93 protein-coding genes and 10 pseudogenes (1 of these 103 running past the window's edge) are annotated in these 115,343 nt (G+C 61.7%); 57 read left to right on the top strand and 46 right to left on the bottom strand.

Features of this window, described 5'->3' with window-relative positions; all coding sequences use genetic code 11:
* The 3 genes from hppD to OKW29_RS03405 form a co-directional block, all read left to right on the top strand.
* On the top strand, positions 1–727 hold the 3' portion of the coding sequence (gene hppD, locus OKW29_RS03415) for a 4-hydroxyphenylpyruvate dioxygenase (protein WP_184073194.1). It extends 347 nt beyond the left edge of the window; only the last 727 of its 1,074 coding nucleotides appear in the window; the start codon falls outside the window, past its left edge; its stop codon occupies positions 725–727.
* Between the two features lie 94 nt (positions 728–821).
* Positions 822–2,204: an amino acid permease gene (locus OKW29_RS03410; RefSeq protein ID WP_429289983.1), complete on the top strand. Its 1,383-nt coding sequence runs from the start codon at positions 822–824 to the stop codon at positions 2,202–2,204.
* A 44-nt stretch (positions 2,205–2,248) separates the two neighbouring features.
* The gene (locus OKW29_RS03405) at positions 2,249–3,454 is read left to right on the top strand and encodes an amino acid aminotransferase (RefSeq protein ID WP_429289982.1); all 1,206 of its coding nucleotides are present in this window, start codon (positions 2,249–2,251) and stop codon (positions 3,452–3,454) included.
* 142 nt (positions 3,455–3,596) lie between these two features.
* Here OKW29_RS03405 and OKW29_RS03400 read toward each other — a convergent pair whose 3' ends face one another.
* The gene (locus OKW29_RS03400; protein ID WP_429289981.1) at positions 3,597–4,715 is read right to left on the bottom strand and encodes a patatin-like phospholipase family protein; all 1,119 of its coding nucleotides are present in this window, start codon (positions 4,713–4,715) and stop codon (positions 3,597–3,599) included.
* A gap of 259 nt (positions 4,716–4,974) precedes the next feature.
* Between OKW29_RS03400 and OKW29_RS03395 the strand changes: the two genes are divergently transcribed.
* Positions 4,975–7,008 (top strand): ATP-binding protein, encoded by a 2,034-nt coding sequence (locus tag OKW29_RS03395; protein ID WP_429289980.1) that lies wholly within the window; start codon positions 4,975–4,977, stop codon positions 7,006–7,008.
* Between the two features lie 151 nt (positions 7,009–7,159).
* Positions 7,160–8,149 (top strand): zinc-dependent alcohol dehydrogenase family protein, encoded by a 990-nt coding sequence (locus OKW29_RS03390; RefSeq protein WP_429289979.1) that lies wholly within the window; start codon positions 7,160–7,162, stop codon positions 8,147–8,149.
* 251 nt (positions 8,150–8,400) lie between these two features.
* Here the strand turns inward: OKW29_RS03390 and OKW29_RS03385 are convergent, their stop codons facing one another.
* The 5 genes from OKW29_RS03385 to OKW29_RS03365 form a co-directional block, all read right to left on the bottom strand.
* Positions 8,401–9,432, bottom strand: a complete 1,032-nt coding sequence (locus OKW29_RS03385) for an Acg family FMN-binding oxidoreductase (protein ID WP_429289978.1) — start codon at positions 9,430–9,432, stop codon at positions 8,401–8,403.
* A 142-nt stretch (positions 9,433–9,574) separates the two neighbouring features.
* Positions 9,575–10,198 carry a response regulator gene (locus tag OKW29_RS03380; RefSeq protein WP_429289977.1) on the bottom strand — a complete coding sequence of 208 codons (624 nt, stop codon included), beginning with the start codon at positions 10,196–10,198 and terminating at the stop codon, positions 9,575–9,577.
* Positions 10,195–10,392 (bottom strand): hypothetical protein, encoded by a 198-nt coding sequence (locus OKW29_RS03375; RefSeq protein ID WP_184073204.1) that lies wholly within the window; start codon positions 10,390–10,392, stop codon positions 10,195–10,197. Before OKW29_RS03375 ends, OKW29_RS03380 begins: the two co-directional genes overlap by 4 nt.
* A gap of 156 nt (positions 10,393–10,548) precedes the next feature.
* Positions 10,549–12,180 carry an AAA family ATPase gene (locus tag OKW29_RS03370; RefSeq protein ID WP_429289976.1) on the bottom strand — a complete coding sequence of 544 codons (1,632 nt, stop codon included), beginning with the start codon at positions 12,178–12,180 and terminating at the stop codon, positions 10,549–10,551.
* Positions 12,177–12,485, bottom strand: coding sequence for a hypothetical protein (locus OKW29_RS03365; protein ID WP_429289975.1), 309 nt, complete (start codon positions 12,483–12,485; stop codon positions 12,177–12,179). The genes OKW29_RS03370 and OKW29_RS03365 overlap by 4 nt, the downstream gene beginning before the upstream one ends.
* A gap of 175 nt (positions 12,486–12,660) precedes the next feature.
* On the opposite strand from OKW29_RS03365, the gene OKW29_RS03360 reads away from it, so the two are divergent.
* Both OKW29_RS03360 and OKW29_RS03355 read left to right on the top strand, forming a co-directional pair.
* Positions 12,661–13,611 carry an acetyltransferase gene (locus OKW29_RS03360; protein WP_429289974.1) on the top strand — a complete coding sequence of 317 codons (951 nt, stop codon included), beginning with the start codon at positions 12,661–12,663 and terminating at the stop codon, positions 13,609–13,611.
* A gap of 440 nt (positions 13,612–14,051) precedes the next feature.
* Positions 14,052–14,729 carry a phosphoribosyltransferase gene (locus OKW29_RS03355; RefSeq protein WP_429289973.1) on the top strand — a complete coding sequence of 226 codons (678 nt, stop codon included), beginning with the start codon at positions 14,052–14,054 and terminating at the stop codon, positions 14,727–14,729.
* A gap of 61 nt (positions 14,730–14,790) precedes the next feature.
* Here the strand turns inward: OKW29_RS03355 and OKW29_RS03350 are convergent, their stop codons facing one another.
* Entirely contained in the window at positions 14,791–16,512 is a 1,722-nt protein-coding gene (locus OKW29_RS03350) for a ShlB/FhaC/HecB family hemolysin secretion/activation protein (protein ID WP_429290724.1), read from the bottom strand.
* A gap of 47 nt (positions 16,513–16,559) precedes the next feature.
* Between OKW29_RS03350 and OKW29_RS03345 the strand changes: the two genes are divergently transcribed.
* Together OKW29_RS03345 and OKW29_RS03340 are read left to right on the top strand one after the other, a co-directional pair.
* Complete coding sequence (locus tag OKW29_RS03345) at positions 16,560–16,682, top strand: hypothetical protein (RefSeq protein WP_262421512.1); 123 nt, start codon at positions 16,560–16,562, stop codon at positions 16,680–16,682.
* Between the two features lie 244 nt (positions 16,683–16,926).
* Positions 16,927–18,966, top strand: coding sequence for a glycoside hydrolase family 28 protein (locus OKW29_RS03340; RefSeq protein ID WP_429289972.1), 2,040 nt, complete (start codon positions 16,927–16,929; stop codon positions 18,964–18,966).
* Between the two features lie 78 nt (positions 18,967–19,044).
* Here the strand turns inward: OKW29_RS03340 and OKW29_RS03335 are convergent, their stop codons facing one another.
* Positions 19,045–21,030 carry a putative bifunctional diguanylate cyclase/phosphodiesterase gene (locus OKW29_RS03335; RefSeq protein WP_429289971.1) on the bottom strand — a complete coding sequence of 662 codons (1,986 nt, stop codon included), beginning with the start codon at positions 21,028–21,030 and terminating at the stop codon, positions 19,045–19,047.
* A 93-nt stretch (positions 21,031–21,123) separates the two neighbouring features.
* Here OKW29_RS03335 and OKW29_RS03330 point away from each other — a divergent pair, with 93 nt between their 5' ends.
* Together OKW29_RS03330 and OKW29_RS03325 are read left to right on the top strand one after the other, a co-directional pair.
* The gene (locus OKW29_RS03330) at positions 21,124–21,768 is read left to right on the top strand and encodes a hypothetical protein (RefSeq protein ID WP_429289970.1); all 645 of its coding nucleotides are present in this window, start codon (positions 21,124–21,126) and stop codon (positions 21,766–21,768) included.
* Between the two features lie 430 nt (positions 21,769–22,198).
* A complete protein-coding gene (locus OKW29_RS03325) occupies positions 22,199–22,768 on the top strand; it encodes a cytochrome b (RefSeq protein WP_429289969.1) in 570 nt (189 codons plus the stop codon).
* 10 nt (positions 22,769–22,778) lie between these two features.
* On the opposite strand, the gene OKW29_RS03320 is transcribed toward OKW29_RS03325, so the two are convergent.
* The 5 genes and pseudogenes from OKW29_RS03320 to OKW29_RS03300 all read right to left on the bottom strand — a co-directional run.
* Positions 22,779–23,165, bottom strand: a complete 387-nt coding sequence (locus OKW29_RS03320; protein ID WP_429289968.1) for a hypothetical protein — start codon at positions 23,163–23,165, stop codon at positions 22,779–22,781.
* 101 nt (positions 23,166–23,266) lie between these two features.
* The gene (locus OKW29_RS03315) at positions 23,267–23,797 is read right to left on the bottom strand and encodes a cytochrome b (RefSeq protein WP_429289967.1); all 531 of its coding nucleotides are present in this window, start codon (positions 23,795–23,797) and stop codon (positions 23,267–23,269) included.
* Between the two features lie 63 nt (positions 23,798–23,860).
* The gene (locus OKW29_RS03310; RefSeq protein WP_429289966.1) at positions 23,861–24,298 is read right to left on the bottom strand and encodes a DUF6691 family protein; all 438 of its coding nucleotides are present in this window, start codon (positions 24,296–24,298) and stop codon (positions 23,861–23,863) included.
* A gap of 1 nt (position 24,299) precedes the next feature.
* Entirely contained in the window at positions 24,300–24,731 is a 432-nt protein-coding gene (locus OKW29_RS03305) for a YeeE/YedE family protein (RefSeq protein WP_184033257.1), read from the bottom strand.
* A gap of 44 nt (positions 24,732–24,775) precedes the next feature.
* Positions 24,776–25,138 (bottom strand): annotated as a pseudogene (locus OKW29_RS03300) (sulfite exporter TauE/SafE family protein); the annotation flags it as partial.
* A 24-nt stretch (positions 25,139–25,162) separates the two neighbouring features.
* Between OKW29_RS03300 and OKW29_RS03295 the strand changes: the two are divergent.
* The gene (locus OKW29_RS03295) at positions 25,163–25,591 is read left to right on the top strand and encodes a helix-turn-helix domain-containing protein (protein ID WP_429290723.1); all 429 of its coding nucleotides are present in this window, start codon (positions 25,163–25,165) and stop codon (positions 25,589–25,591) included.
* Positions 25,592–25,651: 60 nt separating this feature from the next.
* Here OKW29_RS03295 and OKW29_RS03290 read toward each other — a convergent pair whose 3' ends face one another.
* Together OKW29_RS03290 and OKW29_RS03285 are read right to left on the bottom strand one after the other, a co-directional pair.
* Positions 25,652–27,379 carry a tannase/feruloyl esterase family alpha/beta hydrolase gene (locus OKW29_RS03290; protein WP_429289965.1) on the bottom strand — a complete coding sequence of 576 codons (1,728 nt, stop codon included), beginning with the start codon at positions 27,377–27,379 and terminating at the stop codon, positions 25,652–25,654.
* A 12-nt stretch (positions 27,380–27,391) separates the two neighbouring features.
* Positions 27,392–28,534 carry a porin gene (locus tag OKW29_RS03285; RefSeq protein WP_184058736.1) on the bottom strand — a complete coding sequence of 381 codons (1,143 nt, stop codon included), beginning with the start codon at positions 28,532–28,534 and terminating at the stop codon, positions 27,392–27,394.
* Positions 28,535–28,903: 369 nt separating this feature from the next.
* Between OKW29_RS03285 and OKW29_RS03280 the strand changes: the two are divergent.
* Positions 28,904–29,325, top strand: a pseudogene (locus tag OKW29_RS03280) (AraC family transcriptional regulator); the annotation flags it as partial.
* 301 nt (positions 29,326–29,626) lie between these two features.
* On the opposite strand, the gene OKW29_RS03275 reads toward OKW29_RS03280, so the two are convergent.
* Positions 29,627–29,980 carry a DUF4148 domain-containing protein gene (locus OKW29_RS03275; protein WP_429289964.1) on the bottom strand — a complete coding sequence of 118 codons (354 nt, stop codon included), beginning with the start codon at positions 29,978–29,980 and terminating at the stop codon, positions 29,627–29,629.
* A 751-nt stretch (positions 29,981–30,731) separates the two neighbouring features.
* Between OKW29_RS03275 and OKW29_RS03270 the strand changes: the two genes are divergently transcribed.
* From OKW29_RS03270 to nirD, 8 genes are read left to right on the top strand one after another with little or no spacing between them, the layout of a single operon-like run.
* On the top strand, positions 30,732–31,235 hold the full coding sequence (locus OKW29_RS03270; RefSeq protein ID WP_187615791.1) for an SUF system Fe-S cluster assembly regulator: 504 nt from the start codon (positions 30,732–30,734) through the stop codon (positions 31,233–31,235).
* Positions 31,232–32,680 carry a Fe-S cluster assembly protein SufB gene (gene sufB, locus OKW29_RS03265; protein WP_429289963.1) on the top strand — a complete coding sequence of 483 codons (1,449 nt, stop codon included), beginning with the start codon at positions 31,232–31,234 and terminating at the stop codon, positions 32,678–32,680. Before OKW29_RS03270 ends, sufB begins: the two co-directional genes overlap by 4 nt.
* Positions 32,681–32,708: 28 nt before the next feature.
* A complete protein-coding gene (gene sufC, locus OKW29_RS03260; protein ID WP_429289962.1) occupies positions 32,709–33,500 on the top strand; it encodes a Fe-S cluster assembly ATPase SufC in 792 nt (263 codons plus the stop codon).
* On the top strand, positions 33,497–34,819 hold the full coding sequence (sufD, locus tag OKW29_RS03255; protein ID WP_429289961.1) for a Fe-S cluster assembly protein SufD: 1,323 nt from the start codon (positions 33,497–33,499) through the stop codon (positions 34,817–34,819). Before sufC ends, sufD begins: the two co-directional genes overlap by 4 nt.
* Positions 34,816–36,069, top strand: coding sequence for a SufS family cysteine desulfurase (locus OKW29_RS03250; RefSeq protein ID WP_429289960.1), 1,254 nt, complete (start codon positions 34,816–34,818; stop codon positions 36,067–36,069). Before sufD ends, OKW29_RS03250 begins: the two co-directional genes overlap by 4 nt.
* On the top strand, positions 36,066–36,521 hold the full coding sequence (gene sufU / locus OKW29_RS03245) for a Fe-S cluster assembly sulfur transfer protein SufU (RefSeq protein ID WP_184058729.1): 456 nt from the start codon (positions 36,066–36,068) through the stop codon (positions 36,519–36,521). Before OKW29_RS03250 ends, sufU begins: the two co-directional genes overlap by 4 nt.
* An 8-nt stretch (positions 36,522–36,529) precedes the next feature.
* Positions 36,530–36,898: an SUF system Fe-S cluster assembly protein gene (locus OKW29_RS03240; protein ID WP_090811480.1), complete on the top strand. Its 369-nt coding sequence runs from the start codon at positions 36,530–36,532 to the stop codon at positions 36,896–36,898.
* A 1-nt stretch (position 36,899) separates the two neighbouring features.
* Positions 36,900–37,220: a nitrite reductase small subunit NirD gene (nirD, locus tag OKW29_RS03235; protein ID WP_429289959.1), complete on the top strand. Its 321-nt coding sequence runs from the start codon at positions 36,900–36,902 to the stop codon at positions 37,218–37,220.
* 62 nt (positions 37,221–37,282) lie between these two features.
* Here nirD and OKW29_RS03230 read toward each other — a convergent pair.
* The 7 genes and pseudogenes from OKW29_RS03230 to OKW29_RS03200 all read right to left on the bottom strand — a co-directional run.
* Positions 37,283–37,495: pseudogene (locus tag OKW29_RS03230) on the bottom strand (DDE-type integrase/transposase/recombinase); the annotation flags it as partial.
* 115 nt (positions 37,496–37,610) lie between these two features.
* Complete coding sequence (locus OKW29_RS03225) at positions 37,611–37,952, bottom strand: hypothetical protein (RefSeq protein ID WP_429289958.1); 342 nt, start codon at positions 37,950–37,952, stop codon at positions 37,611–37,613.
* Between the two features lie 3 nt (positions 37,953–37,955).
* On the bottom strand, positions 37,956–38,753 hold the full coding sequence (locus OKW29_RS03220) for an alpha/beta hydrolase (RefSeq protein ID WP_429289957.1): 798 nt from the start codon (positions 38,751–38,753) through the stop codon (positions 37,956–37,958).
* A 756-nt stretch (positions 38,754–39,509) separates the two neighbouring features.
* A complete protein-coding gene (locus tag OKW29_RS03215) occupies positions 39,510–39,818 on the bottom strand; it encodes a hypothetical protein (RefSeq protein WP_311548368.1) in 309 nt (102 codons plus the stop codon).
* A 196-nt stretch (positions 39,819–40,014) separates the two neighbouring features.
* Positions 40,015–40,233, bottom strand: a complete 219-nt coding sequence (locus OKW29_RS03210; RefSeq protein ID WP_090811471.1) for a hypothetical protein — start codon at positions 40,231–40,233, stop codon at positions 40,015–40,017.
* Between the two features lie 706 nt (positions 40,234–40,939).
* Positions 40,940–42,070, bottom strand: a complete 1,131-nt coding sequence (locus OKW29_RS03205) for an IS110 family transposase (RefSeq protein ID WP_429289466.1) — start codon at positions 42,068–42,070, stop codon at positions 40,940–40,942.
* Between the two features lie 205 nt (positions 42,071–42,275).
* A complete protein-coding gene (locus OKW29_RS03200) occupies positions 42,276–43,355 on the bottom strand; it encodes an alcohol dehydrogenase catalytic domain-containing protein (protein WP_429289956.1) in 1,080 nt (359 codons plus the stop codon).
* 116 nt (positions 43,356–43,471) lie between these two features.
* Between OKW29_RS03200 and OKW29_RS03195 the strand changes: the two genes are divergently transcribed.
* Positions 43,472–44,245, top strand: a complete 774-nt coding sequence (locus OKW29_RS03195) for a helix-turn-helix transcriptional regulator (RefSeq protein WP_429290722.1) — start codon at positions 43,472–43,474, stop codon at positions 44,243–44,245.
* A 423-nt stretch (positions 44,246–44,668) separates the two neighbouring features.
* Complete coding sequence (locus tag OKW29_RS03190; protein ID WP_429289955.1) at positions 44,669–47,695, top strand: ankyrin repeat domain-containing protein; 3,027 nt, start codon at positions 44,669–44,671, stop codon at positions 47,693–47,695.
* A gap of 185 nt (positions 47,696–47,880) precedes the next feature.
* On the opposite strand, the gene OKW29_RS03185 is transcribed toward OKW29_RS03190, so the two are convergent.
* Positions 47,881–49,356: an ATP-binding protein gene (locus OKW29_RS03185; protein WP_429289954.1), complete on the bottom strand. Its 1,476-nt coding sequence runs from the start codon at positions 49,354–49,356 to the stop codon at positions 47,881–47,883.
* 290 nt (positions 49,357–49,646) lie between these two features.
* Between OKW29_RS03185 and OKW29_RS03180 the strand changes: the two are divergent.
* Positions 49,647–50,048 (top strand): annotated as a pseudogene (locus tag OKW29_RS03180) (LysR substrate-binding domain-containing protein); the annotation flags it as partial.
* A gap of 540 nt (positions 50,049–50,588) precedes the next feature.
* Here OKW29_RS03180 and OKW29_RS03175 read toward each other — a convergent pair.
* Positions 50,589–50,840, bottom strand: a pseudogene (locus OKW29_RS03175) (NmrA/HSCARG family protein); the annotation flags it as partial.
* On the opposite strand from OKW29_RS03175, the pseudogene OKW29_RS03170 reads away from it, so the two are divergent.
* From OKW29_RS03170 to OKW29_RS03155, 4 genes and pseudogenes are all read left to right on the top strand, one after another.
* Positions 50,836–51,579: pseudogene (locus tag OKW29_RS03170) on the top strand (substrate binding domain-containing protein); the annotation flags it as partial. The pseudogenes OKW29_RS03175 and OKW29_RS03170 overlap by 5 nt on opposite strands.
* A gap of 307 nt (positions 51,580–51,886) precedes the next feature.
* Entirely contained in the window at positions 51,887–52,123 is a 237-nt protein-coding gene (locus OKW29_RS03165; protein WP_184072245.1) for a hypothetical protein, read from the top strand.
* A 310-nt stretch (positions 52,124–52,433) separates the two neighbouring features.
* Positions 52,434–53,237, top strand: a complete 804-nt coding sequence (locus OKW29_RS03160) for a transglutaminase-like domain-containing protein (protein ID WP_429289953.1) — start codon at positions 52,434–52,436, stop codon at positions 53,235–53,237.
* 202 nt (positions 53,238–53,439) lie between these two features.
* Positions 53,440–53,667: a hypothetical protein gene (locus OKW29_RS03155; RefSeq protein WP_429289952.1), complete on the top strand. Its 228-nt coding sequence runs from the start codon at positions 53,440–53,442 to the stop codon at positions 53,665–53,667.
* Positions 53,668–53,883: 216 nt separating this feature from the next.
* Here OKW29_RS03155 and OKW29_RS03150 read toward each other — a convergent pair whose 3' ends face one another.
* Complete coding sequence (locus OKW29_RS03150) at positions 53,884–56,334, bottom strand: glycoside hydrolase family 15 protein (protein ID WP_429289951.1); 2,451 nt, start codon at positions 56,332–56,334, stop codon at positions 53,884–53,886.
* A 441-nt stretch (positions 56,335–56,775) separates the two neighbouring features.
* On the opposite strand from OKW29_RS03150, the gene OKW29_RS03145 reads away from it, so the two are divergent.
* Together OKW29_RS03145 and OKW29_RS03140 are read left to right on the top strand one after the other, a co-directional pair.
* Positions 56,776–57,393, top strand: a complete 618-nt coding sequence (locus tag OKW29_RS03145) for a transposase (protein ID WP_429289950.1) — start codon at positions 56,776–56,778, stop codon at positions 57,391–57,393.
* Positions 57,394–58,638: 1,245 nt separating this feature from the next.
* Positions 58,639–62,151, top strand: coding sequence for a pyruvate carboxylase (locus OKW29_RS03140; protein ID WP_429289949.1), 3,513 nt, complete (start codon positions 58,639–58,641; stop codon positions 62,149–62,151).
* Positions 62,152–62,232: 81 nt separating this feature from the next.
* Here OKW29_RS03140 and OKW29_RS03135 read toward each other — a convergent pair whose 3' ends face one another.
* Positions 62,233–62,484 carry a hypothetical protein gene (locus OKW29_RS03135; protein ID WP_429289948.1) on the bottom strand — a complete coding sequence of 84 codons (252 nt, stop codon included), beginning with the start codon at positions 62,482–62,484 and terminating at the stop codon, positions 62,233–62,235.
* A 480-nt stretch (positions 62,485–62,964) separates the two neighbouring features.
* Here OKW29_RS03135 and OKW29_RS03130 point away from each other — a divergent pair, with 480 nt between their 5' ends.
* Genes OKW29_RS03130 through OKW29_RS03120 form a run of 3 tightly spaced genes read left to right on the top strand, consistent with a single transcriptional unit; the run spans position 62,965 to position 67,711 of the window.
* Positions 62,965–65,880: a molybdopterin oxidoreductase family protein gene (locus tag OKW29_RS03130; RefSeq protein WP_429289947.1), complete on the top strand. Its 2,916-nt coding sequence runs from the start codon at positions 62,965–62,967 to the stop codon at positions 65,878–65,880.
* A gap of 13 nt (positions 65,881–65,893) precedes the next feature.
* Positions 65,894–66,760 (top strand): 4Fe-4S dicluster domain-containing protein, encoded by an 867-nt coding sequence (locus tag OKW29_RS03125; protein ID WP_090811441.1) that lies wholly within the window; start codon positions 65,894–65,896, stop codon positions 66,758–66,760.
* A complete protein-coding gene (locus OKW29_RS03120) occupies positions 66,761–67,711 on the top strand; it encodes a dimethyl sulfoxide reductase anchor subunit family protein (RefSeq protein WP_429289946.1) in 951 nt (316 codons plus the stop codon). It abuts the gene before it with no gap.
* Between the two features lie 184 nt (positions 67,712–67,895).
* On the opposite strand, the gene OKW29_RS03115 is transcribed toward OKW29_RS03120, so the two are convergent.
* Both OKW29_RS03115 and OKW29_RS03110 read right to left on the bottom strand, forming a co-directional pair.
* Positions 67,896–69,569 (bottom strand): methyl-accepting chemotaxis protein, encoded by a 1,674-nt coding sequence (locus OKW29_RS03115; protein WP_429289945.1) that lies wholly within the window; start codon positions 69,567–69,569, stop codon positions 67,896–67,898.
* Between the two features lie 77 nt (positions 69,570–69,646).
* Entirely contained in the window at positions 69,647–70,648 is a 1,002-nt protein-coding gene (locus OKW29_RS03110) for an AraC family transcriptional regulator (RefSeq protein WP_090811435.1), read from the bottom strand.
* A gap of 161 nt (positions 70,649–70,809) precedes the next feature.
* Here OKW29_RS03110 and OKW29_RS03105 point away from each other — a divergent pair, with 161 nt between their 5' ends.
* Entirely contained in the window at positions 70,810–71,217 is a 408-nt protein-coding gene (locus OKW29_RS03105; RefSeq protein ID WP_429289944.1) for a carboxymuconolactone decarboxylase family protein, read from the top strand.
* A gap of 275 nt (positions 71,218–71,492) precedes the next feature.
* Here the strand turns inward: OKW29_RS03105 and OKW29_RS03100 are convergent, their stop codons facing one another.
* Positions 71,493–72,344, bottom strand: coding sequence for a 3-hydroxybutyryl-CoA dehydrogenase (locus OKW29_RS03100; protein ID WP_429289943.1), 852 nt, complete (start codon positions 72,342–72,344; stop codon positions 71,493–71,495).
* Positions 72,345–72,358: 14 nt separating this feature from the next.
* The gene (gene bktB, locus OKW29_RS03095) at positions 72,359–73,546 is read right to left on the bottom strand and encodes a beta-ketothiolase BktB (protein WP_429290721.1); all 1,188 of its coding nucleotides are present in this window, start codon (positions 73,544–73,546) and stop codon (positions 72,359–72,361) included.
* A gap of 682 nt (positions 73,547–74,228) precedes the next feature.
* Between bktB and OKW29_RS03090 the strand changes: the two genes are divergently transcribed.
* From OKW29_RS03090 to OKW29_RS03080, 3 genes are all read left to right on the top strand, one after another.
* Positions 74,229–74,633 (top strand): transposase, encoded by a 405-nt coding sequence (locus OKW29_RS03090; protein ID WP_429289942.1) that lies wholly within the window; start codon positions 74,229–74,231, stop codon positions 74,631–74,633.
* A 245-nt stretch (positions 74,634–74,878) separates the two neighbouring features.
* Positions 74,879–75,175: a DUF6900 domain-containing protein gene (locus OKW29_RS03085; protein WP_429289941.1), complete on the top strand. Its 297-nt coding sequence runs from the start codon at positions 74,879–74,881 to the stop codon at positions 75,173–75,175.
* A 685-nt stretch (positions 75,176–75,860) separates the two neighbouring features.
* The gene (locus OKW29_RS03080; protein ID WP_429289940.1) at positions 75,861–76,448 is read left to right on the top strand and encodes an H-NS family nucleoid-associated regulatory protein; all 588 of its coding nucleotides are present in this window, start codon (positions 75,861–75,863) and stop codon (positions 76,446–76,448) included.
* Positions 76,449–76,847: 399 nt separating this feature from the next.
* Here the strand turns inward: OKW29_RS03080 and OKW29_RS03075 are convergent, their stop codons facing one another.
* Complete coding sequence (locus OKW29_RS03075; protein WP_090811429.1) at positions 76,848–77,852, bottom strand: AraC family transcriptional regulator; 1,005 nt, start codon at positions 77,850–77,852, stop codon at positions 76,848–76,850.
* 240 nt (positions 77,853–78,092) lie between these two features.
* Between OKW29_RS03075 and OKW29_RS03070 the strand changes: the two genes are divergently transcribed.
* The 10 genes from OKW29_RS03070 to OKW29_RS03025 all read left to right on the top strand — a co-directional run bounded on the left by OKW29_RS03070 (position 78,093) and on the right by OKW29_RS03025 (position 87,284).
* On the top strand, positions 78,093–79,148 hold the full coding sequence (locus OKW29_RS03070) for a 3-keto-5-aminohexanoate cleavage protein (RefSeq protein ID WP_429289939.1): 1,056 nt from the start codon (positions 78,093–78,095) through the stop codon (positions 79,146–79,148).
* Positions 79,149–79,306: 158 nt separating this feature from the next.
* Positions 79,307–80,629, top strand: coding sequence for an MFS transporter (locus OKW29_RS03065; RefSeq protein ID WP_429289938.1), 1,323 nt, complete (start codon positions 79,307–79,309; stop codon positions 80,627–80,629).
* 189 nt (positions 80,630–80,818) lie between these two features.
* The gene (locus OKW29_RS03060) at positions 80,819–81,799 is read left to right on the top strand and encodes a quinone oxidoreductase family protein (protein WP_429289937.1); all 981 of its coding nucleotides are present in this window, start codon (positions 80,819–80,821) and stop codon (positions 81,797–81,799) included.
* A gap of 10 nt (positions 81,800–81,809) precedes the next feature.
* On the top strand, positions 81,810–82,658 hold the full coding sequence (locus OKW29_RS03055; RefSeq protein ID WP_429289936.1) for a TauD/TfdA dioxygenase family protein: 849 nt from the start codon (positions 81,810–81,812) through the stop codon (positions 82,656–82,658).
* Between the two features lie 18 nt (positions 82,659–82,676).
* Positions 82,677–83,237 carry an RBBP9/YdeN family alpha/beta hydrolase gene (locus OKW29_RS03050; protein WP_429289935.1) on the top strand — a complete coding sequence of 187 codons (561 nt, stop codon included), beginning with the start codon at positions 82,677–82,679 and terminating at the stop codon, positions 83,235–83,237.
* A complete protein-coding gene (locus OKW29_RS03045; RefSeq protein WP_429289934.1) occupies positions 83,224–83,913 on the top strand; it encodes a DsbA family oxidoreductase in 690 nt (229 codons plus the stop codon). The genes OKW29_RS03050 and OKW29_RS03045 overlap by 14 nt, the downstream gene beginning before the upstream one ends.
* Before the next feature lie 11 nt (positions 83,914–83,924).
* Positions 83,925–84,260 (top strand): Rieske (2Fe-2S) protein, encoded by a 336-nt coding sequence (locus OKW29_RS03040; protein WP_429289933.1) that lies wholly within the window; start codon positions 83,925–83,927, stop codon positions 84,258–84,260.
* A 54-nt stretch (positions 84,261–84,314) separates the two neighbouring features.
* Positions 84,315–85,949: a 3-(methylthio)propionyl-CoA ligase gene (locus OKW29_RS03035; RefSeq protein ID WP_429289932.1), complete on the top strand. Its 1,635-nt coding sequence runs from the start codon at positions 84,315–84,317 to the stop codon at positions 85,947–85,949.
* A gap of 20 nt (positions 85,950–85,969) precedes the next feature.
* A complete protein-coding gene (locus tag OKW29_RS03030; protein WP_429289931.1) occupies positions 85,970–86,875 on the top strand; it encodes a porin in 906 nt (301 codons plus the stop codon).
* Positions 86,876–86,906: 31 nt separating this feature from the next.
* Positions 86,907–87,284, top strand: a complete 378-nt coding sequence (locus OKW29_RS03025) for a BON domain-containing protein (protein WP_429289930.1) — start codon at positions 86,907–86,909, stop codon at positions 87,282–87,284.
* A gap of 211 nt (positions 87,285–87,495) precedes the next feature.
* Here the strand turns inward: OKW29_RS03025 and OKW29_RS03020 are convergent, their stop codons facing one another.
* The 3 genes from OKW29_RS03020 to OKW29_RS03010 form a co-directional block, all read right to left on the bottom strand.
* Complete coding sequence (locus tag OKW29_RS03020; RefSeq protein ID WP_429289929.1) at positions 87,496–87,945, bottom strand: MarR family winged helix-turn-helix transcriptional regulator; 450 nt, start codon at positions 87,943–87,945, stop codon at positions 87,496–87,498.
* A 286-nt stretch (positions 87,946–88,231) separates the two neighbouring features.
* Entirely contained in the window at positions 88,232–89,407 is a 1,176-nt protein-coding gene (locus OKW29_RS03015) for a porin (RefSeq protein WP_090811406.1), read from the bottom strand.
* Positions 89,408–89,892: 485 nt separating this feature from the next.
* A complete protein-coding gene (locus OKW29_RS03010) occupies positions 89,893–92,637 on the bottom strand; it encodes a LuxR C-terminal-related transcriptional regulator (RefSeq protein WP_429289928.1) in 2,745 nt (914 codons plus the stop codon).
* 163 nt (positions 92,638–92,800) lie between these two features.
* Here OKW29_RS03010 and OKW29_RS03005 point away from each other — a divergent pair, with 163 nt between their 5' ends.
* Positions 92,801–93,805: a universal stress protein gene (locus OKW29_RS03005; protein WP_429289927.1), complete on the top strand. Its 1,005-nt coding sequence runs from the start codon at positions 92,801–92,803 to the stop codon at positions 93,803–93,805.
* Between the two features lie 27 nt (positions 93,806–93,832).
* Complete coding sequence (locus OKW29_RS03000; protein WP_429289926.1) at positions 93,833–95,200, top strand: multidrug effflux MFS transporter; 1,368 nt, start codon at positions 93,833–93,835, stop codon at positions 95,198–95,200.
* Here OKW29_RS03000 and OKW29_RS02995 read toward each other — a convergent pair.
* A complete protein-coding gene (locus OKW29_RS02995) occupies positions 95,129–96,121 on the bottom strand; it encodes an AraC family transcriptional regulator (protein ID WP_429289925.1) in 993 nt (330 codons plus the stop codon). The two genes, OKW29_RS03000 and OKW29_RS02995, sit on opposite strands and share 72 nt — an antisense overlap.
* A gap of 115 nt (positions 96,122–96,236) precedes the next feature.
* Between OKW29_RS02995 and OKW29_RS02990 the strand changes: the two genes are divergently transcribed.
* From OKW29_RS02990 to OKW29_RS02980, 3 genes are all read left to right on the top strand, one after another.
* The gene (locus OKW29_RS02990; RefSeq protein ID WP_429289924.1) at positions 96,237–97,292 is read left to right on the top strand and encodes a 3-keto-5-aminohexanoate cleavage protein; all 1,056 of its coding nucleotides are present in this window, start codon (positions 96,237–96,239) and stop codon (positions 97,290–97,292) included.
* Between the two features lie 85 nt (positions 97,293–97,377).
* Entirely contained in the window at positions 97,378–98,310 is a 933-nt protein-coding gene (locus OKW29_RS02985; RefSeq protein WP_090811396.1) for a 3-keto-5-aminohexanoate cleavage protein, read from the top strand.
* A 121-nt stretch (positions 98,311–98,431) separates the two neighbouring features.
* Positions 98,432–99,277, top strand: a complete 846-nt coding sequence (locus OKW29_RS02980) for an SDR family oxidoreductase (protein ID WP_429289923.1) — start codon at positions 98,432–98,434, stop codon at positions 99,275–99,277.
* 381 nt (positions 99,278–99,658) lie between these two features.
* Here the strand turns inward: OKW29_RS02980 and OKW29_RS02975 are convergent, their stop codons facing one another.
* Positions 99,659–99,913 (bottom strand): DUF4148 domain-containing protein, encoded by a 255-nt coding sequence (locus OKW29_RS02975; protein ID WP_090811392.1) that lies wholly within the window; start codon positions 99,911–99,913, stop codon positions 99,659–99,661.
* A 69-nt stretch (positions 99,914–99,982) separates the two neighbouring features.
* The gene (locus OKW29_RS02970; protein ID WP_429289922.1) at positions 99,983–100,390 is read right to left on the bottom strand and encodes a hypothetical protein; all 408 of its coding nucleotides are present in this window, start codon (positions 100,388–100,390) and stop codon (positions 99,983–99,985) included.
* Positions 100,391–100,552: 162 nt separating this feature from the next.
* Between OKW29_RS02970 and OKW29_RS02965 the strand changes: the two are divergent.
* The 3 genes and pseudogenes from OKW29_RS02965 to OKW29_RS02955 all read left to right on the top strand — a co-directional run.
* Positions 100,553–101,386: pseudogene (locus OKW29_RS02965) on the top strand (IS5 family transposase); the annotation flags it as partial.
* The gene (locus OKW29_RS02960) at positions 101,374–101,616 is read left to right on the top strand and encodes a type II toxin-antitoxin system CcdA family antitoxin (protein WP_429290720.1); all 243 of its coding nucleotides are present in this window, start codon (positions 101,374–101,376) and stop codon (positions 101,614–101,616) included. The pseudogene OKW29_RS02965 and the gene OKW29_RS02960, both read left to right, overlap by 13 nt.
* Complete coding sequence (locus OKW29_RS02955) at positions 101,616–101,933, top strand: CcdB family protein (protein ID WP_429289921.1); 318 nt, start codon at positions 101,616–101,618, stop codon at positions 101,931–101,933. The genes OKW29_RS02960 and OKW29_RS02955 overlap by 1 nt, the downstream gene beginning before the upstream one ends.
* Positions 101,934–102,273: 340 nt before the next feature.
* Here the strand turns inward: OKW29_RS02955 and OKW29_RS02950 are convergent.
* From OKW29_RS02950 to OKW29_RS02920, 7 genes and pseudogenes are all read right to left on the bottom strand, one after another.
* Positions 102,274–102,483: pseudogene (locus tag OKW29_RS02950) on the bottom strand (helix-turn-helix domain-containing protein); the annotation flags it as partial.
* Positions 102,484–102,601: 118 nt separating this feature from the next.
* A pseudogene (locus OKW29_RS02945) lies at positions 102,602–103,447 on the bottom strand (IS66 family transposase); the annotation flags it as partial.
* Between the two features lie 196 nt (positions 103,448–103,643).
* On the bottom strand, positions 103,644–104,534 hold the full coding sequence (locus OKW29_RS02940) for a nucleotidyl transferase AbiEii/AbiGii toxin family protein (RefSeq protein ID WP_429290719.1): 891 nt from the start codon (positions 104,532–104,534) through the stop codon (positions 103,644–103,646).
* A complete protein-coding gene (locus OKW29_RS02935; protein WP_429289920.1) occupies positions 104,512–105,573 on the bottom strand; it encodes a type IV toxin-antitoxin system AbiEi family antitoxin in 1,062 nt (353 codons plus the stop codon). Before OKW29_RS02935 ends, OKW29_RS02940 begins: the two co-directional genes overlap by 23 nt.
* Positions 105,574–105,952: 379 nt before the next feature.
* The gene (locus OKW29_RS02930; protein WP_429289919.1) at positions 105,953–107,158 is read right to left on the bottom strand and encodes a hypothetical protein; all 1,206 of its coding nucleotides are present in this window, start codon (positions 107,156–107,158) and stop codon (positions 105,953–105,955) included.
* A gap of 160 nt (positions 107,159–107,318) precedes the next feature.
* Positions 107,319–107,900, bottom strand: a complete 582-nt coding sequence (locus tag OKW29_RS02925; protein ID WP_429289918.1) for a hypothetical protein — start codon at positions 107,898–107,900, stop codon at positions 107,319–107,321.
* A gap of 283 nt (positions 107,901–108,183) precedes the next feature.
* Entirely contained in the window at positions 108,184–110,622 is a 2,439-nt protein-coding gene (locus OKW29_RS02920) for a TOTE conflict system archaeo-eukaryotic primase domain-containing protein (protein WP_429289917.1), read from the bottom strand.
* 110 nt (positions 110,623–110,732) lie between these two features.
* Between OKW29_RS02920 and OKW29_RS02915 the strand changes: the two genes are divergently transcribed.
* Together OKW29_RS02915 and OKW29_RS02910 are read left to right on the top strand one after the other, a co-directional pair.
* On the top strand, positions 110,733–111,710 hold the full coding sequence (locus OKW29_RS02915) for a site-specific integrase (RefSeq protein ID WP_429289916.1): 978 nt from the start codon (positions 110,733–110,735) through the stop codon (positions 111,708–111,710).
* Positions 111,711–112,467: 757 nt separating this feature from the next.
* Entirely contained in the window at positions 112,468–113,619 is a 1,152-nt protein-coding gene (locus OKW29_RS02910) for an IS110 family transposase (protein ID WP_429289915.1), read from the top strand.
* Between the two features lie 530 nt (positions 113,620–114,149).
* Here OKW29_RS02910 and OKW29_RS02905 read toward each other — a convergent pair.
* A pseudogene (locus OKW29_RS02905) lies at positions 114,150–115,289 on the bottom strand (IS3 family transposase); the annotation flags it as partial.
* Between the last annotated feature and the right edge of the window lie 54 nt (positions 115,290–115,343).

Genomic DNA, 115,343 nt, shown 5'->3' with positions numbered 1-115,343 from the left:
AATCAAAGGCATTGGCGGCGCACCGCTTTATCTGATCGACCGCTTCGAAGACGGCAAGTCGATCTACGACATCGATTTCGAGTTCATCGAAGGTGTCGAGCGGCGGCCGGCCGGTCATGGCTTGCGCCTCGTCGACCACCTCACGCACAACGTCTATCGCGGCCGCATGACGTATTGGGCCAACTTCTACGAGACTCTGTTCAACTTCCGTGAGCTACGCTACTTCGACATCGAGGGCGAATACACGGGTCTCACGTCGAAGGCGATGACGGCGCCGGACGGCAAGATCCGCATTCCACTGAACGAGGAATCTGGCAAGGGGAGCGGGCAGATCGAGGAATTCCTGATGGCCTTCAATGGCGAGGGCATTCAACACATCGCGTTCCTGACGGACGATCTGATAACGGTTATCGACAATCTGCAGATGGCAGGCGTGCCGCTGATGACGGGGCCCAACAGCTACTACTACGATGCGCTCGAGACGCGCTTGCCGGGCCACGGTCAAGCGGTGGGCGAATTGCAATCGCGCGGCATCCTCCTCGACGGAACGACGGCAGACGGGTCGCCGCGCCTGCTGCTGCAGATTTTTTCCAAGCCGCTGCTTGGCCCTGTCTTTTTCGAATTCATCCAGCGCAAGGGTGATGAAGGTTTCGGCGAAGGCAATTTCAAGGCGCTGTTCGAGTCGCTCGAACGCGATCAGATCGAGCGGGGCACGCTGAAGGTTTGACGCGCGTACAACCCCGTTGATAGCTCTCGACCAGAGCAGGCGAAAAGCGAGGCGTGGCGTCCAGAACCAACCGCAGGACACAGGAGACAACATCGTGGCACACCAGCAACAGGGCACGCTACAGCGCGGCCTGAAGAATCGTCACATTCAGTTGATCGCGCTAGGAGGCGCAATCGGCACCGGCCTCTTTCTCGGCATCGCGCAGACCATCAAGACGGCAGGACCGTCCGTGTTGCTCGGGTACGCGATCGCGGGCATCGTCGCCTTCTTCATCATGCGGCAACTCGGCGAAATGGTCGTCGACGAGCCGGTGGCGGGATCCTTCAGCTACTTCGCAGGCAAATACTGCGGCCAATTCTCGGGCTTCGTGTCCGGCTGGAACTACTGGGTGCTGTACGTTCTCGTGTCAATGGCAGAACTGTCGGCCGTTGGCATCTACATGCAGTACTGGTGGCCCGGTCTGCCCACGTGGGTCTCCGCGCTCGTCTGCTTCTGCGTCATCAACGCGATCAACCTCACCAGCGTGAAGTCGTACGGCGAGCTCGAGTTCTGGTTCTCGATCGTCAAGGTCGCGGCGATCGTCGGCATGATCGGCTTCGGCGGCTACCTGTTGATTTCGGGCCACGCAGGCCCTGACGCGGGCGTGGCCAATCTCTGGCGCCACGGCGGCTTCTTTCCGCACGGCGTGTCGGGTCTCGTGATGGCGATGGCTGTCATCATGTTCTCGTTCGGTGGACTGGAACTCGTCGGCATTACGGCCGCCGAGGCGGAAGATCCTTCGCACACCATCCCGCGCGCGACCAACCAGGTGATCTACCGGATCCTGATTTTCTACGTCGGCGCACTCGGCGTGCTGCTGTCGCTGTATCCGTGGGAAAAAGTCGTTACGGGCGGTAGTCCGTTCGTGCTGATCTTTCACGCGATGAATAGCAACTTCGTCGCCAACGTGCTCAATGCGGTGGTGCTCACCGCCGCGCTGTCGGTGTACAACAGCGGCGTCTACTGCAACAGCCGCATGCTTTACGGCCTCGCAGGCCAGGGCAATGCGCCGCGCGCTCTGCTGAAGGTGAACGCCCGCGGGATTCCGCTCGTCGCGCTGGGTGTTTCCGCCGTGGCGACGGCCACCTGCGTGGTGATCAACTACCTGATGCCCGGCAAGGCATTTGAACTGCTGATGGGGCTCGTCGTCTCGGCGCTCATCATCAACTGGGCAATGATCAGCATCATTCATTTGCGCTTTCGCAGCGCGAAAGCGCGAACCGGTGAGACGACCGTATTCCGCAGCCTGGGCTATCCGCTTACCAACTATCTGTGTCTGGTGTTCCTCGGCGGCATCCTGGTGGTGATGTGGCTGATACCGGATCTGCGCATGTCGGTCTACCTGATCCCCGTTTGGCTCGTTGCGCTGGGCGTCGGCTATCGCTTGCGCAATCGACGCGCGGGCGCCTCGGTACCGGTTGGCGTGCCGATGCGCTAGGCACCGCGCTTTTGCAATCTTTTGGCCTAATCCAGGGAACCAGCATGTTTGAACACATCGATGCCTATGCGGGCGACCCGATCCTCACCTTGAACGAGAACTTCGCGAAGGATTCGCGCGACCATAAGGTCAATCTGAGCATCGGCATCTATTACGACGATCGAGGCCGCTTACCGGTGATGCAAGCCGTACGCGAGGCCGAAGGACAACTGCTTGCCGAGCTCGGTCCAAAGCCGTACCTGCCGATGGCGGGCTTCGCCCACTACCGCGATGCCGTGCAATCGTTGCTGTTCGGCGACGACTCGCCCGCACGTACCGAGGGGCGCATCGCGACTGTGCAGACCTTGGGCGGCTCGGGCGCGCTCAAGGTCGGTGCGGATTTCATCAAGCGCTATTTTGCGGGCTCACGGGTATGGGTCAGCGATCCGACGTGGGAAAACCACCGTTTCATCTTCGAGCGCGCTGGATTCGAAGTCGACACGTACCCGTACTACGACGAATCGAGCGGCGGGCTCAAGTTCGAAGAGATGCTATCGGCCATCGACGCGCTGCCGGCGCGCAGCGTCGTCCTGTTGCACGCGTGCTGTCACAACCCGACGGGCGTCGATCTGAACGACGCGCAATGGGTGCAACTGATCGAGGTCATCAGGAAGCGGACCCTGCTGCCATTCATCGACATGGCGTATCAGGGCTTCGGCGCGGGCATCGACGCGGACGCATTTGCGATTCGTGAACTCGTGCGCCAGAACGTGCCGGCGTTGGTGGCCAATTCATTCTCGAAGAACTTCTCGCTGTATGGCGAGCGGTGCGGCGGACTGTCGGTGATTTGCGAGTCGCCGGATGTTGCCGGGCGCGTATTGGGTCAATTGACGAGCGCTGTGCGCGCGAACTACAGCAATCCGCCGACGCACGGCGCAAAGATCGTAGCGCGCGTGCTGACAACACCGGCAATGCGGCAATCATGGCAACAAGAGCTTGCATCGATGTGCCGGCGCATCATGCGTATGCGTGCGGAGATCCATGAACGCCTGCGCGGCAAGGTGCCGGACACGATGCTCGCGCGCTACCTCGAGCAGCGCGGTATGTTCACGTACACCGGGTTGTCGGCAGACCAGGTCGACACGCTGCGCGAACGGCACGGCGTCTACTTGATCCGGTCCGGGCGCATGTGCGTCGCCGCGCTCAATGACAACAACGTTGCGACGGCTGCGGAGGCCATCGCGAGGGTCATCTCGCGGGCAGGCGATTGAGACTACTGCCGCAAGCCTGGAGCCGCGGCTGGACACGCGATCAGTCCGGCTAACGTGCGCGCGATGGCGGATCGGTTCCAGACCGACGTCGAAGCCGTCGCTAGCGCTCTCGATGCGGTGCGCGGCATGGAAATCGTCCTTTTCAGTTTCGTCGCGCGCTCGCGTTGCCGCTGTGCTTGAGCGTCGGATCGAGCAACGAACCCTTGACGTCGAGCGAGGACGCTTGCCCGAGTTTCGCGTAGTCGTTCTCGAGCCATACGTTCGCCACTTCGCGGCCACGCTCGAAGAGCGTTTTGAGCAATGACCAGGACGTGCTGCTCTTGGAAACAAAACCGAACTTCGCGAGAAAATCGTCGTCGCGAATCAGGTGAAACCTGACGGGCTTGAAGCGGCTTTTGCGCGCCGCTTCCTCGCCGACCGAGTCGAGCACACGGTTGACCGCTTCGATCGCGTTGATCTCCAGTACGACGGACGCGTTGAAACCGATTTCATTGAGCCGGTCGAGAATGCCGCGCGCGTCTTTAGGCGGCATGTCGTGGCGCACGAACGGATTCGCGAGAACGAGAATCAGGTCCTGGGCATGGGCGATCAACGGTGCCAATGGGGGGTTGCCCAGATAGCCGCCATCCCAGTACGGTATGCCGCCCACGCTGATGGTGCGAAACTCGCTCGGCAGGCATGCGGAAGCGCGCAATACGTCAATGGAAATCTCGGGGCGGGTGAAAATTGCGCGTTGGTTGGTTCGTACGTCGGTTGCGCAAATGAACAGTTGCGGGCCATCGCGCGTGGTATTGAGCGCGGCGAGATCCTGTTCGGGGAGGGCGGAACGAATCAACGGCCCGAGCGGATCGCGGTAAAACGGATTGCCGTAAGGCGAAGTGACGAGTCCCACGGCCTCCAGCATGATGGCGGCGGGATTCCAGTCGATATTCCAGCCGCCGAATGGGCCGGGTTCGGAAAAGCCGAGGAGCGCGTTGCCCGCTAGCGCACCGGCGCGCGATACCGCTTCCCAGAAGGCGCGCAGCATGTCGCGTGCTTTCGGTGCGCCGCTGGTTGCGAGACCCGCCGCGCACAGCGTCGCATTGATTCCGCCCGCGCTTGCGCCGCTGATCGCCGCGATATCGAGCGGGGTTGCCTGCGACGAAGCCTCCAGCAGACGGTCGAGCACACCCCACGTGAAGGCGCCGTGCGAACCGCCGCCTTGCAGGGCAAACGCGACCTTGGGGCCGTTCTGTCGCGTCGGGTTCCGGGGTTCCTCCATCGCCATGGCTCCTTCGCGTCTTCATCGCGTTCCCGGCAATCTTACGCGCACGCGAGGATACTTGCGTCGGAAACGTCGACTTTTCAATGGTTCGTCCTGTCCCGCATGCCATGGCGGATCGCCCTGGATGCTGCGATACTATTTATAGTCGCGCGCTGCGTAACCTACTAAAACGGTCCATGGCAAAGAGGTTGACTGACACAAGCCGGTGTGCCGGGACGGCATCGCGGGCTCACAGCTTGCGTCCGGGGGTACCTGGATGAATCGGCATCTCGATCTGGATTCCCGAGGCGCGATCACGCTAAACGGGCTGGCGCGCAGGCTGGGGCGTACCCGTGAGCAACTGATGCATCGCTGGATCGCCGAGACCTCGGAGCAGGGAGCGCACACCGATGCGGACAGCGGGCAGGGACTCATGGGCTGTTTCGCCTATATGCTGGCCGAAGTATGCGCTGCCCTGCTGGTCGCCGAGAGCGACGCGTCACTATCCGCGCATGTGGCTGTCGCGCATCCCGGCAGGTTCTGGCCAGAGGGCTGGCGGGTCACGGATCTGTTTCGCAACATCGATCTGATGCAGCGCTTTCTGAAAGACGAGATCCGCGCGTATTTCGGTCCGGTTGCGGCTTCCATCGACGTTCACATACGGGCACACGACATCGTCGAGCGCACGTTTCGCGCGATGATCGAAAACGCCATCGAGGCGCAAATGCAACGTCAGGCCGCCGAGGTGGCGGCGGCGCAGGACAGCCTGCACACGGCGCTGACTGCGCTGAAGCTCACGGAGGAGCGGCTGCGTGTCGCGACGAGCGCGGCCGGCATCGGCATCTTCGAGTGGTGTGGCGCCTCGCGACAAGGCGTGTGGGAAAACCGCCAGATGTACGACATCACCGGGCAGCCCGAGGAGAGGGGGCCGTTGACGGAAACCGAGTTCATGACGTCGGTCGTTCATCCCGACGATGTCGAACTGCTGAAATGCCATTTTCAGTCCCGGCTGGTCTCCGGCGAGCCGGTGCATGTCGCGTTCCGGCTGCACCGCGTAACCGACCGCGCGCTCAGGACCGTCGAAATGTTCGGGTATCTGCGTCCGCCCGTTCAGCAGGACGATTACACGTTCATTGGCAGCTTGTGCGACGTGACGGAGCGGACCGACGCGGAGGCGAAATTGCAGGACGCCGATCGCCGCAAGGACATCTTTCTGGCCACACTCGCGCACGAGCTGCGCAACCCGTTGGCGCCCGTGCGCAACGCCGCGCATCTGCTGGGCCACGGCGCGGGAGCCGATCCCGCCAAACGTGAGTGGCTGCGCAATGTGATCGAACGCCAGACCGGCCACCTGTCGCATCTGATCGACGACCTGCTCGATGTATCGAGGATCACCACCGGCAAGATCGAGTTGAAGCGCGAGGTCTTCGATATCAGGCTGGCACTCGACCACGCTCTCGAGATCACGATGCCGGCTGCGTTGCAGCGGCATCACGACATCGTGCGTCCGCCGCTCGCGCACCCAGTGTACGTCCACGGTGACCCGGCGCGGATCACCCAGACATTTTCCAATCTGCTGGATAACGCGATCAAATACACCGACGAGGGTGGCCGGATCGTCGTATGCGCGACGCTCGTCGGTCAGGAGGTATCCGTTACCGTGTCGGACACGGGCACGGGTATTTCGGGCGACGCACTGCCTCACGTGTTCGATCTGTTCGTACAGGGTTCCTGCCACGGCGAGCCGTCCAGGGGCGGTCTTGGGATCGGGCTCTCGGTGTGCAAGACGCTGACCGAGATGCACGGCGGGACCATTGTCGCCAGGAGCGAAGGCAAGAACAGAGGCAGTGAATTCGAAATACGTCTACCCGTTTGCCAGGGCAGCAACCAGCAGGCGAAGGACGGTGCCGAAGCAGGTCGACCGCCGCCCGACCCATTGCGTGTTCTGATCGTCGACGATAACAGCGATGCCGCGCTGTCGCTCGCAATGATTCTCGACGCGCACGATGTGCGCACCGCACACAGCGGGGAAGAAGCGCTTCAGATCGCCGCTGCCTTCGAGCCGCAGATCGTTTTCCTTGATCTTGGTCTGCCGGGAATCAGTGGCTATGAGGTTGCGCGTCGGCTGAGGGATCGTCAGGCGGCCGGCAAGCGCCTTGAAATCGTCGCCGTGTCGGGCTACGGACAGCCCGAGGACGTGGCTCGCTCAGCGGGAGCGGGGTGTGATAGTCATCTCGTCAAACCCGTCGCTGTCGAAGAACTGCTTGCGATCATCAGGCGAATGACCAGCGAAAATCCGTCCACCGCGTAGTTTTCGATCGACCCTCTTTGTGCGAGGCGGCGTTCTGGGGCGACGACGAAAAGCACTGTTCGGATTTCCCCGCTTATCAGTCGAATTCCCTCGCGGGAACGACGTGGTAATTTTCGCAGTGCTCTGCCAGCAATCCATCCAGGAGGTAGTGATGTCACGGACCGTCAGGTTTGCCGAGGCCGGTGGGCCCGAAGTGCTTCGATTCGTCGACGAATCGGTCCGCGGCCCCGGCCGCGGTGAAGTTCGCATCAACGTGAAAGCGATCGGTCTCAATCGCGCGGAATCGATGTGGCGCACCGACCGGTACATCGAGCCCGTCCGCTTTCCGGCCGGGCTCGGGTACGAGGCGGCCGGCATCGTCGACGTGGTGGGCGAGGGCGTCGGCGGTTTCGCGCCCGGAGACGAGGTCAATGTGATCCCGTCGTTCTCGATGAATCAGTACTTCACCTACGGCGAAGTCATCATCGTGCCGGACCATGCAGTCGTCAGGCACCCGAAATCTCTTTCCTTCGCCGAGGCCGCGTCGGTGTGGATGATGTTCGTCACCGCATATGGCGCGCTGATCGAAGATGCGAAGGTGGGCGCCGGCGACTATGTCGTCATACCGGCCGCTTCGAGCAGCGTTGGACTGGCAGCGATCCAGCTAGCGAATTACGCGGGGGCGACGTCGATCGCGGTCACGCGCCATGCTGGCAAGCGACAGCAGTTGCTCGACGCGGGTGCCGCACACGTGGTCGTGACGGACGAGTCGGACCTTGTCGAAGCGATCATGCGGATCACGGATGGAAAGGGGGCTCGCGTCGCTTTCGATCCGGTCGGCGGCCCGAACTTCGCGAAACTGGTCTCGGCACTGTCCTTCCAGGGGATCGCGTATCTGTACGGCGCGCTAGACGAACGTGCCACGACGCTGCCCGTGCTGCCGATGATCGCCAAAATGATTTCCGTGAAGGCGCACAACATCTGGCTGACGAGTGGCGACCCAACGCGCCGAAAGGCTGCGGTGGAGTTCGTGCTCAAGGGGCTCGAGAGCGGCTCGCTGAAGCCGGTCATCGATCGCACCTTTGGGTTCGACGAGATCGTCGACGCGCACCGCTACCTCGAAACCAACGGGCAGTTCGGAAAGATCGTGGTAACGGTGTAGCCCGCGAACCGACATTGAGGTGAGGCAACGCGCTGCTTTTCCGCTTGATATTGTTGCTGGCCGCGTTCGCTCAAGCGCGGCCATCGCGAAGTGCTGAGGTCCAGTTCATGCAGCATGTGGCGGCATTAGGGTAGCGCATGACATGGCGATTCTTCGGTCGGATCGCCCATGCCCGCGTTGGTCTGGCTGTCGCGCGACCTTCATCACGGGCCCATCGGTACCGTTTCCACGCGTGCCCGGACTCACGCGTGTCAGGACACCACATCGGCCAGCGGCCGCCTCGGCGCATGACTGACGCGCGGGCCGCGGCCGACGCGGAGCAGAAGCTGCGGAATCGCCTCCGTTCCCAGCAGCGTCCGGAGCCGCTCGCGCAGCGGGTCCACTTCGATCGGCTGGTTCAGGTAGGAAGCGGTCAGTCCCGCGGATGCCGCGACCAGCAGCATCCGCTCGAGCGCCTGTCCCGCCGCGAGCCATGCCTCGCGGTCGTCGCGCATCGTGGCGATGCCGACCATCAGCGGCGAGCCTTGCACGAGGTGCTGATGCGTAGCGGGCTGTCCCGCGCCCACATCGAATACGCGGACGGCCAGGCCGACGAGCGGCGCCGCGAAGTCGAGCAATGCTCGGACAGCGGTACCGTAAGCCGGCATGCCATCGTCGCGCCGGCGCGGGTGGATCCAGCTGGCGAGCTCGCGCCGGAAGCGTGGGTCCGCGAACTGCGCGTGATCGGCGTCGGCGATCAGTTGCGCCAGCGCCTCGCGCGCGGTCGTTTGCTCCACGCAACAGGCAATCGCACCCTCGTCGTCGCAGGCGTCGCTGAGCTTGCGTTGCAGTGCCGCCGGAACGGCTTCGTCGACGAACGGCGCACGCGTCGTCACGCGCGCCGTCAGCGCGTCGAAGAGTTCGTGCAGGTGGGGATCGCGAGGCCCGTCGCGCGACACGCGCACGAGCGCCACGATGTCGGGGTCGGCTTCCGATGGAAACAGGGTGATCGCATAAGCGAGACCGAGACGGCACAGCGCCACGCGAAGATTGAGCAACGCCGCGCCGCAGCTCATCAGAAGTTCGCGATCGAAAGGATCGACCACGGGAAGCGCGCGCATGCGGTCGGCGCAGATCTGTACGGTCTCGCCGTCGACGATGAACCGCCACGGTTGCGTGTTGTGATTCGACGGCGCGAGCACCGCATAATGCAGCGCAAAGCGCAACTGCTGTTCCAGTGGCGTGGAGGCGTGGAAGTGCGGTTCGCCGATTTCCCACGCGTCATGTTGGGCGGCATCCTTCATCTCGAAGTCTCCTTTCGGATCGTTCCCGCGAGCACGCGGTTCGTGTCGTCATCGTGTCGCCGGGTACCGTGGCAGGTTTGTGGCAGGTCGACGTTTCAGATGTCTCGCGTACGCTTTGCGCGGGTCTCGCAGCGGAGAAGCGCTACAGGTCGTTTTCGTCGTCGAACAGCTTATGGCGGATCGCATAGCGAACCAGGCCGTTCTCGTTCGGCATCTGCATTTTTTCGAGGATGCGCGTCTTGTGCGTGCTGATCGTCTTCACGCTGACGCATAGTTCGTTGGCGATCTCGGTGATGCTCTCGCCTTCGACCAGGCGCCGGAACACGTCGAATTCGCGATCGGACAGCCGCTGGTGCGGCAGCGCGTCGGCAGGCTCGTTCAGGTTCTGGGCAAAGCGTTCGGCCATCGCGAGGCTTACATAAACGCCTCCTGACGCGACTTTCGTCACCGCGTCGACCCGTTCCGCGCTCGCGCTTTCCTTGGTCAGATAGCCGGACGCGCCCGCCTTGAACGCTCGCACCGCGTATTGTTGCTCGGCGTGCATCGTCAGCACCAGAATCCGCAGGCCGGGTTTTTCCTCCTTGATCTGCTTGATCAGTTCAATGCCATTGCGCCCCGGCATCGACAGGTCGAGCACGAGCACGTGGGCCTGCGTCGCGCTGTCGCAAGCTTCGCCGGCCACTTCGAAGCCGCTCGCCTGCTGCAGGATATGGCGCAGTCCGTCGCGTACGAGCGTGTGGTCGTCGGCCAGCAACACCTTGATCATGGGGTGATCTCTCCCGGTTGCATCCATTGCCAGGGAAACCTGACCGCAATCGCGAAATCGGCGCTTTGCGCTGTATCGATCCGCATGGAGTCGCCGAGCATCGGCGCGTGTTCGCGCACGCCGATCAATCCGAACGGCATTTCGTGACCGCTGGCTCCAACCGTCTCGCGATCGGCGTCTCGTTCACGATCCACTATCCGCTATCCGTGGCGGGCAGTCGGGCCGTTTGTGTGAGATGTCACTTCGGCCAGCCGTGGTCGACGCGGACGCGACTTCGATCACGCGCGCAGATCAATGACCCCGCTTCGCGTCGGAACATGATCAGCGGGTCGCAAACGGCGCTGACTGCATCAGTGCAAGACGGGTCGCCAGAACGCGGGAGAGTCGAACGCCGCCATCGGTACCGCGGTGTCGAATGACAAGGTCAACGCCTGTTCCGCCGGCGTCAGTGCGTCGGCGCTCGCGAGTTGACGCGCGAGCGTCGCGGTGTCGGCGTCGGATAGATCGCGCGGACCATGCCGGCGCGCTTCGACGCGTTGCGCGAGCACCGTTGGTTCGGCACGAAAGTCGAGAATGCGAGCCGGTACGCCAAGCCGTTGGGCGAGCGCGAAAAACGTGTCGCGGTGATGGAACTCGAGAAAGGTCGCGTCGACGATCGCGCTGTGGCCGCTTTGCAGCACGCGGTGCGCGAGTCGAAGAAGGTGGTCGTAGATCGCGTGACGCGCAGCTGGCGTGTAGTGTTCGGCGCCAAGCGAGGTTTGCGCGTCGGGCGCCGGCCGCAGACGCTTGCGTTCGGCATCGCTCGACACTCGCACCGCGCCGCACAGGTCCGCAAGGGCCCGGCTCGCGACCGATTTCCCCGAACCGGAGTAGCCATGACACAGCAGCAAAACGGGTCCCGGCTTCTGCGTTTGCGCGCGTGCCACCTCGAGGTAGCGCAGGGCCGGATCCGGGATGGCGACGTTGCGGCCCGCTACGTATCCCGCTTTCAGGCACGCGACCCACGCCCGCACCAGCGCGCGATAGGCGACGTACAAAGGCATCAGCGACAGCGCCGCATAATCGCCCGACGTTTCCAGCCAACGGTTCAACAGTCGATTGGCCAGACGGGGCTCCGCTCGCGCGCACAGGTCCATCACGAGAAACGCGACGTCCGCTGCGACGTCGATCCAGCGTAGCGCATCGTCGAAGTCGATACAGTCGAACATCGCGATTGCGCCGCGCCAGCGAACCACGTTGTCCAGATGCAGATCGCCATGGCAGGCCCGCACGAAACCCTCGGCGCGGCGCCGCTCGATCAGCGGCGCGAGTTGGTCGAGCTGTCGCGCGCACCACGCGGCAATGCCGGGCAGCGCGGGATGGCTGCAATTGGCCAGCAGCGCCGCGTTGATCGTTTCGATCTGCATTCGAACCAGCGTGGCGCTCCCGTAGCGCGACGACGGCGCGTTGCGGGGCGCCCTCAGGTGATAGTCGGCGAGCCGCTTCGCCGCGCCGTCGATGTCGCGCGGCGTCAGTGCTCCCTTCGCCGCGAGACTCGAAAAGAGCATCGCCTCGTCGAAGCGGCGCATCTTGACCGCGTGATCGACGGTCACGCCGCCGTCCCCGAATGTCAGCACGCCGGCGCGGCGCGCAATCGGCAGCACGCCGGCGTAAATACCTTGCGCGAGCGGCCGGTTCAGACGGAGCTGGGCTTCGCAGCAGCGCTCGCGCGTCGCGGTGGCGGTAAAGTCCGCGAAACCCGGTGCGACGGGTTTGATGATCTTGTACGCGAAGCGCCCGGCGAGATACACGACGGATATGTGCGTTTCGACCCGGACGATCCTGCCGGCCGGATGACGGTACGTGCCCGGCCTGCGCAGCGTCGCGTCGAGTCCGCGCACGCTGCGGCGCGCGGCGCGGACCCGGTTGGCGAGATGCTGGATGCCGCGCATGCCTGCATTGGCGCGTGGTGAAGAAAGCTTGCGGCTCCGTGGCGAACTCATGCCGGACTCCACCTCGCGGGCAGCTGCGCGCCCATTTCTTCGTGGCGACCGCTCAAGTCGACCGAGCCCGCGACAACCGGGCCGGAATTCGCGACGAGCGCCACGCCGGGCGCGCGTTCGACCATCACGCTGCGGCCGCCGAAACCAGGCATGACCTTGACGGCCTCGGCGAGCGCATTGACGCCATCGAGCAGCCATTGCCGGGCGTCATGGTGAAGCACGAGCGTCTCATTCGGCACGGTTGACCTCCGCGTGGTGGGACGGCCGGCGCCCGCCTTGCGCGCGAGCCGGAATCGTCTACTCATTTAAGCCATCGAGTATGGTAACCCGGCTTGATCTGAATCAACGAGGCGGTAGCCGGGCATCGTCAGTCGGTCGGCAACTGCCTGTACGCTTCCATACGAAATGGGGCGTGGGTCACCGTTTGACCATAGTCGAGCCGCGTGCGATCGTGTCAGCAACGCGCCGGTGGAGCAGCGGATGAAGCAATTCGATATTTTCAATGGCGATGCCGACGGCATCTGCGCGCTGCATCAGTTGCGGCTCGCCGAGCCTGCCGACACCATCCTGATCACGGGAGCCAAGCGCGAGGTAACGCTTCTGCAACGCGCGAACGCGCAGCCGGGCGACAGCGTGACCGTGCTGGATATTTCGCTCGACTCGAACCGCGAGCCACTCATGGCGTTGCTGGATCTTGGTGTAAAGATCGACTATTTCGATCATCATTTCCCCGGTCCCATCCCCGCACACGCGCTGCTGACGACGCATATCGATATGTCACCGGATAGGTGCACTGCGCTGATCGTGGACCGCCATCTTCAAGGCCGGTACACGCGATGGGCGGTGGTCGCGGCCTATGGCGACAACCTGCACCGGGCGGCGCATCGGGCCGCCAGTGCGTGCGCGGTGAACTCGTCCGATGAGCGCAAACTGCGCGAACTCGGCGAAGCGATCAACTACAACGCCTACGGGGACAGCGTCGTCGATCTTGCCGTTGATCCTGTCGAGATGTATCGCGCCATTCAACCCTATTCGGATCCGCTCGAGTTCATTGCGTCGACCGGCGTGCTGCCCGAACTGCAGGCGCGACGAACGGAAGACCTCGAACTGGCCTTGGGACTCGCGGTAACGCGGCGGCTCGCCAATGGAACGCTGCACATTCTTCCCGACGCGGCGTGGGCGCGGCGCGTGCGAGGCGATTTCGCCAATCTCGTCGCGCGACGCGACCCGGCGCGAGCGCACGCGGTGCTGACGGCCGGCGCCGATGGCCGATACACGGCGAGCGTACGGGCTCCGCTCGATTGTCCGCGAGGCGCCGATGTCCTTTGCAGGAAGTTCGGAGGAAACGGCAGGGTCGCTGCCGCCGGTATCGACGGGCTCGATCGCGCGCGGCTCGACGAATTCGTGACAGCGTTCAGCGTTGCGTTTTGACGCGACGTTCGTGGAGCGGGTGACCGGTAATTCACCGCCGCATCGCAGTCGGCAGTGCGAATTCCCCAGGTGGCGCATCGACAAGGACGTCTTCACCGTCGCTTGGACAGCGGAGGGCGGGCTTGATGCTTGATGCAAATCAACAATGGTCCGCCGCTACGCATCGATTATTGGGCTGTACTCGAACCCGGGGACGATCTTCGCGCCATCGCGCTACAACCGTGATTTTCTGATCACGGTCAAGGACGAGTTCGCATTCGTGCCGGGGTTTTCGTCGGATGGCGCCCCGGGGTTCTCGGGCACGTGCTTCGGAAGCGGTGAGGTATCGGCATCGCCGGCGAGACCCGTGAAAACTTCTCCGTTCAGGAGGACGCTTGATGCGGCCGATTGATGGCATAGTGGGTCTGGCAACTCGCACCGACGTTGCGGGAGGAAAAGCGATGGGCAACCTGTTTCGCGACCGCGCCGACGCTGGCAGACAACTGGCCCACGCACTGCGCGACTATCAGGGTCGCGGCGATCTGGTGGTGCTGGCTCTGCCGCGCGGCGGCGTTCCTGTCGCGTTCGAAGTCGCACAGGCATTGCATGCGAAGCTCGACGTTCTCGTCGTCAGAAAGCTTGGGGCGCCGCAAGACGAGGAACTGGCGATGGGCGCGATCGCGACGGGGGGCGCCCTTCATCTGGAAAGGTCGGTGCTTCGCGAACTGCAAATCAGTGACGCCCAATTGGCCGACGTGATCGCGCGCGAAACAGCCGAACTCGCGCGCAGGGAACTGGCGTACCGTGGGGAATGCCCGCCGGTGCCAGTACAGGGCAAGACGGTGATCGTGGTCGACGACGGCATCGCGACGGGGGCATCGATGCATGCGGCGCTCGACGCACTCCGCAGCAGACATCCCGCTCGGATCGTGGTGGCGGTCCCGGTGTCGCAATCCGATGCGTGCACGGCATTCGAAGGAATCGCGCACGCGTTCGTGAGCGTGCTGCAGCCCGACTGGTTGATGGGGATCGGCGGGTTCTATGTGAATTTCGACCAGACGACCGATGAAGAAGTCCGCGCCTGTCTCGCCGCCGCGCGCGGTTGGGAGCCCGAGCAGGGCTCGGACTCGGCCGGCTGACGGCGCAATGAAGGCAGATACGGCGGCGGGCCGTGTCGAACATGGGGCATCTACCGACGGCTCACGTTCCGACCGACACGTACAAGAGCACGATCGGCGCCTTCGAACCATTTGGTGTCGCCGAGCGTAATGGCGCGCCATAGGTGCAGCGCAAATCCACGAATCTCGACCATTGGACGCGCACGCCCGCGCCGACGCCCGCGAGCAGACCGGGGTTATTTTCGGCTGGCTGGTCGATCGTGCTCCATACGCGGCCCGCATCGAAAAACACAAAGGGTTGCACGACTGCGTTGCTCGCGCCGAGCGAGATCGCAGGCGTGCGCACCTCGGTCTGAATGTTCCAGCCGCGATCGCCCAGCGTGACGTATGGGTCGTAGCCTCGCACACTGGACTCCCCGCCGAGCCCCATCTCCTCGCTCGGTAATAACGTGTTCGGCGTCCACTGGAACGTTCCGTTCGTGATCAGCGTGAAGCCAGCCCCAAGCGCGGTGGCACGAGACGCAGTCAACTGCATATAGATGTAGCGGGCCGTCGCGCCCTGCCGCGCGGCGTTAAATGCCGAATCCTGATTGTTGCCATCCAGTCCGCCCGGACTGGCGACGAGTGTCGCCGCGGCGTGCGCCGTGCCAGCCTCGGTCGGTTTGCTGATGTCGTAAGACAACACGAACTGATGTATGTGCGTATTCGAGTTGAAAACCTGGGAGCCGCCAAATTCCAGATCGTTGTTGCTGCGCTTGAAGTCGTATCCGATCTGGATCAACTGTGTCGTGTCCGTGATGGTCGGCAGACGCAAGTCGTAGCGAAAGCTGAGCTGCGCAGAAATGCCCGTTTGCCCATAGGTGTCGGGCAACCGTGGCGTGCTCTGCGCGTAGACGCCGAACAACTCGATACTGTCGAGCCAAGGCAGCGGCGCCGTGTAGTTCAGCGCGTGCGCGGTGAAGCGGGCGCGGTTCGGGCGGCCTTCGATATTCGGATTGCCGCTGAAAAAATCGTTGCTGGCCGTGAATTGATAGGCGATCTGCTGATCGAGACCAAGCAGGTTGCCGTAGCCTATGCCTGCAAAGAACCGATCACGGCCGAGCTCCTGCACGCCTTCATTGTCGTAACCCGCGCTTACGCGAAGCGGCAGCCGGTCTTCGGTTTGCAACACGACGTCGGTCGTGTCGGCGGCCTCACCGGGCGCAAAAACAGCATCGACCCGTCGATAAGGATTCGCGTTGAGCACCGCAAGTCCCTTCGAGACCGCCGATTGCAGGACCGGTCCGCCGGGCTCGAGCGGCATTTCACGTTCGAGAAGCCTGCTCGAAAAGTAGGTGTTGCCGCTGGCATGAACCCGACCCAGTTTGAATTCGGCAATGGCGATACGCACGACACCCGAGCTCACGTCCTGTTCCGGCACGTAGACGTCGACGAGCGGCTTTCCCGCAGCCCGATAACGCGCGACCACGGCGCGGCGTATCTCGGCGAGGCGGCCGAAGGTCAGCGGCTTGTCGAGGTCCGTGGCGAAGCTCTGCAGGAAGGCGGCGTCGAGTACGGGCAATCCTTGCGCGACGATACGACCTTGCTGCCTCGGCGATGCCGCCGCGGACGCACCGGCCGGTTCGAAGATGAGCCCGGCAAGCCGCTCGACAGCGATCCGTGCGGACTCGGCCTGCGCTTCCGGGGAGGAGGGTGACGACGCGCTTCGCGGCGCCTGCGGTGCGGGTTGCGGCGCGAGGTCGCGCCATGCCTGTGCCGCTACTGGTGAGGTCTGCATGATGCCCGCAATGCACGTTGCGATCATCAGGACAGCAGTGCAGGCGGCGGATCGCGATTTCATCGATCGCTTATATGCAAAGCGCTGTGCCTATTGGCAGCCTGGCAGCAGGCTGCGGCGACCAGCAGGCCGCCGCCCTCAACCCGATGTCGCGCATGCAATATGAGCCTTCCGTCGTTCATGGCGATACCTATTAACGGGTGTGGTGCATCGAATCCGGAGCCGCACGTCGAAATTATTCTAGTCGAAGCGCCTGCGCGAGTTTTCCAAAGCAACCCGAACCAAGTTCACGCCTCGCGAATGGTATGGAGGAAACATTTGGTAAGGGTTTCCTCCATGTGTACGGACCCGCGTCTTGTCTTTACTCTTTAGACTTGTCATACAACATGCGCGATGACGATTCTCTCGTGCGCCTACAACTATTTGTCCGGAGGGGACTCCATGTCCAAGCTGTCGTGCGATCTTGATAAAAATGCGCCCGCAACGGGCGACACCTTGCGCATTTCGCGCCGTGGCTTCATTGGCCTCGGAGGCGCGCTCGCCGGCAGCGTACTCCTGCAGGCTTGCGGCGGCGGCAGCGGAGTTTCCGCTGCCGCGGCAGGCGGAAGCAGTAGTTCCACGCCAGCGACGGGGAGCACGCCGTCAACGGCTGCGGCCGACCCGATCTGGGGTCCCAACGGCTCAGCGACGAACATCATTAATGCGCTGCAGAAGATCACGCAGAGCGCGTTCCCGGCCGTCGATTTCCAGGTCGAACAGTATGGTGCGCAACCGTGCGCGGTCATTGCCCAGGCCAACCCCTACACCGGCAGTTCATCGCCCCTGAGTACGGGGGCCGGCGCGACCAACGCACCGGGATCGTTCGATTCACGTCCCGCTTTCCTCGCGGCAATCGCGGCCTGCAGTGCAGCCGGTGGCGGCCGGGTCGTGGTGCCGGCGGGCACGTGGTATTGCGCGGGTCCCATCGTGCTGCAGAGCAACGTCAACCTCCATCTGAGCGCGAACTGCACGATCTATTTCAGCCCGAATCCCGGCGACTATGCGAAGGACGGTCCGGTCAACTGCGGCGCCAACGGCAATCTTTACTACAGCCGCTGGCAGGCGAACGACTGCCTGAACTTCGGCTCGCCCGTGTACGCGCGAAATGCGAACAACATCGCGGTGACTGGCGAAGGCCCGACCTCGGTGCTGAACGGTCAGGCGATGACGCCGTTCGCCGGAAGCGGAAACACCAGCACTTGCTGGTGGACCTACAAGGGTTCCAGCGGCGCATACGGCTGCGCGGGGTCGACCACGCCGTCCCAGGCCTATACGAATCCGAACAACGTCGATCTGATGGTGGTCGCCCCCACCATTTCGGCCTCGCTCTACACGCTATTGACCAATCCGGCTACGCCGTGGCAGCAAGACCAGAACTACCTGCCGGCGCTCTCCGAAGCGGGCGTGCCGGTCGCGCAGCGAATCTTTGGTCTCGGCCACTATCTGCGGCCGTGTATGGTTGAGTTCATCGGTTGCACGAACGTGCTGATGGAAAACTACCGAACCAACAACACGCCGTTCTGGCAGCATCATCCGACGGACTGCACGAACGTCGTGATCCGTGGCGTGACAGCCGACAGTATCGGACCGAACAACGACGGCTTCGACCCCGACGCCTGCAACACGGTGCTGTGCGACAGCGTAACGTTCAACACCGGCGACGACTGCATCGCGATCAAGTCAGGCAAGGATCTCGACACGGAGTACGGACCCGCGCAGAACCATGTGATCCAGAACTGCATGATGAATAGCGGTCACGGCGGCATTACGCTCGGCAGCGAGATGGGTGGCGGCGTGCAGAACATCTACGCGCGCAATCTGACCATGCTCAATCAGTTCTGGGCAACGAATTCGCTGAACATCGCGATCCGTATCAAGACGAACATGAACCGTGGAGGCTACGTCAAGAACTTCTACGTGAATGGCGTCACGCTCCCGCACGGCGTGAGCCTGACGGGTGGAGGCTACGGCAGCAAGATGCTGACGGGCAGTCCGATCAACGGCACCGTGCCCATCGGTGTGGCCACCGCAACAGCCGCCAACCCGTCTGCGTCTCAAGGCGGCCTGATCACGTTCGATTGCGATTACCAGCCTGCCGCCGATGCGATTCGCACACGCCCCGCACTCATTGACAACGTCAACATCACGAACGTCAATGCTTCGAACGTGACATTGGGCAGTACAACCAGCTCCTGTTTCCAGGCCATCGTTGCACAAGGTCCAGTTGCGTTCGATTACAACGGTCCGGCGCCTGCGCCGACCGTACCGGCAATCACGGGAGTGACGATTTCCAACTGCGACTTCGGCACGCCTGTGGCCGCAGGCCCCGCGAGCGCCAGCACGCCGGGTCCGATCTACCTCTACAACGTGCACGACATTACGTTGCAGAACGTGATCATCGCTGGGCAGACGCTTAATCAGACGCTGTCGGATCCGCGTTAAAGACGACGCACCAATGAGCGGCGAGGCGCCGCTCATTGGCGTCGCACAAATAAAGTGAAGTCGTCGCGCCGGGGGCTCTCAAGACGAGCCACTTTGCAGCTCGCTCATCAGGCTCGCCGCGTAGGCCGGAATATTCGCCGCTGGCTGTGGCGCGGCGAAGTAGTATCCCTGAACGATCTCGCAGCCGGCCTCGGCAAGGAAAGCCAATTGTTCGGCTCGTTCGACGCCTTCCGCGACGACTTCGAAACGCAGATTGCGGGCGAGTGCGATGATCGCACCGATAATCGTCTCATCCGCAAGACTGCTGCCAATGCCGCGGATGAACGACATGTCGATCTTCAGACGGTCCGCGTGAAAGCTGCGCAGGTAAGCCAGGCTCGAGTAACCGGCGCCAAAGTCGTCGATCGCTATGGACACGCCAATGTCGTGCAGGGCGCGCAGGGTGGGCAGGGCGCCCGGTGCAACCAGGCCTCCTTCGGTAATCTCCAGTTCGAGCCGGTCCGCGGCCAATTGTGACGCGGCCAGAGCACGACGCACGACGGCGCCGAAATCACTCGAAGTAAGCTGGCTGGGCGACACGTTGACCGACATGCGCAGCTCCGGCAGCACTTCCTCCCAGCGCTTTGACTGTGCACAGGCAGTTTGCAGTACCCATTCTCCGATTGACGCAATCAAACCGATGTCTTCGGCCAGGGGTATAAACGTCGTTGGGCTGACCGTGCCGAAGTCCGCGTCGTGCCATCGGATGAGCGCCTCGACTCCAGTCAGCCGGTAGCTGCGTATGTCCACTTGCGGCTGGTACGCGAGCTCAAAGCCGTTCTGCTCGACGGCGTTGCGTAGCTTGTGCGATAGCGCGATGCGCTGAGTCGCCGCATGCGCGAGCAAAGGGGCAAATCGCTCGACGCCGTTACGCCCGCCTGCCTTGACGCGATACATCGCAAGGTCGGCGTGTTTCAGCAGAGTTTCGCAGTCCGTGCCGTCTTGCGGATAGCAGCTGACCCCGATGCTCATCCGGACCCGCAGTTGCATGTCGTCGATTTGCACTGGCTTGTCCAGCGCTTGCGTCACGCGCGTCAACAGCGCGGAGAGTTCGCCATCGTCGGTTGAACCCTTCAACATCGTCACGAACTCGTCGCCGCCATATCGCGTCACCACGCCATCCGTTCCGACCGATGTCGACAACCGCCGCGCAACTTCCTGCAACAGGCGATCGCCTGCGCCGTGGCCCAGGCTGTCGTTGATGTCCTTGAAATGATCGAGGTCGATGAACAGCAACGCGAATTCGTGACCATCGAGAATCACCGTGTCAATCAGTTCACGCAGCGTCACGCGGTTCGGCAAATCCGTCAGCGCATCGCGACGTGCCTGCCTGACCAGTAGATCGCGCGATTCAATGAGTTCCGTCAGGTCGCTCACCACGCTGATGTGATGCGTAACCTTTTCCGCCTCGTCGCTCACCGGTGCCACGTACAGCTGATACCAGAACTCTGTTCCGTTCGCGCGTCGGCTTTTCGTGAGCGTGGTTGCCTCGCGTTTCTCGGCAATAGCGGTACTGATCTGTTTCCACAATCCAGGTGTTTCCGGCCGCGCGGAATGATCTGCGATCTGCGGGCACTCATAGCCGGTTATTTTCTCGAATGCCGGGTTCGCGTATTCGACCACGTCGCCGCTCGGATCGGGTCGGGTGATGAGCACGCCGTTGCCAATTGCGTCGAGTGCACGGCTTCGCAGCAATAACGCGAGCTCGGCGTGCTTGCGCTCCGTTACGTCGACGGCCGTAATGAAGCACGCCCGACGGCGGGCATAGGTGAGGAAGTGATACGACAGCTCCACGTACACGGGCGTGCCGTCGCTGTGTCGATGCCGGCATACGCCGGCCGAGCCGTTCGTGGTAGCCGCGGCCAGCAGCGCGTGCAGATCGTGCAGAAATGACGGCAAGTCGGCGTTCGCATACAGAGAGGCCATGTCGAGCGAACACAGCTCACGGCGCGTGCGTCCGTATTGCGATGCGGCGGCCCGGTTCGCAGCGAGAATCGATAGCGTCTCGACGTCGAAAATCAACATTGGAAGTGGATGATGATAAAAGTACCGACGAAACCGGCGCTCGCTTTCTGAAGCAATGACCCGCGCGCGCTGCCGTGCGAGACGGGCGCGATAGTGAGCAACCAACGCATAGCAAAGGAGAAAACATGCCGCCAGCGCCGTTATTGCAAGCACGGTCCGCTCTATCACCAGGTGGCGCGCCGCGCTGTCGGATGCAGCCCTCAGGGAAGCGGTCTGCGCGTCGCGGAGAGTCACCAGTTGGGTGACGATGTTCGCCAGCATACGGTTCGCTTCGAGCAGCGCCGGGCTGTCGACCGACGCGCGGCCATCCGCCACGCGCGCATGTACCGCGATGTCGGCAAGAAGCCACGCCCAGCGAGCCGTCTCACCGCGCACGTGCCTTACCATCAGTTGGCTTCGCGGGTCGCTGGCGTAACTTTGTTCCAGGCGGTCGAAACTGGTGGCGGCCGAAACTACCCGCTGCACTGGCCACGCGAAAGATGCCACCCGTGCACTGTCGAGCCCCACCAGGAAATCGGCGTTCGCCCGGATGTTCACTGCCTGCAGCGTCTCGATGTCGTCGCGGGCACGCAGAGCGTGAATGCGCTCCGCGTCGGACCGCTCATGCGATATAAGCGTGTAACCAATGCCGAGAGCGAAAATGACGAGGCCAGTCAACACCAGTGCGACGGTAATGATCAGTTGCCGGTCGACGCCATGTCGCCGCCTCCACCGGCCAATAATGCCGGCGATGCCTAAACTCGAAATATATTGCATCGGTCAAGAATCAGCGCGCGCACGAGTACATAACATTGATACTCGACGGCGGCGTGGCTGTGCGTCAGCATCTTTTACCGGTTACTGCGCGCGGTAACCGGGCTATTGTCTCCTCGATGGTGATATCGGCAGCAATACGAAGAACTTGAGAATGACTTTGCAAGAGCCACACGACCGGGTGCATACCGCGCCGCCTGGCTGGACGGAGAAGATTTGAAACGTGAGCCGCCATCAGCTTGAGATTTCGCCAGGAGTTTGCGCGTAGAATCCATTCACGAATCCAATACGCCAGCGTCCGGCCAGCCATGCATGCCACGTCACGATACGATGCATCTGTGTGTGTTATCCACTGGCTTGCCGTGTCGCGGTCGTGCCTACCGTTCGTCGATGGGCACACATCGGGAGCGCTATAGTGAAAAGCTCTGCCACACGCTACGGTTCGATTGCCCAATTCCTCCACTGGTGCACGGCAATTGTCGTGCTCGTGACGTTCATGTACGGGCCCGGCGGATCTGAACAGCGCGTCTACTCTTCGGTGCACGAGTTCGACCGGCGACTGCACGAGACTTTGGGTTTATGCGTGTTCGCGCTCACCCTCATCCGCCTGCTGTGGCGAGCATACGACGCGCGTCCCGAGACACCTCCGGTTTCTCGCTGGATGGCTGTGATGGCAACAACCGTTCGATGGATGCTGTATCTGCTTCTCCTCGCGCTACCGCTTACCGCCATCTCGGGCGCGTGGCTCGAAGGGCATCCGCTGACGCTGATCGGCGGTTACGATATTCCGCCTTTACTCAGTAGCTCGCATGGAGCAGGCTCAGCCCTCGCATCGCTGCACGCGTGGCTCGGCGACGCCATTATGTGGCTTGCGGGGTTGCACGCATTCGCGGCTATTTTTCATCATGCCTTCCTTAAAGACGACGTCCTGATCGCGATGCTTCCACGCTGGTTTCCGGCGGGACGGGCACGTACTGGCCGATAAGCCCCGAATGTCACGAGGCGAGATTGGGCGACGATGGTCCTTGAACACCCGTGGTTGGGCCGCCAGCTTCGCCGAGAATCAGGTCGCTTGCGTTCCCAATGATCCTGTCGACACAACGGAAATCCATGTTGTCCGATGCCCAGTGGCCGATCCAGCTTCCGTCGCTTCCCTGATGGTCGTAGTTCGAGTAGGTAAATTGCGTGAACGCACCGATTCTGTGGGTGATCTTGCCGGCGAGGAAGATGCTGGCTGAATCGAAAATCGGCAGACCGTCTTTGGGAGAGATGATATTGCCGTTGGCATCATGGTTGAGCCTCGTCCTGGTCACGTCGAGCATCGCCATCACGGCCACTGGAATCGTACGTTCGCCGAAGGTATATCCGTTCAGCTTGAACATTCGACCGTACGGCGTCAGTTCGGGAAACTGTCCGCCCGCGTGACATGCCACGCAGCTTTGCCCTGTTTGACGGGCAAATGTAGGCAGCGCTCGAACTACCGCTAGATCTTCATGCGCTGCAGAACGCGGTCGCCGGCGACGAACTGATGAAACATCGCCGCTGCGATATGCAGGCAGATCACGCCGAATAGAACCCAAGCGAGGACGCCGTGAACATCGCCCATCGCATGTCCGAATGACGAACCCGGTGCCGACAGTGAGGGCAACGAAGCAAGTCCGGCGAGGCGGACCGTCCACGTGCGCGACGAAGCGTTGATCCAGCCGAGCAGCGGCACCAGCACCAGCAGCACATACAGCGCGAGGTGCGTGAGCTTCGAAGCGGCGCGAAACAGCGGCGGCAGGTTGTCCGGCGGCGACCGATGAGTCACGCGCCACAGCACCCGCGACACCATCGCTGCGAGCAGCGCGGTGCCGACGCCAAGGTGCCAGGCGATTTCGCCGTCCGGCACGGTATCGCGGTGCACGTCCGGCATCGTCCAGCCGATCACGAACTGCGCGGCAACCAGCCCGACGACGAGCCAATGGAGCAAACGTGCGACGATGTCATAGCGGTGTTCAGGGGAGACTTGCATAGGGGAGCCTGTGAGTTGGATTCAGTCGAAACAGATCGTACACGACCGCGCCTTAAGGCCAGGTTAAGGGGTAGTCGCCAAGGCCGCCTGTCTGCGCCGTTCCAACGACTCGAAGACCGCCATTCCCGCGATCATCGCCGCCACGAACACCCACGCTTTCACCGACCCGAGTCCGAGCGCAACGAACGCCGGGCCGGGACAGAACCCTGCAATTCCCCAACCGACGCCGAACGCGAGGCTGCCCACCATCAGCCTTCGCGTGACGTGCGTTGACGCGGGAATCTGCATCGGCAATCCGAGCAGCGACTTGCCGCGGCGCTTCGCGATCGCGAAGCCGATTGCTGCGACAGCCACCGCGCCGATCATCACGAACGCGAGCGACGGGTCCCAGCGTCCTGCGAAATCGAGGAAGCCCAACACTTTGGCGGGGTTGGCCATGCCCGACAACAGCAGGCCGAAGCCGAACAGCAGCCCGCATACGAATGAAACGACTGTTGCCATCCTAGGCTCCGAGAAGATGTCGCATGATATAGACGGTGACGAAGCCGGCCGCCATGAACGTCGCCGTCGCTACGAGCGAGCGCGTGGCGCCGCGTGAAATGCCGCACACGCCGTGTCCGCTCGTGCAACCGCTGCCATAGCGGGTGCCGATGCCGACCAGAAAGCCGGCCGCGATCACGGCCGGCCACGACGCGTCGACGGTGATCGCGACGGGCGCACCGACCGCGCGCGCGATTACCGCGGCAGCGACCAGCCCGGCAACGAAGGCGACGCGCCATGCGCCGTCTCGCCTGGTCCAGCGCAGCAGGCCGCCGACTATCCCGCTGATTCCGGCGATGCGGCCCAGCAAAAGCACCATCGCCGCAGCCACGGCGCCGATCAGCAGGCCTCCGCACAGGGACGCGATCGGGGTGAAATGGTCGAGATCGATCATCGTTCAGGTTGACTGTCGTGTGAGTTGGAGGGAAGCGGCAGCGCTTACATCAGCGCCGCTTTGACCAGCAGGCCGAGCGCCACGCAGACGAGGATGCTCGCAAAGCCCAGTTGCACCTGACGCGCGGCGATGTGATGCGATGCAAGCCGGCCGCTGAGCATACCGGCGGCGGTGGCGCCAGTGAACCACAACGCGACTTCGAGTGGAAGCGTTGCGCCGTGCGTGGCCGTCGCGAGAACGCCGCCACTGCCGACGAGTGCGATCACCATCAGCGAAGTCGCGACGATACCGTGCATCGACACGTCCGTCAGCTTGCGCATCATCGGCACGATGATGAAGCCGCCGCCGACACCGAGCATCCCCGTCATCAATCCCGTCAGCGAACCGGTGGCCGCGAGCGCGGCTGCGCGTTTCCAATTCATTTGTCCGCGGTGCGCGAGCGTGTCGACGACATCGCGCTGCTCGCGGATTCGATCCTGCGGCGCATTGCGTCGGCGCGCGCCGGATCGTCGCATAAAGCGTCGATTTCCGCGGACGCGATGGCGCAGTTGCGCGCCTATGCGTGGCCCGGCAACATCCGCGAATTGCGCAACGTGCTCGAGCGCGCCAACCTGCTCGCCGACGGTGGCGTGATCCGCGCCGAACACTTGCCGCAGGCGGTCAGCGACAGGGCTTCCGGCGGTGGTCAGGATTCGCTGGCCGTGGGCGTAGGCTTGCCGCGCAAGCTGACCGATGCGGAACTCGCGCGCGCAGCGGCGCAATTCCGTGGAAAACGCAGTGAGCTCGCCGCGCAGCTGGGATTGAGCGAGCGCACGCTTTATCGGCGGCTCAAAGCGATCGCGGGCGGTGAGGGGGCCTAACGTTTCCTCGGCGTAGTGGGGGAGCGTTCACATCTTCGCCCCCCTTGCACGGTCAGTGGCTTAGCTGCAAGTGAAACTGCTTGCCGAGTTCACGTCTCCGCTGGTATAGCGGGCCACCTTCGGATACGCGCAGAGCGGACGCGTGCGCCCGGCACCCCAGCTAGTCGGCACCTCGCTATTCGGTATCGCGTTGGTCGTGTCGCGAGCCGTTGCGATGACCCGGTTCGGCGCTTGCCCTTGCTCGACCCATGCCACCATAGGCGTCAGCATGTCGAACTGATCGGCCGTCGGACCGCCGCTGCAGTGGTTCATCCCTGCTACCGTGAAGAGCCGGGCGAAATTGCTCGCGTCACCGCCACTAGCCGTGGACAAGCGCTGATACCAGTCGGTCGTATCGTTCGACGAGAACACTGGATCGCTCGTCCCGTGATAGACGATCAACTTCGCGCCCCGGCTCCTCAGACCGCTCAAATCAGTCTCGTTCGGCGGGGTCATGAATGACCACGAAGTCTCGGCATAGACACCGCTCGTTGCGAAGATCTTCGGCGCGTCACTGTCCATGTTGAAGTTCAGAGCGTAGGCGCCGATGGAGCTGAGCAGCGAAGCGCTCTGCGGCGGCGACGTAAATACGAAGGCCGCCGCGGCCGGGTCAAGGCTGATCGAATTGCCTTGCTTCCACGCGGCCCAGCCTGATCCGTTGACACCGACGTCATACGGAAAGCTCGCATAGAGCGCAGTGCCAGCGCTATTTTTCGCCCCAGAAAAAATATTTCCAACGGCTTGCTTTTGAGCCGCCGTAAGACAGGTGCCGTCGCGCCCATTGCTCGAACATGTCGGTACGTCCGTGGCCAGGTCGAAGCTCGCCTGGCACGCTTTAATGTCTTGCACCATCCCGTCCGCTACACCATCCAGCGAATCGCACTTCGCGATGACCTTCGACGCGATGAGCTGCCTTTCAGCAGTCGTCAAGCCGGTGGTGATATCGGCAATTCCGGCCGACGTTTTGGCGGTCGCGACGGTAGCTAGCTGTTGTGCGCTCCACATCTGCCCGATCGCCGCCTTTGGCAAATGAAAGCCGGGGTCGCCGGCAATGATGCCGTCGTAATCCGCGAAAGACCTGGCTGCCGCCACCATCGCATGACGGCCGCCGTTCGAGCAACCTTCGAAGTAGCTGCGGTCGGGGCCCTTGCCATAGGCCAACTTGATCACCTGCCTGGCCATTGGCGTGAGCGTAGCAACGGCGTTATAGCCATAATCGAGGCGCGCCTGGGGATCGAGACCAAACAGCGGGTTTTGCGACCCTGAATGACCTGCATCCGAACTGATCACGGCGAAGCCCATGTTTAGAGCGTTGTTCAGCGGGCCCCCGCCACTGAGCACCCCCGTCGCCGGTGTCACATTACCGTCGAGACCACCGTTGGCCTGATAGAAAAAGCGACCATTCCACGCGAGGGGTAGCCGCATTTCAAAACCAATCGCATAAGTTTGGCCGTCAACGGCGCTCGTGCGTTGATTCATTTTCCCTTCGATCACGCAATGTTCGGGCACGGACTTTCCCGCCACCGTGAGCGTTCCGGCCGGCACGTCGGTAACGGACGTGAACGTCGTGGCCGCAAACGTCAACCTGGCGGCGAGCGCGCTGCAGTTTCCTGACAGCGTCGCGGGTTGTGCTGCGGAAAGCCGAGGCAATTGTGTCGCACTGGTGGAGAGCGAGTCGGAACCGCCGCCGCAGGCCGCCAGCATCGCGGACACTGCCGATACGCACATAGCAATTGAAGTTCGTTTCATTCTCGCCCCCTATCAGAACATGTGTTTAATGCCGACCATCACGCCCGTTTGACCCATGCCCGCGCCTGGTGTGGTCCCACCGCCGCCACCGCTGACCGAATAGCGCGCCTTCGCGCTGTTCGCGAGATACGCAGCCTGCGCATAGACCGACGAACGCTTGCTCAGAAGATAGGTGGTGCGTAACGTTCCCATCGTGGCGCGGGTATCGTGGTCGCTATTGATGATCCGAAACACTTCGCCATCGAGGAGGAACGCAGGCGTGACCATGTACGAAGCGCCGAGGAAGAACAGATCCGAACGGATATTCGGTACTGTCGGCGACTGGGTCACTACGCGGCGTCCAATCCAACCTGCGCCGATCTTCGCGCCTGCGTACTGCGCATAGGCGCTCAGTTGGGTACGGGCGTCCTTGTCCGCGGCGTTGATGAGAGGTGTCGGCGCAATTCCGTCGAAGAAGTTGGCGGCTGCGGTCGCGCCGCCGCGTTGCTCCTCGTACGACGCAGCCGCGCCGAAATATTGAGAGTCGTACTTGAGCATTGCGGACCAGTCGCGGCATTCCGTGGCGTGGCCTGGAACCGAGCCGGTACAGGTTCCTTGTCCCGGCGAGTTGCCGGTACCCGCCGCGTCCCGTCCGAATGAATAGCCCGCGCCCAGCGTAAAGCCCTTGTACGAGCCAAGATACGTGATGGAGTTGTCGGCGCGTGCGTTGGGCACATAGGCATCCAGGGAGCCCATGCCGTAAATGTCCGGACCGATGATGTCGGCGCCCTGAACCGCAAGATAGGTCATCGTGTACTGACGGCCGAACGCGAGCGTTCCATACGGGCTTTTCATGCCAACGAATGCCTGGCGTCCAAACAGCCTCCCGCCCTGTCCAGAACTGCCGTCGCGCACGTTAAAGCCGCTTTCGAGCGTGAAGACAGCGCTGTAGCCGCCGCCTAGATCTTCGTTGCCGCGCAGCCCCCAGCGTGATGGGAACTCTCCGGTAACGGATGGCATGCGAAAGACGCTGTCGCCCTTCGCGTTCGCGTGCGAGACATACTCGATCCCCGTGTCCACGATGCCATACAACGTGACGCTCGATTGCGCAAAGGCTCCAGTGCTCAGCGCGCATAGCGCACCGAACATGAGAACGTGAGTCGACTTCAATTGCATGGTGATGTCTCCAGACCAGTTGTATGTTTTTTTGTTGAACTGCGGTTGAGGGATCTTCGGTTTCAGGCGATTGCAGCGATGAGCGTGACGGGGATACTGGCGCCGATCACCGCTGATTCAATATCAGGCAGGCTGATATAAAGAACAAAATAAAACGCGTCCTGGAAGACGCGCCTGTCCGTCGCGATAGTTCCGTATTTGATATCAGGTATCCTGACAACGCAAGCATGAAATGTTCGGTAGATACCCTATGCAGCGGGATGGATGCGAGCCGAGCGTTGATCGGTGACGGCTGCCCTTCCGACGAGCAGCGCAAACTGTACGAGCTCGCCTACGCGCAGGTCCACTTCAATATGGACGCTCGCCGGCTCGCTGGTGTCGCCGACGCTGGCGCTGCGCATGCGGTGGGGCGAAGCTTGCCCGCAGGCCATCCTGCGTATCGAGCCCGATGTGCTCGAGCGTCATGCACAGCGTCATTTCGGCGACGCGGCGGGTGGGGCAATCGAATTCGAGCCAGGATTCGCACTGACGTCGGCACAGGGGTGTGCCTGATGCAGTTGCTGCCGATGCTCGCGGAAATCATGAGTACGGAGGCGCATCCGCTGCGCAATCCACTCGCATTTGAGCAGTTCGAGTCGACACTACTGAACGCGCTTATCTACGGTCAACCGAACAGCGTACGAAGCGGCATGACGCGCGAGCGCAGACCGCTTGCGCCGTTTTATGTACGACGGGTGGAGGAATACATCCGTGCGCATTTGCAGGAGCCGCTAACGATCGAGCGGCTCGCGCTGACGGAGTGTGAGCTGACGATGCATTCTGAAAAGTCAAAGATCGTGTATTGCAAGGACAGAAGTCGCACCCAAACCTACCCGAATGTGACCTTCACATTTCTGGGCTTTCAGTTTCGTCCGCGAAGGGTGTTGACCAGGCACGGGCAGGTCTCGACCAGCTTTGTACCTGGCGTCAGTCCTGACGCCCTGAAACGGATGAGACAGGTGGCGCGGGGGTGGCGGTTGCAGCGCCAAACGTCGAAATCACTGTTTGAACGCGCCCAGCAATGAATCCCACGATATGTGGGTGGTGGAACTACTACGGGCTTTCTATCAGGACGCCACCCACTCCGGAAGTGTTGCCAGCGCTATCGATCTCAATCACTTCTTCACTGACTGCCACGACGGTCACTGGGTGACTGCCGCTTACTCCGGACGGGACCCCGTGGTGGGCAGCAACCTTGGCTTCAGCAGCCTGTATGTCCGCCGGATATCCGCGCGGGTCCGCACGGGCCGGGTTGTAGCCCGCCGCTTCGATCTCAACCAACTGCTCACGGACTTCCGCGCGGGTCAGTGGATGGTTTGCTGCGACGTTTGCGGCGGCAAAAACCGTAATCGGCGCAGCGAAGGCGATGGCAGCCACAAAGGCAGCGAGTTTAACGAAGGGTTTCATGGTTACTACCTCCTTCGTTTGTCGGTTGGGCGCTATAAGTTCGCGCGTTCTTTCAATTCGTAATGCATCTGTAATTAAATAGTAATTTATGGTAAGCGCCTACCTTGTAAACTACTTTTTATGAAAATGAAATAATCAGAATTTATCGGCGCAAAATTGTTAATTGCCTGGACGCCTTGAAGGGCAATCTCATGCAGGCACGGACGAAAGGGGCCGTCATCGTTAGCGCATGCGCTGAACACGTAGGCCGAGGGCAATGGACGCGTTCGACATTCAGTCCGCGCACCTGCTCAACACTCCACACGACCACAATCACCAGAAAAGATCGGGCAGTAGCCCCACTGGGTCCGGATGCCACAACAGCCCAAAGTACTATGCGGCGGGCCTCTCCCGAGATAGGCGATGCACATCGCGCATCCTTCACGCGGATTCCGGCTTTTAAATCAGTTTTCGATATTCTGGATATCAAACAATTGATGTCTCGTCGGGCGAGTGGGTATTCGCAGTCGATGGAGCGTGGCTCGCCAGAGCGGTCTGTCACGAAGACCAATACACTGACAAGGTTATATATACAGGTCTAGAATGGAATCGGCGTTGGGCCGTTCGCGAAATACTTCTCCCGAAACGGAAAGCGATTCGCGACGTGGCCAGGAATCCCCACCCAGGACAGTGTCGCTCACTCCAAACGTGCGGTTTTCGTTTCGATGTAATCTGGACCAAAAGGGTCCTGATTAAAACGGGAGATGTTCCGATGTTGCGCATGAGCAAACTTGCCGATTACGGCACGGTGATCATGACTGCGATGGCGCGCGATCCCGATGCCGTCCACAGCGCAAGCAGCATTGCTGCGGCGACCGGCGTCGCGGGGCCAACGGTGTCAAAGGTGCTGAAAGTCCTGACGCGCGGTGGTGTCGTGGAGTCGCTGCGCGGCACAAACGGCGGCTACCTGCTGCCGCGGCCGCCCGCGCGGATCACGCTGGCGGAGGTGATCGCCGTCGTCGACGGCCCGATCGGGATGACCGAATGCAGCACTACGCCAGGCCTGTGTATCCAGGAGGCGGCGTGCGCGGTGCGCGCCAACTGGCAGAAGGTCAATCGCCTGATTTACGAAGCGTTGCAGCAGGTCACGTTGGCGGACATGGCGGGCCCCACCTTGCGCGCAGTCGATATCAGCGCGATCCGCGCGCGTAGTATCTCCACCCATCGCGCGGGCGCGACGCCTGCGCGCAAGTCGATTGACCGAGGCCACACATGAGCGCATCCGCAACCGGTTTCGATGAACTGATCAGACGCGAATACCAGCACGGTTTCGTGACTGATCTGCAGGCCGATGCGCTTCCGCGCGGGCTGAGCGAGGACGTGGTCCGGCTCATTTCGGTGAAGAAAGACGAGCCGGCGTTCATGCTCGAATGGCGACTCGCGGCCTATCGCCACTGGCTCACGATGACCGAGCCGCATTGGGCGACGGTCGAACACCCGCCGATCGATTATCAGAACATCATCTATTATTCCGCGCCGATGACGCAGAAGAATCGTCCGAAGAGTCTCGATGAAGTCGACCCGGAACTGCTGCGTACCTACGAAAAGCTGGGTGTGCCGCTGAGGGAGCGCGAACTGCTGGCGGGCGTAGCGGTGGATGCGGTATTCGACAGCGTGTCGGTAGCGACTACGTTCCGCGAAAAGCTGGCGGAACTCGGCATTGTGTTCTGTTCATTCTCGGATGCCGTACAGCATCATCCCGAACTGGTGCGAAAGTATCTCGGCTCGGTCGTGCCGCACACCGACAATTTCTTCGCTGCGCTTAATTCCGCCGTGTTCAGCGATGGGTCGTTCTGCTACATCCCGCCGGGCGTGCGCTGCCCGATGGAACTGTCGACCTACTTTCGTATCAACGCCCAGAACACCGGGCAGTTCGAGCGCACGCTGATCGTCGCGGACAAAGGCGCGTACGTGAGCTATCTGGAAGGCTGCACCGCGCCGATGCGCGACGAAAACCAACTGCATGCCGCTGTGGTCGAACTGGTCGCGCTGGAAGGTGCACAGATCCGCTATTCGACCGTGCAGAACTGGTATCCGGGCGATGCGTCGGGCAAGGGCGGCATCTACAATTTCGTGACCAAACGTGGCGACTGCCGCGAGGCCAATTCGAAGATTTCATGGACTCAGGTGGAAACCGGTTCGGCGATTACGTGGAAGTATCCGAGCGTGATCCTGCAGGGCGATAACTCGGTCGGTGAGTTCTATTCGGTGGCACTGACCAACCACTATCAACAGGCCGATACCGGGACGAAGATGGTTCACGTCGGCCGCAATACGCGCAGCACGATTCTGTCGAAAGGCATCTCGGCGGGCCGCGGAAAGAACGCGTATCGCGGTCTCGTGAAGGTCGGCCGTGCGGCGGAAGGCGCGCGCAACTACACGCAGTGCGATTCGCTTTTGCTCGGAAACCGTTGCAGCGCTCACACATTCCCCTACATCGAGGTCAAGAATCCGACCGCGAAGGTCGAACACGAAGCATCGACATCACGCATCGGCGAAGACCAGTTGTTCTATTGCCGGCAGCGTGGGTTGTCGCCGGAAGATGCGGTGTCGATGATCGTGAACGGCTTCTGCAAGGAGGTCTTCAAGGAGCTGCCGATGGAGTTTGCAGTCGAGGCACAAAAGCTGCTCGGCGTCAGCCTGGAAGGCGCCGTGGGGTAAACACAGCGATTCGCGAGGGATTCGGACCATGCTTGAAATCAGCAATCTGCAGGTCGAAGTCGACGGCAAGAAAATTCTGCGTGGCATCGATCTGGATGTAAGGGCTGGCGAGGTGCACGCGATCATGGGTCCAAACGGATCGGGCAAGAGCACGCTTGCCCAGGTGCTGGCCGGCCGCGAGGACTTTGCTGTCACGGGCGGCGAGGTCTCGTATCTCGGCCGCGACCTGCTGGCGCTCGCACCCGAGGAGCGCGCACACCAAGGACTGTTTCTCGCGTTCCAGTATCCCGTCGAGATACCCGGCGTGAGCAACGTTTATCTGCTGAAGGCGGCGCTGAATGCGCAGCGGCGGTATCGTGGCGAGCCGGAGTTCGATGCGATGGAGTTTCTGCAACGGGTCAAGGAGAGGATGACGCTGATGCGGATGGACGAAAGTCTGCTGTATCGCGCCGTGAACGAAGGGTTTTCCGGCGGAGAGAAGAAACGCAACGAGATTCTGCAGTTGGTCGTGCTGGAGCCCCGGCTCGCCATTCTCGACGAAACGGATTCCGGACTCGACATCGACGCATTGCAGATTGTCGCGCAGGGCGTCAACAGCATGCGCAGTCCAGAACGGGCGATCGTGCTCGTGACGCACTATCAGCGGCTATTGGACTACGTCGTGCCGGATCGCGTGCATGTGCTGGCGAATGGCCGGATCGTGAAGTCGGGGTCCCGTGAACTGGCGCTGGAGCTGGAGCGTAAAGGCTATGGTTGGATCGACGATGAAGCGGTGCAACCAGAAAATACAGCAAGCCAGGAAAGTGCGGGGCATCCATGAAAAACGAATCTCTCGACTATTTCCATCAGTTTGGGCAACTCGCAAAGACGTTGCCCGGCGTTGAGTTTCCATGGCTGCGTGCCGCGCGCCGAAGCGCGTTCGACCAGTTCGACGCGCTGGGTTTGCCGACCACGCGGCACGAGGACTGGAAATACACGAACGTGTCGGCGATTGGCAAGCGTCCCTGGCATTTCAAGGCACAACGCACGGACGATAGCCACGTGCGGCACGTCATCGATGAACTCAAGCTGGACCCTGCCGCGCATCGACTGGTCTTTGTCAACGGTCGGCATGTGCCGCGGCCGTCGAAACTGAATGGTTTGCCACACGGGGTATTTGTGGGCTCGCTCACCCGGGCGTTGAGAGAAATGCCACAACAACTGGAATCGGCATTCGCCTCGCAGGCGTATTCAGATGGCTTTGCCGCGCTAAATACGGCGTTTATGACGGATGGGTTTGCCATCGTGCTGCCGCCTGGCGAGGTCATCGATCAACCGCTGCAGATCCTGTTCCTGACCGACGAAGCGGGTCTTGCGGTGCAGCCGTTCAATGTCGTGCTTGCAGGAGCACGCTCGGGCTGCACGATCGTCGAGCATTTTGTAGGGCTGAGCGGCGACGCGTACTGGACCAATGCGGTTACCCGCATCGTCGCAGGCGAGCAGGCGGACGTGCAGCACTACCGGTTGCAGCAAGAGGGCCCGAAGGCTTTTCATATCGCGTCGGTCGCCGCTGCGCAGCAACGGGGCAGCTGTTTTACCTCACATGCGTTCGCGTTCGGCGCCGCATTGTCGCGCACTGGTATCGGCACAAGCCTGAACGCCGCGAACGCGCAAGCGACGTTGAACGGTCTCTATTTCGTCGGGGGCCGGCAGCACGTCGATCACCACACGCGCATCGATCACACAGAGCCGCATGGCACGAGTCGCGAACATTACCGCGGGGTGCTCGACGGCGCAGCGCGCGGCGTGTTCAACGGGCGCGTCATCGTGCATCGCGATGCACAGCAAACGGACACGCATCAGGCGAATCACAACCTGCTGCTGTCACGCGATGCGGAAATCGACACGAAGCCGCAACTCGAGATCTACGCCGACGACGTGAAATGCACACACGGCGCGACGGTCGGTCAACTGGACGACAACCAGCTGTTCTATTTACGTGCACGAGGTGTCGAAGAGCGCATGGCACGGGCGCTACTGACATACGCATTTGCGCGCGACATAGTCGAAGGTGTGCGCATCGATTCGCTGCGTGGCCGGCTCGAAAACCTGCTGTTCGTGCGCACCCCGGAAGGCGAGCGCATCAGGGAGCTGCTATGAAGCCGATCGAACAGATGCAGACGCCCGATCCGCGCAATGTCGAGCACTGGCGAGCCGATTTTCCGATTCTGGGCGAGCGCGTGCATGGCCGGCCATTGGTCTATCTCGACAATGGCGCCACGACGCAAAAGCCTGCCTCGGTCATCTACGCGGAAAACGCTTACTACCGGCATAGCAACGCGAATGTGCACCGCGGCGTGCATCTGCTGTCGCAGCGCGCGACCGATTCATTCGAGGCCGCACGCGCGAAGATTGCACGCTTCATCAATGCGCAGCGTCCGGAGGAGATCGTGTTCGTGCGTGGCACGACCGAAGCGATCAATCTCGTCGCCCAGAGTTATGCTCGCCCGCAGATCAAGCCCGGCGACGAAATCCTGATTAGCGCGATGGAGCACCATTCGAACATTGTGCCGTGGCAGCTCGTCTGCGAGCAGACGGGCGCGGCGCTGAAAGTCGTGCCGATCGACGATATGGGCGCGCTCGATGCCGGCGCGTACGAGCGTTTGTTGAGTGAACGTACGCGGCTGGTCGCGATGACTCATCTGGCCAACGCGCTCGGCAGCATCAATCCGGTGGAGCGCATCGTTGCAGCGGCACACGCGCGGGGCGTGCCGGTGCTGCTGGATGGTGCACAGGCAATCACGCATCTGCCGGTCGACGTCCGCGCGATAGATTGCGATTTCTACGCGTTGTCCGGGCATAAGGTGTACGGACCGACTGGCATTGGCGTGCTATACGCCAAGGCCGCACTGCTTGAAGCGATGCCGCCATGGCAGGGCGGCGGCGACATGATCCGATCGGTAACGTTCGAGAAAACGGAATACAACGCGATTCCGTGGAAGTTCGAAGCGGGTACGCCGAACATTGCCGGCGCGATTGCGCTGGGCGCGGCGCTCGACTATGTCGACAGCATCGGCATGGAAGTCATCGCCGCACACGAGAACGAACTGCTCGCCTATGCGACGGCCGCCCTGCGGGTGATACCGGGCTTGCGTTTTATCGGTAGCGCACGCGACAAGGCAGGCATTCTGTCGTTCGTGCTCGACGGCGTGCATGCCCATGATGTCGGCACGATTCTCGATCATCACGGCATCGCGGTGCGTGCGGGCCATCATTGCGCGATGCCGGTGATGCAGCGCTTCGGCGTACCGGCGACCGTACGTGCGTCGCTCGCCCTCTACAACACGCACCAGGATATCGACGCGCTGATCGAAGGTCTCGGAAAGGTCAGGGAGATATTCGAAAAATGAGCGATCTGCGCGACCTGTATCAGGAAGTCATCTTCGACCACTACCGGCGGCCGCGTAACTGTCATGGACTGTCCGGTGCCAATCACACGGCTGAGGGCTATAACCCGCTGTGCGGCGACAGGATTACGCTTTATCTGCGAATCGAGGACGGCATCGTCAAAGAAGCGAGTTTCGAAGGCGCGGGCTGTGCAATTGCGACAGCATCAGCGTCGCTGATGACCGAGGCGCTGAAAGGCAAAACGGAAGCAGAGGCCGAAGCGCTGTTCGGGCGCTTTCACGACATGGTGACAACACCCGCTGCAGGGCAGGCGACAGCCGCGCCGGAGATGGGCAAGCTGGCGGTGCTGTCCGGTGTACGTGAATTTCCCGAGCGTGTGAAGTGCGCGACGCTGGCCTGGCATACGCTCCACGCCGCGCTGCACGACGAGGATCGCCCCGTTTCGACAGAGTGAGGCAGACGATGAGCACATTCGACTGGCTGAAGCGCGCTGAGGCCGCACAACCCGGGAGTGGCACGACAACAGAAGGTCTTGAAGAACGCGTGATCGATGCACTGCGCACCGTGTTCGACCCGGAGATTCCGGTCAACATCTACGATTTGGGGCTTGTTTATGGTCTTGACGTGGACGAAGCCGAAGGCCGCGTTGGGATCCGCATGACGCTGACCGCGCCCGGCTGCCCGGTCGCGCAGACCTTCCCGGCGACGGTGGAGGATGCGGTGTTCTCGGCGAGCGGAGTGAACGACGTGCACGTTGAACTGGTGTGGGATCCGCCGTGGTCGAGAGACCGGATGTCGGATGCGGCGCGCCTGCAATTGGGGATGCTTTGACATGTCCGACTGGGTCGATGTCGCTGCGATCGGGGATTTTCCGGCCGGGTCTGTTCGCAGCGTCGAGGTCGATGGCGCGCAGGTTGCTGTGTTCAACGTCGACGGCACCTGTTATGCAATCGAGGATGTCTGCCCGCACGACGGCGGCATCCTGACTGGCGGTGTGGTGGAAGGCGACGTGGTCGTCTGTCCGCGCCACGGTGCACGATTTTGCATCAGGACCGGAAAGGTGCTGGCGCCGCCGGCATATGAGGATGTGGCGGCGTTTCCGGTGCGGATCGAGGCGGGCGTCGTCCAGGTGCGTGACGAGCGGTGGGATTGAGGTGCGCTGTCGACCGGCTATCGTTCTCAGTAGGCGGCTCAGCTGGGCCGTTCGTCCGTTCGCGCGCGTTGTGAGGCGGCATAGCCATCCAATGAGATGGTCTTCGGCGGCTTGCCCTGATGTTTGAGAGCTTTCCTGAAAAAGGCTTTGGCCGCCTTCACGTCGCGCTTTGCACGTAGCATGAAGTCAACTGTCTGGCCGGCCCGATCCACCGCCCGGCAGAGCTACACCCACCTGCCGCGGATCTTCAGGTACGTTTCATCGACACGCCACGACGGCTCTCTATTCGTTCAGCAGGACACTCTAACCGATTCGCTTGCGCCGTTTGCACCAGATCCATCCGGCGACTTCCTGGGGTTACGGTTGCGCAGAATCGTCGTGCTGTGATGGTCACCGCCCTGTCATTATCCGGAGGATTTTCTGCACGATGCGCTCATGCTGCTCCAGCGCCTCATCAAGCGTACTTGCTCCGTAGCTCCTGTTGTCTTGCGCCTGCATTCCGGCGACGCGCGTCACGAACAGCAAAGCCTCCCCGGTTTTCGGTTTGGACACACCACGGAAGCGGGTCGTGACCGTTACACCGTAGTCGTCCAGCAGTGTGCGGCGGAAGACCAGTTCGTTTTCCGTCATCCAGTGCGACCACGCGCCGTGGTCGAACACCTCGACAGGCCTGTTCTTCGCGTCGAGAACATAGATGCGCTCCGAGTTGGACGGGACCGGTGGCGTCTTCATATTTCAATGCAAAGGCGTAAGCAGGAAGTCGGTCGCCTCCCGCCACCAGGTTTCGTCGACGTGGCCAATCCAGTCGTTATGGTCAGCCGCCTTCACCACCACGAGTTTTCTCGGTGCGGACAGCGAGTTGTAAAGCGCCTCGCCGTAGCGCGTAGGGACGATGCTGTCGCGTTCCGCAACCACGACGAGAATCGGGCGGTCGAACGACGCCAGATGGGTCACGCTGTCGTATCGGTCGCGCAGCAGCCACCTCACGGGCAGCCACGGATAGTGGTAAGCGGCGACGTGCTCGAGCCGATCCCATGGCGTGACGAGCATCATGCCTGCGATCTTGTCGCGTTCACGCGAGCCGGCCGCAGCGACCACGCCGGCCCCAAGCGATTCGCCGATGAGCAGCAGCGGCGCTCCATAGAGGCGATGTGCGAGCGCGATGGTTTGTTGAGCATCGTCGACAAAACTCGCTTCGCCTAACGCCCCGCCGCGCGGCCCGTAGCCTGGATATTCGGCGAGAATCACGCGCAGCCCGAGCCGGGTGAGTGCTGCCGCATAGAACGAGCGATGGCCGGCATGCCCCGCGTTGCCATGAAAGACGATGACCGTGGCGCGCGCGGACCCGGCCGGCTCCGCCACGAGGCCCCTGAACGCCTCAGGTGTCGGCCAGGCGCGCAGTCCACCGGAGGTGACCTCCTCGATTGCAGCCTTCTGAGGGAAGTAGAGAAAACGATCCTGCAAGATGGCGACTCCGGCTAACACGGTCATGTACGCGACGGCGAGGCCGACCATCATTCGGGTGAATTTCATCGTCTTGCGCTCGACCCACCGAACTTTTCGATAGCACACACCCAGTTTAGCGCGCGGTCGCCACCGCTCATATTCAGGCGTGTCGTCAGGATGTGGGCGTCTAAGTTATGGTACGGAGAGTATCTCCCTGCCTTGTACCCTCGATATTTTCCGAGCGACGCGACCAGGCGCGCGGTTGGTCCGTATGAAGCAGCCCAGAACAGACTGAAATCGAGCGCGACCGACGCTAGCCGTGCGAAGCAATGCTACGTCCCGGCTCGTGCGCCCGCTTTTTGGCGCACCTCTCATCGGGCGAATCCGGTCCCCTTATCCTCAAAGCCGTCATCCGCATGGCTGGTTCTCCAGAAGACCTGCCTGATAACCGTCGCGTACACTTCGGCCATAGCGGTCGATTGCCGATCGGGCAGCGTGCGGCAGCAGGTCGCTTTGCTGACCTTCGCAACCCGGTGCCGATGAATGTCAGCTAAGTCATGGATGGATGGATGAGTCTTGCCGACCCAGAGCCGACTTCCGGCATGTCGAAGCATCAATGGCTCTTTGAAGAGTGAAGCGGACTTTCGTCGCGGAAAGGCTACTGGTGGGTCATCGGCCTAAGCCGACGTTCGCCGATCAAATTGGTGCGGCTGTCGCGCATCGCTTTGCTGACTTTTACAAACTGGCGTCGGCGAATGTCAGCTCTCTCTGTCCATCAACGAGTCTTACCGACCCGTCCAGACCTTTCACAGTCCGATCGCCGACGGCCCCAAAGGTATGCCGTCAAAGGTGCGGCAAATCGTCAATGCATTTTTCGACATGATCGCCAGGGACGTCCGTGTCGATGCCGGCGTGTCCGTCGGTGTGAGAGACAGACACAATTTTTGGCCCGAGATACCGTGTGCCACCAAGCGTAAAAAGGGACCAAACAACATCGCCCCGACGGATCGCGGCGACGACTTCGGCCACCTCCACAATCGCAGGGGGGGACAGCCATTCACGCGTCGACGGATCGACGGGAGCCCAACGCACATGGGTAAACCTGTCGTTCGTCGGGTTGATGCGAACGGCGTCGATAGCAAAAGTTGTCACATCTACCTCCATCGTCCTGACAAAGGGGTGTGTGCATTATGCGCCGCTTCTTTTGCCGGGGTTCAGCAGGACCGGTCGTGAGGGCCGTTGTCAGCCCTTGCTGCACGTATCGCTCTCGCCTGACGCGTGCCCCCGAACTGGATGTCTGGTGGGTGCGGCGAATACTCCGGGACAGCCTGGACCTGGATAGTGAAGCCTAAGCGGAGTTCTCGTCGCACCACTGAATCGCCCAACGCTGCGCCGCCTCAATAGCATCCGCGTCGGAGGGGTAATCGCCGAGGTCGCCCGAATACTTTACCTCGACGGCATCGCCACTCGCCGAGGCGCGCCGGTAGATCTTTGCGCGAGCGTAATAGCGGCCGCCTTCATCAAGAGGTGACGCGTCGATGTGGAATTGTTGGTAGTCGAAATGCATGGCTGTCTCCAAACGATTGCCCTAATCGTCGTCGCGTTGGACGAGGTGGACCTCGTTGCCACCGCCAAGGTCGCTCTGTCACTCTGCCAAGATGAATTGGGGCTGCGACTCTTCGGCCCAAAACGCTTTAAGAACGATATGTACATCGTAGGCAGTAACAGCAAAGCTCGCTGACCAGCGAGAGCACAGGACAGCAACGAGAATCCGCATGGGAACGCTCCATCCGAATACGGGTGCGCATCGATTGCCAACGTTCCGGACGTCGATGTCGACCGACCGCTCTTGGGCCATCTACCGCCCGATCCGGTCGGCCTACGCCGATGAAGCAACGTCCGCCTTTGTTTAGGTTTGTACGACGCCTGCCCGCATGCGCCTGTGGCGTGCGCTCATATCCGTGGTCGAGGGCAGGCATCCTACAATCCGATATGACTTTCCGTGTCAATCGGATTGTGTGGTTTGCAGTCTTCTCATGCGCAAATGAATTCCCTGAGGGCGGCGTAGCAGTAAATCTCGACGGTGGATCATCCTGATATCCGCGGGTTGGTTACCGCATTACATGGACCGTCTCATGAGCCTGCCGCATTCTTAAGCCGCAAGTCGGGTGATATCCGTTGCGGGGTTGTGCCGCGGGTTACTCGAGTAGCCGGGCTACGCCGCCTTCAGGAAACTCGTGGATCTATGGGGTGAGCGACGTGGTGCTTCGTAATCAGGTTGCCTCTCTGCGATAAGGTAATGCGAGCGACATCGCCAGGCGCCCGATGTCCCAGATGAAACCTGACAGTTCACGGGCGACGGCCACGACCGTCGTATTGGCATTCTTGCCACGCGCGGCCAGCCTCCGGTATCGGCGACATAGTCGAACCTGCGCGTCCCAGGCGCGATCGATGATGGCCTTGGGAATGCCTTCATGCCGACACTGAATGTCGGCGCTTACACGTGCCGGATGCCGATAGCTCCAGGCCGCCTCCACGAGCAACTTTCTGGCGTAGCTATTGCCGGTCTTGGTGATGCTTCCCTGCCGTCGCTTGTCACCCGATGAGTGTTCTGACGGGACGACGCCGAGCCATGCCATCAATTGACGCGGATGCTCAAAGCGTGACAGATCGCCGAGTTCGGCAAGCATTCCAACGGCCGTGGTGAACTGCACACCGCGCATGGCCTGCAGACCCAGGACGGCCGGATAGAACCGCCAGTTTGTCACTGCCTCACGCAAGGCGGCTTCAACACGCTGGCATTGCGCGAGCCGATCTTCGATCGTACGCCGAAGTTCCTCGAACGCGAACTGTTGCCATTCGCTACCGAACGCATACTGGCTCACCCAGCGTCGGTGAGCTGGTCCCCAGTCGGCATGACCGGCATAGCGTACATCGTGCGCGAGCAGGAACGACTTGAGCCGCTGCCGCGCCTGCCTCAAATCGTCTTTGGCCGTCATCCATGCGCGGGCGAGGTCGCGAAATGCCTCGTCCTCGACGGTCGGCACGTACACAGCTGACAGGTCACCGGCCCGTAAGGACCGCACAAGCTTGACCGCATCGCGCCGATCCGTCTTGACGCGCTCGCCGGGCTTTCTGGGAATCAATGACGGCGCGCACACCATGCAGTCGAATCCTTTCTGGACCAGTTTCCGGTAAAGGCCGTAGCCACATGGTCCTGCCTCGTAAACAACGCGTACGTGTCGCGCTTTCGATTGAAGACGCTTGCACAGGCGATCGATATCCGTCTTCGTCGTACCGGTCTTGCCGAGCAGTTCGACCTCGCCCGTGCCGAACGCATAGGCGACAGTGATCGAATCCTTGTGAACGTCGAGTCCTACGTACAGCGTGCTATCGTGTTCCATGCTGGCCTCCGTGCGGGAAATCGCCGGGTGTGGCACCGTCCACACCGTGCGGCTCTGGCAGCGATGCTAACCCGCGTTTGATTCCTCACGGCGGGCCAGCCTCTACCTCACGGAAAGTCATAGTGTCTTAAACATGACCGGTCACTCGACATTGGGGGCTGAATCGTCGACAAAGTATGTCCGGCGTGAGGCGAGAGTCCGCCGTCTAAGGACGGATCACCGTCATCCTGTATGGGCCGCCGTTCGCAGCTGCGTGAGCCACCGCGTCGTTAGCGTCATCAAGGGGGAAGGTTGTGACGTCAAAGTGGCCGAGATCCAGCAGCCCGGCACGGATCAAGCCCGTCATGCGCGTCACTGCTGCGGGCGGATACATCCATTTGCCGCGTATCGTGATGTCGTTGCGCATGATCCACGCATAAGGCAGGTCAAGCCCTTCGCCGCCGAGCATGCCGACGCCACCCATCAGCACGACTCGTCCATAAGCGCGGACGGTCGTGACCGCCGCGCGCACCGTGGTCGTGCTAACCGACGGCGGCATCAGATCAATCACGCAATCGATCGGACAGGGCGCCGCCAGCCGCATCCGTTCGCGGTCCTCTTCTTCACGACCCGAAAGCTTCACGGTCCGGATGCGCTCGCCGAAGCGGCGTTCCAGATCCGCGAGGGCCCGTTCGTTGCGTCCCGGCGCGACCACGCAGCGCGCGCCCATCGCGAGGGCGACGGCGACGCACGCGCTGCCGAAGTTGCCTGTCGCGCCGCTCACGAGCAACGTCTCACCTGCCTGCAAACCAGCTGCGAGCAGTCCGCCGTAGGGCACCAGCATGACATTGAGCGCACACCACCGGGCGACATCGGCCGGAGCGATCTCCCCGATGCGAACGGCGTTTTCCGTCGGCACTCGTACCTGTTCGGCGAAGGGGCCATCGTGAAAATGCCGTTGCAGACGTTTGCCGCCGTCCCCGCGCGCGCTCCAGCCCTGTAGGGCGATGTCGGGGATCAGGGCGTCGTCGCGCGAGCGCACGGTCGGATCGCAGAACACCCAGTCACCCGGCTTCAGATGCGTGGCGTCCGGGCCAATAGCACGCACGCGACCAATCGCACCGCAGCCGGGAACCATGGGCAGGTCAATTGGGTATCGGCGTTCGCCGCTGAAGACTTCGTTCGCGTAGGGCAGCACGGGGGCGGCGGCGACATCGACAATGACCTCGCCTGTGCCGATCAAGGGGGCCGGCATGTGTTCAATCTCGAGTGGCATGCCGAGCGTCTTCAGAATCGCAGCTTTCATTGTCAGTCTCCGGTCAGGGTGATTGGACGAGACCATTCTGGCAGGCGTAGCATTCGTAACAAGGCCTAGCACTATCCTAGGACTTCAGCGTGCCTCCCAAGGCGGAAACGACAATCATGACGACATCGAGTCGAAACGAATTTGGCGATTTCCTGCGCTCACGCAGGGAAAAACTGAGTCCGGACGCGGTCGGACTCAACGACGATCGGCGCCGCCGCACACCGGGCCTGCGACGGGAGGAAGTGGCGGAACTGGCGGGCATCGGCGTGGACTGGTATGTACGGCTCGAGCAGGGCCGAACCGTCAGGCCGTCCGATACCACCCTCGACGCGCTCGCTCGCGCCCTGCGCCTCGGCAAGGTCGAAACAGCACATTTGCGGGCGCTCGCGGGCAACGGCGATCGGGTCGCGTTCACGCGCGAGAGCGTCCCTCCGGCGATCGAACGTCTGGTCGCGCGCCTTGATGTGCCGGCGTACGTAACCGGCAGGCGCTGGGACATCCTGACGTGGAACACCGCCGCTGCGGACCTCCTGGGTTTCGACCGTTTCGCCGAAGCGGACCGCAACATCCTGGTCTTCATGTTTATCGAGCCGGAATCGCGGCGGCTCTTCGGGGCCACCTGGTCCGATGAAGCCCGTCGAATGATTGCGCTCTTTCGCGCGACCCACGATCTCCATGCCGACGATCCGGCGTTTATCGAACTGGTCGAGCGCGTGCGTTCCCGTAGCCGGGAGTTCGCGCGGTGGTGGGACGCGCATGACATCCGCAGCAGTGTGGCCGGCCAGAAAGTGCTCGCGCACCCGCAGCGAGGCACGCAGCGCTACGAATACACGACGTTTCAGGCGAACGATGACCCTGCACTAAAGTTGGCGATCTACACGCCTGTCTGAGCGGTCGTGCGGCGGGAAGCTTGGTGCATTCCAGGGATGGCTCAGCGAGATGCGTCCGCCTTGCTCCTTCCTGTGACGCCACTGCGCCTGGCGCCAGGCAAGTCCATGGGCGAATGCGAATTTGTTGCCAGGTCGTTGCGATATCTGAAAGCTGGTCGCGTACCAGCTAAACAGTTCCGCACATAGCTTGGACGACCGTTATGGAGAAAGGCGACCGGCCCTTGCGGGTCGACATGAGCCAAAGCGTATCGGGCAGTAGACGGCCCGAACCAGTCATTCAGCATGAGGAAATACCCTGTCGTAGGGCGTCCGGTCCAGGTCGGATAACTGCCGTTCAGGAATGACCGGAAAGCTTGCTATAGAGGTTGGCAGGCCAGGCGGCCATGAGAGAATTCTTGTTCGTGCACTTGTCCTCATCGCCTCATGAAGATTCTCGAATACACAGGCCTCGACACTTCACGCGTCAAGGCCAGCTACGACAAGGTGTCCGCGGCCATCGCCCGCCACGACTTCCGGGCTGCCCAAGTCAAGAAGCTCGCCAATCTGAGCCACGGCAAGTTCTACCGGGCGAAGCTGGATGACGCCGACCGGCTGTTGTTCTCGCTGGTGCGCCACGGGGATGAAGTCTGCGCACTGATGCTGGAAGTGATCGCCAATCACGCCTACGATAAGTCACGTTTCCTGCGCGGCGCGGCGATTGACGAGAGCAAAATTCCAGACATCAGCGCTGATGACGCCATCAGGGAGGCGCAAGCTCTACGCTACCTTCATCCCGAGCGTACCGGCATTCACCTGCTCGACAAACCGATCTCGTTTGATGACACGCAGGAGACCATTTACCGACAGCCACCTCCCTTGGTTGTCGTCGGCAGCGCTGGCAGCGGCAAGACCGCACTGACGCTTGAAAAGCTCAAGCATGCCGAAGGTGAGGTCCTCTACGTCACTCACTCCGCCTTCCTGGCGCAGAGCGCCCGCGACCTTTATTACGCCAACGGTTTCGAGCATGGCGCTCAGGATGCCGTATTTCTGTCCTACCGGGAGTTTGTCGAGTCGATCCGCGTTCCGGCAGGACGCGAGGCTAGCTGGCGCGACTTTGCAAGCTGGTACTCGCGTATACGGCAGAACTTCAAGGATGTCGATGCCCACCAGGCTTTCGAGGAGATTCGCGGCGTGATTGCCGCCGGGTCGGGCGGTGTCCTTTCGCGCGACGAGTATCAAGCACTGGGGGTGCGTCAATCGATCTTTCCCGTAGAACGGCGCGACCAACTCTACAATCTGTTTGAGAAGTATCGCGCCTGGCTGGTCGAGGCAAAGCTCTACGACCTGAATCTGGTCGCCCAGGACTGGCAAGCGCTGGCTGCGCCGCGCTACGACTTCGTGGTTATTGACGAGGTGCAGGACATCACCACCGTGCAACTCGCGCTCGTGCTGAAAACCATCAAGAAGCCTGGCCATTTCATGCTCTGCGGGGATTCCAACCAGATTGTCCATCCCAATTTTTTTTCCTGGAGCCAAGTCAAGAGCCTGTTCTGGAAAGACCCGAAACTGGCCGAGCGGCAGGAATTACGCGTGCTAATGGCCAACTTTCGCAACGGCCTGGAGGCCACTCGCGTCGCCAATCAGTTGCTCAAGATCAAGCAGCGGCGCTTCGGCTCCATCGACCGGGAGAGCAACTTCCTGGTCCAGGCCGTCGGCGGCGAGACCGGCCAGGTTACGCTGATACCCGACAAGGACGCCACCAAGCGCGAACTGGACCAGAAGATTCGCCAATCCGCCCAGTTCGCCGTCCTGGTAATGCGCGATGAGGACAAGGCCGACGCCCGCAAGCACTTTGCCACGCCGCTGTTGTTCTCGATCCACGAAGCCAAGGGTCTCGAATACGAGAACATCGTGCTCTACCGTTTCATCTCGGATCACCGGGGCGAGTTCAACGACATTGTCGAGGGCATCGCCAAGACCGATCTGGCGGTCGAGACACTGGATTACAAACGCGCTAAAGACAAGAGTGACAAGTCGCTCGAAGTCTATAAATTCTTCGTCAATGCCCTGTATGTAGCGCTGACGCGCGCCATCAAGAACATCTACATGATCGAGTCGGACACAGGGCATGATCTGTTCGGGTTGCTGGATCTGATCGTCGGCCAGACCAGGATCGAGGCCAGGCAATCCACGCTCGAAGACTGGCAGAAGGAAGCACGCAAACTTGAACTGCAGGGCAAGCAGGAGCAGGCGGAGGCCATCCGCCGCACCATCTTGAAGCAGGTCCCGGTGCCGTGGCCGGTGTTCGATGAGGCCAAGGTCAGGGAACTGCTGATCAAGGTCTTCCGCGAGCAGTCTCCGGGCAACAAGGGCAAGCAGCAACTCTTTGACTATGCCACCTGCTTCGATGAACCGCAGCTCGCCGAGTGGCTGGCAGTTGAGGCGAAATTCGAGCAGGCACGAACCTTTGATCAGCAGCGCGCGGTGTTCGCCCGCAAGAGCTACGTCCCTTTCTTCGCCAACCGCTTCAAGGACATCCTCAGGCAGTGTGACCAGCATGGCGTCGATCATCGTCTGCCAATGAACCAGACGCCGCTGATGGCCGCGGCTGCTGCAGGAAATGTGGCGCTGGTGGAAGCCCTGCTGGAGCGCGGTGCCGACCGCGATGCCGTCGATCACTATGGTCACAATGCCCTGCACTGGGCTTTGCGTCAGGCATTTGGCGATGCAAAGTTTGCTGCTGGCCCGCTGGCGGCAATCTATGAATGCCTGGCTCCGCCCTGCATTGATGTCAGAGCGGGCGATCGCTTGGTCCGCATCGACCGGCATCTGTCTGAATACTTTCTGTTCCAGACCCTGTGGGTATTGTTCAAGGCACGATTCAGCAAGATACGAGGCAATACAGACAGCGCGTTCCAGACCCAAATCATCCTCGATGCCTGGCAACACTTACCCGCTAACATCGCGCGGCCTGAGCGCAACAAGCGCCAGCATCTTTCTGGCGTGCTGGCGAGGAACGAAATCGACAGAGACTATGCCTACAATAGATCCCTGTTCCTGCGCGTATCCACCGGGCGGCACCAGTTCAATCCCAAACTCGCTGTGCGTCGCCGCCAGGGCGAAGAAGAAAAGTGGGTCCCGATCTACACGGCACTCAACCTCCCGTTGATTAGCGAGTTTGCCTACAACGACGGCTGGATCAGCACCTGGGACAATATCGACAAGCTTGTGGTCCTTGCTGGACTACCTGAACGAACCACACCCATCGCGGCTGAACGCTTCGCCGAACGGCAAGCGGCCAAAATGAGGGAGCTGGACGAACGCAGAGCCAATCAACTTGCTGCCAAAGCACGCATTCGTGCAGCCGCCGAAGCCACCCAGAACAGAGCGCCACGATGGGGAACAAAGGAAGCTAAACGGCTTGAAATCGAACGTGTGAAACAAGAAATCGAACGACGAAAGAAGGGTTGACTTGCCGATATTTCTTTTGGGGCGGTTTTCGGCCCATCAAATGTCGTTCGCTCAGCGATCCGGGCGGACATTCGAAGATCCGCTTCGCTCAGTTAAGGGACGTTTCGTCCAACATTTTGTTGGACCCATCATCGGCCATAGCGGTCGGTTGCCGATCGGGCAGCGTGCGGCGGCAGCAGGTCGCTTTATTCCCCCGATCCGCTATCGCCGATCACGGGAATAGTGAACTGAAAAGTCGCGCCGTATCCGGCATTGTTCTCTGCCCAAACCCGCCCACCATGGGCATCGATAATCGAACGGCAAATAGAAAGCCCCACACCCATACCTTCGGGCTTCGTAGTGAAGAACGGTTCGAATAGCCGATCGGCGTGCTGCAGGTCAATTCCTGTCCCGGAATCTTGCACCGAGACGATCACATAGCCGTCGTCGCTGCGCCACGACTTGATCGTCAGTTCGCGCGGCCGGTCTTCGATCGTGCTCATTGCCTGGATACCGTTTGTAATCAGATTCGTGATGACTTGTGCCAGTTGGATCCGATCGCCAAGCACCGCCGGCAGTTTCGAAGCAAGCGTCGCGCGCAGTGCTACATTGTGCTTCAAGACCTCGCGCTGGAGCAGTACCGTGACGTCACTGATCAGCTCGTTGATTTCCAGTCGCGTCATCTCAGGGGCGATCCGCTTTGCGAGCATGCGGACGCGCCTGACGATCTCGGACGCGCGTTGTACATCAGTAAGTATGCGTTGCACGGAGGCTCGCACTTTTTCAAGGTCGGGTACGTCCCGGTCAATCCATCGCAGGCACGCGGCACCATGGGTGGCGACCGCTGCGAGAGGCTGGGCGATTTCGTGGGCCACCGACGCGCCCAATTCGCCGATCGACGTCAAACGAGACACCTGTTGCAGCGCCTCTTCGACCCGCTTGCGCTCGGTGATGTCGGTGCCCGTTTCGAGGGTCGCGATCGGTCGCCCCTGTTCGTCTCGCACCAGGGCCCAACGGCTGGCCACTGCGGCTTCCGACCCGTCGCGCCGGGTATTGACGATCTCGCCTTCCCAACGGCCCGTTTCAATCAAAGTTTTTTTGATGTCCTCGAGTGCTGCAGGAAAACGCGTGTGAAGCAGACGGTCGGCAACGTGGCCGAGCGCCTCGTGTTTCTTCCACCCATAAAGCGCTTCCGCGCCGCTGTTCCAGTAGGTAATTACATCGTCCATATCGCGAGCTACCACGCTGTCGTGGGTAAGGTCGAGAAGCTGTGCCTGCTCACGATGGACCGCTGCCAGTTGGCGAGTCCTATGCACGAGAAAGGTGACGACGAACGATGTCACAAAAAAGGCGGTCAACACTACGATGTCCTGCCGGGCATCTACCCGGAAGGCAAATAGTGGCTGTGTAAAGAAAAAGTTGAGGCAACCAACAGCGATCACCGAGATAGCTACCGATGAAACGAGGCTGCCCATCAGTGACACCAGCAAGACCTCGATCAGGTAGACGAACCCAACTACCGCGACGCCGGCTCCCAAGCGAAAGCATACCCAGGTCGCGATCGCTATGCTGATAGCGCCGGCGAACAGGATCGCGGCAACGGAGCGCGATTGAACGATCCCGTTGGTCGTTCTGGTTGCGTGCATCCCCCGCCAGCCATCGTTCGCAAGGAGATTCTTCATTCGGTTTTTCCCCTTTGAACGGCAGGTCGAAGCGCTGACTCGCCCTCTCGGTCAAGGGACACGGCAAACCATGTGCTCGTCGGACGCGGTACTCGCGAAGTCTGGGAAGCGCATGAACAAGGTTCCCGGCCCCACGATGTGCAGCAGACAGGCATGAAGTTCGAGCGAAGTCAGGGGAGCGGTCCGCTCGCCGGCGGACAGCCCTGATGATAGATCAGGATTGACAGGACGGTCCTCCCCAATGAAAGTAGGGCTAGGGTGAACGCCGAGGTGTTGCCAAGCGCCAGCACAGGCCAGAATGTCCGGGCGACGTCGTCAATTGCGAACGCATACTTTTCTACAATCCATTATTGGGGCGCCCTTTCGAATGGGAGTTCCATCGAGGCAAGGAAGTCGTCAGCATTCCGGTTTCCGGTCGGCTGCTTGTGTCGGATGTTGGCACGATGCTCAACGCTTGCGTAGCGGGCGCAGGAATCGCCCAGGTCATGTCGATCGGGACGGAAATTCTGCTTGCACAGCGAGACCTTGTCGATCTGTTTCCGGACTGGCCGGATGAACGTTTCCCTCTTTATGCGCTCTACCCGTCGCGAAGGCACCTGGCAGCAAAGGTGCAGGCCTTCATCTCGTTCTGCGTCGATGCCCAGATCGCGCCAAATGGAACGTCGGCGCCAGATCGAGCAAAGCGTAATTGACCGCCCTTGAGGCGCTCGCATTCTCCGTCGCGCTGATAAGTGCGCAGAATGACAAGGAACCGGATTGCGAGTAGTTAATGTCCACCTGTCTGAAGCCGCAACCGAAAGGTCGGTAGCTGGCCGGCAGAACGTTTGCAACGTGTCGCGAAGCGGCGTCATGTCGGCAGGCGTCGAATAAACCTTAACGACATATGCCGATCGCGTGAGGCAGTGACGGGCCAGGAATAGACGATCGAATGCGACGCCGATGTACGTCGCGCTCACGTAGCTGCTACATCGATCCCCGCACATCGTGCAGATTCCGGGCACGTCGTCCGTTGTCCATCTGCACGAGAACATGAAAGCCGCCGATTTCCGGCCAGGCGACGAGGTGCCGAAGGAACCCGACGCGATCAGGGCTCGTACTTAGCTCGCCCGAATATCGGGCGCAGTAGCTCATTCGCACCCGTGGGACACTGACGTCCGCCTCCAGGACACCCCGTTCCGATGCCGTTCCAATCCTCGTCTAATATTGCTCAGCCAAGGACGGGGGTTCGAAGCTCAGCCAGCGAGCCCGGTGGCGAAGTCGCGGTACGAGTGCAGCGGGCGGCCCAGAATGCTGACGAGTCGCTCGACATCGCCGACCTCCGGCACCATGCCGTCGCTGACGTAGCGCTCGGCCATCAGGCGCATTTCATACGCCATCCACTTTGGCAGGAAGTTCACCAGATTCTGCTCGAATTGGGCGGGATCGTCCCCGCCGTAGGCAACCGCACGGCCAAGAAGCTCTGACCAGATGGAGACCCCGCGCGGATTGAAACTCACGCAGGAAGGACGTGCCCTTTACGAGCGGACCGGTGCGCTCCTTGCCGAGCTTACCGAGAGCGCCGCTGCCATCACATCCGGTAGCGAACAACCGCGCGGTCGATTGCGCATCAGCGCGCCGGCGCTCTTTTCTCAGCTCGCAATGGGTAAGCTGGTCGCCACGTTCGCGCTCAAATATCCGGAGATTCGACTGGAAGTGACGACGGAAGATCGCCCCGTCGATATGGTCGAGGAAGGGTACGACCTGGTGATTCGGGTCAACCCCGATCCTGACGAGAGCCTGATCGGCCGGGTGTTCCTGCGCGACCGGCTGGTCGTCGTGGCTAACCCGGGCTTGGCGCGACCGGCGGACGAGTCGAGTGTTCCGGCTGTCCTTCGCGGAGGGCATGATCGGATTGCTTCGTGGGATGTCACAGGCCTGAAGGGAAAATCGCGCATATCGATCAAGCCGGTTGCTTACCTGTCGTCGTTGATCATGGTCCGCAATACGGTCCGTCTCGGCGTGGGTGCCGCTAGCCTGCCGCTGTCGCTTGTGAGCCATGACATCGCAGCCGGCAGGTTTACGCATTGGGGTGATCTGGATGGCCCTGACATCGCACTATGGGCGCTTTATCCTTCGCGGCGCTTGCTAAGCCCTCGCGTTTCCGCCTTTCTCGATCACATTAAGGAAGCATTCCCCCTGGGAAAACCCGAGGAATTGGCTGGATTTATAGGATCGGAACCGTGAGACCGGTGCGGACCACAGGTCGCTCTTACGTTGAGTGCTAACGGCTGCGCGCCACCGCGTATGACCATCTCGTGTCAGCCGGAAAGAACGCATCTCGCGGCACCCGGTCCCTTCCCGACGCTTGGCACGTCTGTCAGGACCATCAGTACTCGGGGAGCAGTTCAACCAATAGGCAATTGCCGTCTCGAACGCCTCTGCAAGCAGAATTACGACGCCGGTTACCGACCTCGTACGGGATCAGCGCCTGTAGCCGTGTGAACCATGCAACGTTCGCGTGTTAGTCTCCGATAACGACATGGAGCCTTTCATGCAACGAATGATCACCTATCGTGGCTTCGAGATTCACGTCGAGTTGACTCCGGCTGCGGAGGACACGTTCAACGTGACTGTCCAGATCAAAGGCGGTACCAACCTCGAAGTGCTCGGCGCGCGGGGGGGCCGGATCGCGCTGCGCAACGGCCCTTTTACTGAACGATGGGCCTACCTGGTTGGGGAAGTCGCCGGTCAAGCCGCAATCGACCTGCTGCTTGGCCCGACTGGCTGATTCCATTCCTGTTTCGCCGCCTCGACACACTCACTCGTCCCGCCGAGTACGGTCACTAGCTGCGTTCGACGTCGCACGCACGACGGTCGTCGCCGTTGAGAGCATTGGCGTCAGGCCCAATCTCTCACCGGGAGACGGCGTTCATTTCATTTCAACAGACCATAGGGCCGCTCAGGCCAGGTAGCGGCGATTGTTTTTGAATGCGAGCGTGACGCCCGGCGTCGTGGGATCATCTGTTGTGGCTGTCTCGGGCCGCACGCCTTTGAGTTGCCAGCCCCAACCTCCGGGATCAGACGAACAGGATAAATATATGAAGCTTCGCGTCGGATACGAACTGTCGTACGAGTGCTCACAACCGACGCCGATGATGCTGATGCTGAACACGCACTTTTCGCATGCAAAGGATATTGTCGAGGCAGATCTGCTCGTTACCGATCCGCCGGTGGCGACGAGGCAGTACCGCGACTTGTTCGGCAACCTGTGCACGCGGATAGTCGCGCCCGCCGGGCGTGTTGGCTTGAGCACGACCGCGCTTCTGAATGTGCCAAATGCGATGGAAACGCGTCCGAAAGACGGTTGGGGCCATCCAGTCGAGCAGTTGCCCGACGATACGCTCGTTTTCCTATTGGGTAGCCGCTATTGTGAAACCGATTTGATGGTCGACGTCGCGTGGAAGGTTTTTGGACAGTGCGCGCCGGGCCGCGAGACTGTTCTCGCAATCTGCGACTTCGTGCACCGGCATATCGCATTTGATTACCGGCACGCGCGGCCGACCAAAACCGCAGCGGACGTTTACCGCGAACGAAGAGGCGTCTGCCGGGACTTCGCCCATCTGGGCATCACGCTATGCCGCGCCATGAATATTCCGGCTCGCTACTGCACCGGTTATATCAGCGATGTCGGTTTGCCCCCTGTCGCAGCGCCGATGGATTTCGCGGCGTGGTTTGAGGCCTACGTAGGGGGTAGCTGGCAAACCTTCGATCCGCGTAACAACGCACCGCGCATCGGGCGCGTTTTGATGGCATACGGTCGCGACGCCGCCGATGTTGCGATAAGCAATGCGTTTGGGGCCGCCGTGCTAACGCACTTCAAGGTGCATTGCGATCAGGAATAACCGCGCACAATTGGCCATTGCTGAGCCGACGGGGAATTTTTGAATCCCCTCCCGGTAACGTGAGCATTTGGACCGCGCTGGCCTAATTGATTGCGCGCCTGAGCGTCACCGCGTCGTTCACCCGTTCCACGCGTCAGTCGTTCGGTGGACTATGGGCGACCGGATGCGCGGCGGAGTTTGTCCAGCAAAGCCTACTCGGCGAATGAGCGCTGTGCTCCTGGACGGAGACCACATCGGCGCGTTCTATCTGGCCCTCGACACCACCGAGCCCTCTTGGGACCTGCTGCTCGTCAAAGGGAATATCAAACAGTTCGATGACCCGCGTACCTACGTGCGGATCTCCAGCGTCATGGAGTTCATGGACGGCTTCCCAGGATGCCGGGAATCGATGCAGGCGCATCTCGTCGCCCTGTTCGAAGCCGCAAAATGATCGCACTTTCGTAACCTCCCCGCCGGGCCCCACGGGGTGTTCCACTATCCTCCGTACGAGGCGATGTATCGCTGACAAAAGCGTGTGAAGCGAGCAAGCGGAAAGCTTTGAACCTGAAAAACATGACCCTGAGCGACGCGGCGCCCATCGCAAGCCAGATGAAGTCGTGCGTTTCTCCATGACAGAAGCAATTGTCTGCCGTTGGCGACGCATCGCTTAGGATTGGAGGGCGACGGAAAAATTCTGCCCTTGCCACGTCTGACTCGAGGTCCAGAAGAAGGTGAATGCAAGCGATGAACCGGCCTGGGCTGCTTGCGTGACCAGATCGACGTAGTAGATGCCGAGCGCCGTTGCGGTGGCTTCGCTGTCCTCCGACGTGGCCCAGTCGTCGATCGTCCAGCGCAGGCGGAAAGGCGCAGCCAAAGGGATCCGAATTGTCGTGGCGGCCGGAATCGACGGCAGCGGGCGGTTGAAGTTCCAGATTTCGATATTGCTGCGAGCGCGCGGCGCCTGGCCGGGCTGAGACTGATAACGATCGGCGACGACTTTCAGGTGGTTAAAGACCTGACCGTCCGAAGCGGAGCGAACGAGCTTGATGTATTCGGCGTGGGCCCACGCGAGCGGCATGGCAGAGCCAGTCGGCCCGCCAGTGACGAAGGGCGGGTCTGCCAGATCGGGCAGATCCCACACTTGCTCGGGAAGCAGGCCGCGCGTTCCGGCGAACGCCTCGAGAGCGCGGATGTAGGATGTGGAGTCGCCACCAGCGGCCAATTCGTAATGACCGCGTTCGCCAGTGAGCAGCGGCCAGGGGCGACCAACGCCGAAGGTAGCGCCGTCGTACCAGTCCTCGCCGAGATTGCCTTGACCATAACCGTCGTGGTTGTATCGGTAAAAGGCAGGCCCCTGCGGCAGAATTTTTCTGATTACTGCATCGACTACCTTGACCGAGTTGACGATGATCGGATCGTTCGCGGCGCGAATGCCATAGCGCACCAGTTCGAGAAAACCCGCGTCCACGATGGTGTTTGCGTTGTAGTCTTTCTTCCAGACGGTTACTTGGGCGGTATCTGGATTTTCTGGAAAATTGAAGACGCCATTGACGTGCGTCGGCAAGATTCGAATGTAGTGCTGCGTCACGCCAGGAACCGGTGAGCCTTCCGCAGCGACGCACCATGTCTCTAGATGCGATTCCAGAAAATCCGCGTATTCGAGCAGGAACTGGGCGGTGCTGGCGTCCGCCCATTTAGTAGCCGCACAGACTAGCGCCGCGATGTTCGATGCCAGTGTCGAAGGGGAGTATCCTTCGAGTTCTTCCCATCGTTCCTGCTGAGTCATGGGGCCGTTCTTGATCAATGCGCCTGCTGCGGCCAGCACCATGCCGGTGGGATCGAACTGACGCAGCAGACCGGCTTCGCTCAAGTGATAGGCCAGAATGATTGGAAAGGAATATTCGTCGAGCTGCGAGGCATTATCCCGCCAAGGCTCGCCGTCAATGAAAAACTTTTGCGGAAAGCTACCATCCGCCAATTGCGACGCAGCGAGAAACATCAGCCCGCGTAGGGGCGCATCCTGCGCGCCCGCGGCCAGCAGCGCGAGTGCGCTTTGGCACATGTCACGCGGCCAGACCATGTGGTAGCCGGCAGCGAGGTCCCGCATCGTCTGTCCCCACGGGATGCTCAATGAAGCCACCAGTGCGCCGTCGGCCGTCTTGTCCTCATGCGCGAGCAACACGTTGCGGCTCATGTTGAAAAGCGCATTGCCATCGCCCGTAATGTTCGCCTTGGGCTGGAACGGGTCGCGAACAGCGTCGTTCCAGCCCTGGATGAACGCTTGCTTGTGGCTGTATGTGTCGGCGGGTCCGTCGAAGGGGTAGGCCAGCGCCTCGGATACGGCGGTCAGCGCCTTGTTGGGCGTGCTCTGTGTAATCGGCGTCGGTTCGTCGACGCAAAACGCCAGTGCCAGAACGAATTGATTCTGCCCTGCGCGGTTGATCTCTGCCGTCACGGCGACGTATCCGTCCTTTGCTGCGTCGTAGTTCCAGACCGGCAAGCGCTTGTTTGCGATGATGTCGGTCCAGCCATCGTTCACTCCGACGAAGCCGCAACTCGTCGTGCCGAAGCCGGAGTCGGCGCCCAGCGCGAGCCAGTAATGGTCACGCGTCGCGACCAGGCGATCGCCATTTGCGGTGCTGACGCGATGCGCGGTGTTGCCAGCGCCGTATCCCGCCATGTGAGGTGTCAACAAGGCATAGACGTGCAGTTTTTTAAGGAAATCCTGGTCCCCCTGCAGGGTCGTGCGAACCAGCACGCAGGCCGAACCCTTCTCGGCGATCACGTCCTGCACGACGGTGTAGGGTTGCCCTTTCGCCTCGGATGTGAGCCGGCAGGATAAGGCGGGCGGCTCCGGCCATTCGCATCGATGGTCGAAGTCCTTCTGCGCGTCGTGATAGAAGGTCGACCCGTCGGTAATGATCAGCTGGAAGTCTCGTACCTGAGGGGTGTCGACATCCGGGAAGTAGATTTCCGTGAGGATGCCGCCTGCTGTCGTGTACCAGACCTGGCTCGACAGCGAGTACGCCGTGCCGACGGCGTCTTTGTCCGCGCGGCTCCAGTTCAGCGGATTGCCAGGTGCGCCCGGAGCCGGATTCGATTCAAGCAGATTTGCCATCGCATCTCACTCCATATCTTTGCTTAGATCGATCAGAAATCCACGTGATGAGCAGAAGAGCGGGCATGCTACGCATTGTAGCTATCGAGGATAGCGCCTTTGACGTGCATAGAGAGGCACACGTGGGGCCGCTCAACCAGCGACAGTTCGGAGGGACGCGTGCCGGGCGCGCCTTCCATCACAAGCATGTAGAAGTCGTTTCCAAGTGCGGCGTGTGATCGTGATGACGCCGGCTACGGATCCGCCGCGTCGTTCAGCGGCCTGGGGGGAGTCGGGGCATCGGCCACGAGGCGGACGCGAAGCTGTAAACTTCGCCTGATAAGCCTCTACGGCGGACGACAGCAGCGTGGAATAAGGAGGGAACTGGCGAAGTCGCGTACTTCCGGGTTCGGCCAAGAGGCGTCATTCGCCCCGACCGGTAACCGGACACATAGCAGTGGCATGCGCCCGCTAAGCGACCATTCAACCGCCGGACACGCACCTTGCTTTCTCGGCCTGCCGGCACCGTGGTTGGCGCGACTTAGGTCAACGGCGTCATGGGTTAGGTCGTCCCGCAACAACTTCGCGGATGTATCGCATCTGCGTCGGGAGAGGGTAGCGACGTCCCTGACTGACCGAAGACGTTTCAAGGCTGCCGACATTGTGTCGTGCTACGAGCGTCGCTGGCAGATCGAGACCCGCTACCACGAGTTGAAGCAGTCGATGCTGGGCATGGAGCTGACCCTTCGCAGTCAGACCGTGGAAGGCGTCTACCAGGAATTCTGGGGCGCGCTGATCGCCTATAACCTGATACGTCTGGAGATGGCCAAAGCCGCACTTGCGCCCGGACATGCACCCGATGAAGTGAGCTTCATCCGCGCGTTCCACACCATTCAGTACGAGATGACATGGGCGGCCGTGACGCGCTCGTACGGCAAACTGCCTGCGCTGCTCAAGCGCCTGCGTGAGCGGCTCAGGCAACTTCCCAATGAGAAACGGTCCGGGCGCAGTTGCGCTCGAACCGTCAAATCCCGACCGTTTCGTTATACCGCTCGAGTCCTTAAAAGAGACCTTAACTGAACGGCATTACGCCGTGCAGCGAGTTTTTTCGCGCCTTGCGGGACGCGGGATGGGCCGCGGCAGAGTCATGGGTTAGCGATTGCCTTCCGAGGGTCGGCAAGGCCACTACCTTCGACCTCAACGAGATCGTGAAAAAGCGCAAAGGAACAGACGAAGCAATTCATACCGTTCGTCAGGCAGAGCGTCTAAAAATGCGCTAAGGCAACGCTGAATAAGTACCTGATTTTCGCAAATGCGCACGTAGCGACAAGGCTTTGCGGGGAGCGAAAAGGACTTAATCAGCGTAGCCCTAACGGTTGCGCCGCGTCGCGCCCGAAGGCGATGTGGCGCGAGGTTTGACTGGCATGTCGGACGGAAATCGGGTCAGTTGGTTGGATGGGCAATGCGACCGTACTTTGCCGCGGCACCGCCCGCCATCCGTCGTCCCCGGCTTACATAAAGTTGATAAAGCAACTAGCCATTGGATCTCTCTCGCCACAATTGTCGTCGTTGCGCGACAGAAGTAAGGAAGTCTTTCGAAGCAATGCGGCGTGCACAAGTGAAACCTGATCATTCAATGTTGAAACCGGCAGGTTGATCCGTTTTTGGAAAACGTCGATAAAAATCAATGGTATTTCAACCGAAGGACAGCTTGGTCCGTTCCTTGCTCCTATGGCGAGGATTCGCGCGCGGGTCAGTTGGCGAGCGTTCGAGGGCGCGCCGACCGGATCCTTCCTCATGGACAGGTCGGGCGTGCATGCCATCAATTTCAGAGGGTAAGGATCAGAATGAACCACGGAGCAAACGGGAGACAACCGCTACACGCCGAGCATGATGTGAAAGAGCGGATGCAAGACGGCCGCTCGCATGACGAGAGTCGCAAGGTTGCCTCTCACCCCGTCTCGAACTGGGCGTGGGCGACGGCACACGGTCACTACGACTGGATGGATTCGCACGTGCCGTTTGCCAGTCTTGACTGAAACGGGGCGCAATTACGGTTTGTCCTGGCTGGATCGGACCCTGCGTCGGGACCAACGTAGATCTCACAACATTTGAACTGCCCGGTCGCCCGCCCTTTTCCGGGCGACGGAAATCCACTTGCCTATGGAGGTTTCCGGCGAACGCGGTCCTGTCCAGGGGCTAGCCTTCGATGAGTGCCTTCAGGCGCTTTTCCTTCGGCCGTCTCTGACGGCTGGCGCAACTGCTGTCCGTTTGCGACGCCTTGGTTCGCCAGGCGTCGCGACCCCATACGAGTCCCTGCCTATCATGAACTACCTTCCGATCAAATCCCTGTTGATCGCCAACCGCTCCGAGATCGCGATCCGTGTGATGCGAGCGGCCGCTGAGATGGACATCCGTACGGTGGCCATCTATTCGAAGGAAGACCGACTCGCCCTTCATCGTTTCAAGGCTGATGAGAGCTACCTGGTGGGTGAGGGCAAAAAGCCGCTCGCGGCCTACCTCGATATTGACGACATCCTGCGGATAGCGAGGCAAGCGAAGGTCGACGCCATTCATCCGGGTTACGGTTTCCTCTCGGAGAATCCCGATTTTGCGCAGGCTGTGATCGACGCCGGCATACGCTGGTGCGGCCCCTCCCCGGAAGTCATGCGCGTGCTCGGCAACAAGGTGGCGGCGCGTAACGCGGCGATCGCTGCCGGCGTGCCGGTGATGCCCGCGACGGACCCTTTGCCACGCGATCTCGACGAATGCAAACGTCTTGCGGCGGGAGTGGGCTACCCGCTGATGCTCAAGGCAAGCTGGGGCGGTGGCGGGCGAGGCATGCGGGTGCTGGAAAGCGAGCAGGATCTCGAGACAGCGCTTGCCGCGGCCCGAAGGGAAGCGCTCGCTGCATTCGGCAACGACGAAGTGTATGTGGAAAAGCTGGTGCGCAACGCACGCCATGTCGAGGTGCAGGTGCTCGGAGACACGCACGGTAACCTCGTGCATCTCTACGAACGCGACTGTACGGTGCAGCGGCGTAACCAGAAAGTCGTGGAGCGGGCACCCGCGCCGTATCTCGATCAGGCAGGCCGCGCCGGGCTGTGCGAATCGGCGCTAAGCCTGATGCGGGCGGTCGGCTACACGCATGCCGGCACGGTGGAGTTCCTGATGGATGCGGACTCGGGCAAGTTCTACTTCATCGAAGTCAACCCGCGCATCCAGGTGGAGCACACGGTCACCGAGATGATCACCGGAGTCGACATCGTCAAGGCGCAGATTCGCGTTTCCGAAGGCGGCAGGATCGGCCTCGCCGAAGACACGCTGGATCACGATGGTGCTATCAGCAAACGTGCCGCCGGAGTACCGGTTCAGGCGGAGATTCCGCTGAACGGGCATGCGCTTCAATGCCGGATCACAACCGAGGACCCCGACAATGGCTTTCTGCCCGACTATGGGCGGCTGACCGCTTACCGCAGCGCGGCAGGCTTCGGCGTGCGGCTGGACGCCGGCACTGCGTATGGTGGCGCGGTGATCACGCCGTACTACGATTCGCTGTTGGTCAAGGTCACCACGTGGGCGCCGACGGCCGCCGAATCGATCCGGCGGATGGACCGCGCGCTGCGCGAATTCCGCATTCGCGGTGTCGCGTCGAATCTGCAGTTCCTCGAGAACGTCATCAATCATCCGGCCTTTGGACGAGGCGATGTCAACACGCGCTTCATCGACCTGACGCCCGAACTGCTCGCCTTCACGAAACGTCGTGACCGTGCGACCAAGTTGCTGCGTTACCTCGGGGAGGTGAGCGTCAACGGGCATCCGGAAATGAGCGGCCGTGCACTGCCTGCGTTGCCGCTGTCGAGGCCGGTGATGCCCGCAGTGGACACGGCAGGCCCATTGCCCGCGGGTACGCGAGACCGCCTGCGCGAACTTGGAGCCGAAAGGTTCGCGCGCTGGATGCTGGACCAGAAGCAGGTACTGCTGACCGATACGACGATGCGCGATGCGCACCAGTCGCTGTTCGCCACGCGCATGCGTACCGGCGACATGCTGCCGATCGCGCCGTTCTATGCCCGCGAGCTTGCGCAGCTCTTCTCGATGGAGTGCTGGGGCGGCGCGACGTTTGACGTCGCGCTGCGCTTCCTCAAGGAAGACCCGTGGGAACGCCTCGCGCAGTTGCGTGAACGGGTGCCCAACATCCTTTTCCAGATGCTGCTGCGCGGCTCGAACGCAGTAGGCTATACGAACTACGCAGACAATGTCGTGAGCTTCTTCGTCCGCCAGGCAGCGAGTGCCGGCGTCGACCTGTTCCGGGTCTTCGATTCGCTGAACTGGGTGCGCAACATGCGTGTGGCCATCGATGCGGTGGGTGAGAGCGGGGCCCTGTGTGAAGGAGCGATCTGCTACACGGGTGATCTGTTCGACTCGTCCCGCTCGAAGTATGACCTGAAGTATTACGTCGGCATCGCACGGGAACTCCAGCGCGCCGGCGTGCACATTCTCGGCATCAAGGACATGGCGGGCATCTGCCGTCCACAGGCTGCCGCCACGCTCGTGAAGGCGCTCAAGGAAGAGACCGGTTTGCCTGTTCACTTCCATACGCACGACACCAGCGGTATTTCGGCCGCTTCGGCACTCGCCGCGATCAATGCCGGCTGCGATGCAGTCGACGGCGCGCTCGATGCGATGAGCGGCCTCACTTCGCAACCGAACCTATCGAGCATTGCGGCTGCGCTGGCAGGCAGCGAGCGCGATCCCGGGCTCAGTCTCGATCGGTTGCACGAAGCGTCGATGTACTGGGAAGGTGTGCGTCGCTACTACGCGCCGTTCGAATCGGAGATCAGGGCCGGCACGGCGGACGTTTACCGTCACGAGATGCCGGGGGGGCAGTACACGAACCTGCGCGAACAGGCTCGTTCGCTCGGGATCGAACATCGCTGGACGGAGGTGTCGCGCGCCTACGCGGACGTCAACCGGATCTTCGGCGATATCGTCAAGGTGACGCCGACCTCGAAGGTGGTCGGCGACATGGCACTGATGATGGTGGCCAACGATCTGAGCGCGACTGACGTGTGCGATCCGGCGAAGGATATCGCTTTCCCCGAATCGGTCGTGTCGCTGTTCAAAGGGGAACTCGGCTTCCCGCCCGACGGCTTTCCGGCGGAGTTGTCGAGTAAGGTCTTGCGGGGCAATCCGCCCGCGCCATATCGGCCCGGCGATCAGCTTCCGCCAGTCGATCTGGACGTGGCGCGCGCGCAAGGCGAGGCTGCCTGCGAACACCCGCTCGATGACAGACAGCTCGCTTCGTACCTGATGTATCCGAAGCAGACGGCCGACTACCACGCACACCTGCGCGCGTACAGCGACACCTCCGTGTTGCCCACGCCGGCGTTCCTGTACGGCCTGCAGCCGCAGGAAGAAGTCGCGGTGGATATCGACGCGGGCAAGACACTGCTCGTGTCGCTGCAGGGACAGCACGCCGATGTCGACGAGGGCATGGTCAAGGTCCAGTTCGAATTGAACGGACAGTCACGCACGGCCGTCATCGAGCAGCGCAGTACCGTGCTGGCGGGGCCGGCGCGTACGAGCCGGCCGGTTGCCGATCCAGCCAATCCACTGCATATCGCAGCGCCCATGCCGGGTTCGATTGTGACCGTCTCGGTTCAACCCGGGCAGCGCGTCTCAGCCGGTAGCACGCTGGTCGCCCTGGAGGCGATGAAGATGGAGACGCACATCGCGGCCGAACGTGACTGCGAAATCGTTGCGGTGCACGTATTGCCGGGTGACCGCGTAGCTGCGAAGGATCTGCTCATCGAGGTAAAAGCGGCGAGCGATTGAAGTAACGAACATCTGAGGTGGGGTAGGCCCGCTCGGGCATAGAACAAGTCTATGCAGAAAGCCCAGGCGAGTCGCCCCGCTTTATTGGATGTCGACGCGAGCCTTGCTCGGGGGCTCGACGCTCTTCATCCCGTGCTCATATGCGAGACGCGCGTCCTTGTCGCCATGGAAGCGTTCATCGAACTTGACCTGAGAGTCCTCGTTTCCCATGCCGGCCGACTGGCCGAGGTAATAGGCCGCCTGGATCGCGACATCGCGATCGGGATAGGCCACGTAGTGGTAGCCCGCAGCACTGGTTGTCAGTACGCCGGCAATTAGCAGGATCAAACCCATTATTGACTCTTCGTTGTGATCGATCTTTCCCAGATTCGATTGATCACGCTTGGCTGCAGCAGTTTTCGGCGACGAGGTCCGTGTTTTCCGAGGTGATGGCCACGGTGACGGCGATGCGTCCAATCGCCGGAGTCGACGTTTGACCAAGGGCGTCTGAAAAGCGTGGAGCCGGACATATTTGGCCCAAGGCGGCAGGAAGCCGGCGTAACCCGGATCGCGGCCAGATCGAAAGACCCGGCCCCAGGATAGAGAAATGGAATTTTTAGGTGAAATAGTTGATGGCGCAACTAGGTACAACCCGAGGTTTTCCCGGTCCGCGCACAGCGGCCGTGTGCGTCGATGCAACGTGGAACTATCGGCGCATCCGATAGAAGATATCACAACTACAAAGTTGTGATATCTACCACGTGCGTTTACCATACAGGGTTGACCGGACCGCGTTGAACGTTTGTCCGGACACGCCAACGAATGGAGGCTCGGATGGAGCAAGGCGCCCGCCAGCAAGACGAAAAGCTCGATGTCAAAACCACGACCTGTTACATGTGTGCGTGCCGCTGTGGCATCCGCGTCCACATGCGCGACGGGGAGGTGCGCTACATCGACGGCAACCCGGAACACCCGTTGAACCAGGGCGTCATCTGCGCCAAGGGTTCGTCGGGGATCATGAAGCAGTATTCACCGGCGCGCCTGACGCAACCGCTGATGCGAAAGCCTGGCGCGGAGCGGGGCACCGCGCAGTTCGAGCCCGTCTCGTGGGAGGTGGCGCTCGACATGATCGAGAGGCGCCTTGCGCATCTGCGCGCGACCGACCCGAAGAAGTTCGCCCTTTTTACCGGACGCGACCAGATGCAGGCGCTCACGGGCCTGTTCGCGAAGCAATTCGGCACGCCCAACTACGCGGCCCACGGCGGCTTCTGCTCGGCGAACATGGCTGCGGGCATGATCTACACGATCGGCGGTTCGTTCTGGGAGTTCGGCGGCCCGGACCTCGATCACGCGAAACTGTTCATCATGATCGGAACGGCCGAGGACCACCACTCGAATCCGCTCAAGATCGCCCTCTCGAAGTTCAAGCGCGCAGGCGGCCGCTTCATCGCGATTAATCCGATCCGCACCGGCTATGCGGCAATTGCCGACGAGTGGGTGCCGATTCGTCCCGGTACGGATGGGGCGCTGTTCATGGCGCTGATCCACGAAATGATAAGGACCGACTCGTTCGACCATGAATTCGTCAAGCGATACACCAACGCCGGCGAGTTGCTCGATATGCGGGCCGACAGTGATTCTTTTGGGCTGTTCGTCAAGGATCCGTCGGCGCCCGAAGTCAACCCGCTGTATCCGCAGAACCATATGTGGTGGGATGTTCATACCCAGCAGGCGGTCGTCCACCATGCCCCCGGTGCAGAGCCGGCGCTTGACGGGCACTATGCGTTGCCCGACGGCAGTCCGGTCTCACCGTCCTTCTCGATGCTGCGCAAGCGTGTCGCGTACACGACGCCTGAGTGGGCGGAGGGCATTACCGGTATCCCGGCAGAGACGATCCGGCGCATTGCGCGCGAAATGGCGCAGACCGCGCGCGACCACAAGATCACGCTGCCCATTCCGTGGACCGATTCGTGGGGCGTGAAGCACGAAACCGTGACGGGCAATCCGGTCGCGTTCCATGCAATGCGTGGGCTCGCCGCGCACTCGAACGGCTTCCAGTCGATCCGCGCGCTGGCCGTGCTGATGTCGTTGCTCGGCACCATCGACCGGCCGGGTGGATTTCGCCACAAGTCACCGTATCCGCGCGCGGTACCGCCGTCGGCGAAACCGCCCAACAGCCCGAACGACGTCAAGCCGAATACCCCGCTTCCTGCCGGGCCGCTCGGCTGGCCCGCTGCACCCGGCGACCTCTTCATCGACGAGGCGGGCGAGCCGGTTCGCATCGACAAGGCCTTCTCGTGGGAATACCCGCTCGCCGTGCATGGCCTGATGCACAACGTCATCACGAACGCATGGCGTGGCGACCCGTACCCGATCGACACGCTGCTGATCTTCATGGCCAACATGGCCTGGAACTCGTCGATGAACACCAGCGAGGTCCGCAAGATGCTGGTCGACCGCAGGCCTGACGGGCAGTACAAGATCCCGTTCCTGGTCGTGTGTGACGCGTTCCAGTCGGAGATGACGGCCTTCGCCGATCTGATCCTGCCGGACACGACCTACCTCGAGCGGCACGACGCGATGTCCATGCTTGACCGGCCGATTTCGGAGTTCGACGGTCCGGTGGATTCCGTGCGTGTGCCCGTGCTTGCGCCAACCGGAGAGTGTCGGCCGTTCCAGGAGGTGCTCGTCGAACTGGCGAGCCGGCTGAAGCTGCCTGCGTTCACAACAGCCGACGGCAACCGCAAGTTCAAGGACTATCCGGACTTCATCGTCAACTTCCAGACCGCGCCGGATTCGGGTGTCGGCTTCCTGATCGGCTGGCGTGGCAAGGATGGCGACAAGGCGCTCGTGGGTGAGCCCAATCCCAGGCAGTGGGAGGAGTACGCGAAGAACAACTGCGTCTTCCACTACACGCTGCCCGAAGAAATGCAGTACATGCGCAACGTCAACGGGCCGTACATGAAGTTCGCGGTCGAAAAGGGGTTCCGCAAGTTCGGCGAGCCGATCATCATTCAGCTCTATTCGGATGTGATGCAGAAATTCCGCCTTGCCGCGCAAGGCAGGACGGCGGGGCGGCAGCCGCCCGAACACCTGCGCGCTCGTGTCGAAAACTATTTCGATCCGCTGCCGTTCTGGTACGCACCGCTCGAGCTTGGCGCCACCGACCTTGAGCGTTATCCGCTCGCCGCGGTGACGCAACGCCCCATGGCGATGTACCACTCGTGGGACTCGCAGAACGCGTGGCTGCGACAGATCCACGGCGAGAACTATCTCTACATGAATCCGCGCATGGCGCAGGAAAACGGTATCGAGGACGGCGGCTGGATCTACGCCGAGTCCCAATGGGGGAAGGTCCGGTGTATGGCGCGCTACAGCGAGACTGTTGAGCCGGGCACGGTGTGGACATGGAATGCGATTGGCAAGGCGGCGGGCGCGTGGAATCTCGGGCCCGATGCCAATGAGTCGCAACGGGGTTTTCTGCTGAACCACCTGATCACCGAAGAACTGCCTGACGGGGACAGCGAGCGGCGCTTCTCGAACTCCGACCCGATCACGGGACAGGCCGCGTGGTACGACGTGCGCGTGCGCGTCTATCCCGCCGAGGCGGACGCCGACCACACGCTGCCGCAGTTCAAGCCGATGCAGCCGCTGCCGGGTTCCACTGGACCGGTGGCGAAGGTTCAGGCGTATTTCGCGGGCAGCGGCAAGTTCGCGGAGCGTCTGCGCAATTCGGTGAAGCGAAAGTAAGGAGGACCCTGATATGACGCAAATGGCGCTGGTGATTGACCTGAACGTCTGTGTGGGATGCCACGCATGCGTGACGAGCTGCAAGGAGTGGAACACCTCCGGGCAGGCGGGGAGCCTCTCGGATGTGCGTCCGTACGACGCCGATCCGTCCGGCACCTTCTTCAACCGGGTGCAGACCTACGAAGCGGGCGAGTTTCCGAATGCCGACACGATCCACTTCCCGAAGTCGTGCCTTCACTGTGAAGACCCGCCGTGCGTACCGGTGTGCCCGACCGGGGCGAGCTTCAAGCGCAAGGAAGACGGGCTCGTGCTGGTCGACTATGACAAGTGCATCGGCTGCAAGTACTGCTCGTGGGCCTGCCCGTACGGCGCGCGCGAGCTCGACGAGGAGCGCAAGGAGATGACGAAGTGCACGCTGTGCGCGGACCGCATCTACAACGAGGCATTGCCCGAGCGCGATCGCAAGCCGGCATGCGTGCTGGCTTGCCCGACCTCCGCGCGCATCTTCGGTGATATTCACGATCCCGAGTCTGACGCCTCGAAGGCGATCGAGGCGCGCGGCGGCTACCAGCTGATGCCGGAGTGGGGGACGAAGCCGTCCAACCACTACCTGCCCCGTCAGAAGACCGCAAGCAGTTGCGGCAGCGGCTCGTGCGGATGCAAGAGCGAGGAGTCCGCGAGCTCACCTGCTGACGCGATCGAATACGGTGAGCCCATCAACCTCGTTGACTTTGCGATTCAGCGCGGCACACCCGCGATGGCGCGCGAGAAGGCGCTCGGGAAACAGATGGACTCGGGCAAGCTGAACCTGGCTGCGCTTGCTACGCGAGTGAAGTCGGTGTTTGCGCGCGTGCGGCCCGCAGCGACGCAGGAGTTTTGAATGAGACCAGCATTTTCCGTAGTTTTTCTGACCACGCTTTCCGGTGCCGGGCAGGGGCTGCTCATCGCGCTGTTCGGCGTCGAGCTGTTCATGCGGATGCATCCGGAATCGTCGGCGCTGTTCCATGTGCCGCAGCAGTTCTACGTCTGCGGCACCGGCCTTGCGCTCGTGCTCGGCGTTCTGGGGCTGGTCGCTGCGTTCTTCCATCTGGGTCATCCGGAACGTGCGTGGCGCGCAGTCGCCATGTGGCGCACGTCGTGGCTTTCGCGCGAGTGCCTGGCGCTGCCCGTGTTTCTCGCGGCCACGTTCCTGTACGGTCTGGCGCACTGGCTGGACACGCCCTGGTCGATCACGATCGGTGCGATTGCAGTTCTTGCGAGCGTAGCCCTTTTCGTGTGCACCGCCATGATCTATCAGTGCCTGCGCTTCCTTCAGGAATGGGCGACGCCGCTCACGCTGGTCAATTTCGTACTGCTCGGCTGTGCATCGGGCCTTACGATTGCCACCGCCTGTGCTGCACGGCTGGCACCTGACATCGTGCCGGCTTTGGCGGTCGCGGCTTGTGTCCTGACGGTGGCGGGTTGCGTGAGCCGTGTCGCCTCACTGGCGCGCAATGAGCGCTTGCATCCACGTTCGACGCTGCAAAGCGCGACGGGCATCAAGGCCGAGAAGCTCACACAGATTTCGCGCGGCTTTACGGCAAGCGCCTTTAATCTGCGCGAGTTCTTTCACGGCCAGACCGATGCAACGATGTGCTGGGTAAAGTGGGGCTTCCTCGCGAGTGCATTTCTAATGCCCCTCGGACTGCTCGCGCAAGCGTTGCATCCGATGTCCGCGAAGCTGCTCCTTGATGCGTGCGTGATTCAGTACGTCGGCCTTCTTGCCGAGCGCTGGTTCTTCTTTGCCCAGGCTCGCCATCCGCAAAACCTGTACTACCAGCGGGCGGCGTGATCGCTATATCGGCGGCGGCCTCGGTGGCCTCCGCTTGAGAGAACGCGTTTCTCACGCGGTACACCGCGACGCCGACTCCTGCCAGTTCAGCTATTTTCTCGCGGCACTCGCCCGGCTGGTTGCCGGGCAAGTCCTTGTCGCCGCTAACAGGAGTCTTCCCATAGGCAGAACATTTGGCTTACATCTACACAGCGCGAGCCTCCATTTGTCGCGCCGCGGGCCGTCCGGTCGCGATCTTTGCCGGCGCCGGCGCTGTGGTTGCTCCCCCGGCGCGGGATCGCAACAACAGCGCGTTGGTCTCGGCGCGCAATAGCGTGAAGACGCAAAGCGTCTCGACCAGTCTGTCGCTTTGCGAATTCAACCTCTCGGCCGCTGAGGTGTTTTCTTGCACCAGCGCAGCATTCTCCTGCGTCACGTCGTCGAGTTGCTCGACCGCCTGACTCACCTGCCCGATGGCTCCCGACTGCTCGAACGACGCGGTCGCGATCTGACCGACCAGATCCGTCATCGCCTCCACCTGCGACACGATATCTTCAATCGTCTCGCCTGCCGAATCGACCAGCCGCGCGCCTTCGTCGATCTGACCCACGCTATCGGCGATCAGCGCCTTGATCTCCGTGGCCGCCTGCGCACTGCGTTGCGCGAGCACCCTGACCTCGCCCGCGACCACCGCAAAACTGCGTCCTGCCTCGCCCGCACGGGCCGCTTCAACTGCCGCATTCAGGGCGAGAATATTGGTCTGGAAGGCGATGCCGTCGATGACGGACACGATGTCGCCAATCCTTCTGCTCGCTTGCGTGATTTCCTTCATGGTAGATATCACTTCGCCCACCACCTTCCCGCCCGCCTGCGCGGTGTCCCGGGTCCGTGCCGCCAGTTCGCTAGCCTGCCGCGCGGTCTCCGCATTGTTTCTGACGGTGGCGTTGACCTCTTCCATCGAGGCCGCAGTCTGCTCGAGGCTGGCCGCCTGCGTCTCAGTGCGCGACGAGAGATCGAGCGTGCCCGATGCAATCCCTGCCGTCGCCTGCTGCATCGCGTGCACGCCGTCGCGTACGTCCATGATGGTGGCCCGCATGTTGATGCTCACCCGGTTCAGTGTGCGCACAACATCGCCAATCTCATCGCTACGCGGGCTGCCGAACTCGGCGCTCAGATCACCCGCGGAGATCTCTGTTGCAAACTGGACCACTTCTCGCAAAGGCGCAACGATGGCGCGCAACAGATAGGCACCCACCGCGACGGTGGCCGCCAGTAGCCCGCACAAGGCCGCCCAGAATGACAGGGAAGTCACCTCGCCATTCAACGCAAGCAGCCCTGCGGTTTCGATCAATCCCAAAGCAGTAACCGCGCCCCAGATGTGCCGTCTGAGACCGAGCGCGCGAATGCTGCTGGTCGCTCTTCCCAGAAGGCTCATGCGCGCGAGGCGCCCCTGCTTCCACCCGAATTTCTGCCGACCGGACCTTACTACGCGATACTGCGCCTCGGTCCTGCTGATCTCCTCAGCGGAGGCCTTCTCAAGCACCAGCAAGAAGCCGATATGCTGGCCGTGCGAGAGCAGCGGCGACGCATTCATGCGGCTCCAGTAATCCACTCCATTCCTGCAGGAAACGTTGACGACGCCCGTCCAGGGCTTACCACTACGCAGTGCGGTAGCGAAGTCCACCACGACTTGCAATGGTACGTCTTTGAGCCGCTCTGCTGGCGGCATTGTCTGGAGTTCCTGGTTCGTGTACCCCGTCACGCGTTGATAGGCCGAATTGGCGTAGACGACACGAGACTGTACATCGATACAGATCACCATCAATTCTGAACCGAGAGTTCCACTAGCCCTCATTGGATTGCCGGGTCCGCCAACCATGCTGCTCCTCCTTGTTTTGTTGTTAAGTAATTCAACTAAATGGTTGACTCTGCACAATGCGAGTCCTGGGCATGATATTACCGCGCTTTGGTCTCGCGAAATTCAGTGGGGGAGCAGCCGAACTTCATCCTGAACCAACGCGTAAAGGCGCTCGGCTCGGAAAAGCCAAGCAGGCCCGATATTTCCGACAGCGGACGTTCTCGACGCTCCAGGTATCTCAGCACGAGTTCCCCCCGTACGGCATCGAGGATCGACAGGTAGCTCACGCCTTCCTTTACCAGATGGCGGTGCATGGTTCGACGGCTCATGCCGAGCTGGCGCGCGATAGTGTCGTTCGAACTGCGCCCGGACGGCAGGAAGAGAAACACCAGCTTGCGGACCTCATCCGACAGTGGTACATCAGACTCCGTATCCACACTGCCGAGATATCGCCGGACATATCGGCCCATCACCGGGTCGGCGGACGGAAGAGGCAGGTCGAGGTCACGGACGTCACAAACGATGCCCGAAAACGGCTGGCCAAACTTGACTCCGCTCCCCAGGACGCGAGCATGAATAGCACGACTGCGGGGTGCTTCGTGAGTAAAGCAGATCGTCTTCGGTTGCCAGTCGTCACCGAGGAAGAAGCGCAGCAGGCGCACCATGACGGCGACGGCCAGTTCGGTCACCTGCCGTACCGGCACGACCGCGCCGCTCAGCAGTTCCTCACGGATGATTGCGACGTCACCTTCTTCCTCGATCGCGATGAACAGTGCTTCGTTATGAAGATGGCGAAAGCGCGCGGCAGCGTTAAGCGCGTGGCGCAGTGTGGGCTCGTCGCGCACGTAGAGCGCAAGCGGGCCCAGATTGGATGCGCGCCGCGTCTGAGCCATGGTCAGCCCGAACGCTTCAATGCCGCTTCGCAGCGCGGAGAGTTCGAGCAGCAACGCGACCCGGTCGGCCGGAATCTTGAGGTCGGACTCGGTAAGGCTGGCAGCAGGCAGCCCCACTTCTGCCATCAGGCGATATGGGTCGAGTCCTGCCGCGCGCGCGGTTTCAGCGTACTGCGTCAGGCTGGCGCTGCGAACGAGTTTCGGCATCGGGGTCTTCCCGGGGTGGCCCAAAAGGATAAGCAAGTGACCCACAATGTCAAGCGACGCAGAGGGCTGCTCCATAGACTGGAGGTCATAGCGTGACACGGAAGCGGTGCAGGCAGGGGCTTCGTGCGACACGTGTTGATCCCGTACAGGAGAGTATGTCGATGACATTCAACGAAGCAACAGCCACACCGGTTTGTGATGCCCTGCGCGCGACCGGCAACTGGAATCCGAACTGGGAACCCTTTGCGGAACTCGATGCCGCATGGACAGAGAAATTCATGGTCATGGCGATGGCTCCGATCACCTCGGGCGTGCTTGATGCGAAGACAGTCGAGTTTCTCGCTATCGCCGTTGATGCGTCTTGCACGCACATGTATGGACCCGGGGTGCGACGTCATATCCGCAGGGCACTGGAACTCGGCGCGACCCGGGAGGAGATCACCGCTGTCTTGCAGTACGTGTCCGTCCTTGGTATCCATTCGATGAGTCTTGCTGCACCCATCCTGATTGACGAGGCCGCTGCGCACGAGCAAAGCCTGGTCGGCAAGGCGGGTGCGTGCAACAAGTGAATGCCTGCTCATAGCGATCCAGTGTGTCGGAACAGGCCTGCAATCCTCGTGGTTGCAGGCCGTTTTTCTGTGCACCCACTGAAGCGCAACTGCACGAGGGCGACCGAATGTGGGGACCACTCGGTTGAGACTCGCTCAACGGAATGGTCTCGGGGGAAGAGGCTGTCCGGGCAAAGCGGACAAGTGGCAGTGGGGGCGCTAATTGGTGTGTTGCCGGAGCTAACGGCTGGTTGTAATTTCAACTTCTGGCTTGTTGGGAAAACCGGCTGGTGTGGTTACCCGTAGCTGTAGACACCGTGGCCGGTCTTTCGACCGAGGCGGCCGGCCGCAACCAGTTCGCGCAACAGCGGGCAGGCACGGTACTTCGGATCGCCGAAGTCTTTGAGGAACACGTCCAGCACCGACAGAACGACATCGAGGCCAACGAGGTCGGCCAGCGCGAGCGGGCCGATCGGGTGATTGGCCCCAAGCTTCATGCCGGCGTCGATTTCGTCGGGGGTGGCGACGCCTTCGGCCAGCACGAAGAAGGCTTCATTGATCATCGGCACGAGAATCCGGTTGACCACGAACCCAGATGAGTTCTTGACTCCGATGGGCGTTTTGTCAAACCGTACGGTCAACTCGCGGATTGCCTCGGCGACCGCTTGGCTCGTGCGCACGCCACGGATAATCTCGACGAGCGGCATCATCGGCACCGGATTGAAGAAGTGCATGCCGATAAACCGCGACGGATCAGCGAGTGTCGCGCCCAGCGCCGTGATCGAGATCGACGAGGTATTCGACGCGATGATGGCGTCGGGTCGAGCCACGGCTTCGATCTGCTTGAGGATGCGGACCTTTAAATCGTTGTTTTCGGTGGCGGCTTCGATCACAAGGTCGACGTCGACGAGCCGCTGATAGTCGGTCGATGTCTCGATCCGGGCGAGGGAGGCCGCGCGTGCGTTCGCGTCCAGCTTCCCCTTTGAGACCAACCGCCCGAGGCTGCTGATCAGGGTCGCCACGCCCTTGGACAGGGCCGCTTCGGTCACGTCGATCATGACCACGTTCAGGCCGGCCACGGCAGCGGTCTGGGCGATGCCATTGCCCATCGCGCCCGCGCCGACGATGCCTACACCTTCGATTTTCATCTGGAGGAATTCACTTACTGGATGTTTTCGAAGATGGCCGCAATGCCCTGACCGCCTCCAATACACATCGTGACGAGCGCGTAACGGCCTGCCGTGCGCTTCAGTTCATACAGCGCCTTGACGGTGATCAGTGCGCCCGTCGCGCCGATCGGGTGTCCGAGCGAGATGCCTGATCCATTAGGGTTGACCTTGGCAGGGTCGAGCTGCAACTCCTGCGTGACGGCGCAAGCCTGCGCGGCAAATGCCTCGTTCGCTTCGATGACGTCAATGTCGCCGATCTGCAAGCCCGCACGGTCGAGCGCGATCCGGGTTGCCGGCACGGGGCCAATGCCCATGTAGCGCGGATCGACACCTGCGTGTGCGTAAGACACCAGTCGTGCCATCGGCTTGATGCCACGCCGCTCGGCGGCTTGCCGGTCCATCATCAGGACGGCGGCCGCGGCGTCGTTGATACCCGATGCGTTACCGGCCGTGACGGTGCCGTTTTCCTTCTTGAAGACAGTGTGCATGGCAGCGAGTTCGGCCGGGTCGATTTCTGTGCGCACGTGCTCATCGGTATCGAACACGACTTCCTTGCCCTTGACCTTGCGCTTGATCGCGAGGATCTGTTCCTTGAACCGGCCCTCGGCGATCGCGTGCGCCGCGCGACGGTGCGATTCCAGGGCCAGTGCGTCCTGCTGCTCGCGCGTGATGCAGAATTTCTGCGCCACGTTTTCAGCGGTGACGCCCATGTGGACCGTTTCGAACGGGTCGTTTAGCGCGCCAAGCACCATGTCGATCAGTCGACTGTCACCCATGCGGGAGCCGAATCGCGCGTCCGTGGAGATATAGGGCGCGCGGCTCATGTTCTCGGCGCCGCCACCGATGGCTACTTCGGCGTCGCCGAGAAGGATGGATTGTGCTGCGGAGATGATCGCCTGCAGGCCGGAACCGCACAGGCGGTTCACGGTGAGGGCAGGGGTTGATTCGGCGATCCCACCGTTAATGGCAGCGACCCGCGAGAGATAGAGATCCTTGGGTTCGGTCGGGATGACATTGCCGAAAACGACGTGTCCAACCTGGTCACCGGCAACCCCCGCACGCGCGAGGACTTCGCGCACAACGAGCGCTCCGAGTTCGGTCGTCGGAATGTCTTTCAGGCTGCCGCCAAATTTACCGATGGCGGTACGCACACCGCTGACAACTACTACTTCTCTTTCCATTACAAAACTCCCTGAATGTTGGTGTCCAAGAGACCTGCGTGGTTGGTCCGGTCTGGCGAGAATATCGTGGGGAATATCGAATCCGATTGATATAGCAACGATATGCGCCTTGAGCACGGGGGCGCGGCATCCCAAATAGATGGGGTGACGGCGATGCTGGGGAATAGCCGAAATCAACCGCTGATGGCTGATTATGCTACAGCTCGGGGACTCGGTGTCCCGTTGTAAGACAGAAAGGAGAAAGTGCGGTGTCTCTCCCAGATTCCACGGGGACTTCTAGCTTGAAGGAGATAAATCAACGAATAAGGGTGTGATAACAATCTGAAAGGATAGATCGGACCCGCATGCCCTCCAGATTTCGGGAAAATTGCCGTTAAAGTTGGAGCGGTAAGTATGAGTTCGTTTGACCGACGCAGCTCTGCAAGGTAAATGCGATGCGCAATTCCTCGCGCGTGGCTATGTCCACCCCGACACGTCGACCGCTGTACTGACCGCGGTATTCCTCGTTTCGCTATTTCACTTATCTGGACCGGCATAGGTCTGATGCTGCATGGGGTGCTCAAGTTTGTTGCCACTTCACCCGATGATGATGTCGGGGTACTGCTATGTCGCTACGTAGCATTCGCAGGTTCGCTCGGCCGGGCGCGGCGCTGGAGATAGTTTCGCTAAAGGAGTGAACAAGATGGCGGTTGAAGATTTGACAGACGACGAGTGGGCGCTAATCGAGCAGCTGTTCTATGAGGAACCGACGCAGAGCGCACCACGTGGTCGACGACGCATCGAAGCGCGCGCGGTAGTCAACGCCGTGTTATGGCTGCTCTCGACGGGCAAGAGCTGCAACGCGTTGCCGGGCCGCTACCCCTCGTCGCCGACTTGCCGTCGCCGTTTCGACCAATGGCGGGCCGATGGCACGCTCGCTGAAGTGATCAAGCTGCTTGGCGAAAGCGGCCGCGACATCTCGCTCGACCGCGCCGGTGCAATGACGCTCAAGCGGCCGGCTCAGCCTCAGCGGCCTGGCCAGAACCATACGCGCGGCGCATTCTGGGCCAATCCGGCGCCCTGGCGAGCGCCGGTCAAGACGCCCTGACGCGACAATCCTTCCGCTAGACCGGTCCGCCTCGCAACTCGAAGGAGGCCAGGTGCGCAAGGCTTTTGAGCCGATTATCTCCCGTATCGTTTCCACTTATATTGTTGTCGCATCCTCCAATACATTGACAATTCAACATATTAAGTGACTACTGGATCAGATGCGACGGAACGTCGCTCTTGCGTTTGTGCCACGCATGTAATCTTACAGATGGTAAGGCAAGAGGCACAACGCAGGAGGTCATCGTGGTTGAAAGAGTTGGCAACGAAGTTCACTGGGATCCGCTACTAGCAATCGCCAGCGAGGAACTCGGGATTAACTATCTAACGGAGTCAGGCAAAGTCACGACAGACATTCGGCTCGTCCGGATATCGAGTCTTGCTAAAGCCCTTGAGCGCGCCTACGACTTTGGCTTGTTGGTGGGCCACAGCGTCAGTCGGGCCGAACAGGTGAAGACGAAGCGGTCCAAATTGACTTGTCGCGCGGAACAGGATTGGGTGCGGGCCGCGGCTAACGACATTCTCAGCACCTATTTGAGTTAATGCCGAAAGCAGGAGGTAATGATGGGCGGTAGAATCATAACTGGGAAAAAACTGGTGGATATCCGGATGCTGCGGGTCTCGGGCGTTGCTAACGCGCTGGAGCTGGCCTACCAGACGGGGCTCTTCGCTGGTTATAGCGTAAAAGGGTCCGAGGGAGCATAAACGGGGGGTACTGGTCTCTCCAACCTGAAGCGGATCCAGCCTGCAAGCGAGTTATGCCGTCATTCTTTTTCATTGAAACCAGGTTATGAACGCATCCAGAAACGATGATAAAACAACGATATGCATAGATTTTGTAGACGTTCGCCGCTGTCCAATTATAGGTGTGTAAAAATCGGGCGACGTGTAAGACGTGCTACCGGTGCTGCAGGATGGTGCAGGTCAAACAATATCATCGGCATTAGGCTCGGCGGACGAGCGACAGCATCAGCAACGCGGCGACGCCCGGTTACGACGTCGAAAGTCCGGTCGACTCCGAAAGCTCTGGCCAATACACCGGTGCACGCTCCCTCCCGAGCGGGTATCGACCACTATTCGAATCTCACGCACTCAACGATCTCGTCGGCGGTCCTGCCGCGTAATCTCGCCCCGCTCTCGAAAGCTTCTCCGGGCGTAGCCCATGGTGCGCCGACTCCGCGGCGGAGACTTATAATTCCGCCACATAAAGCCAACGAGGAGTAGCGCCATGGCAAAAAGGTCTTACGAAGAGATTCAGGCACAGATTCTGGAATTGCAACAGGAAGCACAGGAAGCGCGCATTGATGAGCGCAATGACGCCATCAAGAGAATTCTCGCGGAGATGGCGCGTTTCGACATTACGGCCGACGAGCTACGCGGCCCGGTCCCAGCCGGACGCGTAGGTACGCTGGCAAAGAATGGTGGCGTGGCAAAAGGTGCCCAAAAGGAGGCGTCGGTCGCGACTAGCGCCTCCGACGAGTCTCCAGCCGTCAGAATGCTCCTGGACGCCGGCATCGATTTCCGACGCAAGTCGCCGACACCGATTGCCCCACCAGCCCAGGGAAAGCTGGCGCCCAAATATTTTGATCCCAAGACCGGTGCTACCTGGAGCGGCCTTGCGCGGCCGCCGGCCTGGATCAAGGATGCAAAAGACCGCTCAGTGTTTCTCATCGAGAAGGGCGAAACCCTCGTTACGCACTCGAAGCCCGCCAAAAAAGCCGCAACCAGGGCGGCTCGCAGAGCTCCCGAGAAGATCGCGCCGCGAAAGGTCGCAGCAAAGGGCGGCAGCAAAGCAAAAGGTACCGCGTCGCGCTAGGTTGCTGGTCGCCTCCCTTCCCGGAGGCCGCGGCCCTCTCCCGTTGATTGGAAGCGTACTTTGCTGGCGATCGTACCCGTCGTCCCCGCACCGCACACGATGTCCCGCCCGAGTGCGCGTAAATTCGTCCGGTTTCCTCGCATCGCTGTACGACGGCGAGATGCGTTGCCGTAGCGGGCGAGTGCCTCCCGTACATCGTTGGTAGGCCACGCGGCAAGGGCGACAGCACGAGCCCGCCATCCTCGTAGCGCATCGGAACATCGGCGCGTTCCCCGCTTTATGGCGCCGATCGCGCGATGTACCTCGCCCGGCGCAACGGTCGCAACCGTCTGGAAGCCGACGCGGGCGATTCCAGACCAAACGCTGCAACTCACGCATTGGCCGCTCGCACCGCGCCATTCATTTCGATGATTGGCTGCTCCGCCAGTCACGCGGCGTCATGCTGAATCGTGAAAAGAACCAGTTCGTAAACGATCCCTGTTGCGTGTAACCCAACAGGGTCGCGACCCGTCCGATTGGATAGCGCGGGTTGCTCATGTAACGCACGGCAAGTTCGCGCCGGACTTCCTCGACCAGTTCGGAGAAGCTTGTATTGTCCGATTTCAGTTGGCGCTGCATCGTGCGTACGCTCTGACCCAGATGGCGGGCGACGAGCTCAGTTGTGGCCTGCTCGAGTGGCAGCAGCAGATAGATTGCCTTGCGCACTTCCAGCGCCGCTGAATGCGCACCCGTCATGTTGAGCGGAGCGGCGAGGCTTTCGGCATAGCGCACCAGTTCCGGGTCAGCGGCCGGATTTGGGTAGTCGAGATCGGCGGCGGCGCATACGAACCCGTTGAAATCACTGCTGAACTCCAGCGGACAGCCGAAGAAGCGTCGATGAAATGTCAGGTCTGCGGGTCTTGCGTGAGTGAAATGGACTGCGCGTGGTTTCCAGTAGTTGCCGAGAAGGGCGCTCGAATGTCGCGCGAGGACACCGAGCGCAAGTTCTATCGCCTGTCTCGTCGGCGTGCCAGGTTCAACGACGAGTTCCTCGCGAATGGTGACCGTTTGGCCTGCGTCCTCGACGTAGACGGCCAGCGCCTCGTTGAGCAGGTGCCGATATTCGGCTGCGGCGAGCAGCACCTCGCGCAGCGTGCGCTTATGCGCGAGCAGGACATTGACCATGCCGGTACCGAACTTCTGCCGGGTTTCAGCCATTTGCAGTGCAAGAGTCGGGCACGCCCCCTTTTCGGCCGAGAGTTCCATCAGGCGGCAGCAGGCGGCGGCCGGAACGCGATCGTCCGGATTGGCTAGAGCCGCGGCGTCGATCCCCACCTGCTGCGCGAGCTCGACCGGGTTCAGCCCGAGCCGCCGCATCACGTCGAAGTACCCGCTCATCGCTACCGACCGCAGCATCGTTTCCATCGCTTTCCCCTCCGCTTCCGACAAGCTGCGCCTCACTCCCGGTCATGGCATGCCCGCTCCGCGCAAACACTGGCGTTAACACCGAGTGGCATGGACCGCTAAAACGATGGCGTCTATTCATAAAAGTGTAACCCGCGATTGCCGTATCGTGCCATCAGGAAGGTTCGTTATGTTCCGACCAGCTTACGCGCGATCTGTCGCGGCACGGGCAAGCCAGTCACCCATATCTGGAGATAAAAGATGCAATTTCTCGACGATTCGCTGCACCCTGAGAATCAGGACAAGGTAGTCATCACCACCGCCCCTTATGGCCCGGAATGGATGCCGGCGGACTTCCCGGAAGACATCCCCGTGACGATGGACGAGCAGATCCAGAAAGCCGTCGATTGCTACAACGCCGGCGCCACGGTCCTGCACCTGCACGTGCGCGAACTGGACGGCAAGGGCTCGAAGCGCCTGTCGAAGTTCAATGAACTGATCGCGGGTGTGCGCGCGGCAGTGCCCGACATGATCATTCAGGTCGGTGGTTCGATTTCGTTTGCGCCGGAAGATGACGGACAAGCCGCGAAGTGGCTGTCCGACGATACGCGCCATATGCTGGCCGATCTCGATCCGAAGCCCGATCAGGTGACGGTCGCGATCAACACCACGCAGATGAACATCATGGAGCTGCTCTATCCGGAGTATCTGGCAGGCACCTCGCTTTCCAACCCCGCGTTCATGGCCGCCTATAGTGAAATGACGGTGCCGGCCGGTCCCGCATGGGTCGAGGAACACCTGCGCCGCCTGCAGGCTTCGGGCATCCAGCCGCACTTCCAGCTCACCGGCATTCACGCGCTCGAAACGCTCGAGCGCCTCGTGCGCAAGGGCGTCTACAAGGGCCCGCTGAACCTGACGTGGATCGGTATCGGTGGCGGCTTCGACGGCCCCAATCCATTCAACTTCTTCAACTTCGTGCATCGCGCGCCGGATGGCTGCACGCTCACCGCCGAGTCGCTGCTGAAGAACGTGCTGCCGTTCAACATGATGGCGATGTCGATGGGACTGCATCCGCGCTGCGGCATCGAGGACACGATCATCGACCAGCACGGCAAGCGCTTCTCGTCGGTGCAGCAGATCGAGCAGTGCGTGCGCGTTGCGCGTGAACTCGGCCGCGAGATCGCCAGCGGCAAGGAAGCACGCGAGATCTATCGCATCGGCGTGCAGTACGAGACGGTCGAAGAGACGCTGGCCGCCAACGGTATGGCGCCGAACCGCAAGACCGGCGTGAAGAACCTGCCGCTGCGCGCGGCGTGACGGATTGGAACCCGGCCGACCGCTTCAGCGGATACCGGGTTTCAAAGGGAGGACTCCTCGGCAAGCGCCGGGGAGGGTAACGGGGCATCCATAATCGGTCCCTTTGCCCTGACGGGCAAAGACGGCTGCAAACGAGATAGACGGGAAGGAGACAAACCATGCTCATGCAACATGCCGAGCCCACCGCGGGCGGCGTTTCAGCAGCACAATCGGACGTGCCCACCTATGCGTGGGTCGTGTTTGCGTTGACGGTCGGGTTGCTGCTCTCCGACTACATGTCGCGGCAGGTGTTGAATGCGGTGTTTCCGCTGTTGAAGGCCACATGGAACCTTTCCGACACACAGCTCGGTTCACTTAGCAGTGTGGTCGCGCTGATGGTCGGCGTCCTGACTTTCCCGCTGTCGGTGCTCGCCGATCGCTGGGGCCGGGTGAAGAGCATCGTGCTGATGGCCGCTCTGTGGAGTCTCGCGACACTGGGGTGCTCGCTCTCGAGCAACTACGGTGAAATGCTGCTCGCGCGCGCTTTCGTCGGCATCGGCGAAGCCGCGTATGGCAGCGTGGGTCTCGCACTTGTCCTGAGCATCTTCCCGGCACGTCTGCGCTCCACGCTCACGGGCACCTTCATGGCGGGCGGGGCGTTTGGCTCGGTGACGGGCATGGCTGTCGGCGGCGGGGTCGCGGCTCATTTGGGCTGGCGCCCGGCCTTCGGTGCCATGGCGGCATTGGGGATGATCCTGGTTATCGTCTACCGGATTGTCGTCACTGAAAAACGGCTCGCACCGCTGAAGTCGGAAACCGCGGGCGCGCAGGCAATAGGGTTCGGCGTACGCATGAGTTTCAAGACGCTGATGAAGGGGCTTTTCTCGACGAAGTCTGTCGTGTGTGCCTATGTCGGCAGCGGTATCCATCTGCTTGTTCCCGCGGCAGTGTGGGCGTGGATGCCGAGCTTCCTGAATCGCTATTACGGCATGGCCACCGGCAAGGCTGCGATGGCCGCGGCAGCGTTTGTGCTGGTGACGGGCGTTGGCATGGTGGTATGTGGAAACCTTGCCGACCGCCTCAGCCAGAACTCGCGAGAAAAGAAGTGGGCCGCCGCGATCGCTTACTGTCTGACCTGCTTCACGCTGCTCGCGATCGGTTTCCGCCTGCCGGCGGGTACGTTGCAGCTCGTGGTGATCGGCGCCGGCATGTTCTTCAGCGCAGGCGCGAGCGGCCCGTCGGGTGCGATGGTGGCTAACCTCACCCCGCCGTCGATTCACGCATCGGCGTTTGCGACCCTGACGCTGGCGAACAATTTTCTCGGTCTGGCTCCCGCAGCCGTCCTGACGGGGATTGTCGCCGACCGGATCGGGCTGCTCGGCGCGTTGCAACTCGTTCCGTTTGCGCCTCTCATTGCGGCTACCGCATTTTTCATCGGCAAGCGGAACTATGCCGTCGACCTGGATCGCCTGAACGCGCTGCGTGAGCAGGCCGTGCGCTGAGCGGAGCTCTCACCCCCGGCGCCGTTCGCTCGCTTACCACGCGACGGCGCCGGTCGTTGAAGGATTTGCGTGATATTGCAACTTGTTTAGACACAACACTGATCTGGCAAAGACGCCTGGGGTAGGTCGGAATTTTCCGCCGCAGGCGTAGTCGATTTTGCAGTTTGAGTAACGAATAGGAGATTCAGCGTGGCAAAGGCAGTACGCTTTCATGAAACCGGTGGTCCGGAAGTCTTGCGCTATGAGGACGTTGAAGTGGGTGACCCCGGCCTCGGCGAGGTGCGCTTGCGCCAGGAGGCCGTAGGCCTGAATTTCGCCGACACCTATTTCCGCAGCGGCCTTTACCCGGTTCCGCTGCCTTCAGGCATGGGCGTCGAGGCCGCAGGCGTGGTTGAGGCAGTCGGTGCCGATGTAACGAACGTCGCGGTCGGCGATCGTGTGACGTACACCGGCTTCATCAATGTTCTTGGCGCCTACAGCACCGAACGCCTGATCCCGGCCGCGCCACTCATCAAGCTGCCCGACGCGATCTCATGCGAGACGGCTGCCGGTATGACAATGCGAGGCCTGACCTCGTCGTATCTGATGCGCCGCATTTACGACTTCAAGGCGGGTGACACCGTCCTGCTGCATGCGGCCGCCGGCGGTGTGGGCCTGATCGTGTCGCAATGGGCGAAGCTGCTGGGTCTCACCGTGATCGGCACGGTTTCGACCGAAGCCAAGGGCGAGGTGGCCCGCGCCCATGGCTGCGACCACATCATCTATTACGGCCGGGAAGACGTCGCGAAGCGAGTGCGCGAACTGACCAGCGGCGCCGGCGTGAGCGTGGTGTTCGACAGCGTCGGCAAGGACACCTTCGAAGGGTCGCTCGATTCGCTCAAGCGCCGCGGCCTGATGGTCTGCGTCGGCACCGCTTCGGGCCCGATCCCGCCGTTCAATCCGCAGATCCTGGCGATGAAGGGCTCGCTCTACCTGACCCGCCCGGCGCTGGCCGACTACATTGCCGACCCCGCCGAGAAGAACGAGCTCGCCGGTGAAATTTTCGGGCACATCGCCTCGGGACGCATCAGGATCGAACTCAACCAGCGCTACGCGCTCGAGGATGCAGCGCAAGCCCACCTGGACCTGGAATCCCGCAAGACGACGGGTTCGTCGGTCTTCGTCATTTGAGGAGCTAGCCATGCGAGTCGAACAATTGACATATGCGATCGGCGCCGAACTGGTTGGAGTGAATCTCGCCGATGCGATCCGCGATGAGGGCCTGTTTGGCGAGATCCGGGCGGCACTGCTGAAACACCGGGTGCTGTTTCTCCGCGACCAGGACATCTCGCGCGCCGAGCACGTGGCATTTGCGCGCCGCTTCGGCGAACTCGAAGACCATCCGGTCGCGGGCAGCGATCCCGAGCATCCGGGCCTCGTGCGCATCTACAAGACCCCGGATCAGCCGAACGACCGGTACGAAAACGCGTGGCACGCGGATGCCACCTGGCGCGAAGCGCCGCAGTTCGGCGCGGTCCTGCGCTGTGTAGAGTGTCCGCCGGTCGGGGGCGACACGATGTGGGCAAATATGGCCCTCGCTTACGAGAACCTGCCGGACCACATCAAGACCCAGATCGCGGACCTGCGTGCCCGCCACAGCATCGAGGCGAGCTTCGGCGCGGTGATGCCGATCGAAAAACGCCTTGCGCTGAAGGCCCAGTATCCGGACGCGGAGCACCCGGTCGTGCGCACGCACCCGGAGACCGGCGAGAAGGTGCTGTTCGTGAGCGCCTTCACCACTCATTTCACCAACTATCACACGCCGGCACGGGTGCGCTTCGGGCAGGACGCCAATCCGGGCGCGGGCGACCTGCTGCGCTATCTGATCAGCCAGGCCTATATCCCCGAGTACCAGGTGCGCTGGCGCTGGCAGCCCAATAGCGTGGCGATCTGGGACAACCGCAGCACGCAGCACTACGCGGTGATGGACTACCCGCCGTGCCATCGCAAAATGGAACGCGCCGGCATCATCGGCGACAAGCCGTACTGAACTAGCAAGTAGCTTCCCATGAATTACGAATTGAAACCGACCATTCTGATGGTGCCCGGCTTGCGCGACCACGTCGCGGAACACTGGCAAACCCTGTTGGAGCAGAAGTTGCCCAAGGCGCTCTCGGTGCCGCCGCTCGAGCACGACAAGCTCAGTTGCGCGGGGCGCGTTGCGGCGCTCGACGCGGCCCTCGCGAAAATCGACGGCCCGGTTATCCTGGTCGCGCACAGCGCGGGCGTGATGATTGCGGTGCATTGGGCGCAGCAGCACAGCCGCAAGATTCACGGCGCGCTGCTTGCCGCTCCGGCCGACCTCGAGACGCCGCTGCCGGCCGGCTATCCGGCCATCGATGCGCTGGCCCAGAACGGCTGGCAGTCGATCCCGCGCAAACCGCTGCCGTTCCCGAGCATCGTCGGCGCCAGTCGCAACGATCCGCTCGCGCAGTTCGAGCGGGTGTCCGCGATGGCAAAAGACTGGGGCAGCCGCCTCGTCGACCTCGGCGAAGTGGGTCACCTCAACCCCGCCGCGGGCTTTGGTGAATGGCCGATGGCAGAGAGCCTGATCCATGAACTCATCTGACCCGAAGCGCGCCACCCAGCCAGGCATTGAGACGGCCGAGCGTCCCCCCATGACGATCGAGGTGTTCTTCGATTTCATCTGCCCGTGGTGTCTGATCGGCAAACGCAATATGGACGCGGCCGTGCGCCGCTTTGCCGGGTTGCGGCCCGATGTGCCGCTGACGGTGCTGTGGCGCTCCCATCAACTCCTTCCCGATACGCCGCTCAATGGCAAGGATTACCAGGCGTTCTATCTTGATCGCCTGGGTAGTCCCGAGGCGGTGGCGGCAAGGCGCGCGCAGGTGCAGCGCGCAGGCTACCACGCCGGCGTCGAATTTGCGTTCGACCGGATCGGCGTGCTGCCCAACACCGCTGCCGCGCACCAGATCGTTGCTTATGCAGCCAGCCGCGGCAGCGAGGCCCAACTAGCCTCATTGATCGATCGGATGTTCACCGCCTACTTCATGGAAGGCGAGAACATTGGTGAGCCGCGGATCCTTGAGCAGCTCGGACTCGAGTGCGGTCTGGACTACGCAGGCCTGACAGATCATCTGGCCGAATCGGGCCGGCACATGTTGCACTCCAGCCATCGCGTGAACGGCGTTCCGCATTTTGTGTTCAACGCCGGCTACGCGCTTTCGGGAGCCCATTCTCCCGACGCGATCTTCGAAGCCATGGTGCTGGCGGTCCGAGACTAAAGGAACGCAGAATGTCACGTCAGATATCGGTTGGAACGGTCGATGAACTCGCACCAGGGCAACGCAAGCTGGCCTTCATCGATGGCCGCAGCATTGTCCTGTTCAACATCGCCGGCGCGATCCACGCAATTGATAACTCGTGTTCCCACAACGGTGCGTTGCTCGCGAGCGGTCAACTGGAGGGATGCATGCTGCGCTGTCCGGCGCACGGCCTGCGCTTTGACTTGCGCACGGGATCCATGGCGGGGGCGGGCGGCCTGAGCCTGACGACTTTCCCGGTCCGGGCCATTGACGGACAACTGGTCGTGAGTCTCGACGGGCCCGCCGCCAGTCCGACACATGCATGAGGGTGCGACGACGTCATCCAGGCGCGGGACCATACAACTATTCAGGAGAAAGGGATGCAAGGTTTGATGATGCAGCAACCGTTACTGGTCGCTTCGCTGCTCGCGCACGCTGAACGCCATCACGGCGGACAAGAAATCGTGTCTCGACGTGTCGAAGGGGACATTCACCGGTATCGGTATCGGGATCTTGCGCAACGCGCGCGCCGCATGGCAAACGTCCTGGAAGGCCTCGGCGTCAAGCCGGGCGAGCGGGTAGGGACGCTCGCGTGGAACGGTTACCGGCACATGGAGTTGTACTTCGCCGTGTCGGGATCCGGGTCCGTGCTGCATACGCTCAACCCCCGACTGCACGTCGACCAGCTCGCGTACATCATTGAGCATGCGGAAGATCGCGTCGTATTCTTTGACGCGACGTTTCTGCCGCTGATCGAGAGCGTCGCGCCGCGCGTTAAAAGCCCCAAGGTATTCGTGGCGATGACTGATCGCGCGCACATGCCGCAAGCGAACGACCTGACCGGCATGCTGATGTGCTACGAGGATCTGCTCGAGCTGCACGACGACGTTTTCGAATGGCCGCCGCTCGATGAAAACAGCGCGTCATCGCTGTGCTACACGTCGGGCACCACCGGCAATCCGAAGGGTGTGCTGTACAGCCACCGCTCGACCCTCCTGCACACGTACGCGGCGGCGCTGCCCGACTCGCTCAACTGTTCGGCACGCGACGTGATCCTGCCTGTCGTGCCGATGTTCCATGTGAACGCGTGGGGGTTGCCATACATCGCCTGCATGGTCGGCGCGAAGCTGGTGTTCCCGGGTCCGGCGCTGGACGGCAAGTCGCTTTACGAACTGATCGAGGCGGAACAGGTCACCCTGTCCGCGGGCGTCCCGACGGTCTGGCAAGGCCTGCTCACGCACGTCGGCGAGCGGCAGGAGACCTTCGCGTCGATGCGGCGCACGATTATCGGCGGCGCCCCTTGTCCGACGGCGATGACCGCGCAGTTTCAGGAGCGTTATCAGGTCGACGTACTACACGCATGGGGCATGACGGAATTGAGCCCGGTGGGCACGGTTTGCAGTTTTAAGCCGCATCAGTTGTCGTTGTCCACCGAGGAGCGCTACGCGGTTCAGGCGAAGCAGGGACGCTCGGTGTTCGGCATCGACATGAAGATCGTCGGCCCGGACGGCGAAGCGCTGCCGTGGGACGGCCACGCGGCCGGCGACCTGCTGGTGCGCGGCCAGTGGGTCACGCGGCAGTATTTCGGCGCCGGCGACGGCGACGCGTCGCCGCTGCGCGACGGCTGGTTCCCGACCGGCGACGTGGCAAAGATCGATCCAGACGGCTTCATGCAGATCACCGACCGCAGCAAGGACGTCATCAAGTCTGGCGGCGAATGGATCAGTTCCACCGACATCGAGAATGTCGCCTGCCTGCATCCGGAAGTTGCCACTGCGGTGTGCATCGCCGCGCGGCATCCAAAGTGGGACGAACGGCCGCTACTGTTGATCGTGAAGAAGCCCGGCAGTGCTCTGGGCGGCGGCGAGATGCTCGCGTTCTTCGACGGCCGCGTTGCGAAATGGTGGATACCCGACGCGGTGGTGTTCGTCGAGTCAGTTCCGCTGGGCGCGACCGGCAAGGTCCTCAAGAACCAGTTGCGGGACCAGTATCGGGACTACTACCTGTCGGCCTGACACGCCGACCCGGCAGCAACATGGCTTGCTTCGAGCAACAATCACGAAAGCCGCCGGGTCCACCCCGCCGCGCCACCCGGAGGAGACAGCATGAAATTGAAGTTGAGCAGCACGGCGGCGCGCCGAACTTGGGGCACGTCTATCGACTCAAGGACGGCGGCATCTTTTCCAGCTACTGGGGCCTCAAGGGAAGTGAAGAGGTCGGCGGCGGCTACAAGATCAACTTCAAGCTGCAGGGCACGTTCAACACCATGAACGGCAAGTTTGGCCTGGCCGACACCCAGGGCACGACCGCGATTTTCAACCAGTTCGCGACGATCGGGGCATCCGGTCCGTTCGGCACGTTCGACGCCGGCCGGCGGATCACCCCGATGATCTACGCGATGGCGGAGACTGAGGTGCGTGGCGCCCAGTATTTCGGCAGTATCCTGACTGCGTGGCTGGGCATGAATCAGGCGGCCGGATGGCCCGGCACCAGCACGACCCCCCCGATCGGCGCCCCTTATGACAGCAATGCGCTGGTCTACAATTCGCCGAAATTCTATGGGACGTCGCTTGCGCTCGAGTACGCGCTGGGCGGGGTCGCGGGCCAGTTCCAGGGCGGCACGCGCGAGTCGGCGGTTCTCAAGTTCTCGAACTACGGTCTGAATCTGTCGGCCGTGTATTACAACGGGCATGACACCAATCCGTTCCCGCTGACCTATCCCGCCGCTCCGGCTGTGTCCGCAACGGGTCTTGCCAACAATCGGTTCATCTATTTCGGTGCGCTGTACACGATTGACCGATTTTCGATATCCGGTTCGTACAGCATCGGCAAGAACCCGGCGAAGAGTAACAGCTTGAACCAGACGATCATCCATGGTGCCCTCGTAGCGCCGGGCGTATCTACCACGGCAGCCATGATCGGCATCCGCCACACCTTCTGATTCCACCACCCCTCCACAACTGGAGCAATTGATGCAGAACAACAAGACATTCAGGATGGCTGTCGGAATATTGATGGTTGCAACGTCCATCACCACATGGGCCCAAAACGGCGAAACGGCCAGTGCGGCGAGCGCGCCGGCGATGGCGGCGTCGGGCACCGCGGCGCCGGCCACCGGAAGAAAAGCGAATCGTGCCCTTCGCCGGAAGATTTATGCCGCGATCGGGAAGCACAAGGAGATCAGCGCCGGAAATATCAGTGTCACGGCAAAAGACGGCGCAGTGACGCTGAATGGCACCGTCACGGAGGCTTCCCAGGTCGACAAGGTCGCGGAAATCGCGAAGGGTGTTCCAGGAGTCACTTCGGTGGCCAACAAGCTTACGGCGCGCAAACCATTCGGCGGCATGTAAGCTTGCTGTCGCCGGCCCATGATGACTCGGCCCCGGCGACTTCTCACCATCCGTGTACCCGGGCGCAGAACTTGGGAGTGGGGGGCCGCGCGATTTATTTGGCTCCCGGCGCGCCCGGCCCGGTATGTGGCCGCTCAGGCGTCGGTGAATGGTTGATTGATAAAGGAGCCTCGAGCCGGCAGCCTACGAGCAATACGCGGGCCGCCTGAAATCAGATGGCCTCCCATCCGTGGGCCGCGAGAATCTTGTCCAGCAGGTAACGCAGCGCCTCGCTTTCCGGCTCGCTGAGACACTGGTAAAGCTCTGTGTCCCGCCGATCAATCGTGGGGGCAACCTTTTTGAAGATTTTGCGTCCGTCGGATGTCAGCGAAATGATCACGCTGCGTCCATCCTTGTCGCTGGCCGTGCGCCCGAGAAAGCCCTTGGCGAGCAGGGCATCCACTGTGCGACTCGCCTGACTCTTGTCCAGATTGGCGCGGCGGGAAATGTCCCTGATGGTCTGCGGGCCGAACGTACCGAGCACGCCGATGATGCTTGCCTCCGGATAGGGCACGCCAAGTTTCTCTCGGGATAATTCGGCGCTCATGCGATCGGCGATTTTGTTTAACGCCTTTATTCGGTAGGTCAGGGATTCGTGAGGTCCGGACTCGATGATCGACATGATGTCATTCAGAAATGGATGAAACGCAAGGTTGCGGGATGCAAGCCCACTATCTTGCCCGGACCCACGCAGGCGGTCAAATTTTACGCGCGGAGCCGCTTGGCTTCGCAGGCGATCTATGTGGCGCCGGCCGCTTGGCCAAGAGTGCCCCGTGTCGGGCGTTAGTGCCCCTTGTAAGTCAGTCCGGAAAGAGCAAAGCCGCCTCGCGCGCGCGGGCGGCTTCGGATTGAGACGGAAGACAGCACCGAGGTTCGCGAGCAGACGGCTCGCGAACCCGGTTCCAAAATCAGAAGGAGTGGCGGATCCCCACGTTGCCTGCGGCGGTGTTCTTCCCCACTGCCACCGGGCTGCCGTAGGTAATCTCCTGGTTCATCGCGCCGCGGTTGGAGACGTAGCCTACCTGAGCGTAAAGCGACGTCCTCTTGGAAAGGTTGTAGTTGCCGCCCAGCACGTACAGGGTCGACTGGTTCTGGTTGTGCTTTTCGTCCTTCACGTAGTAGACGCCCGACGTGATGTCGAACGAGGGGCTAAAGCGATACCCGATACCGCCCGTCAACATGTCGAAATCGCCCGAGATCGCGCCAATCGCGGGATTCCCGTTTGGAGCTGCCGGGTTGCGCCCGTTGCTCCACGAGCCGGACACGGACAGGCCGCGCCACGTGTACTTCGCGCCCAGGTACACGAAGCGGTTGTTGTTGAGGCCGGTCGCCGGATGGAGCGGGGTGGGACTGGCGCCAAGATAAGGGTTGGCGTCATGGCCGTTGTAGTAGACTGCATCGGCATTCAGACCGAAGTTCGAGTACTTGAGCACGGCGGATTCGCGCGTGCCGCCTTGGAACGCGCCCGGCGTACCGCCCGGTGCGTACTGGAGCGCGGCCGACAGACCATGGAAAGACGGCGAGTTATACACGATCGCATTGTCGTCATAAAGTGCGCCGATCTGGCCGTTCGTGCTCGTGCCTGGCCAGCCAGCCGCCGTGTTCATGGTCAACCATGCGGTCAGGACGCTGCCGAAGTACTGTGCGTTGCGCACATCCGTTTCCGCCATCGCGTAAGCCATTGGCGCGAACTGGCGACCGACATCGATCCGGCCGAACGGCCCCGACACGCCGACCGTCGTGACCTGCGTGAACATCGAACTTGCTCCCGGCGAGCTGGCCAGCCCGGACTTGCCGTTGCCGCTGTTAAACGTGCCCTGGAGCTTGAAGTTGACCTTGTAGCCGGCGCCGATGTCTTCCGTGCCCCTCAACCCGAAGATGCTCGCATAGACACCGCCGTCCTTGAACTGGAACACGTGGCCCAGGTTCGGGTTTGCTTTTGCATTCGGCAGAAAGTTTGCTGCCGAAGTGTTCTGCCAGAGCAGGCCCGAGTCAACTGCGCCATAGAGCGTCACCGATGACTGCGCGTGCGCGGATGCCGCGAACGCGAGAAGTGCTGCGGCTCCGGTAATCCTCAACTTCATGTGGTCTCCTGCGTAGCGTTGTTCAACCCTTAGGTACAGAGCGCCCGTGCAACATATGGGCGCTGCATGTCTAGAGGAGCATACGTACAGCCACGCAGCTCGACTCCCCCCACCCTTGGGGGGGAGGGTTATCGGCAATACCGGGGCGCGGTAAGCGCTGTCCAGCCATATCCGGCACGGCTTTCGCGGCATGCTCAAGGCGACCGCGCACTGCCGGAAGGGGGCGACACCGCCTATCCGTGTTGCAACTTGGTGACAGAAAATGACGGGTTGCGGATATTTCGATCGATGGTTGCGATAACAACCACCATGGAAGCGTCCCAACGTATAAAGAGAAAAGGACCCGAGCCGGATCGATGGGCTAACCATGTCGCCCTTGGGACGGCGCCAGCGCGGCTTGTCGATTTAATTGATATCGCAACCGTCAGGGTTGCGCGGAATGGTGTCGCCTCTCTTCAGCTGTGGTTCCGGGGTGCTTCCCCCGTTCAGGTTTCCTGCAGCAGGCCCAGTAGCTGCGCGCGGCGCACGATTTGCCGGCGCGACGTCGCGTCGAGTTTGATGAAGAGGTTTTTCATATGCCACTTGACTGTCTCCTGGCCGACGCCCATCGCGAGTGCGATCTCCTTGTTGGTGAGGTGGCGGCTAGTCAGCTCCAGCACACTGCGCTCCTTCGGCGTCAGTACCATGCTGGGCGCTACGCGCGGCTCGGCATCCCGCCCTGGCGCGGGTGAAACGGCAACGGTTGGCGGCAGGGGTGGGCCGACATCGGCGAGGCGCGGCGCGCCATCCGCTCCGCGCTCATGCAACCATTCCGCGAACGCCGGATGAAGGTCGGGCGCCGTGAGACTCATTCCGTATGCCGCGCCCAGATCCACGGCCTCGCGCAGCAGGGCGGTTCCGCATTTGCCGAGACGGTCCAGCACGAAAGCGTGCAACGTCAGCAGATCGACGCCGACCCCGCCCAGCTTCATCGCGTCGGTGCCTTGCTGGGCCAACGCGAGAGCACGGTCGGCGGCAGTCCAGTCCTGCTCGGCAATTGCCACGAAAGCCTGCGCAATATGCTGATGCAGGAGCAGCGCACGACGCTTGAGGGGAGAATCGGCGGTGGCATGTTCCGCGACAATCTGTTCCAGTCGGCGGGCGAGCGTGCGGCAGGACGCCGAGCGGAAGCGACCACTGTGGAGCCTGATCTGTTCGGTCAGGCTCGCCACGCATAACCTCGGCATGCGCCGCGCGGTGCCGATTGCATGGAGTGTCTCGAGCAGGTCGAAGGCCCGGTGCTCCGCGCCGGTGGCCGATGAGACCCGCGCGGCGGTGCGATAGGCGAAAATCACCGCGTCGGGTGTTCCGCTGCGTTCGAGCACATCCAGCCGGTTTGCCAGCAACGCGGCCGCTTCATTAAAATCGCCGCGTTTGAAACGCGTGGTGGCGAGCAGCGCGGCCATCATGCAGGAAAACGGGTGCCGGCGGCCAAGGTCGTCGTCTGCCTGGACAAGGGCCGGGCGCAGCGTGCGCTCGGCCGATAGCATCTGCCCCTGGAGCAGATAGCCGAGGCCCGTCGTGTAAGCGCGCCAGCGAACCACGTACCGATAGGCAGCGCTGGCATTCCCGCGCGGCATGTGCCGCCGGAGCTGGCGGGCCTTCGCGTACTCGCCCTCCATGACAGCTCGCACGGCGAGTCGGTTCGCATGAACCTGCAGGAGCCACGAGTCACTGACGGGCGGTGTATCACCCCAGCGATCGAGCAGTCGCGCGGCCCGGTCTGGCTCATCCGCGAAATAGGCGGCTGCGCTCAGAATGAGATCGATCTCGTAGCGCATCGCCTCGTCAGGCTCTGTGCTGCGCAGAATAGCCTGCGCCTGCTCTTCCGCCTCCTGCTGACGGTCGCTCTGCGCCAGCGCCCATGCCATGGCAAGCCGCAGGCGCGGATGGCGATCCAGGACAGGCTCCGGTAGCCATTCGAGCCATTCCAGTACAGCTACAAGTTGACCCTGAGTTACCGCATCGTGCAGAGATCCTTGCGCGAGCGTGTAGGCGGTTTCCTCCTGCCCGCACGCCAGCGCGTGGCGTGCCGCAGCTTCGGTCATGCCGTGGTCCGCCAGCCAATGCATCGCGCGGCGGTGCAGCTCACTGTGCGTTGCAGGCGGCAGGATAGTCAGATGCGCGCGTATTGCTTCACGTGCCATCGAGTGCATGCGATACCACTGACCGCGTCCTTGAGCACTGAAAAAGAGCGGCGTTTCGCGAGCGAGGCGCAAGAGCCGCTGCTTCGCATCCTTGGCTCCGGTGAGGGCTTCGCACAAATCTTCGTGCAGCAGGTCGACAATCGAAATACGGGTGAGGAACTCGGTGTCCTCGCTGCTTAGCCGTTCAAGGAGCGCCGTAATGAATTGCTCACGAATGCCGCCGGTGCTGCTGGCAAAGGCGTCGATACTCGCGACCGGGTCATCGCTGTCAGCGATCGCAGCAAGGCCAATCTGCAAGCCGAGTGGCCAGCCTTCCGCGATGTCGTGTAATCTGGCGCTCGCCTCAGCATCGGCATCGACCACGGCGCCCAACCGGCTGCCGATCAGCGCGATCGTTTCATCGAGGCGAAAGCGAAGCGCCGCGGCATCCACCGCTGCACACTGGCCATAGGGGCCCAGGCGTGCGATGACCTTCTCGAATCCAGCGCGCGAGGCAATCACGATGCGCAGGTTGGCCGGCAGATTCTCAAGCAGGTAGATGAGCGCTTCCAGACTAGCCTGCGGCAACTGCTCCGCTTCGTCGAGTATCAGCACAATATCGAGCGCGGTGCGAGCCACTTCGGCCAGCCATGCTGTGACTCCTTCAATCGGTGCATCTGGCAACGCGCCCCCTTCAAGCAGGCGTCTGCCGAATGCTGTGCGCCCTGATCCGGAGCGGACTGCCAGCGTCAGGCTCGCGAGCAGGCGCCTGGGGTCGTCGTGGCCGTCAATCGAGACCCACGCCACAGCGCTGCCGTGCATCAGGTATTCCTGGCGCCACTGGATCAACAGGGATGTCTTGCCGAACCCCGGCGGCGCCTGCACGATGGTCACGGCGCAATTGCGGAAACGCTCGCAGTCCGAGCTCAGGCGCGCGCGGGCAAGCATGTGCCGCGGCGCACGGGGCGGGCTGATCTTCAGGGTCGCTTCGGGGTTCGCGACAGATTGTTGATTGGTCATCCGATTGGGGCCGATAGTACCGTTGCCGAACGTGCCGACGTTCACGGGAGGCGGGCAGGCTGAAAGGCCTGCTGATTATATAACGGACCATGTCCGGCGCTTTTTACGCATTTAGCGGGTTCTGCGGTCCGTTCCCCCCCAACCAATGGGGGGGATTTTGCGCACGATTTTTCCTATCATGGCGGCTCGATGACCAACGAAAGACTACATGCTGCATCATCTCGGCGTATCCATTGATTCGAGCGATCACTGCTCGGAGGCGGCCATACAGGCGCTACAGTTTGCGAGCGCAAATAGCGCGCGGATCAGCCTTTGGTACGCGCAAGGCGTGCCGGATGGTCCGCTGGATCAGCTACGTCGGGAGCACAGGGCGAGCGAAGCTCTGGCCCGGGTGGAAGCCGCCGCGCATGCAATGGGTATACCGACCCGGGCCGGGGCGCTCTTCGCCGCGCAGCCTGCACACGAGCTCCTGAATGCAGCGCAAATCGCCGGATGCGACGCTATTGTTATCGTTAGTGAACCCAAGCAGCTTGCTGAAAACGGGACAGCGACGATCGATATGCTCTCGCACGCATCCGTTCCGGTTTTGACGTTCGGGAGCGGCTGCCTGCCGCCTCGCGTTGCCGCCCTTGATCTGCTACATACCGAATACCAGCGACTCATCACCTTTTTATTCAAATGGCTCTGCCTTTTGAGCAGCCCGGATCCGCTGCGACAGCGAACGCTGGACCCATATCGGGCGGGCATGCAGGCGGTTGTCGACCACGTGCGCGACACCGTGCATCCACTGCGATGCTGTAAGGAGGCCTGGTTTTTCGGCCCGCTTCGGCAACGCATTGACGACGTGCGCGCTGAAATAGATGAACTCCTGCTTCTCGGACAGCGCGAAGACAAACTGCTTGACGATCTTGAGTCGAAGATCGCGCAGCCGCTGGACAGCGAGTCCGCGGTGGCCGCCCTCGCGGTAGCGCTTGAGCAATACGCACGGCAAATATGGGCCGCCCGGGGACGGGAACTAGGAGTCATACTGCCGGCGGCACGGCGCCATCTGTCGGCGTCGGACTGGGACAGGCTTCATTCCGGATTCGTCAAGACATGCGGTGGCAGCGCAAGAACGACAGGACGGTTTAAAAGTTTGAGCGTTGCCTTCTGCGCGGCCGCGCAAGACGGTACGAGCCGAGGGTTTGCGGCGAACCTCGATCTGGGCGGTTGAATGTCGACTCGAAACCAGACAGCGGAGATGGCAGAGCAGGAGCCTGGCACCGGGACGATCGTCGTACTCGTCGCGGGACTGTCCATGCTCGGTCAGTTTGCGATCGCCACGTATTTGCCCGCGTTTTCTGCCATGGCGCAGGCGCTACATGCCAGTCCGACGCAAATCCAGCAGTCGTTGTCAGCCTACCTGCTGCCATTCGCAATGATGATTCCCTGGCACGGCGCAATCTCCGACGCAACGGGCCGTCGCCGGATGATTCTGCTCGGCAACGCGCTGTTCACGGTCGGCTCGCTGATGTGCGCGGCCGCCCCAGGCATTTCGCTGCTTTATGCCGGACGGGCACTGCAAGGCATGAGCGCCGGGGCCGGTGTGATTATCGGCCGGGCAATGGTGCGTGACGTCTTCCATGGTACCGACGCACAGAAAATCATGGCGCTGGTCGCGATGATCTTCGCGCTTGCGCCCGCGCTCGCGCCCGTCTGCGGCGGCTGGTTGCTGCTGTGGACCGGGTGGCGCGGCATCTTCATCTTCCTCGCGATCCTGTCGGCATCGCTGCTGGTGATCAGCTGGTTTCTCGTGCCCGAGACCCTGCCGCCGTCCCGCCGCCACCCCTTGCATCCGGTTGCACTCGCGGGGGCCTACGCAACCCTGTTCGCGAACCCACGCTTCGTTGCGCTCGCATTCGCCAACGCGGCGGTCAATCTTGGCATCTACCTCTATGTGCTGGCTGCGCCAACCTTCGTGGTGAAGCATCTTGGCCTCGGCGCGCAGTCCTTCGGCTATCTTTTTGTGCCTATCGTGGTGGGCCTGATCGCCGGCGCGGCCATCGCACACCGTATCGCCGGGCAGGGCAGTCCGGTGCGTAGCGTGATGCTGGGCCATATGGTGATGATCGCCGCCGGCGTCATCAACATCGGCGTCAACGCGGTGCACGCATCGCCATTGCCGTGGAGTCTGGTGGCGCTGCCCATCTTTGCGGCCGGCATGATGATCACCCAGCCCAGTCTGCAAGTGATGGCTCTTGACTGTTTCCCGGAGCGGCGCGGGCTGGCGTCCAGCTGTTATGTCACCGTCCAGCAATCCGGAAACTTTCTGTCCTCCGCATTGCTCGTGCCGATACTGCTCGGCAGCACACTCTACATGGCTTTGGGCATGGCGATCCTGCAATGCCTGGGTTTGCTGATGTTCTGCATCGCAAGGCGTGAAGGGGGGATTGAGCGATCGCCAGCCAATGCAGCGGATTGTGGATCTGTCAACGATATGGTGTCGCCGGCGGCGACGGCCGCCGACTCCATTCCGCGAATTTCCGGGACAGGCCGGTCATTCGCGGCGCCACTTCGAGACACTGCAACCGAAGCGACCCGAGAACCATCTCGAAAAAGCGCTCAATGAAGCGAAGCCCAGCAGCGTCGCCACATCTGACAGCGGCCGTTCGCGGTTCTCAACGTATCGGGTCGCCAGATCGACCCGAACCGCATCGACGATGGTCGAGTAGCTGTGACCGTGATAGACCAGATGACGGTACATGGTCTTGCGGTCCACGCCAAGCTCCTGCGCCACACGTTCGGCTACGCACGCTCCTGTGGGCAGCAGCGCGAACACCAGCTTTCTGACTTTCTCGGGCATCGTCGCGTCCGACTGGGCCATTTTCGCATCGAGGAACTCCCGCGCATGAGGAGCCAAGGCCGGGTCATACGACATGATCGCTGCATCGAGATCCGCTTCGGCCAATACGAGGCCGTCGAAGTCCTGGTTGAACAGAACCGACGTACCGACAAACAAGCGCCGGTGGGTGGCCAGGCTGGCCGGCGCGCTGTGCGTAAAGCAGATGCCGCGAGGCTTCCAGCCCGCTCCAAGGAGCTGCTTCAGTATCCGGTACATCACGCAAACGCCGAGCTCGACGGATTGCCGCAGCGATCCTCGCGCATCTATCAGTTCTTGACTGAAAATCGCCACGCCGTCCGCTTCCTCGATGCGCAAGACCAGCGATTCGTTGTGCAAGCCGAAATAGCGCACCAGCGAATTCAAGGCCTTGCGCAGCGTTGGTTCCTCGCGCAGGGCAATAGCCAGCGGTCCAAGGTTCTCCAGTTGACGGGTCTCGGCCATGCGTAGTCCGAAGTCCTCGACGCCCGCAACCTGGGCGGACTCCTCGAGCAGGCGCCTGACGGATTTCGCCGCGATCTTGATGTCCGGATCCAGTAACGCCGATTTGCTGATGCCGACCTTGCGCAACTGCCGATAGGGATCCAGACCGGAAGCGCGTGCAACCTCGACATAGTTCGTCAGGGTTGAGCTTCTCAGCAGGTTCAGCATAGGGGGTCTCCACGTATGCCCCAAAATGTAAAATCAATGCCCCGGAATGTCAAGTTGGCGCTCTCTCCTTCGCGGATACTTTGTCCCATCCGCCGTACCCATCGAGGAGACACAAATGCAATTTCTAGACGATTCCCTGCACCCGGAAAACATGGACAAAGTGGTCATTACGGTGGCCCCGTATGGACCCGAGTGGATGCCGGAAGACTTCCCGGAAGACATTCCGGTGACCATGCAAGAACAGATCGACAAGGCCGTGGAATGCTACGAAGCCGGCGCCACCGTGCTGCACCTGCACGTACGTGAGCTCGACGGCAAGGGCTCCAAGCGCCTGTCCATGTTCAATGAACTGATCGCCGGCGTGCGCAAGGCGGTGCCCGACATGATCATCCAGGTCGGAGGCTCCATTTCATTCGCGCCGGAAGACGAGGGCCAGGCCGCCAAGTGGCTGTCGGACGATACCCGTCACGCGTTGGCCGATCTTGACCCGAAGCCGGACCAGGTGACCGTGGCGATCAATACCATCCAGATGAACATCATGGAATTGATCTACCCGGAATACTATAAAGGCACCTCGCTCGACAAGCCGGCTGTGATCGAGGCCTACAGTGAAATGATTGTTCCCGCCGGCCCGGCATGGGTGGAAGAGCACCTGCGCCGCCTGCAGAAAGCCGGCATCCAGCCGCATTTCCAACTGGTCGGCATGCATGCGCTTGAATCGCTGGACCGTCTGGTGCGTCGCGGTGTCTACACGGGTCCGCTGAACCTGACCTGCATCGGCATCGGCGGCGGTCATCATGGCCCGCATCCGTACAATCTGTTCGACTTCATCCAGCGTGCACCGGACGGCTGCACGATTACCGCCGAATCGCTGTTCAAGAACGTGCTTCCGTGGAACACGATGGCGCTGGCCATGGGCCTGCACGCCCGCTGCGGCATCGAGGACACCCTGATCGACCAGCACGGCAAGCGCATGACCTCGGTGCAGCAGGTTCGGCAAACCGTGCGCATCGCCCAGGAACTGGGCCGCGAGATCGCCAACGGCAAGGAAGCAAAGAAAATCTACCGCATCGGCACCTGGTACAAAGATGCCGACGAAACCCTGGCCGCCAACGGCATGACGCCGAACCGCAAAGCGGGTGAGAAAAACGTTCCGCTGCGCGCTGCGTGACGTCGGACGTGCGAGTTCATCCCGACGGTGCCGGCGTGGTGCGCCGGCACCTGTGGCTCCGTCTTCACGCTAATAGAAGGCAGACATGACACTCCAGAACAAAGTCATCATCACCTGCGCCGTGACGGGCGCGATCCATACTCCTTCAATGTCGCCTTACCTGCCGGTGACGCCCGAGGAGATCACCGACGCGGCGGTCGAGGCCTGCGAGGCAGGCGCAGCCATCGTCCATCTGCATGCGCGCGATCCACAGACGGGCAAACCTGATCAGCGTCCGGAGGCCTTCACGCCCTTCCTGAAATCGATCAAGCAGCGAAGTCCCGCCATCCTCAACCTGACTACAGGCGGCTCGCCCTACATGGCGGTGCAGGAGCGCATGCAGCCGGCCAAACTGTTCAAGCCCGAAATCGCCTCGATGAATATGGGCACCATGAATTTCGGACTTTTTCCCATGCTTAACCGCTTCAACGAGTTCAAGCACGAGTGGGAGCGTCCTTACCTGGAAGGCAGCAAGGAGCTGATCTTCCGCAACACCTACGGTGACCTGGAAACCGTGTTCAAGGAACTGGGCCCGAACAACACGCGCTATGAGTTCGAGTGCTACGACACGGCGCATCTGTACAACGTTGCACATTTCGCCGAGCGCGGCCTGATCAAAGCGCCTTTCTTCATCCAGACAGTGTTCGGCATCCTCGGCGGCATCGGTGCACACCCGGACGACGTGATGCATATGAAGCGCACCGCCGACCGCCTGTTCGGCGGGGAATATCACTGGTCGGTGCTCGGTGCCGGCGCGAGCCAGATGAAAATCGCGGCGATGGCGGCTTCCATGGGTGGCCATGTGCGCGTGGGGCTGGAAGACAGTCTGTGGCTGGGTAAAGGCAAGCTTGCCAAAAGCAATGCCGAGCAGGTGAGGAAGGTGCGCCAGATTCTCGAAGGACTGGGCCTGGAGGTCGCCACGCCCGATGAAGCGCGCGAAATTTTGCAGCTCAAGGGCGCGGACCAGGTCGCGCTTTGATGGATCTGAGGACAATGCACCCACCTCAGTACACAAGCTGCATGGAAGGTACACGTGACGCGGTCCACGTCCGCCACTTCGTCGCAGCGCAATCAATCATGGGACTGATCGGGAAGAGTCAATGAACAAATATGTACTGGTCACCGGAACATCCACAGGCATCGGCTACGACGCCGCGCGCGAACTGATCGCCAACGGCTGTCACGTCTTTGGCAGCGTACGCAGCGTCGAGGATGGCGAACGGGTAGGTCAGGCGCTGGGCGACGGCTTTAGTCCGCTCGTCTTTGACGTGACCGACGAAGACGCCATCGCTGCGGCCGTCGCAACGGTCGAAGCTATGGTTGGCTCACACGGTTTGACGGGTCTGGTCAACAACGCGGGGATCGCGCCTGTCGGACCGTTGATGCACATGCCGGTCAGCGATTTCAAGCGTCTCCTCGATATCAACGTTACAGGTGTCTTGCGCGTCACCCAGGCGTTTCTGCCGTTGCTCGGTGCCAAACGGGGATCCGCCCATCCGCCGGGGCGCATCGTGAACGTCAGTTCGAATGCCGGCTGCGTCGCCACACCCATGGCTGTGGCCTATTCCACATCGAAGTTTGCGGTGGAAGCCATGACTGATGGCTTGCGTCGAGAGCTGTCAATTTACGGAATTCATGTGGCGGCGATCGAACCCGGTCCGATTCGCACCCCCATCTGGGATAAGGCCCGTCGGTCCGACGTCTATTCACGCTACGCCGCCACCGATTTTTCTGCGGCGATGGAGGCAATGGAAAAAGTCGGGAACGTGGCGGCGATCCGTGGGCAGCCGGTGGAGACGGTCAGCGCGGTCATTCGCGACGCATTGCTCAAACCGAGGCCGAAGGCGCGTTATCCGCTCAATCCGATGTGGCATATCAGCAAGTTCCTGCCCACCCGTCTGTTGGACAAGGCATTGTGCCGGAGATTTAACCTGCGGACTGGTTAGACTCTGCCGCATTAACGCCTGATGGAAGACATTTGGGCCACTAAGCGTTTTGCGGCGCGACAGGACATCTAGCGGGAATCCGCGCGAAATGAGCGGCCAGGACCGGGGCGCCCCCGTCTTGGAAAGCAGGCAGAAACCGAGCGGCTGCGCCGAGAAATACTCAACGGTGCGACAACTCGCGCGCGCTGGCGCCCCGTCCGGAGATCCGTGCGACTTCAACCCTCGATTCGGGCGGCCCTCTCGCGATACGGGAGCCGGAATTGAAAAGCGAAAAGGACCCGCGGCAACTGAACTGGCGAGCCGCAGCGCCCTGAAACGAAGTCGCACGTACACCCTGGAGAGGCCGGGAAGCCAGCCTTCACCGACTATCCGACGAGGCGGCTACTGCTGAATCGGCGCTGTCTCGGCGCGTCGTTGCGCGACGAGGCGCCCAGCAGATAGAGCATTCTCGGGGTAGTAGTACCATTCTTGCGGATTGAAACCGGCGGCAAACCACTCGTTAAGTTCGGCGATTACCTGAGCGCGTGCTTTGGGGGCCGATGGATCATACGATTGCATTGAGGGTTGCCCATACGCCGAGGCCACAGACGACGCACCGAGCAGCGCAATCAGCGCCGGGCGAGAGTAGGTGTTCATGACATGAGCCTCGAAAAGGGGGAGACCGTTTTATTTTAGGCGGTCCCTGCCGAAACGCACCCCCAATTGTCAGCCAGAAACCTCTGACTTATGCGTCAACGGCGACTTGAGGTACGTGCCCGCGACCCATCGGGCCAAGCGATCGCCTGCTTCAACCACGTGCAGGGTCTGTGCGCTCGCAAGCTGTCCGTCCAGGACGCGCAACACCGCCGCGGTCGCGCCATGCGGGCCGACATGGAAGACCCCGTCTGCAATCGCGTGGCGAATCGCAATTTCGAGGTGCGCTTCCGCATCCCGGTAAAAGACCTCACTAGCGCATCCGTAGCCCAGCTTCCCCAAGCAATAGGACAGGTAGACGGCGCGCGTCAGTTCGTCCATCGACGTCAGCGTCCCGCCCGTGCCGCGGCATGTAGCTAGCGCCAGATGGTAGCCGAGCGAGATCGAGCAAACATGCTTCGCCGGCAACGGCAGAAGCATTGTCTTCGGGAGGTGCGTCCGCATTCGCGGACTGCCGGAACGGCGGGAACGGGGCATCGGGAGGCGAGCGTCCTAACAGGATGCGGAAATACCGAGCATTGAAGTCATCGCGACGGATGGCAAAAGCGTCGGTGCAAGAAACACACCCGCCCCTAGGAGATTATGCGCGGCGCAGACACGTTCACCGAGAGTTCGTTTTCCGTACGCAAGCTGGACGATTTCGTTCCCACCTCGCATCCGCTGCGCTCGATTCGCGTCATCGCGAACGAGGCGCTGGCGAAGATGGATCAGGTGTTTGCCGGGATGTACGAGGCCGACATCAAGGGAGGCCGCCCGAGCATTGCGCCGGAGAAGCTGCTGCGGGCGATGCTGCTGCAGCTACTGTACAGCGTCCGGTCTGAACGCCAGCTCATGGAACAAACGCAATACAACCTCCTGTTTCGGTGGTTTATCGGTCTGTCGATGGACGATTCGGTCTGGGTGCCGACGGTTTTCACGAAGAACCGCGAGCGGTTAATCCGGCACGATGCAGTGGTCGAATTTTTCAACGAAGTGCTGTCCATCGCGCAAAAGAAGAACTGGCTGTCGGGAGAGCACTTCAGCGTGGACGGCACGCTGATCCAGGCGTGGGCGGGGCACAAGAGCTTCGTGCGCAAGGACGGCGACGACAGCAGCGATAACAACGGTGGCAGCGACGAAGGCGGCTTCACGGGTAGCAAGCGGAGCAACGAAACGCACGGATCGAAGACCGATCCCGATGCACGACTTTACGGCAAAGGCAAGACGGCCAGCGAATTGCGTTACATGGGCCACACGCTGACCGACAACCGCCATGGGCTGGTGGTCAATGCCCGCGTGAGTTGTGCTGACGGACATGCTGAACGCGAAGCGGCCAAGGTCATGATCAACGATGCGCGGCAAGCAGCCAAGGATGCGGCGGTGCAAATCACGCTGGGCGCGGACAAGGGTTACGACGCACAGGAATTCATCGAAGCTTAACAGGCGGGGCGCGCAAGGCGACGAATGTCACGCTGCCCGTGGACGAGTATGAACGGGCGAGAAGTCTCGGCATCAACTTTTCCCGCACCTGCGAGCAGGCCTTGCGCGAGGCGATTCAGGCCGAAGAAGGCCGTCGCTGGGCTGAGGAACACGCCGAGTTCATCAGGCACACGAACCAGTGGGTCGAAGAGAACGGACTTCCCTTGGCGCAATACCGGATGTTCTGATGGCGCGATTCGACGTCTATGCCAACAGCGGTAGAGGCCGCGCCAGTACACCGTATCTTGTCGACGTGCAAAGCGACCTTCTGGAAGGTCTGTCGACCCGCGTCGTCGTACCGCTGATTCAGGCTGATGCTGTTCCGCCCGGGAAGCTCCCGGCGGACTTCACGCCATCATTCGATATCGGCGGCATCCGGTGCATCCTGCATCCGGCGTTTGTCGCGGCCGTGCCCTTAAGCGAACTGGGGCCGAAGACCGGTTCGCTTGTCGAACACCGTGACCGGATCACGGCCGCGCTGGATCGCCTCCTGGGCGCTTACTGATTATTCTGGACGGTAGACACGCCGGGGCAGGACATTCCCGCTATCTCAGGCGGGCATAGCAGAGTCGCCGAGCTGCGCCGTCTAGCTTGTCGAGAAGTGTGGCAGCGTGCGACCACGGTATTTATGCAACGGGCTGTTGCACAAATTCCCAAAGGCGAAAGGCTTGCGCGCGCATGTACGCATGTATTTGAGGCCGCCGGGCGAGAACCCGCGCATGTTGGGAAACACTGCCTCGAGATCGCGCGCGAGCCGCTCGACGGCACTGGCACCCTCAGCCTGGTTCCTTCTGCAGGTCGAGGATGTCCCGTCTGATCTCCCTGTACAGTGTGACCAGCTCACCGTTTGCGCTGGCCATGGCGCGCCGACCTGACACGAGTCCTTGCGGTCCGTGTTCCCGCAGCCGGCCGACAAGACGACTGATTTGCCGCGTCGTCAGCCCAAGTCGCTTCGCAGCACGCCACGGTCTGAGCACGCCATCGGCAACATCCTGAATCACTTTGTACCTGTCCAGTTCGCGCATCGTCATCGTGATCCGTTCGGTCGCAGCCATCGCAGCCTCCAGCGCCGAGGTACCGGCCGCTGGTCAGCTTACGCGCCACGGAAGCGGACATTTGAACTTGGCCAGAAGCGAACCAGACAGCAGCGGGTTCGCACGAACCAGGGCGTCAATCATCGCGCACGTAGACCCACAACCGACCGGTTCTGGTTTTCCTGTTGCCGGGCGCGAGCACCGGGATCGGCGTGTCGTCCGCGTGGAGCTTCGCAGTCGACATCGTATAGCGACGCAGCGCTTCAGTCAGTAACCGGCAGAGTTCTTCGCATTGTCCGACCCAGCGTGCCATGCTGGCCCGATCGAGACGAACGCCGTCGCGCGCCGCGATCTCGGATTGCCGATACAGCGGCGTATGGTTCGCATATTTCGAAACGATGATCTCGGCCAGCAAGCTCGGATGCGCGATGCTGCGCTCGATTGGCAACCCCGGCATGGGACGTTGCGCTATATGGCCGCAACTGGAGCAGATCCGTTTGCGGCGGATCGTGCGGATGACCTTGAACATCGCTGTGACGCGCTCGAGTTGCTCGGATACATCCTCGCCGAGCAAGTCCATGGCGTGGTCGCATTTCGGGCAAATGGAGTCGGGCTCGAGCACGCGGTCTTCGCGTGGCAGATGGGGCGGCAGGGCTTCCTTTGCGGATGCCGCAGACGCGCCTGAACTTGATGCACGAGCGCGCGCACGGCAATCATCGGCAACGCCGCTGCCCGCTGCCAGATCCTCAAGTTGGGTTTCGAGCCGATCGATCTGTCGGTCTACCCGCTCGGATTTGCGACCGAAGTGCATGCGCCTGAGCTTGTCGATCTGTGCCTTCAGGCGCTCAAGTTCCTGGTCCCGCTCAACAATCTCCCGGTCGCGTTCGGCGATCTCCTGGCGCATCTTTGCCATCGATGCCCGCTGCTCGAGCACCAGGGCGTGGAGCTCGGCAACGGTTTGCGGAAGCGGCGCATGGTCAGGCATGCGCTGCAGTTTACGAGCCTTCGATGCGGTTGGGCTTAGCACCGGAAAACGCACAACGCTCCATTGAAGCGACTTCACCTCGGCGCCGAAAACACGTCGCTCATCTGTGGTGCCCGCTTCACTTCATCGCTTGGTGTTCGGGTCTCGTCTTTAGGAGGCCCCAGTTGACCGCGGCATCAAACGCCCGACTCGTCGGTTAGCTAGCCGAACTGCCGAAAAGGAATTGTGTCCTGAAAGCGTCGAGCAGGTCGTCCGAATCGTCGACAAACTCGCCGAACATGAACGTCGCAGCGCGCGCAACCAGGTCGGCCTTGAGCGCGGCGTAGGTCCCGGGCGTCTGCAGGATGCGGCCCACCGCTTCCCGCGTCTGCGGATGAGCCGTCTCCCGGGCGTCTCTGCCAAGCAGACCTGCGGCCGCAATTTCGACCTTGAACTCGCACGCTTCGAGTAGATCCATTGCCTCGTCGTAGACGCGTACATCGTTTCCGGCGAAGAAGAACTGCCGAAGCGTGAACAGCAGGTCCGACGCATCGGTATTTTTCTCGTTTCGCCGGTCCTGCCAGGCCATGATCTTGAGCAGCACGAATGCCGGAATGGCAACGACGGGGACCACGAGACCTTCGCCGATATCCACCTGTTGCGCCGTCTCGACCGCTTCCTCGAAGCCGAGCACGTTCATGACGATGTCGCCATTGGGCGGCCATGCAATGGCCCCGGGCGGCGTTTCGATCGGCCCGAAGGGAACGAGGTCGAGCTGCACGCCGTATTCGCCGGGCTCGCGCCGGAAAATGAGCTGCTGTTGGGCTTTCGCGTTGTGCGTGAACTGACCAGTCGCGAGAAGCTCGACGACCAGGCGCTGGTGGAATTCCCAGCTCACCGCGCAAACCGCGACATCAACGTCTCGAGTGGCGGTCGGGGCCTTCACTCCGTGCAGGTGCAGGAACTGGATGTCGCGCGCGGTTGCGCCCGCGAGTACGAACCGCGTCCCGAGTTTCTGGCACGCATCCTTCACAGCGGCGAGCAGCGCGATGGTAAGGGGATGCACGGGCCGGTCGGCCGGCACTTTACTGATCGAGGAAGCGTTCATAGAGCGTCTGTGCAACGGCCTGGTTACGGCTATCGGACGAGAGCATGAGATCGGCAAAGACGAGCACCGGGTGAACGACGCGAGGCGCGACGTCCCAGTTCGGTTCGGCATGTTCAGGCCAGAACGACTCGAGTATCTCAACCTCGCCATGTGGGTCAGGGCGCAGGCGTGCAGCCTTGACGAGCGGTGACGACACGCCGCCATGCGCATAGACTGTTACTGACACGGCCTTGTTCGCATGCGTGAGTGCTTCAGCCGCGCACTCGCCGCCAAGGCGGGCGTTGAAGTCCGCAAGCGGCGCGCCTTGCCACCAATCGATGCCCACGCCGCTCGCGTAACGCCGGGCTCCCAGCTTCGTGCGCAGACCGGTGGCATAGTGGCTCACCCAGTCTTTGATGAAGTGGCGCCGGTGGACGATCATGCGGCGGTCGTTCTTTATGATGACGAGCCGGCGCGCGATCAGGTCATCGACTGCCAGGTTGACCGTGTTGAGCGCCACGCCCGACTGATCGGCAATGGTGCGGTAGGGCTGTTCAACGAGACCGGGTTGGGTGGCGAGTGCAAACGATACACGCAACCCCTTCGGGGTCGTCGATCGCGAGGTGATGTCCGTCCGCCTGAGCCTGGGGTTTTCGCGGCCCGTGATCATGACCGTTAACTCGGGCTGCTCGAGGTAGACATTCCCCGCGGTGTCCACGAACGGAATGCGGTTGGCGATGAGATTCTCAGCGAGCCTGGACGACACATGGGACGTGACCAGCATCACCGGCCGGGCGCCTGCGGGATCGTCGAGCCGAGCATTTTTTTGGACAAGGGCCGCAGCGGCGCTCGGGGAGCCAGCGTTGGCGGCGATCACCACTGGCATGTCGAAGTGCTTGCCCGACACGGAGAAGTGGATTGCCGCATCCGCCGCATCCGGGCTCGGGGTGACGTCAACGCGAGGCTCGGCGTGAAAGCGCTGCGTCGCAGCGGAAAAGGCTTCGCATGCAAGGCTAAGCGCCGTTTGCTCGGTGGCAGAGAGGCGGTCGGTTACAGCCATCAGGGATGTCCTGTTGTACGCTTTTGCATGAGTGTATGCCAAAAACGTACATATTGCCATTGGCGTACAAGTCATCTCCCCTCGTGTGGCAGTCCTCCCCGGCGCTGTGGCAGCACGTACTTTTTTGAGCGACTGTACGCTAGAAGCGGACAGCACCGACGAAACGTACAAACTTAGAAAGGGTCATATCGTTTCGAGCGGTGCCAAGTAATCCGATTAAGGGGGACGAACAAGGTAAGCACAATTTTCTATCATAGGCGTCCAAGTTATTATGACTTGGTCAAATCGCCGAAAATTGGTATATACGCCGGGCGTGCCATCTGGGCTCAGAGTTCATCCCAGATTTGCGGAAATGTTTCAGCAGGTCAGGCCAGGGAGGCTAAGACTCGGGTTGCCACAAATACCCCGCTTTTTGCAGCCGGGCAAGCCAGGCTCCCCGCTTGCCATGACTCGACATCAATTGCGCCAGACGACGCCGGAATATGGCATCCCGCCTGGCGTTTTCATACGCTTCGGCGAGATCCTGCAACTTCCGGAATGCTTGATCGTAGGCGCTGCCCGTCGTGCGTCGCAGTTGTGCATCGATGCTTGACCACGCCGCGTCTTCCTGTTCGAGAAGTGATGTGAGGTACCGTGTGCGTTCCTCACGACGGCGGGCCTCGGCCGCCTGGCGGGCTTCCTGTTCCCTTCTTTCACGGATGGCGCGATAAGAGGCGACCCTTGATTCGATTTCGGATATTCGACGGCGCCCGGGCAAACTCAATTGCTTTGCATTCCTACCCCTCTCCCATTTGAGAAAAGCGTTTCGAAGCGTTCTCTCCGCTTCACGGCTGCGTCCTTGTAGCAGCATGCGCAGTTTCGCCCGCATTTCATCAACCGGCAACTCACGTAACCAGGGATCAAAGCGACTGTCTTCGCTCCCGCTGGATTCTGGGGCCAATAATGACGGGCTGGCCTCGGCGGCGGCGGCGAGCCAGTCCGCATCCAGCATCAAAAACTCGGCCAGTGCTACCTGTGCGGGCGTCAACGCCTGTAATCCCGCAGGTACCGGCGGTTCGATTTCGTCATCGTGTAGCTCATCATTCCCGAGGCGGGCAAGCCACCCAAGATAAAGCGGGCGAGCATCGCCGCCGAGCAGCTCGTCGCGTACAGGCAGCAGGCGGGTCATCCATCCCGCACCATCCATCTCCTCCGAGAAGCGGGTGTGTTCGCCCGAGTCATCGTTGAACGACCAGTCGAGGATGCACCAGTCATCGACGTCCATGGCCTCGAATGCTTTCTCGAAACGGGAGCGCCTCTTTCGTCCAGCCTTGACGTAATCGCGGATGGTCGCCGCATCAAACGTCCCGTGCGGCAGGCGAAGAAGCAGGCGGCAGCTCCCCCAGTTGGAGGAGTAGACGTGGGCATCGAAATATTGCTGTACCCACTCGAGCGGGTCGCCCTTGAGGTTTCCCCAGTGATATTCGTTGACGAAGCTTGAGGCGGTGATCGTGGCCCGCGTGGAGAAACCGCGCAACTCTGCCTGCTGGGTCGCCGTAAGCAGTTGGTCAACGCATGCAAACTCGTAGTATTGATATTCGCTCATGCCAGATTCCCGTAGCGAAGCGCATGGAAGAGAAGAAGGTGAATGTGCTGGTGCGCAACCCGGCAGAGCCCTGAAACTCCGGGCCGACGCGAAAGCCGGAATGCTTCGTGGCAAGCGCCGTTGCCATTGTGACGTCCTTTCGGCACGCGATGCGGCGCTTTCAGCCGGCCGCGTCCGCGCCGCCCAGCCGCATCCCGTAGTCCATCAGGAGCTGCTGCTGTGCTTCGAGCTGCGCGGCCAGCTTCGTGAGGTCCGCGCGGAGCGAGTCGCGAGCCTCGTGTACCTGGAGCAGCTCGGCTGCCCGCGCATCGGCTGCCGACTGCGCTGCGTCGCGCTCGGCCTCGGCGCGCGCCCGATCGGTGAGCGCACGATTGAGGGCGGACTGCAGCGCCTCGCCATGTGCCTGCTGATCGCGTGCGAGCCTGGTCGCGGCCGTCGCTTCTGCGACGAGCCGCGCGTTGTCCCGGTTCAGCTGTGTGTTCTCGTTCTGCCGGACGATGGCCGTCTGGTTCGCCTGGCGTAGCTCAGCCTGCACCTGCTGGACCTGCTGCTCATGTCGGTGCGCTTCCTGTTCGAGCTGCTCGCGCGCGGCCGTACGGAAGTGCTCAAGGGAATCTCGCGCATGCACGAGCTTGGCCTCAAGCGACAGGCGAAAGCCTTCCTGCTCGGCAAGGCGCTCGGTCTGGTCGCATACCTGCTGGGTGAGCCGCTCGACGTCCAGGTCGCGCTGATGCAGCGCCACGCGAGTCCCGGCGTGCGCGTCCTGCTCCGCGGAAAAGGCGGCGGTCGCGCCAGAGAGTAGCTCCCGCGCCGTGGCCAGCTCAGCGCCGAGCCTTGCGATTTCGGACTGCGCCTGCTGGCGCTGCGCGGCCGCAGCGGCGGCCTGCTGGTCGACGAGGGCTTGTGCTAGGGCCGCATGATGTGGGCATTACTGGCCTGCAATAAAGGAGGATTATCGAATGTGAGAGCCGAAAAGTGACCTCCGGCGGCCGGAACGGTACGGAATACGGATTCGCTGCCCGATTTCAGGCCAGCGGCAACTGGAGATCTTCTCCGGGCGTGCGGACCTGATAGCCCATCGCCCGGTATCCGCGCTGGCGTTTCTCCCACATGCGTTGCAGCACCGGGTGGCCGCCATCCACATAATCGATCACCCGTACGCCGGTCTTGCCCGCATGCTCGCGGTGCAGCCGGCCGGCGTACTGCTGCGGCGTGCCTTTCCAGGCGACCGGCATGCCCAGTACCAGCGTGTCCAGCGCCGGATGGTCGAAGCCTTCGCCTACGAGCCTGCCAGTCGCCAGCACCACGCGGGGCGTGTCACCGGCCAGCGCGTCAAGGGCAGCCAGCTGCGCCACCCGCGCTTTCCTGCCGAGGCGACCGTGCAGCACAAACAGCGGTTGTACTGTGTCTTCCAGGGCTTGCTGCAGGCTTTCGAGATGGTCTGTGCGCTCGGTGAGCACCAGCACGTTGCGTCCCTGCGCGTATTGCTCACGGATGGCCGTGGCGATCATGTGCGTGCGCGACGCATCCTGGGCGAGACGCGCGAACACTTCCTGGATCGGCGCGTCGGTCGTAACGTCTACTGCAGAGGTGAGCCTTTGCGGGAACACCTCGAACATCTGGGGCGCGCTGGCCGGGGATTTAGCCGCATGCCGGATTGGCCCGCACAGCATGAACATCACCGGTTGCTGGCTGTCGCGCCGCACCGGCGTCGCCGTCAGGCCGAGCACGTAGCGTGCATTGACGCCCTTGAGCACGGCCTCGAAGGAATCCGCGGAGACGTGATGACATTCATCGACGATGACTTGGCCGTAACGCCGCAACAGCTCGCCGCGGGCACCATCGGGCGCCACCGACTGCAGCATCGCGACGTCGATCCGGCCGGTCGCTTTCGACTTGCCGCCGCCAATCGTGCCGATCGCGCGCGCGTCGAGTGCGAGAAACGACTGCAGGCGTTCGCGCCACTGGTCAAGCAGTTCCCGGCGGTGCACGAGCACGAGCGTGTTGACGCCACGCTGCGCGATCATCGCGGCCGCCGTCACGGTCTTGCCGAACGCCGTCGGCGCATGCAGGATGCCGGTATCGTGCCGCAGCAGGTCGGTAACGGCCGCCTGCTGGTCATCGCGCAACGTGCCGGCAAACGGAACTGCAAGCGGCTCGCCGGTGCAGCGCTCGTCGCGGATGTCGCAGGCGATGTCGTTATCGCGCAGTAGCGTCATGACGTCGTCAAGGCATCCGCGCGGCAATGCAATGTGGCGCGGGCAGTTCTCGGCGCGCCCCATGATGCGTGGCTTGTCCCATACGCTGAAGCCGCGCGCCTGGGCCCGGTAGAACTCCGGATTCTGGAAGGCGGCCAGCCGGATCAGACGGTTGAGCAGTGCCTGCGGAAGCTGCGCCTTTTCAAGATAGAGCTGGTTCGCGAGCGTCAGTGTGAGCGACGCCGGCATCGTTCCGGCTAGCCGCTTCGGCTGCGCGGGCGGTGGCTTCCACGGTTCGGCCTGGTCCTCCTCGGCGATGAACGCGACATCGAGCGGGTGCGCACCGCCCGTGGCGCGAAAGATCACCCCCTCGATGTCGCGGCTGTCCATGGTTTGCACGGACGCGAGATACGACCACTGGTCAGCGTACGGCTGAAAGCCGTCATCGACGAACACGCTCCAACCATGCTCGCGCGGCTGCTTCTGCAGCGGCATGGCAATGAGGTTACCGAAGCCGCCTTTGGGCAGCACATCCTGGTTCGGGAAGAGCCGGTCGTAGGACGTCAGTTCGAGCTGACGGGTCCGGGTACAGGTGTGGCTGATGATGGCTGAGCCCATCCGTCGCGCGTCACGTGCAGCAACGGCCGACGAGAAGAAGATCCACGCGTGAGCGCCATTGCCTGAACGCGAGATTTCGAGCGACACGGGCACGTCCATCTCGAGGCAGGATTGCCGGAACGCCTGCGCATCTTCACGCCAGCCTTCCTCGTCGAAGTCGACAGCGAGCAGGTAGCAGGTGCCGTCCGGCATCAGCGGATAGAGGCCCACTGTGCGATCGCCGGCCAGGTGCGTATAGACGACCTGGTCGTCCAGCGCCAGCAGTACACGATGCCCGCAGTCGGCGCACCGGATGCGGGGCTTTTCGCAGATCCCGGCGCGCCATTCGTTGGCGCACGCCGGCGCGTAGCCGGATTTTCCGGAATTGCGGCTTTCCCAGCGTAGCGGATAGACATCCGTGCGGCCGCGAAACAGCCGCCGGAAGAGCTGTACCTTCTGCTCGGGCGAAAGTACGGGGGCGCCCGTGTTTCGCACTGCTGGCGATGGTTCGTTCCGGGTCACCCGCACGGGCTTTGCCTGCGCCTGCAGCGTTGCCGGCAGCAAGGCGGTGAGCCGCGCGATTTCGGCCTGCAGGCGGGTGAGCTCCGCGAGCAGCTCCTCGCGTGTGAAATTTTCCCAGTCTGCCTGTAGCAGCTTGCCTTCGTTCATCGCTTCACCGGCCGAAACCCTGGCTCCCGTCGAGCACGCCGGCTGGCGCACACGTTCGTTGTTGCATATCATCGTCTCCGATACAGATCACCTGATTTTACCCACGAGCCATGTCTGCCATCGATCGCTACGTCGAAGCCGCGACGCGCGAAAACACCCGGCGCAGTTACCAGTCGGCGCTTCGGCATTTCGAGGTTGAATGGGGCGGCTTTCTGCCCGCGAGCGCTGACATGATTGCGCGGTACCTTGCCGATCACGCAGAAACCCTGTCGGTCAATACCCTGCGCTCGCGGCTTGCAGCGCTCGCGCAATGGCATCAGACGCAGGGTTTTCCGGATCCGACGAAGGCCCCACATGTGCGCAAGGTTCTCAGAGGTATCGTCGCGCTGCATCCCGCAAGCGAGAAGCGGGCGAAGCCCATGCAGCTCGCGCAGCTCGAAAAGCTCACGGCCTGGCTCGATCAGCAGATCGCCAGGGAAGCCGGCGGGCGCGAGCGCCTCGCGCGCATTCGCAACCGGGCGCTGGTGCTGCTGGGTTTCTGGCGCGGTTTTCGCTCGGACGAACTCAGTCGGCTGCGAATCGAGCACGTAGCCGTTGAGGCGGGCCGCGGCATGACGTTGTACCTGCCGCGCACGAAAGGGGACCGCGCGCAGCTGGGCACGACCTTCAAGGCCCCGGCACTTTCACGCCTGTGTCCGGTGGCGGCCTACGAGGCGTGGATTGCGGCGTCCGGCCTGACGGAAGGACCCGTGTTCCGGCGCATAGACCGCTGGGGAAACATCAGCGACGAGGGACTGCATGCGGGCAGCTTCGTGCCGCTGTTGCGTGCGCTTTTCCATGCAGCAGGCCTGGCCGCGCCGGACAGCTACAGCAGCCATTCGCTACGGCGGGGCTTCGCAACGTGGGCCAACTCGAACGGCTGGGATCTGAAGATGCTGATGCAGTACGTTGGCTGGAAAGACGTGCGTTCCGCGATGCGCTACATCGATGCCGCCGATCCGTTCGCGCAACACCGCATCGAATCGGCACTCGCAACACCAGGTACCGCCGTGCAGGAGCTACCAGTCATCGCATTGCCTGCGCCATAACCGCTGGATCGAGGCGTTACTCCACATCCGTGACTGGCGCGCTTCCTTACGCTGAACCATTACTTCCCGCTGCGCTTTGCCAGGTTTGGAGCGTCTAGTCTTGGCCGGATTGCATCCCTCTTTGAGGCGAGCGGTCTCATCCCGTAATGCGGCTTTTGCAGCCAACAGTGCGAGATAGAGTGGTGAGGTCCGATAGTCTTTTCGCGACCTTGGACAACATCCAACGATGCTGCTCCGCGGTTACAGGCTGTTGACCTCTAACCCCTTCGACTTCCTCAACCGGGCAATTCAAGCCAATCGCGGCTGGATAGCACCCCTCAAAACATGCGACTTGAATCTAACGTTGAGTGCTGTCTGACGAAAAGCGCGAAAATCTAATCATTTCCGTGTCTTCGAGTCCAGCTAATCCGGCGCTAGTCCAATGATTTCCGTTTCCCTGCGACTCCTGCTGGGGAACGGAATACGTTGGACTGGGCCTCATAGAAAATCAAAGACTTGCCAATTTATTCGGTCGCGCGTTTGACGGCCCGGAAGCGAAATAAGTTGGACTTGCCGAGTTTGCGACGCGAATTCGTTGGATTCGCAGGAGGGTAGAGATTGGCACGCGGTTCGCCTGTCTGAGATTGGCCCGGTTCGACGGACGGATTTGCAGCCAGCGATTTGATGTGATCTAGATACTATGGAAGGGCGCCACGGAAGTAAGCCTCCTGGAGTAAAACGAGGATCCCGACACCCGTTTTCCGAGAGGAGTACGCAAATGAATCCGCCTCGCACGGCCCTTCGCGGGCAGGATACAACCATCACCGGATCGCTGTATGTCGCCTTCGAACTGGGTGACAGGAGCTGGAAGCTCTCGCTGGGCGATGGGGTGCGCGCGCCGAGCCGCTGCACCGTGGCCGCCGGCGATACGGCCGCAGTTTTCACGGCGATTGCAAAGGCCAAAGCGCGCTGTCATCTGGCGGCCGATGCTCCGGTGCGGAGCTGTTACGAAGCCGGGCGTGACGGCTTCTGGCTGCACCGCTGTCTGGAAGCACATCAGATCACGAACCTGGTGGTGGATTCAGCCAGTATCGAAGTGAACCGACGCAGACGTCGCGCCAAGACTGACCGGCTTGACAGCGACAAGCTGCTGTCGATGCTGATGCGTTACTACGCTGGTGAACGCCGGGTGTGGGCGGTCGCGCGCATCCCGACTCCCGAACAGGAAGATGAGCGGCGGGTACACCGTGAACTCGATCGCCTGCGCCAGGAGCGCACTGCCCATAGCAACCGCATCCGCTCGCTGCTGGTACTTCACAACCTGCGGCCCGAGCGAATCGGTGGCCGCGCGTGGGCGCACTGGTGGGCCGAGCACACCACTCAGCTGTTGCCAGCCCTGCGCGCCGAGATCGAGCGCGAATGTGAGCGGCTGTCGCTGGCTGCCAGGCAGATCAGGACGCTTGAGGCACAGCAGCAGCGCGAGGTGCGCAGCGGTGTGCAACCCGCGATTGCGCGGCTCGCGCACCTCGCGGGTATCGGAACGGGCAGTGCCTGGGTCCTGGTCAGGGAACTGTTCGGCTGGCGACAGTTTCACAACCGCCGTGAAGTGGCCGGCTGCCTGGGCCTGGCCCCGACGCCCTATGCCAGCGGTACGAGTGAAGTTGAGCAGGGCATCAGCAAGATCGGCAACAAGCGAGTCCGATGGCTGATGGTGGAACTGGCGTGGAGCTGGTTGCGCTTCCAGCGCAGCAGCCAGCTAAGCGACTGGTTCAACGAGCGCTTTGCAGGCGGTGGCAAGCGTATGCGACGCATCGGCATTGTGGCACTTGCCAGACGTCTGGCGGTCGCGCTATGGCGCTATCTGGAATTCGGCGAGATTCCCCTCGGGGCAACCCTCAAGCCGCCTGCGAAGAAGGTGACGGCGACCTGAACAGCCAACGTCGAGCGGCAGCAGCGTTTGAAGGTTTGGCGCGCCCGGAACGGAGGTGGGTTGTCCGGCGGATAACCGTGGTTCTAGATGGGGCGCGTCCGTAATGGGGTGGTTCCAGCGCCTTGCGCATGCGGTATGTGGTGACCGGTCTGGTGGCCGGCACGGATAGAAGTTGGTCCGGTCAACTTGTCCGGACTTCAGACACCCCGACCTCACTGCTGTTCTCGCTTGATATGGAGGATTGCAAATCATCTTATCGAGGAGGTTATCCACCACCGGCCAGCGTCATGGTCGTGACAAGCGACCCGTTGGCCGGTGGTGGATAACCTCTCGCGCTCTCGAATGGGAGATAACTGACGGGAAAATGGATCGCGAAAGGGCTTGACTTCCAATGCCACATAGAAGCCTCCGTTAAGCGTTGAGTCGCGGGTTGTCCACGGGCGGGCGGCGGGTCGCCTCTCACGACCATGACGCTGCCCGCCGGTGGGCAACCCGCAAGGCGACACGGTTTGCCCTTTAACGTTGATGTTCTCGAATTCAAGCGGCGAACGATAGCCAATGCTGCTGTGCAGGCGGCGTACGTTGTACCAGCCCTCCAGGAACCAGAAGATGCGCTGCCGGGCCTGTTCATGGGTAGCAAAGGGTTCGCGCGAAAGCAGTTCCGCTTCGAGCGTGCCGAAGAACGACTCGCACATCGCGTTGTCGTACGCGTCGCCGGCCGTCCCCATCGACGGTTGTACGCCGGCTTCGCGGCAGCGCCGCCCGAATGCAATGGATGTGTATTGGCATCCTTGGTCCGAATGTAGAATGACGCCCTCGTGGCGTCGCTGAAGCAACGCCATATCCAGTGCGCGCAGCATCAGTTCGGCATACAGATGAATTGACATCGCCCAGCCCACAATGCGGCGACTGAACACGTCGAGGACAACGGCCAGGTAGAGAAACCCCTCGCCGGTCGGGATGTAGGTGGCGTCCGCCACCCACAGCACGTTCGCCGCCTCGGCACGGAAGTGCCGACGCACCAGATCCGGAGCGCGGCGTGCTCCCACGCGTTGCCGCGTAGTGTGCGGCCAGCGCCGCCGGCTCGCACCACGCAAACCGGCCATGCGCATCAGACGTGCGACCCGCTTGCGTCCGACGTGTACGCCTTCACGCGCGAGCTGCGCATGGATACGTGGTGCCCCATACGTACCGCGCGAACTCGCATGCAGCGTGGCGGATGCGCGCGAGCAGTTGCGCATCGCCACACGAGCGTTTCGATGGCTCACGCACCAGCCATGCGTAGTAGCCGCTCGTGGAGACCCTGAGCAGCCGCGTCATCCTCGCAATGGGCCAGCGGGCCCGGTTCGCTCTCACGAATCCGTACCGCCCTTCGGTGGAACGGCTCCCGTCTCCCTCGCGAACCAGGCCGCCGCCTGCGAGAGAATGTCTCGCTCCATCTTCAGTTGCCGGTTCTCACGACGTAGCCGCGTGAGTTCCTGCCGCTCGGCCGTCGTCAGCCCGTCATGACGCACACCCGCATCACGATCGAACTGCGCGACCCAGTTGTTGATGGTCTGTTCGGTCGGCTCGAACTCGCGCGCCAACTCCTCAGGCGTTCTTCCGGCCTTCACCAACTCGACCATGTGGGCCCGGAATTCCACAGGGTATGGGGTACGATGCCTGCCCATTTCGACACCTCCTGATCAAAAGGATAGGTGTCCGTTTTTGCGGGTCAATCTCAA

This window comes from Paraburkholderia sp. CI3 (assembly GCF_050436505.1).
Lineage (GTDB): Bacteria > Pseudomonadota > Gammaproteobacteria > Burkholderiales > Burkholderiaceae > Paraburkholderia > Paraburkholderia tuberum.
Note: the sequence above shows the minus strand (reverse complement) of the source record. Positions and strands in the feature narration are given on the sequence as shown.

Excerpts from the sequence above, each read along its gene's own strand:
- OKW29_RS03045 (WP_429289934.1), top strand. The coding sequence starts at position 83,224 with ATGAACTCATCTGACCCGAAGCGCGCCACCCAGCCAGGCATTGAGACG.
- OKW29_RS03055 (WP_429289936.1), top strand. The coding sequence starts at position 81,810 with ATGCGAGTCGAACAATTGACATATGCGATCGGCGCCGAACTGGTTGGA.
- OKW29_RS02985 (WP_090811396.1), top strand. The coding sequence starts at position 97,378 with ATGACACTCCAGAACAAAGTCATCATCACCTGCGCCGTGACGGGCGCG.
- OKW29_RS03125 (WP_090811441.1), top strand. The coding sequence starts at position 65,894 with ATGACGCAAATGGCGCTGGTGATTGACCTGAACGTCTGTGTGGGATGC.
- OKW29_RS02975 (WP_090811392.1), bottom strand. The coding sequence starts at position 99,913 with ATGAACACCTACTCTCGCCCGGCGCTGATTGCGCTGCTCGGTGCGTCG.
- OKW29_RS03165 (WP_184072245.1), top strand. The coding sequence starts at position 51,887 with ATGCAACGAATGATCACCTATCGTGGCTTCGAGATTCACGTCGAGTTG.
- OKW29_RS03275 (WP_429289964.1), bottom strand. The coding sequence starts at position 29,980 with ATGAAACCCTTCGTTAAACTCGCTGCCTTTGTGGCTGCCATCGCCTTC.
- nirD (WP_429289959.1), top strand. The coding sequence starts at position 36,900 with ATGTCCGACTGGGTCGATGTCGCTGCGATCGGGGATTTTCCGGCCGGG.
- OKW29_RS03140 (WP_429289949.1), top strand. The coding sequence starts at position 58,639 with ATGAACTACCTTCCGATCAAATCCCTGTTGATCGCCAACCGCTCCGAG.
- sufC (WP_429289962.1), top strand. The coding sequence starts at position 32,709 with ATGCTTGAAATCAGCAATCTGCAGGTCGAAGTCGACGGCAAGAAAATT.
- OKW29_RS03350 (WP_429290724.1), bottom strand. The coding sequence starts at position 16,512 with ATGATCGCAACGTGCATTGCGGGCATCATGCAGACCTCACCAGTAGCG.
- OKW29_RS03310 (WP_429289966.1), bottom strand. The coding sequence starts at position 24,298 with ATGGCAACAGTCGTTTCATTCGTATGCGGGCTGCTGTTCGGCTTCGGC.
- OKW29_RS03020 (WP_429289929.1), bottom strand. The coding sequence starts at position 87,945 with ATGTCGATCATCGAGTCCGGACCTCACGAATCCCTGACCTACCGAATA.
- OKW29_RS03160 (WP_429289953.1), top strand. The coding sequence starts at position 52,434 with ATGAAGCTTCGCGTCGGATACGAACTGTCGTACGAGTGCTCACAACCG.
- OKW29_RS02920 (WP_429289917.1), bottom strand. The coding sequence starts at position 110,622 with ATGAACGAAGGCAAGCTGCTACAGGCAGACTGGGAAAATTTCACACGC.
- OKW29_RS03120 (WP_429289946.1), top strand. The coding sequence starts at position 66,761 with ATGAGACCAGCATTTTCCGTAGTTTTTCTGACCACGCTTTCCGGTGCC.
- OKW29_RS03355 (WP_429289973.1), top strand. The coding sequence starts at position 14,052 with ATGGGCAACCTGTTTCGCGACCGCGCCGACGCTGGCAGACAACTGGCC.
- OKW29_RS02995 (WP_429289925.1), bottom strand. The coding sequence starts at position 96,121 with ATGCTGAACCTGCTGAGAAGCTCAACCCTGACGAACTATGTCGAGGTT.
- OKW29_RS03290 (WP_429289965.1), bottom strand. The coding sequence starts at position 27,379 with ATGAAACGAACTTCAATTGCTATGTGCGTATCGGCAGTGTCCGCGATG.
- OKW29_RS03035 (WP_429289932.1), top strand. The coding sequence starts at position 84,315 with ATGCAAGGTTTGATGATGCAGCAACCGTTACTGGTCGCTTCGCTGCTC.
- OKW29_RS03400 (WP_429289981.1), bottom strand. The coding sequence starts at position 4,715 with ATGGAGGAACCCCGGAACCCGACGCGACAGAACGGCCCCAAGGTCGCG.
- OKW29_RS03390 (WP_429289979.1), top strand. The coding sequence starts at position 7,160 with ATGTCACGGACCGTCAGGTTTGCCGAGGCCGGTGGGCCCGAAGTGCTT.
- OKW29_RS03405 (WP_429289982.1), top strand. The coding sequence starts at position 2,249 with ATGTTTGAACACATCGATGCCTATGCGGGCGACCCGATCCTCACCTTG.
- OKW29_RS03370 (WP_429289976.1), bottom strand. The coding sequence starts at position 12,180 with ATGAGTTCGCCACGGAGCCGCAAGCTTTCTTCACCACGCGCCAATGCA.
- OKW29_RS03200 (WP_429289956.1), bottom strand. The coding sequence starts at position 43,355 with ATGAAAGCTGCGATTCTGAAGACGCTCGGCATGCCACTCGAGATTGAA.
- OKW29_RS03070 (WP_429289939.1), top strand. The coding sequence starts at position 78,093 with ATGCAATTTCTCGACGATTCGCTGCACCCTGAGAATCAGGACAAGGTA.
- OKW29_RS02980 (WP_429289923.1), top strand. The coding sequence starts at position 98,432 with ATGAACAAATATGTACTGGTCACCGGAACATCCACAGGCATCGGCTAC.
- OKW29_RS03270 (WP_187615791.1), top strand. The coding sequence starts at position 30,732 with ATGTTGCGCATGAGCAAACTTGCCGATTACGGCACGGTGATCATGACT.
- OKW29_RS03015 (WP_090811406.1), bottom strand. The coding sequence starts at position 89,407 with ATGAAGTTGAGGATTACCGGAGCCGCAGCACTTCTCGCGTTCGCGGCA.
- sufU (WP_184058729.1), top strand. The coding sequence starts at position 36,066 with ATGAGCGATCTGCGCGACCTGTATCAGGAAGTCATCTTCGACCACTAC.
- OKW29_RS03030 (WP_429289931.1), top strand. The coding sequence starts at position 85,970 with ATGGCTTGCTTCGAGCAACAATCACGAAAGCCGCCGGGTCCACCCCGC.
- OKW29_RS03315 (WP_429289967.1), bottom strand. The coding sequence starts at position 23,797 with ATGCAAGTCTCCCCTGAACACCGCTATGACATCGTCGCACGTTTGCTC.
- OKW29_RS03185 (WP_429289954.1), bottom strand. The coding sequence starts at position 49,356 with ATGAAGAATCTCCTTGCGAACGATGGCTGGCGGGGGATGCACGCAACC.
- OKW29_RS02930 (WP_429289919.1), bottom strand. The coding sequence starts at position 107,158 with ATGAGCGAATATCAATACTACGAGTTTGCATGCGTTGACCAACTGCTT.
- sufB (WP_429289963.1), top strand. The coding sequence starts at position 31,232 with ATGAGCGCATCCGCAACCGGTTTCGATGAACTGATCAGACGCGAATAC.
- OKW29_RS03395 (WP_429289980.1), top strand. The coding sequence starts at position 4,975 with ATGAATCGGCATCTCGATCTGGATTCCCGAGGCGCGATCACGCTAAAC.
- OKW29_RS03115 (WP_429289945.1), bottom strand. The coding sequence starts at position 69,569 with ATGGTTGGCGGACCCGGCAATCCAATGAGGGCTAGTGGAACTCTCGGT.
- OKW29_RS03360 (WP_429289974.1), top strand. The coding sequence starts at position 12,661 with ATGAAGCAATTCGATATTTTCAATGGCGATGCCGACGGCATCTGCGCG.
- OKW29_RS03005 (WP_429289927.1), top strand. The coding sequence starts at position 92,801 with ATGCTGCATCATCTCGGCGTATCCATTGATTCGAGCGATCACTGCTCG.
- OKW29_RS03305 (WP_184033257.1), bottom strand. The coding sequence starts at position 24,731 with ATGATCGATCTCGACCATTTCACCCCGATCGCGTCCCTGTGCGGAGGC.
- OKW29_RS03225 (WP_429289958.1), bottom strand. The coding sequence starts at position 37,952 with ATGAAGACGCCACCGGTCCCGTCCAACTCGGAGCGCATCTATGTTCTC.
- OKW29_RS03040 (WP_429289933.1), top strand. The coding sequence starts at position 83,925 with ATGTCACGTCAGATATCGGTTGGAACGGTCGATGAACTCGCACCAGGG.
- OKW29_RS03320 (WP_429289968.1), bottom strand. The coding sequence starts at position 23,165 with ATGTTCAAGCTGAACGGATATACCTTCGGCGAACGTACGATTCCAGTG.
- OKW29_RS03340 (WP_429289972.1), top strand. The coding sequence starts at position 16,927 with ATGTCCAAGCTGTCGTGCGATCTTGATAAAAATGCGCCCGCAACGGGC.
- OKW29_RS03205 (WP_429289466.1), bottom strand. The coding sequence starts at position 42,070 with ATGGAACACGATAGCACGCTGTACGTAGGACTCGACGTTCACAAGGAT.
- OKW29_RS03335 (WP_429289971.1), bottom strand. The coding sequence starts at position 21,030 with ATGTTGATTTTCGACGTCGAGACGCTATCGATTCTCGCTGCGAACCGG.
- OKW29_RS02955 (WP_429289921.1), top strand. The coding sequence starts at position 101,616 with ATGGCGCGATTCGACGTCTATGCCAACAGCGGTAGAGGCCGCGCCAGT.
- OKW29_RS03240 (WP_090811480.1), top strand. The coding sequence starts at position 36,530 with ATGAGCACATTCGACTGGCTGAAGCGCGCTGAGGCCGCACAACCCGGG.
- OKW29_RS03135 (WP_429289948.1), bottom strand. The coding sequence starts at position 62,484 with ATGGGTTTGATCCTGCTAATTGCCGGCGTACTGACAACCAGTGCTGCG.
- OKW29_RS03385 (WP_429289978.1), bottom strand. The coding sequence starts at position 9,432 with ATGAAGGATGCCGCCCAACATGACGCGTGGGAAATCGGCGAACCGCAC.
- OKW29_RS03380 (WP_429289977.1), bottom strand. The coding sequence starts at position 10,198 with ATGATCAAGGTGTTGCTGGCCGACGACCACACGCTCGTACGCGACGGA.
- OKW29_RS02940 (WP_429290719.1), bottom strand. The coding sequence starts at position 104,534 with ATGAACGCTTCCTCGATCAGTAAAGTGCCGGCCGACCGGCCCGTGCAT.
- OKW29_RS03090 (WP_429289942.1), top strand. The coding sequence starts at position 74,229 with ATGGCGGTTGAAGATTTGACAGACGACGAGTGGGCGCTAATCGAGCAG.
- OKW29_RS03155 (WP_429289952.1), top strand. The coding sequence starts at position 53,440 with ATGAGCGCTGTGCTCCTGGACGGAGACCACATCGGCGCGTTCTATCTG.
- OKW29_RS03100 (WP_429289943.1), bottom strand. The coding sequence starts at position 72,344 with ATGAAAATCGAAGGTGTAGGCATCGTCGGCGCGGGCGCGATGGGCAAT.
- OKW29_RS02990 (WP_429289924.1), top strand. The coding sequence starts at position 96,237 with ATGCAATTTCTAGACGATTCCCTGCACCCGGAAAACATGGACAAAGTG.
- OKW29_RS02970 (WP_429289922.1), bottom strand. The coding sequence starts at position 100,390 with ATGCTTCTGCCGTTGCCGGCGAAGCATGTTTGCTCGATCTCGCTCGGC.
- OKW29_RS03210 (WP_090811471.1), bottom strand. The coding sequence starts at position 40,233 with ATGCATTTCGACTACCAACAATTCCACATCGACGCGTCACCTCTTGAT.
- bktB (WP_429290721.1), bottom strand. The coding sequence starts at position 73,546 with ATGGAAAGAGAAGTAGTAGTTGTCAGCGGTGTGCGTACCGCCATCGGT.
- OKW29_RS02910 (WP_429289915.1), top strand. The coding sequence starts at position 112,468 with ATGAATCCGCCTCGCACGGCCCTTCGCGGGCAGGATACAACCATCACC.
- OKW29_RS03145 (WP_429289950.1), top strand. The coding sequence starts at position 56,776 with ATGCGCCCGCTAAGCGACCATTCAACCGCCGGACACGCACCTTGCTTT.
- OKW29_RS03150 (WP_429289951.1), bottom strand. The coding sequence starts at position 56,334 with ATGGCAAATCTGCTTGAATCGAATCCGGCTCCGGGCGCACCTGGCAAT.
- sufD (WP_429289961.1), top strand. The coding sequence starts at position 33,497 with ATGAAAAACGAATCTCTCGACTATTTCCATCAGTTTGGGCAACTCGCA.
- OKW29_RS03110 (WP_090811435.1), bottom strand. The coding sequence starts at position 70,648 with ATGCCGAAACTCGTTCGCAGCGCCAGCCTGACGCAGTACGCTGAAACC.
- OKW29_RS02935 (WP_429289920.1), bottom strand. The coding sequence starts at position 105,573 with ATGGCTGTAACCGACCGCCTCTCTGCCACCGAGCAAACGGCGCTTAGC.
- OKW29_RS03190 (WP_429289955.1), top strand. The coding sequence starts at position 44,669 with ATGAAGATTCTCGAATACACAGGCCTCGACACTTCACGCGTCAAGGCC.
- OKW29_RS03250 (WP_429289960.1), top strand. The coding sequence starts at position 34,816 with ATGAAGCCGATCGAACAGATGCAGACGCCCGATCCGCGCAATGTCGAG.
- OKW29_RS03050 (WP_429289935.1), top strand. The coding sequence starts at position 82,677 with ATGAATTACGAATTGAAACCGACCATTCTGATGGTGCCCGGCTTGCGC.
- OKW29_RS03130 (WP_429289947.1), top strand. The coding sequence starts at position 62,965 with ATGGAGCAAGGCGCCCGCCAGCAAGACGAAAAGCTCGATGTCAAAACC.
- OKW29_RS03345 (WP_262421512.1), top strand. The coding sequence starts at position 16,560 with ATGCAAAGCGCTGTGCCTATTGGCAGCCTGGCAGCAGGCTGCGGCGAC.
- OKW29_RS03195 (WP_429290722.1), top strand. The coding sequence starts at position 43,472 with ATGACGACATCGAGTCGAAACGAATTTGGCGATTTCCTGCGCTCACGC.
- OKW29_RS02915 (WP_429289916.1), top strand. The coding sequence starts at position 110,733 with ATGTCTGCCATCGATCGCTACGTCGAAGCCGCGACGCGCGAAAACACC.
- OKW29_RS03080 (WP_429289940.1), top strand. The coding sequence starts at position 75,861 with ATGGCAAAAAGGTCTTACGAAGAGATTCAGGCACAGATTCTGGAATTG.
- OKW29_RS03065 (WP_429289938.1), top strand. The coding sequence starts at position 79,307 with ATGCTCATGCAACATGCCGAGCCCACCGCGGGCGGCGTTTCAGCAGCA.
- OKW29_RS03075 (WP_090811429.1), bottom strand. The coding sequence starts at position 77,852 with ATGGAAACGATGCTGCGGTCGGTAGCGATGAGCGGGTACTTCGACGTG.
- OKW29_RS03220 (WP_429289957.1), bottom strand. The coding sequence starts at position 38,753 with ATGAAATTCACCCGAATGATGGTCGGCCTCGCCGTCGCGTACATGACC.
- OKW29_RS03285 (WP_184058736.1), bottom strand. The coding sequence starts at position 28,534 with ATGCAATTGAAGTCGACTCACGTTCTCATGTTCGGTGCGCTATGCGCG.
- OKW29_RS03105 (WP_429289944.1), top strand. The coding sequence starts at position 70,810 with ATGACATTCAACGAAGCAACAGCCACACCGGTTTGTGATGCCCTGCGC.
- OKW29_RS03000 (WP_429289926.1), top strand. The coding sequence starts at position 93,833 with ATGGCAGAGCAGGAGCCTGGCACCGGGACGATCGTCGTACTCGTCGCG.
- OKW29_RS03025 (WP_429289930.1), top strand. The coding sequence starts at position 86,907 with ATGCAGAACAACAAGACATTCAGGATGGCTGTCGGAATATTGATGGTT.
- OKW29_RS03365 (WP_429289975.1), bottom strand. The coding sequence starts at position 12,485 with ATGAGTAGACGATTCCGGCTCGCGCGCAAGGCGGGCGCCGGCCGTCCC.